96 protein-coding genes, 1 pseudogene and 2 riboswitches (2 of these 99 cut by a window edge) are annotated in these 115,343 nt (G+C 61.7%); of the genes and pseudogenes, 48 read left to right on the top strand and 49 right to left on the bottom strand.

The genetic code is table 11. The features are described from left to right. The 6 genes from ABD687_RS11730 to ABD687_RS11705 form a co-directional block, all read right to left on the bottom strand. Positions 1 to 1,091, bottom strand: partial view of a multicopper oxidase family protein gene (locus ABD687_RS11730; RefSeq protein WP_310291010.1) — the 5' portion only. Its footprint begins 436 nt before the window's first position; the window shows 1,091 of its 1,527 coding nt (coding positions 1-1,091); its start codon is at positions 1,089 to 1,091; the stop codon falls past the left edge of the window. Between the two features lie 206 nt (positions 1,092 to 1,297). Beyond that, on the bottom strand, positions 1,298 to 1,915 hold the full coding sequence (locus ABD687_RS11725) for a DUF305 domain-containing protein (protein ID WP_310291012.1): 618 nt from the start codon (positions 1,913 to 1,915) through the stop codon (positions 1,298 to 1,300). Positions 1,916 to 2,006: 91 nt separating this feature from the next. Continuing rightward, positions 2,007 to 2,498, bottom strand: coding sequence for a DUF6153 family protein (locus ABD687_RS11720; RefSeq protein ID WP_310291013.1), 492 nt, complete (start codon positions 2,496 to 2,498; stop codon positions 2,007 to 2,009). An 87-nt stretch (positions 2,499 to 2,585) separates the two neighbouring features. Next, the gene (locus ABD687_RS11715) at positions 2,586 to 4,682 is read right to left on the bottom strand and encodes a copper-translocating P-type ATPase (RefSeq protein WP_377700396.1); all 2,097 of its coding nucleotides are present in this window, start codon (positions 4,680 to 4,682) and stop codon (positions 2,586 to 2,588) included. Positions 4,683 to 4,886: 204 nt separating this feature from the next. Further along, positions 4,887 to 5,570 carry a GNAT family N-acetyltransferase gene (locus tag ABD687_RS11710; RefSeq protein ID WP_310291014.1) on the bottom strand — a complete coding sequence of 228 codons (684 nt, stop codon included), beginning with the start codon at positions 5,568 to 5,570 and terminating at the stop codon, positions 4,887 to 4,889. Then, on the bottom strand, positions 5,567 to 6,481 hold the full coding sequence (locus ABD687_RS11705) for a F510_1955 family glycosylhydrolase (RefSeq protein WP_310291016.1): 915 nt from the start codon (positions 6,479 to 6,481) through the stop codon (positions 5,567 to 5,569). The genes ABD687_RS11710 and ABD687_RS11705 overlap by 4 nt, the downstream gene beginning before the upstream one ends. A 1,800-nt stretch (positions 6,482 to 8,281) precedes the next feature. Between ABD687_RS11705 and ABD687_RS11700 the strand changes: the two genes are divergently transcribed. Genes ABD687_RS11700 through ccsB form a run of 4 tightly spaced genes read left to right on the top strand, consistent with a single transcriptional unit; the run spans position 8,282 to position 12,355 of the window. Next, positions 8,282 to 8,908: a TlpA family protein disulfide reductase gene (locus ABD687_RS11700; RefSeq protein WP_310291018.1), complete on the top strand. Its 627-nt coding sequence runs from the start codon at positions 8,282 to 8,284 to the stop codon at positions 8,906 to 8,908. 26 nt (positions 8,909 to 8,934) lie between these two features. Continuing rightward, positions 8,935 to 9,699 carry a cytochrome c biogenesis CcdA family protein gene (locus tag ABD687_RS11695; RefSeq protein WP_310293441.1) on the top strand — a complete coding sequence of 255 codons (765 nt, stop codon included), beginning with the start codon at positions 8,935 to 8,937 and terminating at the stop codon, positions 9,697 to 9,699. A 14-nt stretch (positions 9,700 to 9,713) separates the two neighbouring features. Next, positions 9,714 to 11,318: a cytochrome c biogenesis protein ResB gene (resB, locus tag ABD687_RS11690; protein WP_310291021.1), complete on the top strand. Its 1,605-nt coding sequence runs from the start codon at positions 9,714 to 9,716 to the stop codon at positions 11,316 to 11,318. An 8-nt stretch (positions 11,319 to 11,326) separates the two neighbouring features. Next, positions 11,327 to 12,355 carry a c-type cytochrome biogenesis protein CcsB gene (gene ccsB / locus ABD687_RS11685; protein WP_377700398.1) on the top strand — a complete coding sequence of 343 codons (1,029 nt, stop codon included), beginning with the start codon at positions 11,327 to 11,329 and terminating at the stop codon, positions 12,353 to 12,355. Between the two features lie 420 nt (positions 12,356 to 12,775). Here the strand turns inward: ccsB and ABD687_RS11680 are convergent, their stop codons facing one another. From ABD687_RS11680 to ABD687_RS11660, 5 genes are all read right to left on the bottom strand, one after another. Continuing rightward, positions 12,776 to 13,621, bottom strand: a complete 846-nt coding sequence (locus tag ABD687_RS11680; RefSeq protein WP_310291023.1) for a C40 family peptidase — start codon at positions 13,619 to 13,621, stop codon at positions 12,776 to 12,778. A 5-nt stretch (positions 13,622 to 13,626) separates the two neighbouring features. Beyond that, positions 13,627 to 13,792, bottom strand: a riboswitch (cyclic di-AMP (ydaO/yuaA leader). Positions 13,793 to 13,908: 116 nt separating this feature from the next. Continuing rightward, positions 13,909 to 14,739: a M23 family metallopeptidase gene (locus ABD687_RS11675; protein WP_310291025.1), complete on the bottom strand. Its 831-nt coding sequence runs from the start codon at positions 14,737 to 14,739 to the stop codon at positions 13,909 to 13,911. Between the two features lie 180 nt (positions 14,740 to 14,919). Further along, positions 14,920 to 15,093, bottom strand: a riboswitch (cyclic di-AMP (ydaO/yuaA leader). A 534-nt stretch (positions 15,094 to 15,627) separates the two neighbouring features. Further along, on the bottom strand, positions 15,628 to 16,443 hold the full coding sequence (locus ABD687_RS11670) for an ExeA family protein (protein WP_310288096.1): 816 nt from the start codon (positions 16,441 to 16,443) through the stop codon (positions 15,628 to 15,630). Next, positions 16,440 to 17,906 carry a DDE-type integrase/transposase/recombinase gene (locus ABD687_RS11665; RefSeq protein WP_310288092.1) on the bottom strand — a complete coding sequence of 489 codons (1,467 nt, stop codon included), beginning with the start codon at positions 17,904 to 17,906 and terminating at the stop codon, positions 16,440 to 16,442. Before ABD687_RS11665 ends, ABD687_RS11670 begins: the two co-directional genes overlap by 4 nt. A gap of 169 nt (positions 17,907 to 18,075) precedes the next feature. Then, positions 18,076 to 18,726, bottom strand: a complete 651-nt coding sequence (locus ABD687_RS11660; protein WP_310288090.1) for a DUF6431 domain-containing protein — start codon at positions 18,724 to 18,726, stop codon at positions 18,076 to 18,078. Between the two features lie 1,393 nt (positions 18,727 to 20,119). On the opposite strand from ABD687_RS11660, the gene ABD687_RS11655 reads away from it, so the two are divergent. From ABD687_RS11655 to ABD687_RS11610, 10 genes are all read left to right on the top strand, one after another. After that, positions 20,120 to 20,449, top strand: a complete 330-nt coding sequence (locus ABD687_RS11655; protein WP_310291027.1) for a metal-sensitive transcriptional regulator — start codon at positions 20,120 to 20,122, stop codon at positions 20,447 to 20,449. A 40-nt stretch (positions 20,450 to 20,489) separates the two neighbouring features. After that, a complete protein-coding gene (locus ABD687_RS11650; protein WP_310291029.1) occupies positions 20,490 to 20,816 on the top strand; it encodes a heavy-metal-associated domain-containing protein in 327 nt (108 codons plus the stop codon). Between the two features lie 1,169 nt (positions 20,817 to 21,985). Beyond that, complete coding sequence (gene dprA / locus ABD687_RS11645; RefSeq protein ID WP_310291031.1) at positions 21,986 to 22,927, top strand: DNA-processing protein DprA; 942 nt, start codon at positions 21,986 to 21,988, stop codon at positions 22,925 to 22,927. A gap of 659 nt (positions 22,928 to 23,586) precedes the next feature. Further along, positions 23,587 to 23,907: a hypothetical protein gene (locus ABD687_RS11640; protein WP_310291033.1), complete on the top strand. Its 321-nt coding sequence runs from the start codon at positions 23,587 to 23,589 to the stop codon at positions 23,905 to 23,907. Between the two features lie 1,211 nt (positions 23,908 to 25,118). Then, the gene (locus ABD687_RS11635; RefSeq protein ID WP_310291035.1) at positions 25,119 to 26,108 is read left to right on the top strand and encodes a DUF4192 family protein; all 990 of its coding nucleotides are present in this window, start codon (positions 25,119 to 25,121) and stop codon (positions 26,106 to 26,108) included. Between the two features lie 81 nt (positions 26,109 to 26,189). Then, a complete protein-coding gene (locus tag ABD687_RS11630; protein ID WP_310291036.1) occupies positions 26,190 to 26,612 on the top strand; it encodes a hypothetical protein in 423 nt (140 codons plus the stop codon). Positions 26,613 to 26,618: 6 nt separating this feature from the next. After that, complete coding sequence (locus tag ABD687_RS11625) at positions 26,619 to 27,023, top strand: hypothetical protein (protein WP_310291038.1); 405 nt, start codon at positions 26,619 to 26,621, stop codon at positions 27,021 to 27,023. Positions 27,024 to 27,025: 2 nt separating this feature from the next. Beyond that, positions 27,026 to 27,328 (top strand): hypothetical protein, encoded by a 303-nt coding sequence (locus tag ABD687_RS11620; protein WP_310291040.1) that lies wholly within the window; start codon positions 27,026 to 27,028, stop codon positions 27,326 to 27,328. A gap of 82 nt (positions 27,329 to 27,410) precedes the next feature. After that, positions 27,411 to 28,910 carry a hypothetical protein gene (locus ABD687_RS11615; RefSeq protein ID WP_310291042.1) on the top strand — a complete coding sequence of 500 codons (1,500 nt, stop codon included), beginning with the start codon at positions 27,411 to 27,413 and terminating at the stop codon, positions 28,908 to 28,910. A 177-nt stretch (positions 28,911 to 29,087) separates the two neighbouring features. Further along, positions 29,088 to 29,675 carry a DUF7255 family protein gene (locus ABD687_RS11610; protein ID WP_310291044.1) on the top strand — a complete coding sequence of 196 codons (588 nt, stop codon included), beginning with the start codon at positions 29,088 to 29,090 and terminating at the stop codon, positions 29,673 to 29,675. 181 nt (positions 29,676 to 29,856) lie between these two features. On the opposite strand, the gene ABD687_RS11605 is transcribed toward ABD687_RS11610, so the two are convergent. Together ABD687_RS11605 and ABD687_RS11600 are read right to left on the bottom strand one after the other, a co-directional pair. After that, positions 29,857 to 30,891 (bottom strand): hypothetical protein, encoded by a 1,035-nt coding sequence (locus tag ABD687_RS11605; protein ID WP_310291046.1) that lies wholly within the window; start codon positions 30,889 to 30,891, stop codon positions 29,857 to 29,859. Between the two features lie 7 nt (positions 30,892 to 30,898). Further along, positions 30,899 to 32,566 carry an N-6 DNA methylase gene (locus tag ABD687_RS11600; protein ID WP_310291047.1) on the bottom strand — a complete coding sequence of 556 codons (1,668 nt, stop codon included), beginning with the start codon at positions 32,564 to 32,566 and terminating at the stop codon, positions 30,899 to 30,901. A gap of 388 nt (positions 32,567 to 32,954) precedes the next feature. Here ABD687_RS11600 and ABD687_RS11595 point away from each other — a divergent pair, with 388 nt between their 5' ends. Beyond that, positions 32,955 to 33,809: a hypothetical protein gene (locus ABD687_RS11595; protein ID WP_310291050.1), complete on the top strand. Its 855-nt coding sequence runs from the start codon at positions 32,955 to 32,957 to the stop codon at positions 33,807 to 33,809. 44 nt (positions 33,810 to 33,853) lie between these two features. Beyond that, positions 33,854 to 36,052, top strand: a complete 2,199-nt coding sequence (locus ABD687_RS11590) for a DUF262 domain-containing protein (protein WP_310291051.1) — start codon at positions 33,854 to 33,856, stop codon at positions 36,050 to 36,052. Positions 36,053 to 36,090: 38 nt separating this feature from the next. Here ABD687_RS11590 and ABD687_RS11585 read toward each other — a convergent pair. Beyond that, positions 36,091 to 36,294 (bottom strand): annotated as a pseudogene (locus tag ABD687_RS11585) (helix-turn-helix domain-containing protein); the annotation flags it as partial. Positions 36,295 to 36,564: 270 nt separating this feature from the next. Next, positions 36,565 to 36,954 carry a heavy metal-responsive transcriptional regulator gene (locus tag ABD687_RS11580; RefSeq protein WP_096224027.1) on the bottom strand — a complete coding sequence of 130 codons (390 nt, stop codon included), beginning with the start codon at positions 36,952 to 36,954 and terminating at the stop codon, positions 36,565 to 36,567. A 107-nt stretch (positions 36,955 to 37,061) separates the two neighbouring features. Here ABD687_RS11580 and merA point away from each other — a divergent pair, with 107 nt between their 5' ends. Both merA and merB read left to right on the top strand, forming a co-directional pair. Then, a complete protein-coding gene (gene merA / locus ABD687_RS11575; RefSeq protein WP_086996208.1) occupies positions 37,062 to 38,486 on the top strand; it encodes a mercury(II) reductase in 1,425 nt (474 codons plus the stop codon). Between the two features lie 29 nt (positions 38,487 to 38,515). Next, the gene (gene merB / locus ABD687_RS11570) at positions 38,516 to 39,184 is read left to right on the top strand and encodes an organomercurial lyase MerB (protein ID WP_086996206.1); all 669 of its coding nucleotides are present in this window, start codon (positions 38,516 to 38,518) and stop codon (positions 39,182 to 39,184) included. A 345-nt stretch (positions 39,185 to 39,529) separates the two neighbouring features. Here merB and ABD687_RS11565 read toward each other — a convergent pair whose 3' ends face one another. The 5 genes from ABD687_RS11565 to ABD687_RS11545 all read right to left on the bottom strand — a co-directional run bounded on the left by ABD687_RS11565 (position 39,530) and on the right by ABD687_RS11545 (position 43,954). Next, positions 39,530 to 40,171, bottom strand: coding sequence for a vitamin K epoxide reductase family protein (locus ABD687_RS11565; protein WP_086996203.1), 642 nt, complete (start codon positions 40,169 to 40,171; stop codon positions 39,530 to 39,532). A 29-nt stretch (positions 40,172 to 40,200) separates the two neighbouring features. Further along, positions 40,201 to 40,887, bottom strand: a complete 687-nt coding sequence (locus ABD687_RS11560) for a DsbA family protein (protein WP_086996200.1) — start codon at positions 40,885 to 40,887, stop codon at positions 40,201 to 40,203. 231 nt (positions 40,888 to 41,118) lie between these two features. Next, entirely contained in the window at positions 41,119 to 41,577 is a 459-nt protein-coding gene (gene lspA / locus ABD687_RS11555; RefSeq protein ID WP_241895392.1) for a signal peptidase II, read from the bottom strand. A gap of 47 nt (positions 41,578 to 41,624) precedes the next feature. Next, positions 41,625 to 43,571, bottom strand: a complete 1,947-nt coding sequence (locus ABD687_RS11550) for a heavy metal translocating P-type ATPase (protein WP_086996194.1) — start codon at positions 43,569 to 43,571, stop codon at positions 41,625 to 41,627. After that, entirely contained in the window at positions 43,568 to 43,954 is a 387-nt protein-coding gene (locus tag ABD687_RS11545) for an ArsR/SmtB family transcription factor (RefSeq protein ID WP_086996191.1), read from the bottom strand. The genes ABD687_RS11550 and ABD687_RS11545 overlap by 4 nt, the downstream gene beginning before the upstream one ends. 300 nt (positions 43,955 to 44,254) lie before the next feature. Between ABD687_RS11545 and ABD687_RS11540 the strand changes: the two genes are divergently transcribed. Further along, a complete protein-coding gene (locus ABD687_RS11540; protein ID WP_086996189.1) occupies positions 44,255 to 44,848 on the top strand; it encodes a recombinase family protein in 594 nt (197 codons plus the stop codon). Positions 44,849 to 44,981: 133 nt separating this feature from the next. Here the strand turns inward: ABD687_RS11540 and ABD687_RS11535 are convergent, their stop codons facing one another. Beyond that, positions 44,982 to 48,050 carry a Tn3 family transposase gene (locus tag ABD687_RS11535; protein ID WP_310291064.1) on the bottom strand — a complete coding sequence of 1,023 codons (3,069 nt, stop codon included), beginning with the start codon at positions 48,048 to 48,050 and terminating at the stop codon, positions 44,982 to 44,984. A gap of 1,565 nt (positions 48,051 to 49,615) precedes the next feature. Here ABD687_RS11535 and ABD687_RS11530 point away from each other — a divergent pair. Then, the gene (locus tag ABD687_RS11530; RefSeq protein ID WP_176704941.1) at positions 49,616 to 50,386 is read left to right on the top strand and encodes a ParA family protein; all 771 of its coding nucleotides are present in this window, start codon (positions 49,616 to 49,618) and stop codon (positions 50,384 to 50,386) included. Between the two features lie 560 nt (positions 50,387 to 50,946). Here the strand turns inward: ABD687_RS11530 and ABD687_RS11525 are convergent. Beyond that, complete coding sequence (locus tag ABD687_RS11525; protein ID WP_310291067.1) at positions 50,947 to 51,558, bottom strand: DNA-binding protein; 612 nt, start codon at positions 51,556 to 51,558, stop codon at positions 50,947 to 50,949. Between the two features lie 246 nt (positions 51,559 to 51,804). On the opposite strand from ABD687_RS11525, the gene ABD687_RS11520 reads away from it, so the two are divergent. Both ABD687_RS11520 and ABD687_RS11515 read left to right on the top strand, forming a co-directional pair. Then, the gene (locus ABD687_RS11520; protein WP_310291069.1) at positions 51,805 to 52,014 is read left to right on the top strand and encodes a hypothetical protein; all 210 of its coding nucleotides are present in this window, start codon (positions 51,805 to 51,807) and stop codon (positions 52,012 to 52,014) included. Between the two features lie 165 nt (positions 52,015 to 52,179). Continuing rightward, complete coding sequence (locus tag ABD687_RS11515; RefSeq protein ID WP_310291072.1) at positions 52,180 to 52,809, top strand: DUF1016 N-terminal domain-containing protein; 630 nt, start codon at positions 52,180 to 52,182, stop codon at positions 52,807 to 52,809. Positions 52,810 to 53,017: 208 nt separating this feature from the next. Here ABD687_RS11515 and ABD687_RS11510 read toward each other — a convergent pair whose 3' ends face one another. From ABD687_RS11510 to ABD687_RS11475, 8 genes are all read right to left on the bottom strand, one after another. Continuing rightward, entirely contained in the window at positions 53,018 to 54,022 is a 1,005-nt protein-coding gene (locus tag ABD687_RS11510) for an NAD/NADP octopine/nopaline dehydrogenase family protein (protein ID WP_310291074.1), read from the bottom strand. A gap of 134 nt (positions 54,023 to 54,156) precedes the next feature. After that, the gene (locus ABD687_RS11505) at positions 54,157 to 55,299 is read right to left on the bottom strand and encodes an NAD(P)/FAD-dependent oxidoreductase (RefSeq protein ID WP_310291076.1); all 1,143 of its coding nucleotides are present in this window, start codon (positions 55,297 to 55,299) and stop codon (positions 54,157 to 54,159) included. Positions 55,300 to 55,322: 23 nt separating this feature from the next. Beyond that, complete coding sequence (locus ABD687_RS11500; RefSeq protein ID WP_344760990.1) at positions 55,323 to 56,111, bottom strand: amino acid ABC transporter ATP-binding protein; 789 nt, start codon at positions 56,109 to 56,111, stop codon at positions 55,323 to 55,325. Then, the gene (locus ABD687_RS11495; RefSeq protein WP_310291080.1) at positions 56,108 to 56,989 is read right to left on the bottom strand and encodes an amino acid ABC transporter permease; all 882 of its coding nucleotides are present in this window, start codon (positions 56,987 to 56,989) and stop codon (positions 56,108 to 56,110) included. Before ABD687_RS11495 ends, ABD687_RS11500 begins: the two co-directional genes overlap by 4 nt. A gap of 63 nt (positions 56,990 to 57,052) precedes the next feature. After that, complete coding sequence (locus tag ABD687_RS11490) at positions 57,053 to 57,964, bottom strand: ABC transporter substrate-binding protein (protein WP_310291082.1); 912 nt, start codon at positions 57,962 to 57,964, stop codon at positions 57,053 to 57,055. 61 nt (positions 57,965 to 58,025) lie between these two features. Then, positions 58,026 to 58,727, bottom strand: coding sequence for a GntR family transcriptional regulator (locus tag ABD687_RS11485; protein ID WP_310291084.1), 702 nt, complete (start codon positions 58,725 to 58,727; stop codon positions 58,026 to 58,028). Between the two features lie 435 nt (positions 58,728 to 59,162). Further along, on the bottom strand, positions 59,163 to 60,350 hold the full coding sequence (locus ABD687_RS11480) for a competence protein CoiA (RefSeq protein WP_310291086.1): 1,188 nt from the start codon (positions 60,348 to 60,350) through the stop codon (positions 59,163 to 59,165). A 490-nt stretch (positions 60,351 to 60,840) separates the two neighbouring features. Then, complete coding sequence (locus ABD687_RS11475; protein ID WP_310291088.1) at positions 60,841 to 61,509, bottom strand: DUF6338 family protein; 669 nt, start codon at positions 61,507 to 61,509, stop codon at positions 60,841 to 60,843. A gap of 337 nt (positions 61,510 to 61,846) precedes the next feature. Here ABD687_RS11475 and ABD687_RS11470 point away from each other — a divergent pair, with 337 nt between their 5' ends. Further along, positions 61,847 to 62,299 (top strand): hypothetical protein, encoded by a 453-nt coding sequence (locus tag ABD687_RS11470; RefSeq protein WP_310291091.1) that lies wholly within the window; start codon positions 61,847 to 61,849, stop codon positions 62,297 to 62,299. Here the strand turns inward: ABD687_RS11470 and ABD687_RS11465 are convergent. The 3 genes from ABD687_RS11465 to ABD687_RS11455 form a co-directional block, all read right to left on the bottom strand. Further along, positions 62,247 to 62,741 carry an HIT family protein gene (locus ABD687_RS11465; protein WP_310291093.1) on the bottom strand — a complete coding sequence of 165 codons (495 nt, stop codon included), beginning with the start codon at positions 62,739 to 62,741 and terminating at the stop codon, positions 62,247 to 62,249. The genes ABD687_RS11470 and ABD687_RS11465 overlap by 53 nt on opposite strands. Next, positions 62,738 to 63,223, bottom strand: a complete 486-nt coding sequence (locus ABD687_RS11460) for a TIR domain-containing protein (RefSeq protein WP_310291095.1) — start codon at positions 63,221 to 63,223, stop codon at positions 62,738 to 62,740. Before ABD687_RS11460 ends, ABD687_RS11465 begins: the two co-directional genes overlap by 4 nt. A 321-nt stretch (positions 63,224 to 63,544) precedes the next feature. Next, a complete protein-coding gene (locus ABD687_RS11455; protein WP_310291097.1) occupies positions 63,545 to 64,123 on the bottom strand; it encodes a recombinase family protein in 579 nt (192 codons plus the stop codon). Between the two features lie 414 nt (positions 64,124 to 64,537). Between ABD687_RS11455 and ABD687_RS11450 the strand changes: the two genes are divergently transcribed. Next, complete coding sequence (locus ABD687_RS11450; protein WP_310291099.1) at positions 64,538 to 67,657, top strand: DEAD/DEAH box helicase; 3,120 nt, start codon at positions 64,538 to 64,540, stop codon at positions 67,655 to 67,657. A 240-nt stretch (positions 67,658 to 67,897) separates the two neighbouring features. Here ABD687_RS11450 and ABD687_RS11445 read toward each other — a convergent pair whose 3' ends face one another. After that, a complete protein-coding gene (locus tag ABD687_RS11445) occupies positions 67,898 to 69,214 on the bottom strand; it encodes an MFS transporter (protein ID WP_310291101.1) in 1,317 nt (438 codons plus the stop codon). Positions 69,215 to 69,219: 5 nt separating this feature from the next. Next, positions 69,220 to 70,281, bottom strand: coding sequence for an MBL fold metallo-hydrolase (locus ABD687_RS11440; RefSeq protein ID WP_310291103.1), 1,062 nt, complete (start codon positions 70,279 to 70,281; stop codon positions 69,220 to 69,222). Between the two features lie 109 nt (positions 70,282 to 70,390). On the opposite strand from ABD687_RS11440, the gene ABD687_RS11435 reads away from it, so the two are divergent. Further along, the gene (locus tag ABD687_RS11435; protein WP_310293446.1) at positions 70,391 to 71,317 is read left to right on the top strand and encodes a LysR family transcriptional regulator; all 927 of its coding nucleotides are present in this window, start codon (positions 70,391 to 70,393) and stop codon (positions 71,315 to 71,317) included. Positions 71,318 to 72,212: 895 nt separating this feature from the next. On the opposite strand, the gene ABD687_RS11430 is transcribed toward ABD687_RS11435, so the two are convergent. From ABD687_RS11430 to ABD687_RS11385, 10 genes are all read right to left on the bottom strand, one after another. After that, the gene (locus ABD687_RS11430; protein WP_344761020.1) at positions 72,213 to 74,537 is read right to left on the bottom strand and encodes an arylsulfatase; all 2,325 of its coding nucleotides are present in this window, start codon (positions 74,535 to 74,537) and stop codon (positions 72,213 to 72,215) included. A 165-nt stretch (positions 74,538 to 74,702) separates the two neighbouring features. Next, positions 74,703 to 75,473 carry an amino acid ABC transporter ATP-binding protein gene (locus tag ABD687_RS11425; protein ID WP_310293448.1) on the bottom strand — a complete coding sequence of 257 codons (771 nt, stop codon included), beginning with the start codon at positions 75,471 to 75,473 and terminating at the stop codon, positions 74,703 to 74,705. A 14-nt stretch (positions 75,474 to 75,487) separates the two neighbouring features. Then, complete coding sequence (locus tag ABD687_RS11420; RefSeq protein ID WP_310291107.1) at positions 75,488 to 76,336, bottom strand: amino acid ABC transporter permease; 849 nt, start codon at positions 76,334 to 76,336, stop codon at positions 75,488 to 75,490. Between the two features lie 23 nt (positions 76,337 to 76,359). After that, positions 76,360 to 77,277: a transporter substrate-binding domain-containing protein gene (locus tag ABD687_RS11415; RefSeq protein WP_344761019.1), complete on the bottom strand. Its 918-nt coding sequence runs from the start codon at positions 77,275 to 77,277 to the stop codon at positions 76,360 to 76,362. A gap of 597 nt (positions 77,278 to 77,874) precedes the next feature. Continuing rightward, positions 77,875 to 79,362: an aldehyde dehydrogenase family protein gene (locus ABD687_RS11410; RefSeq protein ID WP_310291111.1), complete on the bottom strand. Its 1,488-nt coding sequence runs from the start codon at positions 79,360 to 79,362 to the stop codon at positions 77,875 to 77,877. A gap of 30 nt (positions 79,363 to 79,392) precedes the next feature. After that, positions 79,393 to 80,493, bottom strand: a complete 1,101-nt coding sequence (locus ABD687_RS11405) for an NAD(P)-dependent alcohol dehydrogenase (RefSeq protein ID WP_310291113.1) — start codon at positions 80,491 to 80,493, stop codon at positions 79,393 to 79,395. 46 nt (positions 80,494 to 80,539) lie between these two features. Continuing rightward, complete coding sequence (locus ABD687_RS11400) at positions 80,540 to 82,045, bottom strand: flavin-containing monooxygenase (protein WP_310291116.1); 1,506 nt, start codon at positions 82,043 to 82,045, stop codon at positions 80,540 to 80,542. A gap of 61 nt (positions 82,046 to 82,106) precedes the next feature. Then, positions 82,107 to 82,955: an alpha/beta fold hydrolase gene (locus tag ABD687_RS11395; RefSeq protein WP_310291118.1), complete on the bottom strand. Its 849-nt coding sequence runs from the start codon at positions 82,953 to 82,955 to the stop codon at positions 82,107 to 82,109. A 109-nt stretch (positions 82,956 to 83,064) separates the two neighbouring features. Beyond that, the gene (locus ABD687_RS11390; RefSeq protein ID WP_310291121.1) at positions 83,065 to 84,405 is read right to left on the bottom strand and encodes an MFS transporter; all 1,341 of its coding nucleotides are present in this window, start codon (positions 84,403 to 84,405) and stop codon (positions 83,065 to 83,067) included. Positions 84,406 to 84,454: 49 nt separating this feature from the next. Beyond that, on the bottom strand, positions 84,455 to 85,219 hold the full coding sequence (locus ABD687_RS11385) for an SDR family NAD(P)-dependent oxidoreductase (protein ID WP_310291123.1): 765 nt from the start codon (positions 85,217 to 85,219) through the stop codon (positions 84,455 to 84,457). Between the two features lie 256 nt (positions 85,220 to 85,475). Here ABD687_RS11385 and ABD687_RS11380 point away from each other — a divergent pair, with 256 nt between their 5' ends. The 4 genes from ABD687_RS11380 (at position 85,476) to ABD687_RS11365 (ending at position 89,103) form a co-directional block, all read left to right on the top strand. Continuing rightward, positions 85,476 to 86,222 (top strand): IclR family transcriptional regulator, encoded by a 747-nt coding sequence (locus ABD687_RS11380; RefSeq protein ID WP_344760989.1) that lies wholly within the window; start codon positions 85,476 to 85,478, stop codon positions 86,220 to 86,222. 59 nt (positions 86,223 to 86,281) lie between these two features. Then, positions 86,282 to 87,097, top strand: coding sequence for a 3-ketoacyl-ACP reductase (locus tag ABD687_RS11375; RefSeq protein ID WP_310291126.1), 816 nt, complete (start codon positions 86,282 to 86,284; stop codon positions 87,095 to 87,097). Positions 87,098 to 87,421: 324 nt separating this feature from the next. Continuing rightward, positions 87,422 to 88,072 (top strand): alpha/beta hydrolase, encoded by a 651-nt coding sequence (locus ABD687_RS11370; RefSeq protein ID WP_310291129.1) that lies wholly within the window; start codon positions 87,422 to 87,424, stop codon positions 88,070 to 88,072. After that, entirely contained in the window at positions 88,069 to 89,103 is a 1,035-nt protein-coding gene (locus ABD687_RS11365; RefSeq protein ID WP_310291131.1) for an LLM class flavin-dependent oxidoreductase, read from the top strand. The genes ABD687_RS11370 and ABD687_RS11365 overlap by 4 nt, the downstream gene beginning before the upstream one ends. A 49-nt stretch (positions 89,104 to 89,152) precedes the next feature. On the opposite strand, the gene ABD687_RS11360 is transcribed toward ABD687_RS11365, so the two are convergent. Then, positions 89,153 to 90,514 (bottom strand): MFS transporter, encoded by a 1,362-nt coding sequence (locus ABD687_RS11360; protein WP_310291132.1) that lies wholly within the window; start codon positions 90,512 to 90,514, stop codon positions 89,153 to 89,155. 536 nt (positions 90,515 to 91,050) lie between these two features. On the opposite strand from ABD687_RS11360, the gene ABD687_RS11355 reads away from it, so the two are divergent. After that, positions 91,051 to 92,598 carry a M20/M25/M40 family metallo-hydrolase gene (locus ABD687_RS11355; protein ID WP_310291134.1) on the top strand — a complete coding sequence of 516 codons (1,548 nt, stop codon included), beginning with the start codon at positions 91,051 to 91,053 and terminating at the stop codon, positions 92,596 to 92,598. A 69-nt stretch (positions 92,599 to 92,667) separates the two neighbouring features. Here the strand turns inward: ABD687_RS11355 and ABD687_RS11350 are convergent, their stop codons facing one another. Together ABD687_RS11350 and ABD687_RS11345 are read right to left on the bottom strand one after the other, a co-directional pair. Next, the gene (locus ABD687_RS11350; RefSeq protein ID WP_310291136.1) at positions 92,668 to 93,270 is read right to left on the bottom strand and encodes an NADPH-dependent FMN reductase; all 603 of its coding nucleotides are present in this window, start codon (positions 93,268 to 93,270) and stop codon (positions 92,668 to 92,670) included. Positions 93,271 to 93,478: 208 nt separating this feature from the next. After that, positions 93,479 to 93,931, bottom strand: a complete 453-nt coding sequence (locus tag ABD687_RS11345; RefSeq protein ID WP_310291138.1) for a hypothetical protein — start codon at positions 93,929 to 93,931, stop codon at positions 93,479 to 93,481. A 232-nt stretch (positions 93,932 to 94,163) separates the two neighbouring features. On the opposite strand from ABD687_RS11345, the gene ABD687_RS11340 reads away from it, so the two are divergent. From ABD687_RS11340 to ABD687_RS11275, 14 genes are all read left to right on the top strand, one after another. Next, positions 94,164 to 94,325, top strand: a complete 162-nt coding sequence (locus ABD687_RS11340; protein ID WP_310291141.1) for a hypothetical protein — start codon at positions 94,164 to 94,166, stop codon at positions 94,323 to 94,325. 842 nt (positions 94,326 to 95,167) lie between these two features. After that, a complete protein-coding gene (locus ABD687_RS11335; protein ID WP_310291143.1) occupies positions 95,168 to 95,815 on the top strand; it encodes an ABC transporter substrate-binding protein in 648 nt (215 codons plus the stop codon). After that, positions 95,748 to 96,734, top strand: coding sequence for an ABC transporter substrate-binding protein (locus tag ABD687_RS11330; protein ID WP_344761018.1), 987 nt, complete (start codon positions 95,748 to 95,750; stop codon positions 96,732 to 96,734). The genes ABD687_RS11335 and ABD687_RS11330 overlap by 68 nt, the downstream gene beginning before the upstream one ends. A 116-nt stretch (positions 96,735 to 96,850) precedes the next feature. After that, positions 96,851 to 97,735, top strand: coding sequence for an ABC transporter permease (locus ABD687_RS11325; protein ID WP_302264164.1), 885 nt, complete (start codon positions 96,851 to 96,853; stop codon positions 97,733 to 97,735). Further along, positions 97,735 to 98,688 carry an ABC transporter permease gene (locus ABD687_RS11320; RefSeq protein WP_302264167.1) on the top strand — a complete coding sequence of 318 codons (954 nt, stop codon included), beginning with the start codon at positions 97,735 to 97,737 and terminating at the stop codon, positions 98,686 to 98,688. The genes ABD687_RS11325 and ABD687_RS11320 overlap by 1 nt, the downstream gene beginning before the upstream one ends. A 4-nt stretch (positions 98,689 to 98,692) precedes the next feature. After that, complete coding sequence (locus ABD687_RS11315) at positions 98,693 to 99,547, top strand: ABC transporter ATP-binding protein (RefSeq protein WP_302264169.1); 855 nt, start codon at positions 98,693 to 98,695, stop codon at positions 99,545 to 99,547. Next, complete coding sequence (locus ABD687_RS11310; protein ID WP_302264172.1) at positions 99,544 to 100,347, top strand: ATP-binding cassette domain-containing protein; 804 nt, start codon at positions 99,544 to 99,546, stop codon at positions 100,345 to 100,347. Before ABD687_RS11315 ends, ABD687_RS11310 begins: the two co-directional genes overlap by 4 nt. Positions 100,348 to 100,393: 46 nt before the next feature. After that, complete coding sequence (locus tag ABD687_RS11305; protein ID WP_302264174.1) at positions 100,394 to 101,758, top strand: alpha/beta hydrolase domain-containing protein; 1,365 nt, start codon at positions 100,394 to 100,396, stop codon at positions 101,756 to 101,758. 65 nt (positions 101,759 to 101,823) lie between these two features. Further along, a complete protein-coding gene (locus ABD687_RS11300; RefSeq protein ID WP_310291145.1) occupies positions 101,824 to 102,474 on the top strand; it encodes a DUF5937 family protein in 651 nt (216 codons plus the stop codon). A 93-nt stretch (positions 102,475 to 102,567) separates the two neighbouring features. Next, positions 102,568 to 102,921 carry an ArsR/SmtB family transcription factor gene (locus ABD687_RS11295; RefSeq protein ID WP_310291147.1) on the top strand — a complete coding sequence of 118 codons (354 nt, stop codon included), beginning with the start codon at positions 102,568 to 102,570 and terminating at the stop codon, positions 102,919 to 102,921. A 178-nt stretch (positions 102,922 to 103,099) separates the two neighbouring features. After that, positions 103,100 to 104,032 carry a LysR family transcriptional regulator gene (locus tag ABD687_RS11290; protein WP_310291149.1) on the top strand — a complete coding sequence of 311 codons (933 nt, stop codon included), beginning with the start codon at positions 103,100 to 103,102 and terminating at the stop codon, positions 104,030 to 104,032. A 149-nt stretch (positions 104,033 to 104,181) separates the two neighbouring features. Next, complete coding sequence (locus tag ABD687_RS11285) at positions 104,182 to 105,513, top strand: MFS transporter (RefSeq protein WP_302264181.1); 1,332 nt, start codon at positions 104,182 to 104,184, stop codon at positions 105,511 to 105,513. A 56-nt stretch (positions 105,514 to 105,569) separates the two neighbouring features. Continuing rightward, entirely contained in the window at positions 105,570 to 106,847 is a 1,278-nt protein-coding gene (locus ABD687_RS11280; RefSeq protein ID WP_310291151.1) for a M20 family metallo-hydrolase, read from the top strand. Continuing rightward, complete coding sequence (locus tag ABD687_RS11275; RefSeq protein ID WP_310291153.1) at positions 106,844 to 108,304, top strand: amidase; 1,461 nt, start codon at positions 106,844 to 106,846, stop codon at positions 108,302 to 108,304. Before ABD687_RS11280 ends, ABD687_RS11275 begins: the two co-directional genes overlap by 4 nt. Before the next feature lie 15 nt (positions 108,305 to 108,319). Here ABD687_RS11275 and ABD687_RS11270 read toward each other — a convergent pair whose 3' ends face one another. Next, on the bottom strand, positions 108,320 to 109,264 hold the full coding sequence (locus tag ABD687_RS11270) for a LysR family transcriptional regulator (protein WP_264268845.1): 945 nt from the start codon (positions 109,262 to 109,264) through the stop codon (positions 108,320 to 108,322). Positions 109,265 to 109,535: 271 nt separating this feature from the next. Between ABD687_RS11270 and ABD687_RS11265 the strand changes: the two genes are divergently transcribed. The 4 genes from ABD687_RS11265 to ABD687_RS11250 form a co-directional block, all read left to right on the top strand. Continuing rightward, positions 109,536 to 111,869, top strand: coding sequence for a PrpF domain-containing protein (locus ABD687_RS11265; protein WP_310291155.1), 2,334 nt, complete (start codon positions 109,536 to 109,538; stop codon positions 111,867 to 111,869). 10 nt (positions 111,870 to 111,879) lie between these two features. Next, positions 111,880 to 113,994 (top strand): tripartite tricarboxylate transporter permease, encoded by a 2,115-nt coding sequence (locus ABD687_RS11260; RefSeq protein WP_310291157.1) that lies wholly within the window; start codon positions 111,880 to 111,882, stop codon positions 113,992 to 113,994. Between the two features lie 23 nt (positions 113,995 to 114,017). Then, the gene (locus ABD687_RS11255) at positions 114,018 to 114,398 is read left to right on the top strand and encodes a universal stress protein (protein WP_310291161.1); all 381 of its coding nucleotides are present in this window, start codon (positions 114,018 to 114,020) and stop codon (positions 114,396 to 114,398) included. 434 nt (positions 114,399 to 114,832) lie between these two features. Further along, positions 114,833 to 115,343: the start of a PrpF domain-containing protein gene (locus ABD687_RS11250; RefSeq protein ID WP_310291163.1), read on the top strand. Its footprint extends 605 nt past the window's final position; 511 of the gene's 1,116 nt are visible here — the first part of the coding sequence; it begins with the start codon at positions 114,833 to 114,835; the stop codon falls past the right edge of the window.

Genomic DNA, 115,343 nt, shown 5'->3' with positions numbered 1-115,343 from the left:
AGGTCCGCTCTGGCCGGGGCGCCCCCGGTGCCGGTGGAGAGAAGTCCGTAGGCCATTTGGGCTTTGCCCTCGGCCAACGCCAACACGGGGGTGTAACCGCCGCTGACGGTCAAAAGCGCGTCGATGCGTTCGCCCATGCCCAGGACGATGGCATCGACCTCGGTGTGCTCGACGGGGAAACCGTCGGTGTGGGTCACGGTGAGTTGCTGGTTCGGGACCCCGATCCGGTAGGCGGTGTCGCCGGCGGCATTGATGATGCGCAGCCGGATGCGGTCACCTGGTTTCGCCGTGAAGGTCTCCGGCTTTTCGGCGCTGGTGCCGTTGAAGAGATGCAGCGGGTAGGCAACGTCGCCGGCGTCCCCGCCCAGGAAATCGCTGGTGGCACCCATGAGCATGTGGCCCATAACCATGGGGCCATTGTCGCCGCCGTGGTCCATGCCGCCCATTCCTCCCATGCCCTTGGACAGTTCCTTGATGACGTCGTCAGGGGTCCCGGTGACGCCGTCGAGCCAGTCATCCAGGACGATCACCCACTCCTTGTCGTACGTCAACGGTTCCTGCGGGTCGTCGATGATCAAGGCACCATAGAGTGCCCGTTCGCGCTGCATCTCCACGTGCGAGTGATACCAGTAGGTGCCCGGGTGCGGCAACTTGAAATCGTAGAGGTATTCGGTGCCGGCATCTACAGGTTCCTGGGTAAGGCCCGGCACGCCGTCGGCATCGTTGCGCATGGCGAGCCCATGCCAGTGGATGCTGGTGGATTCGGTGAGTTTGTTGGCGACGGTGACGGTGAGCTGGTCACCAACCGAGCCCCGCAGGGTCGGGGCGACCAGGGAACCGTTGTATCCCCACGTGGTGATGTCCGTTCCTGCCCGGGTGGTGGACAAAGGCCCCGCGGTGAGGGTTTGGCTGACGGTCTTTCCGGTGCTGGCCCGCTGGGCTTCGGCTGCGGTGATGAGCGGGTCCGTGGGCAGGATGCGAGAGACCCCTGCGGGGGCGGACGGGGCGGGTGCACATGCGGCCAAGGCCGCCACGGCGGTCGTCGCGACGGAGAGGCCCAGGAAGGAGCGCCGGTTCAAGTGATAGGTCATGAGTGAATCCTTCAAGAATGTATGTTCAGACGAGGAGCGAACGGGGAGATATGGCAGCGATCGAGCCCTGAGGCAAGGGTGTCGTCCGGGCACAGAAAGGAGGCATGCGGGAACAGCCCGGTGGTACCCGGCGGGGAAGAAGGGGTGTAGGTGGTGGTTCCGAAACGTTTCGGAACCACCACAGCAAAAGGCAGGAGCGAGGGTCGCTACAGGGTGGCGAGCAGGTCCTGCATGTCCTTGATCTCGGCTTCCTGGGAGGAAACGATGTCCTTGGCCAGGGTCACGGCGTCGGCGTTCTGGCCGCCGGTGACCTCTGTCTCGGCCATCTTCACGGCCCCTTCGTGATGGGCGATCATTTGGGTCAGGAACAGCTTGCTGGCCTCGGTGCCCTGTGCGGACTTGAGCTTGTCCAGGTCGGCGTCGGTCATCATGCCGTCCATGCCGTGGTCCCCGGCCATGGCGGTCGGTTCGGACCACCCGGTGAGCCAATCGGTCATTTTTTGGATTTCGGGGGCCTGCGCGGCCTTGATGTCCTGGGCCAGTTTCTCGATCTGGGGGTCCAGGTCGGACTTCTCCAGCATAATGTCGCTCATCTCCACCGCTTGGACGTGGTGGGGAATCATCATTTGGGCGAACATCGTGTCAGCGGCATTGTGCTGGGCGTTGGTGGCGGGTGTTTGGCTGCCGGAGGTGGCGGAGGTGGCGGTGGGGCTTTGGTCCATGCCTTCCATCTCATTGCCGGACCCGGCACCGCATCCGGTCAAGGCGATCGCGGCGGCCAGGGCGGTGGTTGTGAGGGCTGCAAATTTCTTCAAGGGGATCATCCTTCGCTAAAAAGTTTCTCGCGGTAAACGGCACCCCGTGGGGCACCCGGTTGATGAACCTGTCACCGAGGCGGCAGGAAACATCATCGGTTTACGTTCGAAGGATCGAGAGTTCGGCCAACGAGGGCGGGTCGGGAATCCGGCCCTCCGATTTGGGTCCCGGGGCGCTGGTGAATGCCGTTACCGTGGGTGTCCAAGCGAGTATCCGCGGCGGTGGAAGATTCGGCAGGTCTGGTCCGAAGGCGGGAACGCACATTTCGTGGCTGCCCATGCTGTGGCCGTCGGAGGGGAACCCGTCGCAGCCCATCGGCATCCCCTGGGGTGCAGGCAAGAGCGCGTCGGCAACCAGATGGGCCGCCGGGAGAATGTCAGTGGATGCCGCGTGATTCGGCACCGTGGCTTGCACGGTGGGAGATGTTGTCGCGGCCGGGCTGGGCATCGATGCCGACTCCATGGCCGTTACTGGGATCCCTCCGAGGACATGCATGCCCAGGAGGCCGGCGACAATGGCGAGCACCATGGCCATCAAGCCGAGCGTGGACAGGAAGGGACCCCTGGCAGACGGGGCTGGGGTCGTGCGCACGGCGGGTCCTTCCTGTGGGTGTCCGGAGGTGGTTGGTTAGTTGTGTATTTTACGGGTGCAGGCTGGGTGGATCCTCGGATCCCGGTATCAGCGGGCGTCGGCCGGGTTGAGCCGAAGCCGGCGCAGCAATTGGGCGTTGAGGGCGACCACGATGGTGGACAGGGACATCAGCACCGCGCCGGCTGCAGGCGAAAGCACGATCCCGGCGAAAGCGAACACCCCGGCAGCCAAGGGTACGGAAATGATGTTGTAGCCGGTGGCCCACACCAGGTTCTGCCACATTTTCCGGTAGCTGGCATGGGAGAGATCCACCATGGACAGCACGGCCCTCGGGTCGTTGCCGGCCAGCACCACCCCGGCCGATTCCATGGCAACGTCCGTGCCGGCCCCGATCGCGATCCCGACCTCGGCACGGGCCAGGGCCGGGGCGTCGTTGACGCCGTCACCGACCATGGCCACCTTGAGCCCGCGGCCCTGCAGTTCGGCAACCTTCTGGTCCTTGTCCTGGGGCAGGACCTCGGCGAAAACCTCATCAATGTGCAGTTCGGTGGCCACGGCCTGGGCCACCTGGCGTGCATCCCCGGTGATCATGGCGACCTTGATGCCGCGGTCCTGCAGGGCCTGGACGGCCTGGCGGGATTCGTCCCGGACCTCGTCCTCCAGGGCGACGGCCCCGATCACGGCTCCGTCGCGAATCACGTGCAACACCGAGGCGCCCCGCTCCTTCCAACCTCTTGTTGCCATCGCGATGCGCTCGGGCTCGGTCAGGTTCAGTTCCGCCAACAGGGCGGGCCCGCCGACGGCGAGGGCCGAGCCGCCAACGGTCGCCTGGACCCCGCGGCCGGTCATGGAACGAAAATCCGTGGCCGTCAGCACGGGTGCACCCGTGAGCTGGGCGGCGTTGACGATGGCGCGGGCCACGGGGTGTTCGCTGTCGGATTCGACGGCGGCGGCAAGGGCCAAGAGGTCATCGGTCAACAGGCCATCGATCGCCTCGACATCGGTGAGTGCCGGTTCGCCCTTGGTCAGGGTGCCGGTCTTGTCGAACAAGACCACATCGATGGTGCGCATCCGTTCCAGGGCCATGCGGTTCTTGATCAGCACGCCCGCCCGGGCGGCCCGCTCCGTGGAGATGGCAATCACCAGCGGGATGGCCAGCCCCAGGGCATGCGGGCAGGCAATGACCAGGACCGTGACGGTGCGGGTCACCGCATCCGGGATGCTGCCCAGCAGCGACCAGACGATGAAGGTGATGACGCCGGCGCCGGCGGCAAAGTAAAACAGGAACGCGGCGGCCCGGTCTGCCAGCGCCTGGGCCCGGGAGGTGGATGACTGGGCCTCGGCCACCAGTCGCTGGATCCCTGCCAGTGCGGTGTCGTCCCCGACGGCGGAGACCTTCAGGCGCAGGGAGCTGTCGGTGGCAACGGTCCCTGCCACCACGGGGTCCCCAACGGTGCGGGGGACGGTTTTTGACTCCCCGGTGATCATCGACTCATCCACCTCGGCAAAACCCTCGGTGATCACGCCGTCGGCAGGCATCCGCGCGCCCGAGCGCACTAGGACCACATCCCCTGCAACCAATTCGGTGATGCTGATGGTTTCGGTGCCGCCGTCGATGACCCGCTCGGCCTCATCGGGGAGCAGCGCCGCCAGCGCGTCCAGGGCGCCGCGGGCCGAACCCAATGCCCGCATTTCGATCCAGTGCCCCAGCAGCATGATGGCCACCAGCAGGGCCAGTTCCCACCAGAAATCCAGGTCAAAACCGCCCAGGCCCAGGCTTGTCACCCAGGAGGCGATGAACGCCACGGTGATGGCCATGGAAATCAGCAGCATCATGCCCGGCTGCCGGGCCTTGATCTCCTGCCAACCGCCCCTGAGGAACGGCTGGCCGCCATAGAAGAAGATGACAGTGCCCAAGATCGGGGCAATCCATGGTGCGCCGGGAAATTGCGGCGGAACGTATCCCAGCAGGTGCCCGACCATGGGGCTGAAGTACACCACCGGAACCGACAGCGCCAAGGTCAACCAGAACCGGTTCTTGAACATGGCGGTGCTGTGTCCGGCATGCTGGCCCTGGGTGTGGACCGCGTGGTCATCATGATCCATCTCGCCGTGACCCATGGCCGCGTGGTCCATGCCCGGCACCGAATCCTGACGCACGTGCCCGTGGTTGTGCTCTTCCATGATTCTCCTTCGTTGGGTACCGAACGGCCTCGGCGGCTGGACTGCCGATGACTGACATGTGAGGCTTCACTGACAACACCCCAAACATACCCCTATGGGGTATGTTTGTTCAAGTGATGGTCGTCCCGGAGGTCTTGGCTCGGGCAGGAGTCCTGTGCCGTAGAACATCGCTTGGCCGGGGCCCTGCGTTGCCACCCACATCTTCTACGGCAGGGAACGTTGGTAGGTGTGGATGGGTGCCCCGTCCTTGGAATGGCGTTCCCCAACGCATGTCCAGCCCAGCTTCTTATAGAACGCCCCTGCCCCTGCTGCCCCTGCCGCGGTGACAAGCTCGGCCAGGGATGCCCGGTCCGCCACGGCACGGTTGAGGAATTCCTCCACGAGAAGCCTTCCGATGCCCCCGCCCCGCAGGGTGGGCAGGACCACGAGCGAGGTGATCACGGCCGTTGCCGGACGGGGGTTGGCCCCGGCAACCGGGCCGTTCGTGCGCCCCAGGAGGCGGCGCAGGTACGGTCGGGCCCGGGTGCGCAGAAAGTGGAGAAGTACCCGCGGCCGGATGGAAAGAGCCGCCAGTCCCGAGAACAGGAGACCCCACTTGTGCTGGTGCAGGACGTCGGCGACGTGGTGGATTTGGTTGGTTGAACCGACCAGGAAACCCACTTGCTGCCGCGGGGCATCCTTGGTTACCGCGACCAGGGCCACCCCGTATTGTTCGGTCAGAAAGGTTTTCATCCAACGCCGGACGAAGCGTTTTCCCAGTCGTGGGAACAGCCCCTCGGGCAGATACCGGATCACGTCGGAAGCCATCAAACGCAAGTCTTCTTCCGTGGCTTCCCTGACGACCACCAGAGACCGGGTGCTGGGAAATTTCGGAGGTTTCTGGCTCATGGGGTTTCCTCGGTGAAGGTGGTGCCGTCATAGGTGTACTTGACCAAGCCACCTTCCATGGCCATCCAGACGGAAATGTTTCCATCCGCGGTTCGGGTGGCGCCCATGGTAGATGGCTGGCCCACTTCGGCTTTGATTGAGGCCCAGGAAAGGCCGGCATCGTCGCTGAGATACACGCTTCCCTCGGGTGTTACGCCCACGACGGTCATCGGATCAGCAAATGCGGCCGTGAGAAGCCTCGGCCCCCCATCTGGAGTCTCCCAGGTATCTCCACTGTCAACGGATCTCCATACTCCGTCCTCGGTGGTGGCCAACACGACGGTATTATCGGGGCTTCCCACCAACGCATACGGGGAAGGTGACATCGGCCCGGCGTCCGACCATTCCTTGCCGTCCACCGTCGACCGAAGAATCCCGTCGAATCCAACAATTTGGTCACTGGTCACGGTCATGGCATGAAAATCGGATGACCCCTGCAAGGAGACCGGGATCCACGATTCCCCGCCATCGGTCGATTTCATCAGGCCCAGGGGATTGGGCAGATCAATACCTGGACCGGGATGCCCGGAAGCATAGAAGGTCCCGTTCGATGAGGCAGCGAATCCCATCAGGTCGATGGTGGGGCCGATTTTCCTTGGAACGGTCTCGGTGGCGTCGAAGAGGCCGTTGTGGGTTGCGAGCAGGACCCGTTGTGTTGTTTCCTCGATGCTGATGGCATGGATATGGCCAAACGGATTGGCCGGTGGCTGTTCGCCGGCATTCGAATCTGGGGTTGCACCGCACGCGGCAAGTCCCAGGGTGGCGAGTAAGGCAATTGCCGTGGCGGGCCAGATGCGGGACTGGCGAAAAATACGAGTGGGGAAAGGCATGGATCTCCATAAATAACATCGATAAAAGGAGCAAGCCTGCATGTGTGAAGGCCGGGGTCCCAAGGGGCACCCGGTTTATGCATGATTGCAGCGTGCCGTCGACGAACACCGTCTTTCGGCAGGCCGAGGCTGCTGGGTGAGCGCTTCGTAGATTCGGGAAGCGCCTGAAATCTAATGCCATGACGCCACGCTTGGCGCAGCGAAGGCCAGGGATCGTGGACTCCGGCATGGCACCCTCGGCGGTCCCCCGGGTGGCATCAAACCCGTTCTTCGTGCCCACTGACACCGGTCCCTGAACGAACCTGTGGTGTTTTGCGAGATCGGCACGGTCCATGCCGGCCCACCCTCGAGGGGACAGTCTCTCCCCCTTGAAGGTGGCGTCTTGCCGGCAATAGAGGCATGCTCCCTCGCTGGAGGATTGTATCCTCAGCGTGGGCTGGGCCTATCCCCTTTTTACGTGCGGCTGATCGAAAGCTGAACCAGCGAAGGGGTTACACGCGAACGGATTCGGCGGAGCCAAAGAGCGGGCGGGGCGGCCAGCCCCCTCCCGGGGACAGGTTGAAACGCCCGGGTGAGAAGGTGTGAGAACATTCCGCCCAAGGATAGAGCAAGGACACACATGCCGATCAGGGTCGATTCCATACCGCTCAAGGAGCTCCCGGCAAGGGAAGCCTGGGAATCTTCGACCGGAATGTGATGCGCTACCACTGGCCATGCGGTCGTGGGTTGGGAATAACCTGTTCCGTTGTCCTGCTCGTTGACCGCGACACTGGAACCATACGCGGCATTGGGTACCTGATGGTCCACGCCGAGAACGTGCATGCCGAGCAGGCCCAAAGCCAGCGCAACCAGAATGAAAGCAGGTTGAAACGCCAGAGCCAAGAATGCTCGGCATTTCGTCACGGAGTACTCACTTCCCTGAAATTCTTATCGAACCGGCCCTAATGCCACAACGTGCTTCCGGTTCCACGATAGTTGTCGACTGCGGGAGAGGGGCTGCAGCGACTACCAACGGCCCCACCACAGCCAGCAAAAGATTGCTTATACTAAACTCTGAAACATTTTACAATAGTTCGTGCGCAAAACGGCAAACGTGCGGGGCGCTGGACGAATACTGCTGCTCGGAACAGACATATTTCTGGGGACATGCCGCCACGGGGACAACGGGCTGGCGGTGCCATCGTTGCGGTTCCTGGGCGCCGGGTCATGGCCATTATCTTGGTTTAGGTTGTTGAACAAGGATTTGAGATACTTGGGCCATGTCGATTGCCACCGTTCACCTGCTGCGTCATGGCGGAGTTCATAATCCGGACTGGGTCCTCTGTGGTCGATCGGCGAAGTTCCACCTTTCCGCTCTAGGCCATCAAAGGGCCGTTCGGACGGCAGATTTCTGCACCGGAGAGCATGAGCCGGACGCCACATCACCCACGTGGTCTCGTCCCAGCTTGTACGGGTTCGGAAAACGGCGAAGCCCGCCTTTAGCGCCCCGCTCCTGGACCTTGCCACGGATGAGCGAATCACCGAGGCGGCGAACCGTTTCGAGGGCTTGTCCCTGTTCCAGGACCGACTGAGGGTCCTACGTCGCAAACCCATTTCGTCCATCCTGGGGGGAGCCCTTGCCGGGACCAGATTGAACGAATGATGGCCACCGGCTGCCCCTCTGGGTGACACGCCGCTCGGCCGAGGGCAAGACCCTGTGGCACAACCCGCGGAAACGCGAATGCACTCTCACCTCCGTGACTAGCCCGGACTTTGAAGATGAAAGTCCGGGCGCCGTCCGCTATACATAACCCGGCGTGGACCTCTTGTCCAACGCTGCGAACATCCCTGGAGCTTGAGATCATGACCGATCCCATCTCGTCCCAAGCACAGCGCTTGGGCCGACGTACATTCTTGCGCGCCGCCATGCTTGGAGCGGCCGTGCTGCCGCTGGCCGCATGCGTCGGCGACGAAGACCCCCTGGCCAAGCAGGCCCGCGAAGGAAACAACAAGAACTACATTGCCGGCGACGGGTCAGTCCAGGAATACGGTCCCGCCTCGCGCACGGCACCGGTCGAGATCAATGCGGTGGCCTATGACGGAACCAAGATCGACTCGAGTACCTGGGCCGGGCAGGCAACGGTCCTGAACTTTTGGTACGCCGCATGCGCACCGTGCCGCATCGAGGCGCCGCACATGGTTGAACTCAGCAAGGAGTTCGAAGGACAGGTCGGATTCGTCGGCGTCAACGTGCGTGACGAAAAGGAAGCGGCCGAGGCCTTCGAGCGCACCTTCGGCATCCCCTACCCCTCCATCCAGGACACCCAGGGCGCCATCCAGCTGGCCATGACCAAGTACGTCCCGCTCAAGGCCGTGCCCACCACCTTGGTGCTGGACAAGCAGGGACGGGTCTCCGCGCGGATCCTGGGCGTCGCCGAAAAGCCGACGCTCAAGGCACTAATCAACACGGCACTCACCGAGTCGTTGTGATCAGCCCCGTACTGGCCGGAGCCCTCATGCTGCCGGCCCAAGGAAACCCGTTTGCCGAAATCGTCCAGGACGGATCGCTGCTACTTGCAGTGCCCGTGGCCATCCTGGCAGGCCTCGTGTCCTTCCTGTCCCCCTGCGTGCTGCCCCTGGTGCCCGGCTACCTCGGATACGTCACCGGTCTCTCCGGCGCCGACCTCGCCGAGCAAAAACGCGGCCGCATGGCCGCCGGCATCGGGCTGTTCATCCTCGGCTTCACCGCGGTCTTCATGCTGGCCGGAGTCGTCTTCTCACAAATCGCCGGCTGGATGATCTACAAGGGATCGTGGGTCACCCAAGTGCTGGGCCTGGTCGTGATTTTTATGGGCATCGTGTTCATGGGCGGATTCTCCTTCATGCAACGCGAAGCCAAGATCCACCGCAAACCCCCCGCCGGGCTGTGGGGTGCACCGGTATTGGGTGTCACTTTCGGACTCGGATGGGCACCCTGCATCGGGCCGACGCTTGCCGCCGTGCTGATCATGAGCAGTGGCCCCGACGCCAACGTTGCCAAGGGAGCCCTGCTGACCTTCTTCTACTGCATGGGATTGGGACTGCCGTTCCTCTTCATCGCCCTGGCGATCCGCCGCGGCATGGGTGCCATGCAATTCTTCCGCCGGCACCAGCTGGCGATCATGCGCTTCGGCGGCGGCATGTTGATCCTTCTGGGAATCCTGATGGCCACCGGCCTGTGGGGCTTTTGGGTCACGCAATTGCAGGATTGGTTCACCAATGAGGTCAGGTTGCCCATCTAATGGCGAAAAAAGACATGAAAAAAGATGTAGTTGTCCCGGCCCTTGGATTCGTTGGCATGCTGCGCTGGACCTGGACCCAGCTCACCAGCATGCGCACCGCGCTCTTCCTGCTGCTGCTCCTGGCCGTGGCCGCGGTGCCCGGTTCACTCTTTCCCCAGCGCTCGGTCAACCCGGAGCAGGTGACCACCTACCTGACCAACAAGCCGACCACCGGCGAATGGCTCGACCGCTTCCAGCTCTTCGACGTCTACTCCTCCGTCTGGTTCTCGGCCATCTACCTGTTGCTGTTCATCTCCCTGATCGGCTGCATCCTGCCCCGCGTGAAGAAGCACGCGCAGGCGCTTCGCACCCCGCCACCACGCACCCCCTCACGGCTGAACCGCCTGCCGCAAAACGGCACGATCCAGATCCAGCCGGCCTCCGAGTCTGGTCTCAGCGACGGGGAAATTGTCGAGCGGGCCGCGAAGCTCCTGAAAAAGCGCGGCTACCGCTCCGAAGCCCGTACCGAGGGCCCGACCCCGTCGGTGGGTGCGGAACGCGGGTACACCCGAGAAATAGGCAACCTGCTGTTCCACATTTCCTTGGTGGGGCTCCTGGCCTCGGTGGGAATCGGAGGGGCCTTCGGCTACAACGGGCAGCGGCTCCTGGTGGAGGGGGACACCTTCGTGAACTCCCTGGTGTCCTACGACGCGTTCACTCCCGGGACCTGGTTCCAGGAAGACTCCTTGGACCCGTATTCGGTCAAGCTCGAGAAATTCAACGTCACCTTCGACCGCGAATCCACCACGCATTTCGGCCAGCCGATCGACTTCACCGCCGAGGTGGAGACCCGCCGTAACCCGAATGCCGAACCCGAAAAGGAAACGATTCGGGTCAACCACCCCCTGCGCATCGATGGCGCGGACATGTACCTGGTCGGCAACGGGTACACCCCGGTGGTCACCGTGCGAGACGGTGACGGAAACATTGCCTTCAGCGGCTCGGTGGTTTCGGTGCCCCAGGACGGCATGTACACCTCCCTCATGGTCATCAAGGCTCCCGACGCCAAGCCCGACCAGCTGGGCTTCCAGGGTTTTCTGCTGCCCACCGCCATGACCGACGAGACAGGGTTCTCCATTTCCGGGGACCCCAACGCCATCAACCCGCAGCTCCAGCTGAATTCCTACTATGGGGACCTGGGGCTGGACGACGGCAATCCGCAAAACGTCTACGTGCTGGAAACCGACCAGCTTACGGAGCTGAACAACAGAGACCTTGAGGCCGGAGGCATCGTGCTGGGCGCCGGGCAGACCTACGAATTGCCCGACGGCAAGGGAAGCATTTCCTTTGACGGGCTCAAGCGCTTCATCGGCGTGGACATCGCCTACGACCCGAGCAAGCGCCCCGTGGCGGTCTTTGCGGCCCTTTCACTGCTGGGCCTGGGCATCTCGCTCTTTACCCCGCGCCGCCGGGCCTGGGTGAGAATCAAGACCTCCGTTGACGGCTCGGGCCGTGAAGAGCGGGTCATCGAATACGGATTGCTGGCCCGTGGCGAAGACCACGGGCTTGAGTCCGAAGCCAAGGAGCTGCGCAAGCTTCTTGAACAGCAGTGGCCCGCCGTTCAGCGGGCCGGAGTCTAGGAGAACCTATGGAAAACGACATGCCCACGATCAACGTGGCCCTGGGGCAGTACAGCGACCTGTTCATGTTGCTCGCCGCGATGGTCTACGCATCCGCCTTCGTGGCATTTGCGTGGGACCTTGCGAAGTCGAGCAAGCTCATCCAGGAAATCGACACACAGGCGGTTGTTTCTGAAAAGAAGGTCCTGGTTGCTGCCGGAGCCATCGCGCCGCCCCCTTCGGGGACCCCGGACAACGCCTTGGTCAACGATTCCATGACCTACACCGCTGCCTCGGCCAAGCGGATGGCGGCCAAGGTCGCGGTCTCGCTGAGCTGGCTGGGCGTGCTGCTGCAGGGCTTTGCCGTGGTCTCCCGCGCTATCGCGACCGGGCGCGTGCCGTGGGGCAACATGTATGAGTTCCTGTCCACCGGTTCCTTCCTGGTGGCCCTGGTGTTCATGCTGGTGCTGGTGAAGAAGGACCTGCGCTTCATGGGCACCTTCGTCATCGGCCTGGTCACCGTCATGCTGTGCGGCGCCACCATGGGCTTCCCGACCCCCGTTGCCCACCTTGTCCCTGCCCTGCAGAGCTACTGGCTGATCATCCACGTCTCGATCGCGGTCTTGGCTTCCGCACTGTTCACCATCACCTTTGCGATGAACGTGCTCCAGCTGCTCCAGCACACGCGCATGGATGCCCTGGCCGCCGGAAGGAAGGACAAGATGCCGTTCATGCGCCTGGTCCCCGGCGCGGCTCCCTTGGAAAACTTCGCCTACCGCATCAACGCGGTCGCCTTCGTGATGTGGACCTTCACCTTGATAGCCGGTGCCATTTGGGCCGAGGCCGCCTGGGGCCGCTACTGGGGCTGGGACACCAAGGAAGTCTGGACCTTCGTGATCTGGGTCGTCTACGCCGGCTACCTGCACGCCCGGGCAACCGGCGGCTGGACCGGCGCACGCTCGGCCTGGCTGAGCATCATCGGTTACCTCTGCCTGGTCTTCAATTTCACCGTCGTGAACCTCTACTTCAACGGACTGCACTCCTACGCCGGAGTCTAAACCGCCTTCCGCGGGAACCAACGCGGGTATGACAGTCCGCCGAAGCGTGCATACACTCAGGATCCAGATGACGTTCTTGGATTTCGTCTAGTGGTGGGTGTCGCGGCGGGATGCATTCGGCTAAGAGTCCCACCGCGACCCCCCGCACCCAAGAGGTTAACCCGGTCCTTGTGAAACAGGGCGCCCGCTTGGGGCCGCAGCGAATTACGCATTATTAGAAGTGCTTTTTGACCGCTGTCGCAGGAGATTATCCAGAATATTTCTGATGTGAACTTGGCTACCATCGTTCCAGTTCAGCGTAACTGGGCCCTGTCAAGCATAGCGCAGGTCAAGGACCCGCTATGAGGGAGAACCCATGTCAAAAGAACCAAGGCCTCCGTCGATCCTTGCGGATCGACGGAGGCCTTGGAACGCTTGCGCTTAGCCCTTGAGGGTGTAGTACCCGTAGAGGGGGTTGCGAGTCACATTGTGGAGAAGCGTGTCCGTAGTCGGGTTCTGTGCGCCGATCATCTTGCCGCCGCCGAGGTAGATGCCGACGTGGCCGCCGCCGTTCTGGAAGACCAGGTCGCCGGGCTTCGGAGAGCTGGTGCGGACGAACTGGCCGGAGGCGCGGATGGCGGAGGTGCCGCGGGCGATGTTGATGCCGTGTTTTGCGTAGACGTACTTGACGAAGCCGGAGCAGTCCCAGCCCGACGGGGTATTGCCGCCCCATACGTAGGGAACGCCCTCATACTTGGCGGCGGTTGCAGCAATGCCGGAGAGGTTCGCGGTGTTCATCGAATCGCTCTTGGGCTTCGGGGTCGAGGCTTCCGGCGCACTGTCGCGGTTCGAGCGGGTGACCGGCGCGTAGGCATCAGAGTCGTTGTTGGAGCGAGCCATCGGAGCGGTGTCGTTGGACCGCGTCTTCGTCGCGGTGCTGCTGGGGGCAACTTCCTTGGCCACGGCAACCACGACGGGAGCAGGGGCAGGCTTCGAGGTGAACGCCGCGCGCTCGATGGTCAGGTCCTTGGACGCCGAGACCGAAACGGCCTTGACGGCTACACGCTCCGGGCTAAGCCCTTCAACGGGAACGGCGCTTGCTTCGCGGGAAACATCGCCCTGGGCCGGAACACCCAAAGTGAGGACCAGGCCGGAGGCGGCGGCAACGACTGCTGCCTGGCGGCCAACGGATCCGGCGTTCGAGGCGACTGCCTTCGAGATGGATTCGAGCGGGTTGATCCGAACCGGGGTCGCGCGGTGGCGGCCCAATGCTTGACGTGTAGTCACGTGGTAATGCCTCTCCTGATGCCTGCGAGGTGAGCTGTCGGGTTCGAGTGGGAGTCACTCGGCAATCCGGCCGCCAGGCCGAACCACTTAACCCCAAGGCTTCCTGGTGTGGAAACCGAAAGTGGGTCCCCCGCCACTGCCAAACGAGTAAGTGAACGGACACCGTGGGCTGGCAGTGCTCGGCACTTCCCGCGGCGGTGAACAGGGTTGATCCCCGATCACTTACTTAGAATATATGAAGCTAATCCACAAGTCACGTTTTGGTCACGGAACAGTGACAATTGCCGTTATAACCAAGCCTCGGGGTTTACCCACTTGCCGTTGACGATGACCTCGAGGTGGACGTGGCAGCCGGTCGAGTTGCCCGTGGTGCCGACAAGCGCGACAACTTCTCCGCGCTTGACCTTCTGGCCCACCGACACCTTGAGTGCCGAATTGTGGTTGTAGCTTGTCTCCAGCCCGTTGCCATGGTCGATCTGCACGCGATTGCCGGAGTGGCCGGCAAACTCGGACTGCACGACAGTGCCGGCGGCACTGGCCTTCACAGGGGTCCCGCACGCGGCGCCGTAGTCCAGCCCGTTGTGGTTCATGAAACCCGGGCCGGTCGGATTCTTCCGGAACCCGAAACGCGAAGTCAATCGCACGGTGTCCAACGGTTGGGCCAGGACCCCGCCGCTTTCGACTTTGGTGACATCGCCGCCGGAAGCGGTCACGACCGTTGCCAGCTTGTCTTCCTCGGTGAACTCGCTGGTCAGCGAGGCCCGCTCGATCTTGACCTCGTCATTGGCCGGGGCCTTGACATCTGCGACAGCAGTCTGGGCGACGCGCTGGGTCTCCGAGGCAATTTCCTCGACATCCTGCCCCGGGGTGACGGCGGCGAATGCCAGACCGGAAACGGCTGCGACTGCTGCGATCATGTGCGCATACCCAAGTCGGGGGCGTTGCGTCCGGGGCTCGAACTTCAGGACGTTGTCCAGTTCGTCGACTTCGGCCGGAGCTGCAACCGAAGTCGTGGGAGCAACCAGGGGAGTAGGGATTTCGGTGGCGGCAATGCTTGCCGCGTCCGGGGATGCGCCGTAGCGCAGGCCCGCCGCAAAGCGGCGGCCAAGGTACTGCATGCTATCGGGGGCCTCGACGGAATCCGGGACCGCGCTCAGGGCGCGTCGACCGGAACGTCGGGCAGTGCTTTCACCGCTCAGTGCGGTGTCCGCGATCTGCTCTAGTGAACCTTCAGCAGGCGAAGCATCAACGGGGCCGGAAGCACGGCGGCGCCCGGGAGTGTGCTGCTGAGTCAAATGTCTACCTCTCATGTATCGCCTGCGAAGTTAGCTGTCGGATTCGAGTCATGAGATCAACTCGGCTGAGCCTACATAGTGGACTCAGCTTCACCCCAAGATCCGTGGTCCAAGACCAGGAACGGTTGAATGGGTCCTCCGCCCCTACCGGGAATTCTTGCTCCGCGATCCGCCGGTAGGGTTATGCGAACCGGATCGGGACGGATTTGCGTAAGTGAAACCCAACGTGTAACTCTACCGGGGTATATAAAAAAGTTACAATTCCGTTATCAATCCATGCGGCGGACAAACGCGTGGTCCCGGGCTTCGGGCGAAAGTGAGGTCATGGGTTTCATTCGCGAATACGGCCGTCGAACTCGCCTACGTCTGGTTCCGTTCTTCCCCCTTTCCGGGTGTTCATGTGTCAGAACACGTCCAATCCCGCCTTGGTACTACATGTGTGGCAGCAACGGATCGCCGAAGTGATAGGTGAAGAGTAGGGAAAGGGCGACATAGCGGTTGTGAGGTTCATCCGTTTCATGGGCAGCCCCTGGAAGAAGTCCTCATCTACGCAGACGACCACGCATGCTGCTGTTGACCGTCGCGTAATTTGACGATGAAGCCGCCACCGAGTTTGACGACGAACCTGCCATAGAAACGCCTCGCCAGGATGATCTTGGCGAGGCGTTCGTGGTCATGCCGGCGGGCTGGTCGGCAGGGGTGCCGGTTGGGTTATTCGCTGAATTCGCTCACCGCCGACTGCGCCGCGGATTGGTCCACGATCGCGCCTTTGGCCGAGCGGGTGGCCATGAGTGCGGCCAGGGCCAGGTTGTTCACGGTGCGCGGGTAGCCACGGGACGCCTGATGGATGACGGTGATCGCATCTTCGGAGAACAAGGGATCAGTTCGGCCTGCGAATCCAAGATGTCCCTTGATGTAGTCGCTGGTGTCCTCCAGATTCATCCCGTTGATGGTGAACCGGGTCCCGATCCGTTGGTCCAGGGCGGCCAGCACCGCCAGTTTCAACCGGCGCCGCAGGGTGGGTTGACCGATGAGCAACAACGCGAAATGCGACTCCGTATCCATGCTGACGTTTGAGAGCATCCTCAATGATTCGAGGTCTTCGTTGGTCAGCAGGTGTGCTTCATCGATGACAATCACCGGCAGGCGAGAGCGTTCGTCGAGTTCGCCGGCGAGCAGGGCCGCGGCCTGCGCGGCCAGGGCTCCGGAGAAGAAGGAGGGCGTGGCCCCCAGCGCGGTCACAATCGCTGCACGGATCCCGCGGATCCCGATGGTCGGATCCGGGACATAGATGATTTGGTGGCGGGATGGTTCCAGGTGCGCCAGTGCGGCGCGGGCCGCCACGGTCTTCCCGGCCCCGACTTCCCCGGCGATCACTCCCATGCGGCGCTGGTCGATGCACCAGGAGATGCGGGCGACCGCCTCGCGGTGCCCGGGGTGCTGGTTCAGCGCCGCCGGCGGGATATCACGGCCAAAAGGAAGCCGGGAAAAACCAAAATAGCTTTGCAGGCTATCGATCTGGCTCAACGGGCACGCTCCTGGATCTCGGCGAAGCTGATCGGTGCGGCCGTGAGGGATTCGCGGTGCCGGGTGGCGACCAGGTCCAGGTAGTTGATCCCGGTGCTGATGTTGGTTGCGGAGTCGTTGTCCTTCACGGCGTTGGTGACCTTGGAATGCACGTGCCGTCCGATATCCAGTGGCCGGGCCGTCCCCGCCGGGTTTCCCTCGTGGTTGTTCACGGTGATTTCCCCGTCCAGGTCGAAGGGGTCATAGATCAGTTCCACCTTGGTGCCGGCCAGCAGCGGGTCGACCTCGTAGGTGTTTGAGTGCAGGGATACGGTCCCGGTCTTGGTCACCGTGCGGACATCTGACCAGAGGAACGCCTCACGGATCTCGGCCAGGGATTTGCGCACCGGGGTGCGGTGTTCCCAGGATGCTTCCCATCGGGCCAGGGGCGTTTGCCCGATGCTGGTGTGTTGTTGGTGGTGATAGACCATGTTCACCCATGCGGTGAACAGCGTGTTCAACTCGTGAAGGGAGCTGATCTGCGAGCCGGCCTCCGGGTCGGTGCCCGGGAGCATGGGTGTGTCGGTGACCGTGATTTCACCGAGGAACTGGCTGGTGACCGTGTTGAAGAAGCGTTCGATCTTGCCCCGTCCCTGGGGCCGGTAGGGGGCCGAATGCACCAGCCTGATCCCGAGTTTGGCGCACGTGCGCGCCAGCGACTTGTCACTCATGGCGGCCCCGTTGTCCAGGTAGGCGACCTCGGGGATGCCGTGGGTTTGCAGGGCCGGACGCAGGACCGCCGAAAGCCGGATGGCATCCTCGGCATAGGCCCAGCGGGCGGCGGTGACCATGCGGGAGTGATCATCAAGGAACGCGAACAGAAACGTCTTTCGCCCACCGATCCGTGGCCCGTGCAGGGCATCACCGACCCAGATCTCGTTGGATTTCTCGGTCTCGAAGCGACCGGTGGCGACCGGGCGGGTGCCGGTGGAAATGTTCCGGGCACGGAAGTAGCGCAGCAGCGTGGTCTCCGAGGGTGCCTGGCCCATGGCTTCGGTGATGATCCGCTTCACCTGCGCGGCGGTGCGGTTGGGTTTCTCCCGTTTGAGGGTTTCGGCCAGGCTCAGCACGGTCGAATCGATGTAGGGGGCGCAGGCTCGTTCGTCCGGTTTCAGCCCGTCAAACCCGTGGTCCCACCACGCTTTGATCCAGCGGTCCAGGGTTTCGCGGGAGAAGCGGCGGGTGCCACCGAAGGGCCAGGGATGATCAACCTCGGCCAGGGCCCGGACCAGGGGTCCGCGCTGGCGGGAGCTCAACGACCGATCCGCCGCGGCCCGCACGATTTGGTAGCGGAACAGGGCGATCTTCTCACGGTGCTCCTTGCGCATCAAGGGGGTGTTGGCCCGCGGGGCAGGGTTGGCCGGCACCGGGGAAACGACCACCGCCGGCTGCGGCAAGGCATCCTCGCCACCGGTGCTCTCCATGGGGGCCTGCGGCGGCACGGCGGGTGGTCTCGGCGGGGCAGGGACAAGCTGATCGGGTAGGTGAAGCGAGGCACTGATCATCGAAAAGGTTCCTTCCGGCGGGGTGAAACATGGACCCATGTCCTCGCCGGAGATCCGGAAACGACACGTGAACCCCACCTTGGCCCAGTTAGGCTTCCTGCGGCAGGGCGGGCTGGTGTTGCACCGCCTCGAGACGCTGGCGACCGCTGAAGAACCATGGGCCATGCCCGGCCAGGGCGGCAACAGGCCACGTCACGTTGGCGACCGGGGCTTGGCCGGGGATTGCCCCGTGGTGGTGGGCCAGCACCCGGGCATGGGCCATGAGCATGCCCAGCGCGTTGGCCGCGGCCGTGGGCGCCGGAGTCGGCCAGAATCCCAGGGACTCGGCGGTGGCGCGGTGCACCCGTGCGGTGAATTCCGTCAGGATCGCCGGGGCGTTGGCCCTGAAATCCCGGATCCATCCGCGGACGGTGGTCTGCGGGCGGCCCAGCTGCGCGGCGATTTTCCGGTGCCCCGCTCCGGAGACAATGCTCGATTCCACGGCGTGCGCGATCACCGCAGCCGCATCGGCTCGACGGGCGGTCAACGCCACCGGCAGCAGGATATGGGTGCTCTGGCACTGATGGCAGCGGGCCCTGCGTGGCAGAACCCGGCGGTTCACGACCGGCACCTGGTATCTGATGATCCGCTCCCGCCCAAACCCCCACGGCTTCAAGGATCCACTGCACCGGGGGCAGCTCAGCGTGCGGGAGAAGAGCTGGAATTCGACAGCGGCGGGATCGTGGCTTACGGTGAGCACAGCGCGACTCGTTTCGCGTCAGAACGACCTGGTGCGGCTTCGAAACTGGCACCGGGTCGTTCGTCTTTAAGATCTGGATCCAAAAATCCAAGAACTAGGGTCTGTCGTCAGCCTGACGCCGCCGACGAAGAAGGTCAAGGGACAGATCCGGGAACGTTGAAGAAACCGTCTCATGGTCAGGCAACGCGACTACCCACGGTCATCCACTGCGACGCGCAACAGCTGCTTGAATTGTCGATGCGTGTCTATGTTTCCCTTTCGTGCGGACCCTGGTATCCGCCCGCACAAGAACCAACATGGAGGTGAAAAGATCGGCCAGGACGGGTGCTTCGACTGGAAACGACGCTCTGATAAGCTCTTTCTAGGCGACTGCAGGTTTTTTGAACGGAGCTTGCAGTCGCTGTAACGGTGAGACCTAAATCCTCTGGCCGGTGCACGCTGTGGGACTCGATATTAATCGGGTCCCACATGCGTTTATCCCCCACCACATCCTGCCGGCCTGGGCGGTCTCGGGAACCGGACGATGGAGGTGCTCTCCAGCACCGTCGGGGACGCGCCGCACTGCGGTGAATCTGAACGCTGACAAGAGCCTGACAACATCGTTGTCCCGGCACTGCCGCCCACAGGGGCCATCCACTGAGACCGAAAAACGCCCAAATTCCCGTTATCCCACTTAGATGCGATGACGTCATCTGTTGAGCCCGACGCGGCGATGCAACCTCGAAGCAGCGAACCTAGCCGCGGCATTTGCCTGTTCTTAGGTACCTGACTAGGAACTGAAAAGCTCACTCATATCCAGTCCCTTCTCCCGGAGAAGCCGCCGTGTTCTTCGATGAAACATTCAACTTCCCACCTGCTGCACGATCCCGCAGAGACCTGGGTTTGACTGCCGGCCCCCAAGGTGAAATCCATTACGACCAGCCCCCATCCTGACCGAAGGGGGCGGGGAACGCCCCGGGCGGAGAACCCCGCCCTGCTCATCGGATGGATACTTACGGGGACGGGAATCCTGTGCACCGTCGCGGGATTCATTCTGATGATGCTCTGACCCAGCTCCGCGCGATTCCGCAGTCGTCCGGGATTGGGTCTGGAACTGGTCCTGGCACCATGGAATCCGCCAGATCGGGGGTGTCGGCATAATCATAGGAAAACATCCACCTCGGTGTTCACAAATCCAACTGCGTCGCAAACTCAACGGTGCGTCGGCAAAGAGCACGGTAGCGATGTCTCATAACCCATCGCTACCGGACGTCGCGCAGGTCCAGCCTCGATATTGGCCGATTTCACAAAGCCGCCCCTCTAATGCCGCAGGAAACCGCATCAGCCCAAGCCGTGACGCACATACCCCAGGGGGGTATTTGACAATATACCCATTGGGGGTATCGTTTGAGGTATGGAAAACATCGCGCTTCCCCTCGACGAGCACGTCGGGCACGGATATACGGCCACCAAGGACGCCCTGACGAAGCGACTCAGCCGCATCGAAGGCCAGGTTCGCGGCGTCGGCCGCATGGTGAATGAGGACAAATACTGCATCGACATCCTCGCGCAGATCTCAGCCATCAACGCGGCTCTGCACAAGGTCAGCCTCGGCCTGCTGGAAGAACACGTTTCCCATTGCGTCGTGAATGCCGCGGAACAGAGCATCCAAACCGGGGACCGGTCCTACGTGGACGAGAAGGTTTCCGAGGTCACCACGGCCATTGATCGCCTGCTGCGCTAATTCGCAACACGCGTTTCCATCTCCCCCACAAGGAGAACCCATGAGCAACGAATCAGGCTCCGGTTGCGGCGGCTGCGGCTGCGGAAGCAACTCAAACGAAGGCCTCACCATCACCGCCAAACCTTCAGAGGAAACCATGAACCAGAACAATATCACCCTGAAAATCGACGGCATGACCTGCAGCCACTGCGTCTCCTCCGTCACCGAGGAACTCAACGAGGTCCCGGGGGTCAGCAACGTCGAGATCATTCTGGCTGCCGGAGGCACCTCCACCGCCGTCATCACCACCACCTCCGCCATCGAGAACTCGGTTCTCGAAGCCGCAGTGACGGAGGCCGGCTACACGCTCATCTCCGCTAGCGTCTAAGCATCTTCCCCACTCACCCCAGGGGCAGAGGTGCGGACCAGATATCCGGATTTCCCCCTGGACTTTCAGCGTGAACGACACGCGGAGGTGCGCCGGGCCTAATCTACGGCCTTAAAAGACGCCGCGCAGGGCCGTTGCGATGGGGTGGTACCGGTGAGGGTAGAACAAGATGGAACGTCCGCCGGCTGCAGCCGTTGATAGCTGAGATTTCTTCAATTGTTGAGTCCATGCCCTTGGGCCGTCAATTGTCCAGATAGCGTCTGGACAATTGAATTGGAGTCACAATGCACTCAGAAATTCTAGCTACGCAGAAAAATTGGGGGATGTCCTGGGGTGGGTATCGTATCGGAGCCCCAATTGAGAACGTTCCAGTGGTTGTCCGAGAGCCGCATCACAAGGGGGTAAACAGCTTTAGCCTCATCTGGTTCCGCGTATGCCACCTGTAGGCATATCTGGATGAACATACAGAAGTTCTGTATCCAGTGCTATGAGCCGAGGGGAAGCTCCAATAGCGGCAGATGCGACATCGAGCGAGATGTGCCACTGCTGGGCACTTCGCAAGCGGCGGCCATACGAGTTTCCGGCCACCTCGTTTGGCTGTGGATGGCCTGACATTTCATCGCAGGCGTGTCCACCCACCCACAGCACTGCACTTCTCCCACCGCCCCGACGCACAGACTCGCCACACCCGCTACCGCGCATGGACGACTTGCGTGGACGGCGCCGTGGATGAGCCGGCCGGAAAGCCCTGGGGGAGCGTTGATCAGCTATCCGGCGGTTCCAGGGCCCCTGGGTACTCGCTCGCTCGCACCCAGGGAACCGGGCGCCCCGCTGCGCGGTGCGGCTGTTGACCTGATCCGCCTTCGGCGGATCAGGTGCCGGCCTAAAGGCCGTCCCCTTTTTTTGGTTGCTGTCCTTCGGAGTTTATGGCCCGACAGCAAGGGCACAAGCCCCTTGCTGCGCTGCGGGGCCAGCCCGGCAAATTCTGTGTCCGGCGCTGCGCTTATTTCCTCACAAAGAATTGGCCGGCCTGCCCTGCGGGTTGATGCTCCTTGGTGCTCGGTCCGCTTCATTTCATTTCGCCAGCAACCAAAAAAACGCGGGGGAGAGACAAAGAGCGCGGGGCTGGTTCCGCGATCCCCCTCACCCACCGATGGAGGAAAACAACCATGAACACCCAACGCATCGCTTACGCCGCATGGACCGATTTCTCCGAACCCTGCGACGGAGCAGCGCGCGCCCTGCTGGCCGCAGTCGGTCCCGAGAAAGGACTGGCGATAGTCGAACAGGACGCGACCATGACCGACTCGGAACGCGAGATATTCAACAGCCACAAGAGCACCAACGAACGAAACCTCGAGGACGCCCTGTACGTCTGGAAAGGCAAATACCGGGGCCGCGAACACGCCCAGGCAAGCCTCGCCTTGATCGAGCGTCTAGGCGGGGGATTCCTGACCCCCGAGGACGAAAACTGGCCGACCGCTGGCAACGACCCCCGGTCCAACCCGATCGGCCTCTGGTGGCGCGGAAACATGGAAAACGGGATCCCCGAAACGCACCGAGCGCTGGCCATCGTCGGCTCACGAGACGCCACCGAATACGGACGCCAAGCAACCGCTGAAATTTCCATCCACGCGGCAAACAGCGGAGTAACCGTTGTCTCCGGTGGAGCCTACGGAATCGACGCCGCCGCACACGAAGCCGCGCTCAGCGCCGAAAACAACGAGTGCCCAACCATTGCTGTGATGGCAGGAGGCCTTGACCGGTACTACCCAGTCGGCAACGCCGATTTGCTCGCGCGCATCGCCGAAAGGGGAACCGTGCTCAGCGAATTAGCGCCGGGCAAAGCACCGACGCGCTGGCGCTTCCTCGCCCGAAACCGACTCATCGCCGGGCTGACCGGCGCAACCGTCGTAACAGAGGCGCGCTGGCGCTCCGGGGCAATGACCACCGCCAACCATGCCAAGACCATGGGGCGAAACGTCGGAGCCGTGCCGGGCTCGGTATTCTCTGCCAATTCCGCAGGAACGCACCGCCTCATACGAGACGGAGTCGCCGACCTCGTCACCACCGGGGCCGAGGCATTGAACTTGTTGGATACCAACCACTAACCACGCAGTGGGGGAGGGGCACGCCGTATCGGGTGCCCCTCCTTTTTCGTGGTGGTGCGGGCGGCCTCCGCCGCCAGCTCCCCCGGCCGCCGACGCTGCGCGATGGCCAGGTCCGGCATCATCGCGTCTTGTACTCACGCACTCGTTTGAGTGAATGAGTAATGCATCATCTACTCCCGGCGGAATGCCGGGGGTTTGAGGGAGTCCTGGGCACTCGCTCGCTCGCACCCAGGAACCGGACGCCCCGCTGGCGCGGTGCGGCTGTTGACCTGATCCGCCTTTCGGCGAATCAGGTGCCGGCCTGCGGCCGTCCCCTTTTTTCGGTTGCTGTCCTTCGGAGTTTATGGCCCGACACCAAGGGCACAAGCCCCTTGCTGCGCTGCGGGGCCAGTCCAACAAATTCTTTGATCGGCGCTGCGCTTATTTCCTCACAAAGAATTGGCCGGCCTGCCCTACGGGTTGCTGCTCCTTGGTGCTCGGTCCGCTTCATTTCATTTCGCCAGCAACCAAAAAAACGCGGGGGAGAGACAAAGCGCGGGGCTGGTTCCGCGATCCCCCTCACCCACAGATTGCTTCAAGCGAACCGGCAATCATGGTAGGCCATGAATAGCATGGTCCTACGGCTAGTTTCCACTACCTAGAGAACGAGGACGAAGACGATGATTTCCAACGAACAGCTCCAGGCCGTTCTTGACGAGCACGTTCCGGCAGAACTCCAAGGAGACTTCGAACTGCGCGCCATTTGCCATTCCATTGCAGCAATCCGATATCCGGTGAGCCCTTCTGAGGCAAGACTCTTTTCCTCACCAATTCTGATGCCAGCCGACAGCCCAGAAGAAGAGGACTACTTCAAGGACACCGGCATGATCCTCTTGGAAGCCTGCGACCAGCGCCTCACGTGGCGAATCGGCGAGATCCAGGACGCCGTTTTGGGCATGTTCTCAATAGAAGAAGAAGCTAACCCTGTAGCAGAGCAGTAACCACGCTGTGGGGGAGGGGGCGCCGTTTCGGTGTCCCCTCCTTTTTCGTGGTGGAGCGGGCGGCCTCCGCCGCCAGCTCCCCCGGCCGTCGACGCTGCGCGATGGCCAGGCCCGGCAACATCGCGTCTTGTACCCACACACTCGTTTGAGTGAATGAGTAATGCATCATCCACTCCCCGCGGAATGCCGAGGGGCCGGGCGGGGGAGGGGCGCACCGAACAGGCGTGTGCCTCCCCTTTTCCTGGTTGCGCGGGCGGCCTCCGCCGCCAGCTCCCCCGGCCGCCAGACGCTGCGCGCAGTACAGTGACCACTGCACGCACGGGTCTCTCGGTATCTAGCCTGGGTGTGCTGGCCACTTCGCAAGCGGCGGCCATGTGCTGACCTTCGGTCATGATGGCGCGGTGCGCCACTGCTGGCCACTTCGCAAGCGGCGGCCATGTGCTGACCTTCGGTCATGATGGCGCGGTGCGCCACTGCTGGCCACTTCGCAAGCGGCGGCCATATGCTGGCCACTTCGCAAGCGGCGGCCATATGCTGGCCACTTCGCAAGCGGCGGCCATGTGCTGGCCACTTCGCAAGCGGCGGCCATATGCTGGCCACTTCGCAAGCGGCGGCCATACGAGTTTCCGGCCACCTCGTTTGGCTGTGGATGGCCTGACATTTCATCGCAGGCGTGTCCACCCACCCACAGCACTGCACTTCACCCACCGCCCCGACGCACAGACTCGCCACACCCGCTACCGCGCATGGACGACTTGCGTGGACGGCGCCGTGGATGAGCTGACCGGAAAGCCGCGGGGGAGCGTTGATCAGTTAGCCGGGGGTTTGAGGGAGTCCTGGGTACTCGCTCGCTCGCACCCAGGAACCGGACGCCCCGCTGGCGCGGTGCGGCTGTTGACCTGATCCGCCTCCGGCGAATCAGGTGCCGGCCTTCGGCCGTCCCCTTTTTCGGTTGCTGTCCTTCGGAGTTTATGGCCCGACACCAAGGGCACAAGCCCCTTGCTGCGCTGCGGGGCCAGCCCGGCAAATTCTTTGATCGGCGCTGCGCTTATTTCCTCACAAACAATTGGCCGCACCTGCCCTGCGGGTTGCTGCTCCTTGGTGCTCGGTCCGCTCATTTCATTTCGCCAGCAACCAAAAAACGCGGGGGAGAGACAAAGCGCGGGGCTGGTTCCGCGATCCCCCTCACCCACAGATTGAGGAAAACAACCATGAAAAGCATCAAAGCAACCACCATGGCCGAGGTCACGGCAGTCGCCATTCACGGAATTGGCTTCATCCCCACCTCGTCGGTGGTCCTCATGCTGACGAACGACAACGGCCTGCTGGCCACCCTGCGCGTGGATGCCAGCCCCGAAGCACCCGCCGAGGAATGGGCACAGCAAATCACCACGTACGTTCACCGCGTGAGTGATGCCAACAGCGTCATCCTGTTGAGCTTCGAGAACGAAAAGGCCATGACCACCCAGCAGTTCCGCGCGTTGGGCGACACCTTGGCCCGCGCGGGATGCCCCGTCAGGAACTCGGTGCTCATCACCGATGGATGGGTCATGGACTACGACGGCGATTCCACCGACGCGGTGGAATTCTCCACCGTGGCCGAATCCAACGCGGCACTGGCCTTGATGTTCAGCACCAACAAGGCCGCCAAGATGGCCGCAGACATTCCGGCCTGCACCACCCCGGCAAGCATCAGCGACCTCGAGAAATTCATCAACGACGCCCGTCACATGGGCTTCGAGGACGCCGAAACCCGCGCCGTGGTGCGCGGCACGCTGGCCGACATGGTCGGCGGATACCGCCACAACGGGAAGGTCAGCCCCGAGCACGCCGCATGGCTGGCCGGAATCTGCACCAACAAGAACGTGCGTGACCTGCTGTTCGCCTCGCTGGCCACCACCAGTGACGACGCCGGAACGATTAGCGCCGTCCTGATGGGGGAGAAAGCACCGGAAGATTGGGAATTCTTCCTCACGGGTGCCGACGCAGTCTATACCGCGCTGGAATTCATCCCCGAAGCCAGCCGCACCGACCTGCTGGCCGGAGTCGGATGGGCACGCTGGATCGACGGCAAGGGAAGCGAAGCCATGAAATTCCTGGCCCTCGCGCTCGTTGCCGACCCCGAGCACCGCCTCACCACCCTGTTGATCAAAATGATCAACACCGGCGAACTCCCGAGGTCAGCCAGCACCAAGCGCTAACCCAACCACCAGCTAAGTGGGGCGACGTTCCAAAACGTCGCCCCACTTAGCTACACTCACACCCAAAAGGGAGACCCACACATGAGCATCGACATGACCTTTACCCACCACCCCACGCAGCTCCGCAACGAATCCCCCTGGGAACCGCGGCTACAGATTTCGGCGGCGGCCTCCTCCGCAAGCTCCCCCGGCCGCCGCACCAGGGCGCTGCGCGCCCCGGACACCCCGGCACGGGGAAACCACGACTCCTTCACCCACCAAGGCACCGCGTACGAACTCATGCGCCTTTACCCCGGCGACGAACCGGCCCAAGCCGTGCCGCACCACCGGGCCACCGCAGAGATCCCCACCAACAGCGGCAGCCTGATCCTTCCGGTCGAAGTCACCGCCCGGACCACGCACCTGGTGCACATCGCGTGGATCGATGACACCGGGGAACTCATGGGCACCTGGTGCCCCACCGATATGGTGAGAACAGAACAAGGACCAAGGAACCAGGAGTAAACGATCATGGACGACGACAAGACCCCCGAAGCAGTGCAGGAAGCCGACACCGCCTACGACGCACTGCGCGCCCTGGCCCACCTCACCCGGGCAACCCACCCTGCACCGGACGTGTACCGGATCCTGGGGAACCTCAAAAACTTCGGCAACTTCCTGCCCCAGATTTCCAACCAACTCGCCCAAGGGCTCGTGAAATCCCTCGAGGAATACGACGTCACCGAATACGAGGGCAAAGACCCCGCCGCCAGCGTCGCCCTGGCCGGAGAACACCTCGCCCGGGCCGCAAAACTGGCCCAGCAAATGGGCGAGGAACTGGCACTGGCACAGAACGCCATCGCCGGGCAGGGATACCGAACCGCCGAGGAACGCCGCCAGCTGGAAGAACTCCGCCGAGCAAGCAACGATGCCTAACCATGGGAATCCTTGACCCGGACAAGTACCAAGGACTACTCAATGCTCCCGACGAGCTGGACAACATCCCGGTCCACCTGACCCGCCACCAAGCGCAGAAATGCGCCGCCATCGTCACCGCCGGCCACGACGGCCACGCCGCCTATGCCGAAGCAACAGTGACCGTCGCCAAGTACCTGCAGGCACTCGCCCTGGACGAACTGCCGGGCCTTTCCCGCACCGCCGCCGACAGTGCCACGCTGTGGCAGATCCTCGATGACTTGCCGTGGCCGGTACCTGGACCACCTGCAGACCAAGCCTCCTGAATCGGGCAAACCGAGACAACAGCGAGAACGCAAGAGCGGGCTATGACGGCCAAAAAAGACATAAGCAAAGTGAGAAGCGACAATGAACCAATTGGGCAGGGACAACACACCGCGCTGGAGTGAAGTAACCCAAGCAGTCAAAAGACATAAGCCATCAGAGCTCTTGCCTAAGCTAGCGTCGATGGCCGCGACGTTGGACAACTACTCACACGATATATCTAGGGGATCAATCTCGCCGTGGGCGATTGCGGCACTGGCGCGGGAATCGATCCTGTACGGCAGCGAGATGCGCTCGAAGCCAGTGACAGAAAAGACGCTTCCGAGACTCTTTAACCTGTTCAATACAGCAGGAAGGACCGATGGGCGATCCCGAAGGGACCTGCAGCTGATCATGGGCGCCTACATGTACGAACAAATCAAGTTCCAAGTATCGCCATTATATGAAATTGCCCGAACCTACTTGTTGTTCGTCGACCAGCAACTCGATGACTCTCGTCTTCCACAGCGCGACTGGCATGATGTATTTGGAATGTCCCTCCAAGAGCGTATGCAGGCTGTTTTCGCGATCGCAGTAGCTATGGAAGAAAACGGGGGGCAGATCTCTTCGACAGATGGGATTCTCCCCGACGACCTTGCCGGAAAAATTGGTCTAACGAATGAGCAGTTTGAACGAACGATTAATGATCTGACAACCACGATTCAACATGCGCGAGATGCTTTTGCTCAGAAGAACGAATTGGGTGAGCTCCAAAAAAGATTCGCAGTCTCACCCCTTGCAAGGTATCCGCTGATTGATCTCCAAAACGGATCTTTGGTTGCTCCCCAGCACTTCTACATTCTTCAAACCATGACCATCGGCAATCTCTTCTACAGGGGCACAGAAACATGGGAGGGCTTCTCCGAGGAACTTGGAAAGCGGGTCGAAGCGTACACCGGTCTACAGCTAGGGTATGCGGGGTTCGATCAAGTCATACCCGAGATTGACTACGGAACTAAGAGCCCCATGCTCTCAATCGATTGGTTTGCTCAGATTGAGGATACGGTGCTCTTGATTGAGTGTAAGAGTGCGAAAATATCAGCGGATGCCATAGCCGGGAGCACCCGCATAGATACAGTTTTGGAAAATTGTATCGGCAGAGCACGTAAGCAGATTAAGACCAGCAGTGAACTCATCCTTAGCGAACACCCGAAGTTCCACGAGATTCCGAAAGACTTAAAACAAATAGGACTCATCGTCACCGCCGAACCTATCCACTGCGCAAATGCCAAGGATTTCCACGGGCACCTTACCGACCCAGGCATTCCATGTCTTGCAGTCTCTTTGAGAGAGTTGGAGAGTCTCACCGCTTTGGGTGCCACCCGTATGGTTCAGGTTATTTGCGACATAGTGAACGACTCGGGCGAGCAAGAGCCTTGGAGCGTCCAGAACGCCATCAATAAATCTCTAAAACCTGAGGAGATTCCGGAAAATCGCCTCATCCTTAAAGCTTACGAAAGATTTGTTCTGCCCAATCTCCCTCACAGCGAGCAAATTGGCACGGGGTGGTCGGAGCATGGAAGAAGTGCTCATATCGGCGGGTGATCGGAAAGCTGCCGTGAACGGGCATCCCGCAATGTGGCGACATGGTTTTCGGGAGGGTTCACGAAGACGTGGATCCTGGCGCCGCGGGTTAGTCCCAGAAACCAGCCTAGGATCTGGCGTGGGATTTTGTTGCCACTAACCACACGGCGAAGTGGATGGGTCGGGTACGCTGTTTCCATGGCACGGGGCGACACGGAGAACGCATTCAAAGCGGCAGCGTTGGCCGACGGTATAGCGCTGACCAGCAACTACCGCTTTCCGTGGATTAATCAAAAGGGGCACTTCGGGCTGCCCGATCACGCTCACTCCGCGGCCGGGCCGCTCCATGGGATTCTATTGGCCCTGGGAGGTGACGCGGCCGCCTATGCCGCGTCAAGCGCCAAGGCTCTGTTTGGTGACCTGCTGCATGAACCTACCGGCACAATCATTGAAGTCGATGAGCATCAACACTTCACGAGCCACCGGCTGACGGCCTTGAATCATTACCCCTCCGGTGCTCCGGTGGGATTTGACCTTACTGAGTACCGGGAGCTGTGCCGGTTGACCTCGGGGTGGGCGGACAAATTTCATGCGACCAAAGTAGCGAAGGGCTTTCCCGGGTTGGCTGGCCGCGCCCGGCAACGGGCCTACTACGACTCGCTGAGGGACCTGTCGGCACCGGCCATGGGCAGGCCGCCGGTGATCCGGGTGCAGGCGATTGATGACGACGGCACACAAGCGTACTCTGCTGCCCGGGTGCGCATTAGGGAAGCCCTGCGTCTCTAACCCATGGTTTCAGCCGAACCAAAGCGTTAATGCCCATTCCCAGGGCGGACCGCTCCGGCAAGTTGTAGCGTTCGCCCGGAGGCGTGCACTAATGTGAGCCGGATGAGTGGGGTCCAGCCCGGACAGCTATGTTGGCTTCGGATTCCCCGGTGTTCCTGGGCGAAATGTCTTGCCAGAACGCTTAGCTAGGGATGTCGGCCTTCGCTGTTTCAAGAGGTGCATCTTTCATGCGTCGCCGGGCTTCCTTGTGCCGGTTGACCGGGGTGGTGGCAAGCACGCGCTGGACCATCGTGGCCATGAAGCGGGCCGGATGGATGTCTTCCGCACGTTCATCAAAGAGCAGGTTTACCGGGGGGATCTTGGCAAGGATTTCTTCGGCATTGAAAGCATCCGTGGACTCGGGCGCCTCGGGTTCGTCTTCTTCCTGCACGCCGGCTGCGACCAGTGGATCGTCGCCTTCATCTGCATTGTCGTGTCCCTCGGGTACGGCTACGTCATTGCTGTAGTCGATCATGAGGAGACCAACGGCGTGGTAGGCGTCGTCCTCGTTGCCCAGTTTGTGGAGCAGGTCGATGATCCATTCCGCCGTGTCGGGGGCTTCATCCAGGATGGTGGAGCGGAGTCCATACACAAAACCGAGTGCTGCCAGCGGATGCCTTAGCCGAAGGTTCTTGGCATCCCCGTAGCTTTCCTCGACGCGGTTGGCGGCGTTCTTTCCAAAGCTGGAGTCCATCCGCTTGGTGCTGATGAGTACTTCGGGGCCGGTGTCCCAATCCGACATGAGCACATCGACTTGCTTGAAGTAGTTCTTGCCCAGGATGTTGGCGCTGGCCGAAACAACGCCCTTCGTGGCGGTCTTTCGGCTCAGGCGCTGCTGTATTTTTTGCCGTTCGGCGACAGGCAATGCCGCGAGCAGGTTTGCGATCGCTTTGGGCATGATGCGGGGGTGCTCGGCCCGCGGCCAAGTGGCGTCCTTGTCAAAGCCTGCCCGGCGCAGTTCATAGGAGACCCACACATCCAGGGACAGTGCGGGGATGCCGCTTTGGGTCACCGCCTTTAGATAGAGGGGTACGGCGAGCAGGAGCTTCAGGGTGGCGAAGTCGGGTTGGTAGACCAGTTCCTTGGGGCCCGTGCGGAGCCAGGGGTTCGAATGGATACCCTCGGGCGCCGCATCTGCGACGATCCGGTCGAACAGTGCCCAGGCGGTGGTTTTCATGCTCGGGCTAGCTGCCACTTTTGGACCTCGTTACGCGTCGTTCGGAAAGGGTGTGGTGGGCGGATCGAATTCCGTCAAGCTCGTCCTGGGACAACAAGCCATTGTTGAGCAGCAGCGCTTGGTCCACCAGGGCGACGGCATCGAGCAGTTTCCCGTTTTGCAGTAGCCGGGCCACCTGTTCGCGGACTGAACGCAAGGCGTCGGCACGTTCAGCCACCAGGGTGGCGGAGGGCATGAACCACACGTCCGCTTCGCGTGGCTCGAGTTTGAGGATGCCCCCGCCGTAGGAGCGACCGACCATTTCGGCGCTCAGCAGGGTGGCGGAGTTCAGGCTGGCCACGGGAAGCAGTTCCCGGCCCAGGTCCTGGAGCTCGGGCTTCAGGTATACCCCGTGAACGGAGTTCAAATGATGAGCGTGGGCTTCGTTCGTGGTCAAGCGGGCAGTGTCAGCGTTCATGCAAGTCAGCATGAGGTCGGCGGGTTTGACCAGGGGCACTTTGTACCAGGGGGTCCTGACCCGGCATTTGTAGGCCCGGTCGACGCCGGCGGTGTGCCCGGCCTCAATGTAAGCGGCCGAGGCCGGCGAGGGATTTCCCTCCGGGCGGAAAAGGTACGTGGACTTTCCTGCCGCCCCGAGGCGTGTGAGCATGTCGGCGCTCAACGACAGGCCCCGCAGGTGGGTGCTGCCGGGGGGCGAGAGGCGCAGGAGGTCTCGGCGGGGGATGCCCAGTTCTTTGACCCTGGCAGGGGAAAGGGTGAAATAGCCGTTGTTTCCGGTGACCATTCCCAGTGTCGTATCCCCCCACTGTTCCAACATGGTGAAGTTTCCAGCGGACCGCAGAGCGGCGAGGGGCTCCAGTGCGGCGCTGCCGACCATGCTGGCCGTCCATTTACCCGCAGGATCCACCGGTGCCCAGCGTTTTCCGACGGTGTCCGAAAGCAGGTCCTCGGCATTTTGGACCTGGCGGATAATGGCTGCGTCAGTGGGCCCTTCATTGAAACCCTCCGCCAGGAGCAGGACAACGTCGGCCTCGGCTTCCGGGAACACCTGTTCCTCAAACAAGACAAGTTCCACGCGACGGAACCGGTCAAAGAGGAAACGCCGCACCACGGAGGCGTAGTTCACGCTCAGGAGCTCTGCCGGCAGGACCAGACCGAGCCTTCCCCCGTCCTTCAGGAAAAGAGCGGAATGCACTGTAAACGCCGCCCAGCTTGAGGCAAGGCCGGTCAGTGCGACCCCGGCCTTCAGTGCCGCGGCGCGTGAGCGGGCGCGGGACTCACCCCGGAAGTCTTGGTAGCGGATATATGGTGGATTGCCGATGACCGCGGAAAAGTCCTGGCGTGGTTCCACCAGGAAGAAGTCGCTCACGGTGATGCGGGGGGTCCCGCCTGCTTCGAGGACCCGGGCGTTGGCCACTTGTGCGCTGTGGGCATGGATCTCAACACCCTCCACGACCGGATTGGTTTCCGGGGAAGGATCGAGCTCACCCAGGCGGCGTACGGCTTCAACCATGAAAGCGGCGTCCCCGGCCGATGGTTCCAAGAGCCGGTCCTGTGGGTCACGGATCGCCCAGTTGGCGATGAAACGTGTGATGGCCGGGGGAGTGAAAAATGCCCCGCGGGCCTTACGGAGGTCCGCTGTATCGGTGGGATGGGACAGGACGGACTCAAGCATGGATCCATTCTGTCGTGGACCCCCGACACTTATCTAATCCAGGACCAGGGAACCGAGCAGGCTTGTCTCTGAAACGGTCAAGAATGCGAAGAAATTCATTGGAATCGAAGGAGAATCAACCAGTTCGACCTGGGGGGAGTCGAAACGAGCAACAGGAAAGTTCGGCCGATAACTCATCCTCACCTGGCTCCCCGGACTTCCGGTGTAGCGGCCCCGCTTCCACCCACTATTGGAACGCTGCAACGGCATATCAGGCAATCAGTCAGCGAGACGGTACCATTGTGGAACCATACGCACGAGCCGGCTCCGACATTACGAGTGCCAAAAAGGAGCTGATTTGGGAGCAACGGCGTCCCCCTCGCATCAGGACTGGGAAGACTCTCGTTTCGTGGTACGTTCGATCGTCGTGGGTCTATGCACCGTCATCCCTGGGATGATCATGTTGTGGATTGCCTCGTCTCTCGATAGCGGCGTGTGGGCAACATTCTGGTCCGGCATCAGCACGACCGTCATCAGCGCTGGCATCCTAGGCGTGCTGTACGAGGCGTTCCTCAAGCGAGCCCTCGTTCGCGATATTCAGCAGGGGTCTCAGATTGATTACCGGCTATTAAATGCTGGCATTACGGATGCGACCTTAGATCCTGACTCCGTGAGTTTGAAAGAGATATTTGGTGCATCTAACAAACTAGACATAGTGCCATCTCATCCATTGACTTGGCATGACAATAACTTCACTTGGCTAATACGACTCGTGCAAGAACGTCAAATAACATGCCGAATCTATCTCCCTGAACCTATCAAGTATGGGCGCTTGCTTGAAGCCGTCGTGGATGGCGATCCGCAGCTGGCAACTGCAGAACACTGTTCGGCGAAGTTCAATCAATACATGCAATATTGGGAATCACAAGACGCGAATAGCAATAACAGCACTCTCGAAGTCTTCTATTACGGAGGATATCCGCAATCGGGCTTCATCGTTTCTGATACCTCTGCCGTTATTTACGCGAGCCCTCCTAAAGGCAATAGCGCCATAAACAACATTGCCTATATCTATCGGAGTAAAGCGGCGAAAGCGACAATCGGCTGGCTCCAGAGCGCCATTCGGCAGCTCAACGCCGCCCCGGTCGCTGGAACTCAACCCGACCAGCGCACGCCCGAACAGATTCTTCCTCTCTCTACTCCTAACCTTCCGACTGAGATCCAGCGGGAGGATGTCACCGCCGTAGAAACTGAGGGCACCTGATGCACGCCTCGCCTATTAGACGAGACCTCGCTCTCGATGATGTATTGCAGCTGATTGAAGCAGGTGCATTTGGATTACCTGACTTCCAGCGTCCATTCAGCTGGGGTACGGATCAAGTGCGGAGCCTCTTAGCCACTGTCTTTATGGGGTGGCCCGCAGGTCTGATTCTGCTGATGGAGGCTCCACCGACAGACTTCTTCGCTGTCCGCTCCTTGGAAGGGCTGTCAGCCAACACTTCCACTGGTTTCAGGCATCTCATCCTTGATGGACAGCAGCGTGCCACCGCGCTCGCACAAGCTTTTGGATTGACTAGCAGCAAGAATGAACCAGCTTGGTATCTGGACGTCGAGAAATTTGAGGAAGGATACGCGCGCGGCGACATTGAAGACGCTTTTGTCCGCCGCGCGGGAAGCGCACACCCTGACCAAACCAAGCTGTTAGTGCCGCTGTCGGCTCTTCGTAGCCCTGCAAACTTCCAGCGTTGGCGGGATCAAGCTCCATCAGTAATTTTCGAACCGTTGAGTGCGAGACAAGATTCATATGACCATGTAAATAGGCTATGGGTAGATTTGCTCGCTGGAGCGCGCAGGTTTCAGTTCCCCTGCAGCATCCTGCCGGCCGACATGCCCCTCTCCTCTGTGGCAATGATCTTCGAAAAACTCAATACAGCCGGACTCTCGCTCGACACATTCGATCTGGTCGTTGCTCACGTCTATAAAGATGGTCACAACTTAAGAGCCGTCTGGGAATCGGAGGTCGCCGACAGACCAATATTGCGTAATTTTTCCCCCAATGACCCCCTTATAGCTGCCGAACTGGTAGCGATGGTTCAGCTAGGCAATACAAGAAGGTCCGGACTTCTGAGCATCGATGCAGAAGTGCTCTGGAATTCATGGACAAAAGCCATCAAAGCGATTGAGTCCGCTGCGAGGTTCTTGACCGACCGAGCGGGCATCTTAAACTCCGCCCAGCTCCCACATCGCGGGATACTTCTCGCCCTCGCCGGAGCAGCTTATGACCTTGGCGGGCTCGACGCGACGCTAGAAGACATGCTCCTACACTGGGTGTTTTCACGAGGGTTGACTGAGCGGTTCAACGCTGCGGTAAACACACGCGTCGTCTCCGAGTATCGCCTTCTGGTACGAGCAGCCCGGGGGGAAAACGCCATCTTAACAAACGCTGACGGATTGAATCTGGTGAGCGCAACCAAACGTGCAAACTCCAGCATCTACCTGACGCTGCAAGCAATGATCAGAAGACGATTCCCTTCCGACTACCCCGATGGGCTTATAGCAATATCTGTGTCCCCTGAATGGTCACGTGCATTCTCAATTCTGGGGGGGTCCGACGAAGCCTCACCCGATCGAGCTTTGGGTGTCATTCTCGGTAGTGCGCGAACTGAGAAACGACTTCGCGAACAAACCCTTCGAGAAACTTACGAACAGCTACAGCTGCTGGACGAAAAACAAGTAGATGAGTTTCTGAAAAGCCAGATTCTTCCACCCCTCAAATCCGATGCATGGGATGATGTTGGGAAGTTCTTGGCTGCGCGTGGAGCAATGTTTGTGAAGGAATTGACAGTGCTTTCGACGCGTTCGCGAAAAGACACCAAACTATCTAACCGTCCCATTGTGGAGACCGAAGCCACCCTAGATCTAATCCGCGACTGGCTCACACGAACTGACCGCGCATCGACAGATTTCGCTCGTTTGGAAGTCGGAAGGCGTGTAGCGGAGACTCTTTATGACCAAGGCAAGCCTGGCGACGCAGTAGCAATGTTTCAGCTACTCCTGGAGTCCGCGGGCCCCTGGTCACTTGCGGAACGAGTAGGGCTCTCCCTGCTACAGGCTCGCGCTCTCGCGTCGTCTGGGATGTCTCATGAAGCGATGGTTGTATTGGAAAGGGCTCAGCGAGATGCCACAAACTCTGACCAAGACCAAGACATCATTGATCTCCTTCCCCATATTTCAGCTGAGCGAGGCGCCCTGTTGATCGACTCCGGGCACCCTGCAGAAGGAGTCGCAGTACTCTGGGATCAGTTGAATTCATCGTCACCTGAGACGATGTCGTATCGTCTCGCCGCATCAATGATGCTCGACTATGCATCAGGTCTTGTCCAAATCGGCGAGACGATTCAAGCGAAAAACGTAGTAAAGGAGCTGCTCGACAAAGCGGAGTTGGGACTGGTAGAGAACTTCCCGGATCTCGCGGAACGCGCCCAGCGTTTGGTTCTCGACAGCTAGTCACGTTGGCTCGCCGTATACAGGCGAACGATTGCTCTCTATGTTGTTCGTTGCACGATCCGGTACACCGTGCTTCGTGCGACTCCGAACAGTTCCGCGATTTCCGCGCTGGTGTGCTTGCCTCCGTGGTGGAGGGCGACGAGGTGTTTTTCCTGGGTGGGGGAGAGCTTGGGTTGCTTGCCGCGGAGCCTGCCCTTGGCCTTGGCGATTTGCATGCCCTCGCGGGTTCGGGGTTTCGGTAGTAACGACGTGAAATTGCGCGCTAGGCCTCAAATGACTTGTTAGGGTAAACCCCAAACAGACGTAAGCCTGATGAAGCGTGTGGTTTTCAACGCTAAATGTCGTAGCCACAAGCCTCGGAAGGTGCTTCGGCCCGCCACGGTGCCAGTCCAACGGGCGACCATGAAGCCGCCCAAGCCCTCGTGGGGATGCGCGGTCCATGGGCGCCCACCCTTACCGCCTGGCAGGTATTCCCGTCCGCGCGGCACGCAATCAGCGGGGTGGGACATCGATCAGATGTAGCGGCAGACCTGGTCGGAGGAGCAGGAATCCGGCTCCGGCTTGCTTGCCTTTTCGTGGAGCTGGAAAATGGTTTCCCGGAGGGCCAGGAGTTCGGCGATCTGGGCATCGAGTTCCCCGAGGCGCTGCCCGAGCAGGCCCTGGACGTGCGAGCACGGTGTCTGGCCGTGCTCGCGGATCTTCAGGATCTGGCGGATCTGGGCGAGGGTGAGCCCGGCGGCCTGGCCGCGGTGGATGAATGCGACCTTCCCCACGGCATCCTCGGCGTAGTCCCGATAGCCGGATGCCAGGCGCTCGGCGGGAGGGAGTAGCCCCGACTCCTCGTAGAACCGCAGGGTCTTGGTCGTCGTGCCAGTTGCTTCCGCGAGCTGTCCGATCCTCATGTTCCCCGATTCCTCCTTCGGTGGCCACCCAACTTGACCTTCCATTGTACTGGAAGGTTCATGATGGTTCATAGGACGTTTTGCACCACAGGGAAGAGGTAGCTGGAATGACAAACGAACAGTTCGACTTGGCGATCATTGGTTCCGGGGGCGGCGCGTTTGCGGCCGCGATCCGAGCCACCGGATTGGGCAAGCGGGTCGTGATGGTGGAGCGCGGCACCGTGGGCGGGACATGCGTGAACACCGGATGCGTGCCCTCAAAGGCGCTTCTGGCCGCCGCGGAGGCCCGCCACGTGGCGTTGGACTCGGCCCGCTTCCCCGGGGTGGCGACCTCGGCGGGCCCGGTGGACATGCCGGCCCTGATCCAGGGCAAAGCCGCGCTGGTTGAAAGCATGCGGTCGGAGAAGTACGTCGATCTGGCCGCGGACTACGGCTGGACGATGATCTCGGGGGACGCATCGTTCACCGGGACCCAGAACGCACCACTGCTCCGGGTCGCCTCCCCGGACGGTACGGTGAGAACGATCGAGGCCGGGCACTACCTCGTGGCCACCGGCGCCGCACCCTGGGTGCCGTCCGTCCCCGGACTGGCCGAGGCCGGGTACCTGACCTCGACCACGGCGATGGAACTGGACGAGGTTCCCGAATCATTGCTGGTCCTGGGCGGGGGCTATGTTGCCCTGGAAATGGCGCAGCTTTTCTCCCGGCTGGGCTCCCGGGTGACCATGCTGGTCCGTTCCCGGCTGGCCTCGCAGGAGGAACCGGAGGCATCCAAGGCCCTTGCGGGGGTGTTTGCCGACGAGGGCATCCGGGTGGTCCGGCGGGCCATGGCCGACTCCGTGGCCTCCGGCCCGGACGGGATCTCGGTGACGGCAAGCGTGGCCGGGGGCGAAGAAGTGTTCCGCGCTTCCCACATCCTCGTGGCACTTGGCCGCCGCCCAGTGACCGAGGGGCTGGACCTTGATGCCGTCGGCGTGAAGACCGGCGCCACAGGCGAGATTCTGGTCGATTCCCGTCTGGCCACGTCCAACCCGCGCATCTGGGCCGCCGGGGACGTGACCGGACATCGGGAGTTCGTTTACGTTGCCGCGGCCCACGGCGCGATGGCCGTGGACAATGCGTTCACCGACGCCCTGGCCGAGGTCGACTACCGGCACCTGCCGCGGGTCACCTTCACCAGTCCCGCCATCGGGTCGGTCGGCATGACGGAAAAGGAAGCCGTCGCTGCCGGGATCCGTTGCGAGTGCCGGGTCCTGCCCCTGGAGTACGTGCCGCGAGCCGTGGTCAACCGCGACACCCGCGGCTTCATCAAGGTTGTCGCCGAGCTCGGCACCGGACGGATCCTGGGCATTTCCGCGGTGGCCAAGGACGCCGGGGAAATCGCCGCCGCCGGCGTCTACATCCTCGAAGCGGGAATGACCACCGCGCAGGTCGCCGCCGCCTGGAGCCCCTACCTGACGATGGCCGAGGGCATCAGGATCGCCTGCAAGGCCTTCACCACCGACGTCGCCAAGCTCTCCTGCTGCGCCTGAGTGCAACCCATCTGAAGCAAAGGAATTCCATGACCACCATCGACCACCAGGCCCTCACCTACCTGTTGTCCCCCGCGCGCTCCGGAATCGACCCGAAATTGTTCGTGCCGCTGCTGCGGCTCCTGGCCGAGGGCGAGCCCGTAACGATCGCCGAACTGGCCACCGCCAGCGGCCGGAGCGAAGACACGGTCCGGCAGGGACTGGCCGCCGTCCCGGACACCGAGTACGACGACGAGGGCCGCGTCATCGGCCTCGCCCTGACGATGCGACCCACCCCGCACCGCTTTACCGTCGCCGGGGAACAGCTCTACACCTGGTGCGCCCTGGACACCCTCTTCTTCCCGGCCCTGATCGGGAAGGCCGCAACCATTGAGTCGACCTCCCCGGGCAGCGGGACCCTCATCCGGGTGGCGACCGGCGCGGACGGCACGGTGACCTCCGTGCAGCCGGCCACCGCCGTCGTGTCCCTCATCAGCCCGCGGGGCACGGGGCCGGTGCGGTCCTCGTTCTGCAACCAGATCCATTACTTCGCCTCCCGCGAGGACGCCGGTCCGTGGCTGGACGCCCACCCCGACGGCGAAGTCCTGGACATCGAGGCGGCACACCGGGCCGGCGCCGCCATCGCGGCCTCGATGCTGTCGGATGCAACCTGCGCGGATCCGGGTTCGGACACGCGAAACGACTGCTGCGCACCGTGACGCCCACACGCCGGGAACCGGGGGGTGCACGTGCCTGGCCCATCGTTTCGGCAAACGGGGCGCGCGCCTAGAAGGCAGGTCGGTGCAGGCGGCATCAGGCCGGATGCCGCTTCGTGCAGAGGACTCCGGGTGTCATTTTCGCCTGCACAGTCAGAAGTCCTCTGCACTGCGGTTTCGCGTCCGCAAGCGGAACGGCAACCGGGACCGTGGAGATCAACGCCAAATGGCCTGATTCCAACGGTGCCTGGCGGCTGTTGAACAGGGCTGCCTTCGACCGCGGCAAAATGCACCCGCAGGGAACGAAGCCCGCCGCGCCGGTCCCGGGGAGTACCCCGGGAGCGGCGGTTATCCGCCGGTGAAGGCCGGGAAGAAGCGAAGGAACACGGATCCGGCGACCGCGACATAGGCGATGGCCACGAGCGTGCCGGCCCAGTCGGCAGCGAACCGGACCACGGCCCGCGGCGCGGGGATGACCCCGTGGACGAGGTTGCGGACCGTGAGCAGGATGAACAGGGGGATCATGGCCGCCCACACCACCATGCAGTACAGGCACAGAATGTAGATCTCAAAGAGGGCCTGGCTCCAGAGCCAGATGACGAACACCGTCCCCAGGGTCACCCCGGCCTGCAAGCCGGCCCAGTACCAGCGCCCCGGGGCGGCCCCGGAGAGGACCGCCATGGCGGTGGCCAGGACGACGGCGAACGCGACGATGCCGATCAGCGGGTTGGGGAAGCCGAACAATTCCGACTGCCAGGTGCCCATGACCCGCCCGCAGGAGACCCACGGGTTCACGTCGCAGCTGGTGACGTGGCCAGGGTCCTTGTACAGGGCCAGTCGTTCCAGGACGAGGACGGCCGAGGCGACCCAGCCCACGACCCCCGTCGCCAATAGCAGGAACCCGAACGCCCGTGGGCGGGCAAAGCGGGGAACCCGGGGCTCGAGTCCTTGGGGGCCGGCTACGACAGGGCCGGTGTCTGGTGTGCTCATGGCGTCTTCTCCAGGCTCGGGACGGCGGACTAGTTGGCGGCGGCTTCTTCGATGGCGGCCACGAACTGTTCCAGGCTCTGGACCGTGAGCATCTTTCCCTCGAGGAAGAACGTCGGGGTTCCGCTGACGCCCAGGGCCTTGCCGTCGGCGATGTCCAGCTTGATGCGGTCCTGGGTGGCAGGGTCGGCGACGGAGGCATCGTACGCGGCCAAGTCCAGGCCGAGGTCCTCGGCGTAGGTGCGGAACAGGGCGCTCTTGTTGTCCGCCGACTCGCCCCACTGGGCTTGGGTCTCGAACATCTTCTTGTACATCGGTTCGTAGGCACCCTGCAGGGCCGCGGACTCCACGGCCAAGGCGGCGTTCATGGAGTTCAGGTGCCCGGGCAGCGGGAAGTACCGCTGGACGAAGGTGATGTTCTCCGCGTATTCGCCGCGCAGCTCCTCGATGACCGGGTAGAACGCGCCGCAGGACTCGCACTCGAAGTCCAGGAACTCCACCAGGACCGCCTTTTCGTTCGGCGCCTGGGAGAGCACCCGGCTGTTCTCCCGAACGACCTGCCCTTCCGTTGCGGTGGCGCCGGTGGCTGCGGTTTTGGCGTTTCCCTGGGCGAGAACGTAACCGACGATGGCAGCGACAACGATGGCGGCCAGCAGGGTCCAGACGATGATCTTGGATTTCTTCGGGGAGCGGGTGGATTGCGGGGTGGTGCTGTTCATGCGGTGTTCCGTTCCTTGGCTGGCGGGTGCAAAGGAATGCCAGCCGGTGTCGTTATTGTTTTGCTGCTCCGGGAGCGAACGCTCATGAATCGTGCGGCAAGCCGTCCCGGCAAAGCGCTGGGACGATCTTTTTACAGTTTCTTGGACTTTGCCGGGACCAACGGGTGATCCCACTCGGGTTTCCGGGTGCCCTCGTTCAGCAAATGGAAAGCCCTCGCGCGACCCGAGTGGTCAGTCGTGGTCCCGGGAAGGGGCGGCACGAAGCGTGCCGAGGGCATACAGAACAACTCCCGCGGTGACAAACACATCTGCCAGGTTGAAGGTGGGGAACCACCCGGTGTGCAGGTAGTCCACCACGCCGCGCCCGTCGAGCCGGTCAATGAAGTTGCCGACGGCACCACCGAGCAGCAGGGTCGCGCCCGTTCGGGACATCCGGCCCATGGCTGGTGCGGAGGAAACCGCATACCAGGTCAGTGCGGCGATGATCAGCCCTGTTACCACCACGATGACCCAGGAGGGGAGGTCCGCGCCAAAGCTGAACGCTACGCCCGGGTTATAGAGCAAGCGGATATTCACCAGCCCCAGGTCGGTGGTAGCACCGTTGGAAAGCAAGGTTTCGGCCAATGCCTTGAGGGCCAGATCGACGGCTGCCAGCGCGGCCGCGCCAAGAAGCATCGCGGTCCTGACCATACGCGTTCCCCGCTTCCGAGGGGCGGCTGTCTCCGGGGCCTGGGGGATCATGCCGCAGGCTCCAGGGACGGGACCGGCTGCGTGCTTTTCAGTGCGGCCTTGCCGCTGATCCGGCCGGCCCGGACTCCGTTGGCGATCACGACGATTTCTGCCAGCTCGTGGATGAGGACCACCGCGGCCAACCCGAGGACCCCGAAGAGGGCCAGGGGGATCAGTGCGGCAATCAGCAGCAGGGACAGGCCCACGTTCTGGAGCATGATGCGCCGGGTGTTGCGCGCGTGGTCCAGTACCTGGGGCAGGTGGTTTAGGTCCTCGCCCATCAGGGCGATGTCCGCGGTTTCGATGGCCACGTCGGTGCCCATGGCACCCATCGCGATTCCGCTATCGGCCGTGGCCAGGGCGGGCGCGTCGTTGACTCCGTCCCCGACCATCGCGGTGGGCTGCCGGGATTGGAGGGTGCGGATGATCTCCGCCTTGTCCTCCGGGCGCAGATCGGCATGGACTTCGGTAATGCCCGCGGCCTTGCCCAGGGCCGTTGCGGTGATGACGTTGTCCCCGGTGAGCATGGCCGTGGTGTATCCGGCCGCGGTGAGCCTTGCGATGACCTCGCGGGCCTCGGGGCGCAGCTCGTCGCGGACGCCGATGGCACCGATGACCTGCCCGTCCTCCTCGATGAGCACCGAGGTGGCACCCGCGTGCTGCATACGCTCGATGTCCGGGGCCAAGGCACCGGCATCGATCCAGCCCGGGCGACCAAGCCGGACACGCCTGCCCTCGATCCGCCCCTCCAGGCCCGCCCCGGGAATCGTGTCAACGTCGGTGACCGAAGCCCGGCCGGTGGTCGAGGCGAGGATAGCGCGGGCCAGCGGGTGTTCGCTGCGGGATTCCAGTCCCGCCGCGAGGGCAAGGACTCGTTCCCGGGTCGCGGATCCGGTACCCACGACCTCGATCACCGAAGGCTTGTTCCGGGTCAATGTTCCGGTCTTGTCCAGGGCGATGGTGCGGATCTTGCCCAGGGTTTCCAACGCGCCGCCACCCTTGATGAGCACCCCGATGCGGCTGGCGGCACCGACGGAGGCCACGACGGTCACGGGCACGGAGATGGCCAGCGCGCAGGGCGAGGCCGCCACCAGGACGACCAGGGCGCGTTCGAACCACAAGGCCGGTTCCCCGACGATGAAGCCGAAGATGATGATCAGGGCGGCGGCGATCAGGATGCCGGGGACCAGTTTCTTGGCAATGGAGTCGGCCAGCCGTTGGCCCGGGCCCTTGCGGGATTGCTCGGCTTCCACGATGTGCACGATCTTGGCCAGCGAGTTGTTCTCCGCGGTGCTGGTGACTTCGACCTCCAGCGGGCCGGTGCCGTTGATGGAACCGGCGTAGACCTCGGAGCCGGGGCCGACCTCGACGGGGACGGATTCGCCGGTGAGCGCCGAGGTGTCCAGGGAGGTGCGGCCGGTGAGGATCCGTCCGTCGGTGGCCAGGCGTTCCCCGGGCCGGACGACCATGCGGTCCCCGGGGACCAAGACGGAGGGGGATACCGTGGTTTCGATGCCGTTGCGCAGGATCCGGGCCTCGGCCGGAACCAGGTCCAGCAGTGCCCGCAGGCCGCGCCGGGTTTTTGCCAGGGAGTATTCTTCCAATCCCTCGGAAATCGCATAGAGGAAGGCCAGCATGGCCGCTTCCTCGAACTGGCCCAGTGCCACGGCACCGACGGCGGCGATCGTCATCAGCGTACCGACGCCGATCTTTCCCTTGAGAAGACGCCGGAGCGTGGAGGGAACGAACGTCCAGGCAGCAACCAACAGCGCACCGAGTTCCAGCGGAAGCGTCACGAACCGGGGGCCTGCTGCCAGCGAGGTGATCCACGCCGCCAGCAGCAGCACACCGGCCACGGCGGCCGCACGGACCTCGGTTACTTGCCAGAACCCCGTGGCCTCTTCGGCTTCACCGGGTTCGGTTGTCTCGTCGCTGCATCCGCAGGCGTCGCTCATCGGGCGTTCTCCTTTTCAATCATCGGGGCGGTGGTGCTGTCCGGGCCGTAGTTCGGGCACAGGCTGACCGCGTTGCCGGTGGCGGCCAGCAGGACCTCGGCCTGGGCGAGCATGTCCATCAGCTCCGGGCGGGACAGCGAGTAGTACACGCTGCGGCCCTGGGAGCGTCCCTCGACCAGGCCGCAGTCGCGCAGGCAGGCCACGTGCATCGAGGCCGTGGATTGGGCCAGGCCCAGCTCGCGGGTGAGGTCGCCGACCCGTACCTCGCCGCTGGCCATCCGCTTGACGATTTTCAGCCGGACCGGGTCGCCGAGGGAACGGAACAAGGCGGCCGCGGGGTCCAGCCCGCACGCGTCCACCGGAGCATCTTGATTGATCAGCATTTACTGATGATATCCCAAATTGCTGATCAATGGCATGAAGGCTGGTCGCTGGAGTCCACCCCGGCGGCTGCTCGGGTTGGCCCCGAACTTGCCGGGAGTTGCGTTCCGGGGCGTTCGCATCTCGGTCACGCCCCGCACGTCTGTCTCATAAATCTAAAGCTTTTCGAGACACCGGACCCGCGCCAATTTTGACCACCGGTCGCGGCGCAGTCCCGGGAGGCATTTTGTTCCAGAAAGTCGTCTTACCGTAAAGCGTCTCGTCCGCTTGGGTTCAAGGGGTTTTTGAGCCACAATGGCGGAGTGAGACTTTTGGGATACACGCGGGTGAGCACCTCGAGCCAGGATGCGCAGTTGCAGCTTGGCGCGCTGGTCAAGGACGGGGTGCAGAAACGGGACGTGTTCGCCGATGTCACCTCCGGCAGCAGGACCGCGATCGAGCGGCCCGGGATGAAGAAGCTGCTTGAGTACGCCGAGGCCGGAGACACCGTGGTGGTCTGGCGGGTCGACCGGCTCGGCCGATCCCTGGTCGATGTCCTGAACACCGTGAACCTGCTGCGCGAACATGGCGTGCAGGTCCGCTCCGTTTCGGACGGGATCGACCCCGCGACATCCACCGGGCGGATGATGCTGAACCTGCTGGCCTCCCTGGCCGAATACGAGCGCGAGCTAATCGTGGAGCGGGTCAATGCCGGAATCGCCGCGGCGCGTCAATCGGGCACCCGGTTCGGCCGGCCGCTCTCGGACCCGACGGTGATCGCGGACAAGCTCGCGATTGCGAAGGACGCCCGCGCGAAGGGACGCACCGCCGAAGAAGCGGCACGTTTGGTCGGGTGGAGTCGCGCGACGCTCTACCGTCACCTCGGTGCAGAGGCCAGATCCAGCAAGAGCCGCTGATCCCTGATGTCCCGACGCAGTGCTGCCGGCTTATGAACGACACCTGCCCGACGACATCGACGCAGGAAATCAAGACCTGTCTGTCCTGAGCGTGAATTTCCGTAAGGATCAGTCCCCGACACGCTCAGAAGAGTCAGCCCTCCGGCTGGAGCTGTTTTCTCAGTGGGCGCAGCCCGTCGGGCGTTGGTGCGGTGAAAGCGTAACGGCCGAGCGTGTTGATGTGCTGATTTCCCAGCGGTGACAAGCGGGCGATGTCGTTTTCGGAGATCTCTGCTCCGGCTTCGCGCAGGGCGGCAATGGCGGCGTCCGTATAACGGGTGTTCCACAGCACGACGGCGTTGAGCACCAGGCCGAGCGCTCCGAGCTGGTCTTCTTGCCCCTCGCGGTAGCGCTGGTAGACCTGGCCGCGCCGCCCGTGGAAGATCGCCCGGGCCAGGCGGTGGCGTGATTCCTGGACGGTGAGCTGGGTGTTGATGGCCCGCCGGTAGGTCTCATCCGACGGATCGACCAGAGCCAGCAGATGAAGGGTCTTGGCCATGCGCCCGTACTCGAGGATCGCGGAACCCAGCGGGGAGGGGGACCCATTGTCGCGGGTGAGCGTACGCAGCACGTCATAGGCGCGAACCGTCCCGGTCGCCAGCGATGCCGCCACCCGGGTCATGTCATCCCAATGGGCGCTGATCTTGTCCAGGCGAATCTTGTGCCTGGCAATGTCATTCAATACCCCATAGTCGCCCGGGTCCTGTCCGGGGGCTGTGGCGCGCCACAGTCGCTGGTCGGAGAGATCGGCGATCCGGGGTGAGAACTTGTAGCCGAGCAGGGTGAAAATCCCGAAGACCATGTCGGAGTAGGAAGCGGTGTCGGAGGCAACCATCTCGGGTTTGGGTCCGCCATCGAGATTGAGCATGGTGTCCAGCACGTACAGCGAGTCCCGCGCCGTGCCCGGCACGACCACGGCACCAATGCCTGAGACTTGGTCGTTGACGGCGTTGAACCACGTCAGCCCCCGCCCACGTCCAAAGTACTTCGGGTTCGGGGCGGCGTTGATCGTCCGGACCGGGACCACGAACCGCAACCCGTCGACCGAGGCCAGCAATCCGCCACCCCACGACGCGATGATTGGCACGCCGGACTGCGCCTCGATCAGCCGCCCGTTGGCGAGCGTGTGGGTCTCGGCGCGCACGTAGTTCGCCTCCACATGCCCCAACCTGTCCCGAGTCAGAGCCGGGTGCCCCTCGGCGACGACGGGTGTGAGCCCGACATTGCAGGCCTGAGCGGTCAGTACCGCGGCGACCGACAGCGGCAGATCACCCATTCTGGCACCGGCGCCGGACGCGTGGGTGTAGGAGTGAAGGAATCCTGTCCAGGAGTGAACCTCCAGGAGGATCTCGGGAAGGTCCACCCGTGGCAGCATGCCGGCAACCTGCGCCCGCAGGTTTGTCAGCGACTCGGGGATGACCAATGCGTCCAGGGGAGTCACCGAGAGTTTCACCCGCCCGTTGCCGTCCTCGACCAGGCGAAGGCTCGCCTCGGGGCCGGCCTGACCAATTGAGTCGGACAGGCCCCGCCACGCGGCATCCAGCACCTCGACCTTCCCGGCAAGGTGCTCACTCACCGGGCCTTCCAGGCTCAAGGACCGCAAGGCCTGCTCCCGCGCCGTGTCCCAGGCGGATCCGGTGAGCAGCTGGGCGCGCGGATCGCTCCACCGGGTCGAGGTCAGGGCGAACACGTCCCGGCGGCGCAGGCTCGCACGGAGCTGTTCCAGAACGCACACCACCCATGCATCCCGATTCACTTCGGACTCGCCCGCGGCTTCGAACACCACGCCATGCCAGGCCGGTGGCACCAGCGCTTCATCGACTTCCTCGCGTCGCACCCTGCGCCGACCCCGCAATCCGTCCAGTCCGGACAATGCGTCCAGGACTTGCTGCCCGACCGGGATGGCACCCCACGGAATTGTCGTGGACAACAGGCGCAGGAACGGAGCCACCGTGCGGAACCGACGCGCCATCTGCTCACGCATCGCCCCGGCAGCACCCCTCTGGTCCGGGACGAGTTCCCCCACCTTCGCCACCGCATCGGCAATCCGGTCACGGGCGGCGACTTGTTCCAGCGCCGCCCACGCTGCCACGACATCGACCTGTTCGCCGGATTCCCCAAGAACACGCAACAGCGTCTGCCCGACCCGGGCCAGGATGCTCGAGGCCTGCTCCAGCTCGGGCATCTTCGCCAATCGTTCCGCGGCCGCCGCTCGGCGCGAGGGGCCGAGCACCTTCGTGGTCATCAGCAGATCGAACAGGTCCAGCGCATCATCGACCGCTGCGGCTTCCAATGCCGCTACCGTTGCCACCAGCGTCGCCGAACGACGAGGCTCGGCCAGCCTCCGCAACGACTGTGCCTTTGCACCCAGCCCGTACCGTGCCAGCTCCCGCACCCGTGCTGCAGGTACCTCCGACATATCAACTGCCCCGGCCCCGAGCGTTCGGACCGCCTCGACCCGGTGCAACGCCTTCTCCAGCTCGGGACCCGAGACCCGCGTCGGGCCCGCCCGCAACGCCTCCAGCCTTGAAACCTGTTGGCCATGGTCCTTCTTGAGCAGACCGAGCAACGTGGCCGGGAGCCCGGCGTCGACTTGCTGCGCCGCCGCCGCGAGCATCGAGTGCATCCGCCCCTGTGCTGCCTCGCGTGAAGACTGCACCACCCGTACGAGCGTCGTCACCCCGGGCAGCAGTACCCGCTCACGGCGAAGCCACGCCGTCGCGTGCTCGAACAACACGGTCGGCCCCTCGCCATGGGTCCAAGCACGTGAGTACACAAACTCCGCCAACTCCCCGGGCACCGCCCCGATGCACTCGCGATACCCGTATGCGGTGCGGATCTCACGGGCATGGGTGTTGGCTGTCTCTACGCGTACGGTGTATCGCTTCACCGCAGAGGGGTCCGAAATCCCGAGCTGGGCAGCCAGATAGTCGACCACGGTCCACGGAACATCAAGCGGGTCCGCGAGGAACGACCCCAAGAAGCGGACGGTACCAACCTGCACGGCGAACCCCAGCCGATTGTGGTCTCCGCGCCGTTTGGCGATCAGCTCCCGGTCGGCATCATCAAGGTAAAAGAACCGCTCCAAGTCGGTTTGCAAGGGGTCCCCGCTAAACCGCCCGAACCTGGCGGCCTGCTCATCACTCAAGAAATCCACCGGCATGCGTTACACCCTACCCAGCAGCGGCGAAACCATGCACCGCGTGTCTTGGCGCGCAATTTCACGCCGTTACTACCGAAACCCCGGAATAGCCGAAAGGAAGCCACTGGCTTCCTTGGCAGAGATTGAGTGGTAAATGGTCTCCAGCGGAGCTGCATTGCAGCTGTACGTGCGTTCGATGGGATCCGACAGCGAGGAGAATTTCACATGCATAGCGCCAACCACTGTACCGATGGTCCCCAATGCCGGACTTGTGGCCGAAGCGGGCCCTCCCCCACCTCGCATCTATTGCAGTGAGGGCGGTTCATACGTCATTCCAGGAGGAAGTCCCGCAGAACGATGAGAACATCCACGCCGTTCTGGGCGGATGCAGGCAGGGTTCCCACGAATCCGGTTGCCAAGAAGATCACGGGGATCAGACATACGGCGAAAACCTTGGGACCCAGATCGAACTCCAGTTGAAACCGAAGATTTTTGGTCCTACTCTTGAATTTGAACACCATACTTCTATCAACTTCCTTGGCTTGAGCGTCTTGCGAATTGTTAGAGGATCCAAGAACACCCGGTTGCCGCCGGGTGTTCTTTTCTTTAATACGTCTTAAGGCCAGCTCGCGTCGAATATCACCATCAGAACATCACCTGAATCAATTCTATCTTTGGTGGGGCCCCGTGCTGTGGAACCACCATAATGTACGCGGTCGAGGTTCCGGGTCACTCCTCGCGCCAGCTTTTCCGCCTATATGGAATACGGCAGATATCGTCGTTTTACCAGTTCGCCCGCCACCCATGCATCTCGTTGTATTGGAGCGGAACGTTGCATAAGGATCCTCGGATTGCCCTAGTGGTCGCTGGCCAGCTCGAGGATTATCCGGCGCTGCAGGTCTTCCCCGTTGGCTCGACCCAAGAACCCCGGCATTGTTGGCATGCGGGGCCGCCCCTGCCCCTGCAAAACCTAAGACGACTGGGGAGGACCAACCGGGCCCTGGGGTTACTCCCCTGTCCATCGTCGCGGTGTTGTGGTGCACGGCGGCGGGGCCGCCGGTCGAAAGCCCAACGGAGCAATGGCCACACGGCATGCACCATGCTGGCAAAGTCTTGGACGTCGGCGAGCAAGTTGAACCAATCAAAGATAGTCATGACTACCTGAGTGCCGGTAGCGTCTGCTAGCTCTTCACGTCGCGCAACGAAGGTGCCCCTACCTATTGGCTCGATGTCGTGGTGCGCGGCGGCGACGGCGGCGGTCCGCCGGTGGAAGAGCCACTTGATTGACGGCCACATGGCCTGGGCAAGCTTGGGGTCTGAGTAGGAACGGAACAGAATTGTGCGTTAAGCATTCGACTCATGCTTATCTGAAAGACAGCTCTGAGTGGCAACCTCTTCCTTGACTTGGTCTATCGCTATTTTGCAACAGTCTGATGGATGCCAAGGGTGTGCGCTTCTCTGGGCCCGTCGATCAACCTTCGCGACGCTGCCCTTGACGTCGTCCTCCTAGCTAGACCACTTACTTTCTAGATAGATAGCGAACTGACACTCTTGCTATCTATCTAGAAAGTAAGTAAGTTAGAAATATGCAAACAATCATGGTGTACAGCGAATCTGGTGGCGTCAGTAAGACGACTACAGCGGTATCCATCGCGGCTGTAGCCGCATCACAAGGCCGTAAAGTGGTCCTGATAGATCTCGACCCTCGCGCGGCTGCTACAAAGTGGCTGAATGTGGCACCAAAAAGCGAAGGTTTGCACGTGGGCGCGATCTTGGCTGATACGGATCCGGAAGGCTGGGCATCAGAACTGGCAGTTCCGAGTGGCTGGTTCGAAACTTTGCGAATCATTCCTTCCTCACGGAATGTATCCAACCGTGAAGCTGACAATTCCGACCATTTGGAAACAAGACTCAAAGCATCGCTGATTGGGCTGGACACAGATTTGGTTGTGATTGACTGCCCCAACCGTCAAGGTGGCCCGCTCACGCAATCTGCCCTGAACGCATCCGACACCGTGGTCTACGCCGCAACGGCAAGCGGTGACGGGATTGACGGTTTTGAGGGGGCCCGAATGACCGTTGATAAATTCCGGCTAAACCGCAAGAGGCTTGGCGCGCCGGCCGTCCTGATTGAGGCCGGAATAGTGGTTGGCGGTGTTAAGGAGACAATCATGAGTCGACCGGCCAAGGCAGCGATAGATGAACTTCGAGAGACTGGGATGATGCTTACCCCGCTGGTTCCTGACCGTGCAATCGTTCCCGAAGTTCGGCTTACAGGGGAGTGGTATGGAAACTATCGAAAAGGGGCTCCCGTCTTAGCTGCATACGAAGAGATCGTAAAGAAAGTTGTCCGATGAAAAATCAGCCTGAACGTCCCGCAATGATTAAACGTGCACCTCGAGCAGCAGCTGATGAGGGTCGGGATCCCGTTGATACTAATCCTCCGGCCCAAACGCTAGCTCCACAAGTTTCTGACCGCCCTCGCCGTAGGCGTGAGGTGACTGTGCAATTTGCCACCAGGGTTTCGCCGGAAATTTTGGATCTCATTTTGGACCTTGCTGACCTTTCGGGTGCGACGCAACGATCCGTCGTTGAGGCCGCAATTCAGGAGTACGCAAAAAGAAAGCTTTCTAGATAGCTATCTAGAAAGCCAACCTTGGACGTACTTTGGATGACGATCACATGCTTGGGATGACTTGGGGTCTGAGGAAGAGCAGTACGGAACTTCACGCCAAGAGTTCCAACCCTGGCCAGCGGGCCAGGCCACCGTTGCTGCTGTTGAACATCGACTCCCTGCCCAGGGATGTGATCCCCGTTGCCGAAGACACGTAGCCGGTCTTGGTACTGGGCCAGGGATTGGCGCTAAAGGATGGGACGGCAGTGCCACGCAACGATCGCTCACTGCGGAGGGCATGGCCTACTGCTTGGGTTTGGGCTTGTCCTGCTGTTCCGGGTGGTTCGCGGGGAGCGCTGCGTCCCAGTAACGGGTTGCCTGCTCGGTGAGAACCGCCAAGCGTCCGCGCAGTTCCGCGACCTCCTCACGTGCCCGGCCCGTTTCGGCCTGAGCGGCCTTCACCGCATCCTGCGCCGAGGCACGTTCGGACGTCTCCGCCTCGCGCAGGGAGCGGATCTCCGCCTCCAGCGCCGCAATCCGGGCTTCAGCCGCATCGGCCCGCCCGGCTTCTTCTTGGACGCGGTGGGCCTCGGCGTCGACCAGGGCACCGGCTTCCACTGCCTCCGCCCGCGCCGCCTCCAGGGCCGCCTGGGCGGCCTCGAGCTGTGCGGTGTGCCGGGCGTCGGCCTCGGCCACCGCCACGGCCCACAGCCGGATGAACGCCTGCTGTGCCGCCTCGGTGACCGCGACCACCGGGTGTGAACGTTGCGTGCGCCATGCCTCCACGGCGGAGCGGGCGGTTTCCATGGAGACCCCGGCGCGTGAACGCACCGCGGTGACCGTCACCTTGAGATTTTCGGACTCCATCGCGTTGATTGCTGTCGCCGCACGGTCCATGGGGGATTCGACCACCATCACCACATCCTATGTAGTAAGAATATTACTACTATTATTACTACTAATTGGTTATCTGTCTATCCCGGCGCCGGCCTTGGCCCGCCGTTGCGGTGCCTGGTATCGCGCCGAGCTTGCCCACGCGCCGGACCGCCTCGGCATTGGCATCGTGGTCGCCGGCACTTCGGCAGGGGGCGGGAAGGCCGCGCTGTCAGCGGGAGCCCCGAAGCCGTTGTGGAAGACGGCCGTGGCGTGGAGGATGGCCCCATGGGCATGGAAGAACTCTCGCGGGCCCGGGAGCAAGAGCTTCACGGGCTGCGCCTTGAACTCAAACGGCAGATCGCCTCCACACCTCCGGGCACACCCCATCATGCTGCCCTGATGCAGCAACTCGAGGCCCTGGACCTGGACAACGACGCAGCCCAGATGCGCTGGTTCAGGGACCTCACACGAGAGCACCCACTGCACGAATCCTGAGGAATCCTGTACAGCAACCAACGAGCGTGGCCATGCTCGGCGCGGGACCTGACTTTCATGGAGGTAGCGGCAACCGATGGCGCCAAACCCTCCTGCCGCCAATTGTCCAGACACTGTCTGGACAATTGACGACAGAGCATCGGCGACTGGAACTAGGGTTGAATCATGACCCAGCTCGAACCCGACCTTCCCAGCGACTACGCCGCAACACTCACCACCCTGAAAGGTCTCGTACGGGAAGCCCAACACCGCGCCCAGCGCGTCGTGAACACCGCCATGATCGAGCTGTACTGGAACATCGGCCACACCATCCTCCAGCGGCAGCGTCACCAGCCGTGGGGGAGCAACGTCTTGGAGAGGATTGCCCGGGACCTGCGCGCGGAATTCCCGCACATGAAGGGATTCTCCCGGACCAATATGTACAACATGCGCGCCTTCGCCGCGGCCTGGAGCGGCGAGGAACAAATTGTCCAGACACCGTCTGGACAATTGAGTTGGAGCCACAATGTCGCGCTGCTGAACAAGGTGGATGACCACGAACTGCGTCGCTGGTATGCTTCCCGGGCCGTTCAGCATGGGTGGTCGGTGGCCGTCTTGGAACACCAAATCCGCTCGTCCCTCCACACCCGCACCGGTGCGGCCCCGAATAACCTCGAGGCACGGTTGCCGGGTGAAGGCACTGACCTGGCGCGGGAGGTTGCCAAGGACCCCCTGGTGCTGGACTTCCTGGGCCTCACCGAAGATGCCCAAGAACACGCCCTGGAAGAGGCCATGACGCTGTGTGTAACCTCGTAACATCGTGGACACCAGATCTCGTCACTTCGTGGGCAGGTAGTCTCAAGGCTTCGAAAGCTTCCTCTATACACGGATTTTCATTTTCAAAATTTGTTTGCATACGTGCCTGCACAAACCCGCATTCCATTCCACAGTCTTATGCACCAGCGATGCGTATCTCCTGCTGTTCTGATGAGTGGGTCGTTGGTTTTGTACTGCCTTTGTGGGCCTAGACCTTAGTGAGGGCCAGGAATTTAGTCGCAACAATTTTCGCGGACGATGAGAGATCCGCGCTTAGAAGGATCTCCCCAATTCGTACGACCGAATTGATCGTTGGTACGCCTACCCCCGCCATGCGAGCGAGCTCGGCCATTGGCGCGAAAGTGGACCGTAGCTCGTGTGCCAAGAAGCGGTGGCCGAAGCTTGAGGGTAGTTTGATGCTCTGGTAGGAGGGAAAGGCATTGATTTTTTCTCGCATTGTCTTGCCCGGCATGCCTTCGGGGCCGCTGCTTCTGTCCATAAGTTCGCCGAGAGGAAGAAGCATGAAACCTAGGGCCGTGCCCAGGCGGAGCCGTTCTGCATCCAGGTCATCGATGAGCCTGCAGACGCTGTCGCCGAATCCCTCGACATAGAATCTGACATCTGCGCCTCGTTCGACGCTCATTGCGTTGAAGATCATTGGAGGAAGGTGGACCAAGGCGTTCACGCTGGATAGGGCGACGCTGAAGCCATTGCCAATCAACACCTGGGGAAGGGTTGTTTGGGCCAGGCCCAGCACATGCGAAGGGGTTCCTTTAGCTAGGAAACCGGCTATGACGCTTTGCTTCTCAGATTTTACTGCCGATGCGTTTCCTCCTACGAGGAAGCCTCCTACGTGGAGAATTCTGGAAGAATCGAAGTGCAGGCCTTTGGCCGCCTCTGTGGCATGAACGGCTGCCGAAATGCCACCGCCGATGATGACGAGCAGATCCGGTGTTTTCGATTCAAGGATGCTGCTGATTCCGGCCTGTACATCCTCGCCTTCGGCGAAGACCACGCCGACATTGGGCCCGGAGGCTTCCAATTCTTCCAACCTGCGGAGTGTGACCGTGCGCTGGTGCCCGAAATAGCTGAAATTGTTGGTCCCGGGGGAGAGCGTGGGTGCCAAGAGGCAGACGTTATGGCCTCGTGCTGCCCACAGTAGCGCTGTCGCTGCTGCATTGGCCTCATCTGATCTGATCAGGATATTCGCCATGCTTACTCTTTTCTTTTCTATGCGAACAGACCCAAGTCCCTGGCAGGCTGTTGCGGAGCGTGGTGGTCGGCACCGGGAAGGGCCCGGTGGGGTGGATGCGCTTCCAGTTCCCACCGGGCAAAAGCTATGCCTCGTTAGGTTGTTGCGAACCTCGACAGGCTGAAGGTGTTGAGCGACTGATGACGATTCCCGGTGAGTACTTCCTCTGCGACGGCACCGGCGAGATGAGCCGACAGTGTTACCCCGCTGTGGGTGGCCACGGCGTAAATCGACTTGTTTTCGGTGACCCAGTCGGCAATGGTTAGTCCGTCTTCAGGGAGCACGCGGATACCCAGACTCACATTTTCGGTGGCCGTGTCCTTCAGGACGGGATAGAGCTCGCGGGCGCGCTCGAGGAGGAGGGCTGGCACCGTCCAGATCCTGGGGTCTCCAAGGTCCCATTTGCCACCGGTGGGGTGGTCGGCAAAGGTGATTCCGCCGTTGCGCGCGGGCCTCATGGCTATGCCTGATGCGCGTACCAGGTGGCGGATGCCGGAGTTGATGGGACCGGTGGTGCTGATGATCCCTATTCCCGTGTTCTCTGTTCCGGCTTGGACACCGTGGACTGCGGGATCGAGCGTTGGAAAATCCATGCCTCCCGCGGCAAGAATGCGCTTGCTGCCGTTGCCGGCGGCAAGGATCACTACATCCCCATCGTGGTGTCGAGTCGATCCGTCTTTGGTGATCGTGGTTACGCGGGTTGCCTGGATATCGGTCACGGTCTCGTAGGGAGCAAAAGTAGTCCCGGCTTCGATGGCCCGGCCGATGAGGGTCATGCACATGGTTTGCACATCTATCCATCCTTCCTTTGGATAGAGTGCGCCACCGGCCAGGCGGTCCAGGGAGAGTGCAGGCTCGCTTTCCCGAACTTTGTCCGGAGTCAGCAGTTGCGCCTCATAGCCATTTGCAATCAGCTTCTCGACCTTGCGCTCAATGGCGAGCATCTCGTCATCGGTTTGGGCAATCTGCACCGTGCCGATCTGGTGGAACCATCTGTCTCCGCCGTGGTCGGCTGCCCGGGCAGCGCGCTCGTGGGCTTGGAGTCCGAGCAGATTGAGGTCTGCATACTCCACCGGTGTCTTGTTGTTCGAATTAACCCAGGCGAAGGTGGCAGCGCTGGTGCCGGCGCCCGCCTCGGCTGCGTCTATCACGGTCACGGCCGCCCCGCGGCGGCTAAGCTCGTCCGCGAGACTGCAGCCGATGATTCCGGCACCGATGACAATTACTTTTTGCTTCACTGCTGATCAAGCCCTTTCAGGGTTTAGAGGGTTCCAACCGAGGCAAAGAACTTCTTCGCCCTTTCCGTTGTGGGGTTGTGCAAAATCTCCGACGGAGCGCCACGTTCGATGATTCGGCCAGCGTCCATCATGACGACTTCATCGGCCACATCTTCGGCAAACCGCATTTCGTGGGTGACGATGATCATCGTTGCCCCGCGTTCCGCGAGGGCCCGCATGACTCCCAGCACCTCGCTCACCAATTCGGGATCCAATGCACTCGTTGGTTCGTCAAAGAGCAGAACCTTCGGTTCCATGGCCAGCGCCCGAGCGATGGCCACGCGCTGTTGCTGCCCACCCGAGAGCTGGTTCGGATAATGATCTTTTCTTCCGATCAGGCCTACCTGTTCAAGGACGCGCAGTCCGGTGGCGCGAGCAGCCGCTTTGTCCGCCCGGCCCGTGAGAACGGGGGGAACAGTAACGTTTTCCAGCGCGGTGTAGTTGGGAAAGAGGTTGAAGTGCTGGAACACCATCCCGAAGTTAAGGGTTTGTCGACGCGCCACGGCTTTCGATACAGGTACTCTGTGCCCGTTGCGGACTTCGTGGCCAATCATCTCGCCTTCGAAGAAGATGGCGCCGCCATCGATCTCCTCCATCATGTTGACGGTGCGGAGCAGCGTGCTTTTTCCTGAGCCCGAGGGCCCGACGATGCAGGTGACAGAGCCGGCGGTGATGTCCAGGCTCACATCGTCCACCGCCCGTAGCTCGCCGAAGTGCTTGCTGACGCCAACGAGTTGGAGCATCGGGGCCTCAGCTGTCGTTTGGTCTGTCATTTCTCTCCCTTGCCGAGTCCGGCTTTCAATGCTTTGGGGCGACCGAGGTTCTTTCGGGCAAAGCCTCGGCCGAACCGCTTTTCCAGTTTCGATTGCCCGACCATGGCGATGCTTGTGAGGACCAGGTACCAGATGACCGCGACCATCAAGAGTGGGATGGTCTCGAAATTCCTGGCATAGATGGTCTGCACGGTGGTCAGCAGCTCGGCGTAGCCGATGACTGAAACGAGCGAGGTGCTCTTGAAGATGGTGATGACCTCGTTCGCCATCGAGGGCGTGATGACTCGAATGAGTTGGGGTCCGAGAATTTTTTGGTACGCCCTGAACGGTGGTATTCCCAACGACTTGCACGCCTCAAACTGGCCGGAGTGCAGGGCCATGACACCGCCGCGGAAGATCTCCGCCGAGTACGCACCGAGGTAGATGGCCAGGCCGATGACCGCGGCGCTGAAACGTGAAATGACATCGTTGGTGGGTACTTCCGCAATGCTGGGACCGAACGGAATGCCGATGCTTAGCGTCGGAACAAGCGCTCCGAAGAAGAACACCACCAGCAGCATGACCAGTGGAGGCATGGCCCGCATAATCCAGATGTAGCCCAGCGCAAACGTCCGAAGAACCACCAGGTTCGACATGCGGCACCAAGCCGTGATCACCCCCAGAATGAGCCCCAAAACGGTAGTGAGGACGGTCAGGTAGATGGTGTTCAGCAGCCCATTCATGACCACCTGGCTGAATAGGTAGGAGAAGACCACATCCCATCGCCAGTTCTCGTTGAATCCGAAGAACTGGATCAGCACCAGGATCATATATGCGGCGAAGGCATAACTGACCCACTGCGCAATCCCGACCCTGGGCCTGATCTGCAGGGAAGCCAATTCTTGGGCTTTCCCTCTTGTGAAGGGGGGATTCTTCCATTGTGTTTGTGGAGTGGACATGGCCTATTTCCCGAGTTTGATATCACTGTTGATGTTCATGCTTGGGATTCCGAAGCCTTCCAGGGCCCACTTCTCAAGCAAGGCGTCGTAGGTCCCGTCTTCCACCAGCTTGAGTAGTGCGGCCTGAAGGGCGTCACGGAGTTCTGGGTCCTCCTTGTTGATGCCGATCCCAAGCACGCTTTTTTGCTCGGTGTAAATGATCTTGAAGAGGCCAGGATCCTTCTTGACGTTGTAAAGCATCTGCGGGAGGTCTCCCCAGAACGCGTCCGCTTTGCCGCTCTTCACTGACAAGATCCCGGGCCCAGCACCCTGGTAGCCATTGATTTGGAGTGCTGGCTGGCCCTTTGCGGCGCAGTCCTCGACTGCTTTCTCCAGGTTTCCCTGCTGCGAGGTTCCACGGGAGTACCCGACGTTCAACCCGCATAGCTGGTCGAGCGTCAATTCGTCCTGTTCCAGGTCCGAGGATGCGAGAACCGCTGTTCCATTCTTGAGGTAGTCGATGAAGTCGATATTCTTCTGCCGTTCGACGAAGTCCGCTACCGACGCGATGGCGTCATAGCGTTTGGCTTCCAGGCCCGGAACCATGGCATCAAATGTTCCTTCCTGAAACTTGACCTCTGTGCCAAGGACCCTGGCAGCTGCCCGAAGCAGTTCCGGGTTCAGGCCCGTGATCTCACCGTCGCTGTCAATGAACTTGATGGGGGCCACGTCGGCGTTTATGGATGCAGTGAAGCCACCCTGATCACTGATCTCTTTCGGCAACATGGCGGCGATGGTGTCGTCCTTCTGCACGGACGCGACGATGTCACCGCTTCCGGCTTGCTGGCCTCCATCGTCGTCTGTGGGGTTTGCGCATCCACTGAGTCCAATCAGGCCCACCATCGCGGTTAGGGCAAAGATTGCTACTTTCTTCACTGGGTTGTCTCCTGAACATATGAGTTTCCATGGGCTCTGGGGTCGAATGACCTAAGAGTGTCTAGCCGTTTTGGTCGGTGTACTCGACGTAGAACTCGAGTGCGTCGGGACGAAGGTAGTAGGCCGCGGATTCCGCGATCTGGCCGTTGGGTTGCCACATGAAGCGGCGCCGCCTGAGCACTGCCACTCCGGGTTCGATACCAAGCAGGTCGGCCTTGCCTTGGTCCAGCAGGATTGGATCGAAGTACATCCTCGACGATGCGATCGGCACACCGGTCTGGGTGAAGTGTGCACGAATGGACACGGTTTCAAGCTGCTCATCGAGCAGTCTTGGCGCCAGCCCGAAGGGAATCGCGGCGACTTCGACAACGATTGGGGTGTCGTCCAGATCGTGCCGAACGCGAATCAGCTGGATGACCGGGGCATCGTTGTCAATGCCGGGAACTTCGACTTCGGCCTTCCCCGCGGTCAACACCTCAGCCGATACCGTGACCAAGCGACCCGGAAGGTTGGCGCTTCCCAGCCTTGGGTCTACCGAGCGAAGCAGGTTCACTTGGCGAGCCCCCTCTGCAACATGCGTGCCTAATCGCTTTTGCCTGATAACCAAGCCTGCGCTGGCAAGGTCATTCAAGACCCGCTGGGCAACGGAGCGGCTAATGCCGTGCTCTGCCTGCAATTCGGCCTCGGTGGGCATTTTGGCGCCGGGGGGCAACTCACCTGACTGGATCTGCGCTTCTAACCCGGACCTAATGGTCAGGTACATCGGAGTGTTCATGAATTGACCGTACATTGAAGGTAATGACCGGTCAATAGTTTTCGGGAACTATTTGTAACCTGTATCACTCATGGTTTTTGTGGTTGTCGATGCAAGTCCTACTGGGGCATTCGATGCTAAGACCCGCTTTCCTGCCCGAGCGGGGAGTGAACGCGGACCTCATGTCTCGGGCAGGGGAGAGCAGGCGGCGCAATGGTGACGAGGACCAAAGGGGTTTTGCGGTGTGCAAATAGCTTGAACCTAAATCGTCTCAACAAAGGATCCTTTATTGCGATCACATACGGTGCCGAGCATCATCAGTTGGATGGACGTCCATTGCCGTGCCGTCGGGGATGCGGTTGATCTCAACAACGTGTCTGGCTCGTCTTCGTCTCAGGAACCCCAGTCCGGAACCATGTATGGGAACACTACGGACCGCGGACCTCAAGTCCTCCGGAGCAGGGGAGCGCTGATGACTGACCAGTGCTCCGTGTTGATCTGCGCTATGTAGATCTGTCCCATGAGGGCCCTGCAGCTTGGACACACGAAGGCGCTGTATTCTCCTCCCGCGCCTTGGCTATGCCTGGTTTCGATCTGCGCCTTGGTGGCAGCAGCCCCGGACCGGGTAATCCAGGTGTTCACCGCCTGGTGGACATCTGGGTGGTTTTCGTACCGCTTCTGGCCTACTTCGGCTTTCACGGAGACCCGTGGCGCCGATGAGTATTGCTCGCCGGGACGGAGACTGCGCGCTTCCCACACCATCATCTGCTGCCGGCATTTCCAGCAATCCGTCAATGTCGCCCAGACAAAGGGGCCCGATTCGGTATGGACGGTGTATGGCCCAAAGGCCTTCTCCGGAGCCACACTGCCCCGGTTCGTTCTCTCGACAGCTTCCTTGGCCTTTACAAGGCGCTCGGCGTCGGCGCGCTGCTCTGCGATCCACCGCTTGCGTTCTTTGTCCATCCTGTCTTGCTGTTCCTGCGGTGATCCAGGGTTTCCCTGCGGGCCATTGACCAACAGGCCCGCAACGAAGTCACCCAGGGTGCCCTGCGACAGGGCGAGATTGTGCGTGATCTCCAAGTTGAGGAGATCCGCATGGTTTTCTGGGATTTCCGATTCCTTGCCGAATCCCGTGACCACGGTCGGTATCCGCACGGGGCTGTATTCAAGGTTGCGAGGCACCAGCCACACCGGGAAGGCCCCGCTGTCGAAGTATCTCTGGGTCCGGCGGACATAGTTCGCCGGTGTCTGGGATGAGAGCTGCACTTCGAAGGCGACACGGTGGTGTCTGTCGTCGGATATCGCCAGCACGTCGATGATCCACTCGCGGGTGGGGTGTGGATATTCGATGACGGCATGCCAGCCGGGCACCGCGTCTATCCCTTGGGCCAGGGCTTCCTTCATGGCCAGGTGTTGCGCCGATTCCCCGCCGTGGTCAACAGCGCAGTCCATTCCCTGGTGATGGGCAAAGAATCTGGTGTCCGGTCCCCGGGTTTTTGCGACAGCCCGGATATTGCACCCGGGAAGCACAAGCCGCTTCCGGTCTTCCGATGCCTGCAGCGCTGCCCACGATTCGGGCGTGCGCGCAGTGGCATCTATTCGTTCCCCGTCAAGCATCGCAACCAGCAGCATCTGCGCCCCCATGGCAGTGTTCGGGATGCCCCATGAACCCCGATGGACAGATTCAACCACAGAACCCACTGCTTTGGCCGCTGTTGCTAACAAGTTCCATGCATCCCGGGTCTCTAGTGTCCGCTTGGGGTATGCCTCAGCCGACGTCACGCGCCGAGTGAAAAACGTCTGGTTGGGATCACGACTTCGTTTTTATTGACGCTTTTCTTGCATGCTCTTGGAAGCTAATCGGACATGTTCACGTTGACGAAATCTGAGGTGGCCCGGTTTTCATGCCTCTCGTAATACGACGGCATGATTCGCAGGACGGTTCACTTTGACGCGAACGGGGCGTCATTCCAATGTGGGGGGCTACCGACGGAGTAAATGTCTCAGCAGGACGTGGCTCTTCTCAGGCGCATGGTTGACCATGAGGGGCCTTTGTCGGTTCTTTTGTTCCTTCAACATAGTGCCTCTAACTTAAAGGACGGCTTGCGCCACGGGTACCCCCCTACCGGGTAGCGGGAGGTCTCAGATAACTGACTGTCATGTGTTCGATCTCTGAGGATTGAATTACCATTTGTTGCCCTTCTGCCACTCGTTCAGCCTTTTTTGCTGCCGCGCTGCGGACGAGGATGCTGCCTGAGAGGACAAGAGAGCGCTCATCGGTGTCCTCGGGTGTGGTGTTGTAGCTAGCTACTTCGCCTTGGATCCATGTGCCTGTCTTCAATTGCAAGCTAGCCACAACTATGGCTGGCCCCATGGCTTCAAACGTCTTCGTCCAGCCTGAACGGTCGCGGTCAATCAAAGGCTTTCCCCCGATGTTGCGAAGCCACGTTTGTACCCGTGATGTCCCTAAGATGAAGCCAAGCAGAGTCGCCAAGCAAAGGAAGAAGATAAGGGCGAGGAAATATCCCACTGGATCTGCATAGAAGATGACATCGGATCTCGACAGGAACCCAGCAAAGTAGGGACGCAGAGCAGGAAAAGGAAACGTTGCAACAGCCAAAAATACAAGTGGCACTAGCAGGCAGATCGCACTTGAAACGACCACCGCCGAGGTTTCCCTGAATGCCGAGCGGCGACGAGTGGCTCGATGCTTTTCGCTTTGAAATAGATAAGCGATGCCTGGCATTAGGAAGAAAATGTATATGGCTGCGGCGAGTGGTTCTGTAGGCATGGGTTCGCGCTCTGGCTTTCAATAGTAGAGACTTGGAGCGTTGGTTGAAGCACCGAAGAGAGGACATAATGTGAGTGAAAATAAGGATAGATCGAACGGTCCAGGGCAGATCAAAGAAGGCCAGAAACCTACCAAATATCCCGTGTCGCCACAGTTTGTGGAAAGACCGCCTCAGCCGCCTAAGAAGTAGAGCCCGAGGTGGGCAGGATCGTAGATATGAGTAGGGATGGGTTAGCGCATACGAGGTTAATGCTCAGGTACATGACATGCCAACATACCGCGTTGGTTCCGGACTGAATCTACGGGATGCCCACGTGAGATACGTTATTGTCAGATAATGACTGCAGACATCAAGCCGGAATATCCATCAGAAGAGCGGCGTCAGTATCTGGATTTTATTCAGTCTGCGATTGCTCGTATGTCGTCGGCGTCAGCAGTGGCAAAGGGTTGGGCATTAACCGTCGCAGTTGCTACCTACGGGTATGCCGGGACGAAACATTCGGTGACGGTTGCTTTGCTGGGAGTTTTCGCTTTACTAATGTTCGCCACAGTTGACGCGCGGTACTTGCGCGAGGAGCGCAAGTACCGCCTCTTGTTTGACGCCGCGCGTAAGGGGGAAGTTGACGTCTACGAGATGAACGCTACTGAGTACTGCCATACTCTCACTTCTGCTCAATGCGATCCGATATCTTGGTCTCGGGTGGTCTGGTCGTGGTCGGTCCGGGATTACTACGGCCTTATTCTGCTCGCAGGCGTGGCAATTCTGCTGTGGTTGCGTTGCGCTTTTTAAGTTGCTTGCAAGCGGTACGCAGATTTTCCCAAGCTTTATCTTTTTGCTGTTCGGAGTAATTGCTTTCGGGCGGCCAGATACGACCTATCCGGTCGTTCTCCCACCTCGGCACAATATGCACATGCAAGTGCATCACGGACTGGCTCGCTGCGACGCCGTTGGACTGGATGATGTTCAGTCCGTCAGGGTTTAGACTCCGTCGGATCGCGTTGGCAATTCCTAGAGTCCCTACGCTCAAGCGTTGTGCTAGGTGTTCGTTGAGGTCCCAGATATCAGCGACGTGTGGTCGAGGGATAATCATGGTGTGTCCGAGTACAGCGGGCTCGGTAGGAAAAAACGCCACTATGTCGTCATCCCGATACACTTCACGCGCATCAGGATCTTCCCGCGCAACGATCTCGCAGAAGGGACACTCTTCCCCTTCGCTGCTGGGGTCAATCATGACCTTTTGTAGGCCCCATCAACCCATGTTGCAATGTTCGCAGTGATGCTTGCATGGACTTCCTTGCTCGTAGCTCCTGCGGGATTGTATAGGGGAATGTAGTCGGCGAGGCTGCCACCATTTGCGAAGGTGATTTTAGAAAATGGATTTGATCCGGCGCAGGCGGTCTTGCCATTGGCATCTGCCAACCCGTGAACTTGAACTCCGACGATCGGCTTCTTATCGTTCCAAGCTTTCCGAATCTCGAAATCTACCCACGGTCGCGAGGCTGTTTCTGATCCGACGAGCACTACAACCGCCTTCTTGTAGGACATCTGCTCAGAGATCCAATTTTCGATGGCTTTGTCACCTTGGCGCTTGACCGTTTCCCATGCTTGGGCGTTCAGAATGGGCTGACCTTCGAGCGCGCCCATATTGATGATCTGTTGGACCCGCCAAGAGTCTAGGTCGTAATGAAAGCTGTAGAACACGGACTTAGCCATCGATGCACCTTTCGAATATGTGCCCTGGTCAGCACAAATCGATCATACTAGTCGCTTCCGACACCTTTCGAGGGGTCTCCATTGAAGATACCCATCGGTCGGCCTCTCGGGGACGGAAAATAGGCACTGTTGTGCCGGAGTAGGCACGTATATGGGGGCCGCGATCACACTGCCCGTTCATGATATATACGGCGCTATGCGCGACGACTTTACCGCGATCCATCCATGAGAATCCGCGGTCTGGAAAGGCTGAGGATTGGACTGCTTGTTGTTGATCAGAAGTGACCTCGCCTGCTTCCTAACGGTCGCGGCAAAAATTCATTACGAATGTGGTGCCCGCTGGACAATTCTGTACACCGTGCTGCGGGCGATTCCGAAGAGTTCGGCTATTTCTGCGCTGGTGTGCTTGCCGCCGTGGTGCAGGGCCACGAGGTGCTTTTCCTGGGCGGGGGAGAGCTTGGGTTGTTTGCCGCGGAGCCTTCCCTTGGCCTTGGCGATTTGCATGCCTTCGCGGGTGCGGGCGCGGATGAGGTCGGATTCGAATTCGGCGACCATGGCCAGGACGTTGAACAGCAGCCGGCCTACGGGGTCGGTGGGGTCGTGGACGTTTCCGCCGAGGCTGAGCTTGATGTTTCGCTTGGTGAGGTCCTCGACGATGTCGCGGGCGTCGGGCAGGGATCGGGCGAGGCGGTCGAGCTTGGTGACCACGAGGGTATCGCCGGCCCGGCACGCGGCCATGGCCTGGTCCAGCCCGGGGCGTTCGCGGTTTCGTCCGGTTAGCCCGTGGTCGACATAGACCAACTCGTCGGACACGCCGAGCGACTTGAGGCCGGCCTGCTGCGAGGCGAGGTCTTGCTGGTTGGTGGAGACGCGGGCGTACCCGACCAAGTGCGGTGACATGGCTTCAGTGTAGCGTTTGTGCCACCTTCACCGGGCATTAATGCGGGCGGGGTATGCGCGAATCCGACTTCCTTGAAATTTCAACGTTTTTGGATGCCGGATTTTTGGGGGTGGGGTGTCGCGGTGGGGGATCGGTATAAGGTTCCTAATCAGCAGGCCACTGCTTTCAAGTACCCGTCTAGGGAAGAATGGGCAGGTTGATTGTGACGCAAGATCTAGTAGCTCAAAACTGATTCCAGGAAAATTCTCAGTGGCGAATTTTTGTAGGTCAATTCAAGGAAACGAATCACTTGAATGAGAGCCGGACGCTGCGAGAGTAGGATCCTTGGCCACCAAGTGTTGATCCCTGATACGGATACCGAGTTCGAGTAGCCTGGCAAGATGGACAAAGCTGGGCAGAATAGCGCGTTCGACTTGGGTGAAGGAATTTTCGAGAGCCTGATTACCGATCACTTGGCTGGTCGGTTGGCATCGTTGCACGGTTTCACGCGGTCGGTGGAGTCTGTGCAAGCCGAGGACGCACCAGGTGAACTGGCACGTTTTCTTGGTCGCGCAATTGAGGCTCGTCTTGGGTCGCTCGAACCGGTTCAGATGGTCACGCTGACCAACCAAATTCTTGAACTTGTCGGACACGCCGAAGACGTCCTTCATGGCCCCCAAAAACTGATGAAATTGCAACGCGATGATGAGATCAGAATGCGGTCATTAAAACGGCCCCAGACCTCACTAAGCTCTGCCGCCCTGCTCACGAACAGCCGCGAAGATCCACAGCTTGCCGCCGAGCTGAGGGCCGAATTATCCTCGGCCGATAGAGTCGATCTGTTGTGCGCATTCATCAAGTGGGAAGGCCTGCGGCTCCTTTCAGATTCCCTCGAGGCACTGAAGGATTACGGCATCCCGATACGGGTCATCACCACGATCTATATGGGCGCAACCCAACGCCACGCAATTGACGAGCTGGTTCGCCGTTTCGGCGCAGAAGTCCGCATCAACTACGAGACGAATGCGACGAGACTTCATGCGAAGGCGTGGATGTTCCACCGAAATTCGGGGTTTGACACTGCATACGTTGGAAGCTCCAATCTGAGCCGACCGGCACTGCTCGACGGGCTTGAATGGAATGTCCGGCTCTCGGGTGTGGCAACTCCGGGTCTCCTGCAAAAGTTCTCGATGACATTCGACAGCTATTGGGAGGACGACGCCTTCGTTCCATACGATCCCGATACTGACGCTGAGCGGCTGGACGCGGCACTGAAACGTGCCGGCGGAACAACGGCGGAACGAATGCTCAGATCCACCGGGCTGGAAGTGCTTCCGCTGATGCATCAAAAGGAAATGCTCGAAGAACTCGAAGCCGCCCGCACAAACCGCAACGAGCATCGAAACCTGGTGGTTGCGGCAACAGGGACCGGCAAGACCGTGCTCGCGGCGCTGGATTACAAGCGACTGTGCGAAGCTGCTGGCCAGGACCTCACCCTCTTGTTCGTGGCTCACCGCAAAGAGATACTCGAGCAATCCCTCAAAACATATCGAAAAGTCCTGGGGAAGGGCTCCTTCGGAGAGATGTTCGTGGATGGACAAAAACCGGAGGCATGGAAGTACGTCTTCGCCAGTATCCAGTCCCTGGCCGCTTTCGGACTTTCCAAGGTCGACCCGCAGGCATTCGACGTCGTGGTGATCGATGAATTCCACCATGCCGAAGCATCCTCATACCGCAAGCTCATTGAGCACCTGAAGCCCATCGAATTGCTGGGACTCACTGCAACACCCGAACGTGGCGACGGCGTCAATGTGGCGGACACCTACTTTGGCGGCAGGATTGCCTCGGAGCTGCGTCTATGGGATGCCCTGGATGCCGACCTGCTGGTTCCTTTCCACTACTTCGGTGTGGCAGACGACGTCGACCTCACTGCCATCGAATGGAAGCGCGGCTCCTACGACCTGGAACAGCTAAGCAATGTGTACACAGGCAATGACATGCGTGCCTTGAAGATCATCAACGAACTGCGCGACAAGGTGCTGAGCACGTCCTTGATGCGCGCGCTGGGTTTCTGCGTCTCGGTGAAGCACGCCCACTACATGGCCAAGGTCTTCAACGAGGCGGGAATCCCCTCGGTGGCGGTATCGGGAAATTCAAGCACCGAGGAACGCGAGGAAGCGCTTGCAAAGCTGCGGGCGCGCGAACTGAACTGTATTTTCGCCGTCGATCTCTTCAACGAGGGACTCGACGTACCGGAGATTGACACCATCCTCCTGTTGCGTCCCACGCAGAGCTCGACGATCTTCCTCCAGCAACTGGGCCGCGGACTGCGTCGTGCTGACGACAAGGCCGTGCTCACCGTGCTGGACTTTATTGGACAACAACGCCGGGAGTTCCGCTTCGACGTCAAGTACCGCGCTCTACTGGATGTGCCACGCAAGAAGCTGGAACGCATCATCGACGAGGACGCGCCGGGACTACCCTCGGGATGCCAGCTCATGCTTGATCGAGTGACACGCGCCATCGTCCTGGAGAACATCCGATCCCAACTCAAGCTCAACAAGCCTGCCCTTGTTCGTGAAATCAAGTCCCATGGGTTTCTCGGACTGGATGACTATCTCGAGGAATCCGGCCGAGACGTCAAGGACATCTACCGCAGAACAGGGGATTCCTGGACGGATCTGATCCGCCGGGCAGGATTGATCTCTTCGCGTTCTCCCCAGGAGGAAGGTCTTGTCGCATTCGGTGCTGTCCAACGAGATGAGGAACGCGATCTGCTCAAGCGGGTCACACGATTCCTCCATGTTGACGACGCCGAGCGCGCCGAGGCTTATTCCGAGCTCCTTTCCAGGGAAGCCCGGCGCTATGCGGAGTTGGGACAACGGGACCAGACGTTCGCACGCATGCTGTTCTACACGTTCTGGGACAACGGCGGAGGCAACGCGTCCTACGACGACGGGCTGGACCGGATTCGTGCGAACGGGTACCTGGTTGAGGAACTGCGCGCTGCGTTTGCGCGGGGCGTGGCTCGCAGCGCCCGAGCACCGAAGGGACTTCCGCTCGGTCTGCAACAGATTCCGCTGTACTCACATGCCACCTACTGGCGGTCCGAAGTCCTTGCGGCACTTGACTACGGTTCCTTGGAACAAGGCAAGGGCGTAAACCATCGTGAGGGAGTGGCGTGGTGTCCGCAGGCGAGCACCGATGCGCTCTTCGTGACGCTGGACAAAGATGAGACAGTCCACCACCCGAACACGCTGTACAAGGATTATGCGATCAGTCCACGGCTTTTCCACTGGGAATCGCAGAACGCGACCAGCCCAACCAGCCCGACCGGGCAGCGCTACTTGAATCGGAAGGACCACGGATCCCACATCCTGCTCTTTACTCGTGATGCGGCCAAGGATATCGACGGGCTGGTCATGCCATTCACGTGTCTGGGCACGGTCGACTACGTGAAACATGACGGATCAAAGCCGATCGCCATCACCTGGAAGCTGCAGCGTGAAATGCCGGTTAGCGTTTTCACGTCGGCAAATGCTGTTGCCAGATGAAGCACACCCCGAACGCTGAAGGTCTTCCACTGGTGAAACTTGCTCGGCCAGCAACTGACAATAAGAGAAAAGATTCCAGGTATTTCGATTACCGGCGTCGGCATTGAGTCAGTGGACTGCGCGTTCGAGCAGAAATTGCAGGCATGTCCAGGGCGAAAGCGGGAGGCGATCGCGTGGCGGACATGGCTCCGGCCCGCCGTCGCAAACGCGAGGACGGGCCTGGACCAAGTGTCGAAATCGTTAGATGTCTGTCAGCTCGCGCTTCCGACCCTCTGGTGCGATGACCACCGCAATGGCACAGATGGCCAGGACTGTGATCCAGCCAGCTCCAAGGATCACGCCGCCGGCGGTGGCCGCCATGATGCCCGCGGCGATCATCGGTGTGAAGCCGGCACCGATTGTCGATGACGCCTGGTAGGCAATCGATGAACCGGTGTAGCGGACCCGGGTGGGGAACATTTCCGCAATGAATGCGGCCAACGGGCCAAACATGAATCCCTGGATTCCCTGGCCCAGGATCACCGCGGTCGCGTATCCGGCCACGGTTCCGGTCTCGACCAGGTTCAGGATCGGGAAGGCCGCCGCCATGCCCGCAACGATGCCGATGAGCAGGATCTTCTTGCGGCCGAAGCGGTCGCAGAGCCGTGCGCTGATGATGGTTGCCAGCAACATGGCCACGGCGGCCAGTGCCTTGGCATTGAGCACGCCTGTCTTGTCGGCGCCGTTGGCCACGGCCTCACTGACGGCCCAGACGGTGACCATGCCGGCCATGGTGAACTGTGCGACGCCGGCGAGGATGCCCAGGGACAACTGCTTCGGGTGGCGGGTGAAGACCTCGAGGATCGGCATGCGCCGACGGTCTGCTTCTTGCTCCAGCTTTTGGAAGAGCGGGCTTTCGGAGACCTTAAGGCGGATGACCAATGCCAGGGCCACAAGTGCCGCGCTGAGCAGGAATGGGATGCGCCAGCCCCACGCAAGGAACTGCTCGTCTGGCAGCAGCGTCGCCGCCGACATGGCCAGGGTGGCCAGCGCTGCGCCGGCCGGGGCGCCCATGTTGGCGAAGCTTGCCGCGAAGCCACGCTTTTTCTTGGGTGCCTGCTCCAGGGCGATCAGCATGGCTCCGCCCCATTCACCGCCCACGGCGATGCCCTGGACGACGCGCAAGGTGATCAGCAGGACCGGTGCCAGCACTCCGATGGTGGCTGTGGTGGGCAGCAAACCCATAGCGGTGGTGGCGACGCCCATCATCACCATGGACAGGATCAGCATCTTCTTGCGTCCCAGGCGGTCGCCGTAGTGCCCGAAGATGGCTCCGCCGATCGGGCGTGCGGCGTAGCCGGCGGCCAGGGTGCCGAAGGAGGCGAAGGTGGCCCAGCCCGCATCAAGGTTGACGAAGAAGACCTTGTTGAACACCACGGCGGCGGCCGTGGCGTAGAGCAGGAAGTCGTAGTATTCGACCGCGCTGCCCACGAAGCTGGAGGCGAGGATCCGCCGCATGTGCGGAGTGTTCAGCGAGGTCTCGGCTACCGCCGGGGCCGTGGTGGTTTCGTGTGCCATGGTTCCTAATCCTTCTGGGTGCTGGTGGCGGCCGCAAGTGCTTCGTTGCGCGGGCGGGCAAAACTGATCGTCTCGAGGTCGTCCGGAACGAAAACCGGTCCGTCGAATGCCTCCTCGGCGGACCGCCAGACGGCGGGTTCGGCGTTTCCCGGCACCAGATGGTGCAGGGCGAGCGCCCGTGCCCCCGCGGCGGCGGCGAGCTTGCCGGCCTGCCGTGGGGTGGTGTGCGACTTGCGGTGGTGTTCGATGGTCGCGGTGCGGGTCGCTTCGTCTACGTCCGCATAGGAGTTGGCGGCCCAGTCCATGTCGATGGCCTCGTGCAGGAGCAGGTCGGTGTCCCGGGCCAGGCGCACGAGGTTGGCGCAGGGGGCGGTGTCCCCGGAGATGGTGACCGATCCCTCGGCGGTGTCGAAGCGGAAGGCGAAGGCCGGGGCCACCGGGGGATGGGCAACCAATGTTGCCGTGACCGTGACCAGTTCGTCCGTGTAGATCGTGAACGGTTCCATGCCCTCGGGGGTAGCATTCTCGTTCGGGTGGTAGCCGGCCTCCGCGGGGATCGCGATGTCGCAGGCCTCGAACACCGTGTACGGCGAGGGGCGCAGCGAGTCGAGCATCCGGTCGGTCAAATCCGCCGAATAGGCGCGGAAGAGATGCTCGACCATGTCCTTGGTGCCGGCGGTCGGGGTGTCGGCGAAGAGCGGCTGGATGTCGCCTTCGGCATTCTTGTTCACCGGGGGCAGCATGCCGCGGTCGCCCGGGCCGATGATGCGCACCGGGGCGCCTGGGCGCTGGCCGGTCATCATCCAGCCGAAGAGCAGCATGCCCGCCATGTCCACGGTGTGGTCCGAGTGCAGGTGGGTTAGGAAGATCCCGCGCAGCTGGTTCGGGTCCAGCCCGGCCTCGGCGAATTGGCCGCTGGCGCCGCGGCCGCAGTCGACCAGGTAGACGGCTTCGCCGACCACGACGGCGGTGGCGATGCCGTTGCGCCGCCTGCCGGCGGAGGGGGCGCCCCACCAGCGGGGGCCGCCGGCGGTGCCAAGGGTGATGACGCGGGGAGTGAGGTCCATGAATGCTCCTGAAAGGGGAAGGTCTTGGAACCAACTATGACTTGGAACATATACTGTGAAAATCGAAACTAATTATAGATCTTGTTTGAAGGAGTCAACTTTGCTCGCCGTGACCCTGCGCCAGCTCGAGATCTTCCTGTTCGTGGCGGAGGAAGGAACGCTGGCCGCCGCCGCGCAACGCCTGCACATGACGGCAGGCTCGCTGTCGGTGGCCCTGAGCACGCTCGAGAAAACGCTTGGCGTCCAGTTGCTGGTTCGTCGGCGGGCCAAGGGAGCCGCGCTCACCGTGGCCGGGCGCGAGCTGGTCGAGAACGCAAAGCAGGTCCTTGCATCCGCCCACGCACTTGAAGCCTCTGCCGGAGCCATCCGGGGTGAACTCGTTGGAACCTTGACGATTGGCTGCTTCGATACCCTGTCCCCGTGGTTGGTGCCGCCGGTGCTTGAGTACTTCGCCGAGCATCACCCGCAGGTCGAGGTCCTGGTGTCGGAGGCTTCCTCCGACGAACTCCAGCGCCGGCTGCAGGAGGGGGACCTCGATGCAGCCTTCATGTACCAATTGCATGTGGACACAGACCTGGAACGTGCCTTGGTCGCGGCCGTGAGACTTCAGTTGGTCCTGCCGGCCGGTCACAGGCTGGCCGATCGCGAGGAGGTCCATTTTGCCGAACTCGGCGACGAGCCGGCGGTGCTCCTGGGGCTCAAGCCGGCACCGGACTTGATCATGGCCATGACGGAGGCTGCGGGTTTCACACCCAATGTCCGGTGGCGCCTGCGGAACGTCGAGACGATCCGCTCCGTGGTGGGCCGCGGCCTGGGATATACCGTGATCATGGGCAGGCCCAGCGGCGACAGGACCTACGACGGGCACCAACTGGTCTACAAGCGCATCGCGGACGAACTGCCGGAGAATGCCGTTCAGCTCGTTTTCCAGTCCGGATCACTCGGCAACGCCAAGATCCGCGCGTTGCGCGACTTCGCCACGACGCACCTGGGTGCCATCGCGGATCCGATGCAGCATTGGGCCGCGGATACGTAGTCCTCGCGGTGCCTTCGACGCAGTCCAATAAGTAGGTTGAGCGCCCCACTATCCGAGGGTGTCCGTGGAGGGCAACCCACCTGGCGGGTTTCCCCTCAAGTCCAGGGGTTGTGCTCACGGTCGGCTGTGGAGGAGTATCGGTCCGGTGGCCCGAACGGACGAGGAAACATCTGGCGCAATGCCGAGGGAGATGGAAGATACATGGCACTGATGGAGGAAAACTCCGACCGTGGTTTTCTGGCCAAGTGGGTGTTGAAAGTGGGCGGAGGCAAGGAGCCAGACCCGCGCTTCACGTCGACCAATGAACGAACCTTCTAGGCCTGGATCCGTAGCTTCCTCGGCTTTCTGGCCGGGGGCATTGCGCTGAAAGCCTTTTGCTTCCCAGGCATTTTCCGGGCCGCTTCGCACCGGAATCGCGCTGTTCCTGATTATCATCGGGATGTTCATTCGTGCCGGGGCCGCTGTGCGCTGGCGCAACATTGAATCATCCATGAGTCACGGCAAGGCGTTGCCGTTGCCGCTGACCGTCCCGATCCTGGGCCAGGGTGACGCGGTAGCCGCGGCGGTTGTGGCGATGCCGTCACGGATGGCTCGCGGCGGTCGATATCGTTGGTTTGATGTTCCATGCGTGCCGGGGAACAGCAGCATGGGGGAGACGAGTCAGTGCCGGCTGCCATGTATATGAATGTCCTTGCGTTCAGGTTTTCCGTTGCTGTGTTCGTCTGGCGTGACCGAAGTTCAGATTCTTGTTGGATGGTAGCCCAGCACTGGCACCGCACCAGTGTGAGATGCCAGTGCTGGGCATCGCCAGCGGGAAAATATCATCGTTCTTGTCGAGGGTACATGGCAAGCCCGGGTTGCATCCTGACTCAATATTTCCGGGTCTGCACCGATCCTAATCAAAGACCACGGCGACACGTTCCTCAAGTTCGGCAAAGAGCTCGGGGTTCAGATCGGTTTTCGCTCCCGGTATGTACGTGACAGGACCGAGGGATCCGGTGAAAGGGAAACTCCTATGTCGTTCAGAGAGGTCCCAATCCACCGGGCCGCATCGATCGGCCCCGACACTAATGCCGGTGAACGGCGCCATTCCGACCATCATGGGAACCACATCAATGAGGACCTTGTTCATGCCATCCCGGTCCGTTAGCGAAATCTGCCACTGCGCATCCGGAAGCGAAAGGAAATGCACCGTCAAGTGGTGATGTCCGGTGTCCAGCGCGTGCCGCCCCCGCAGGACGGTGCCGTAGGCATTGTAGGACAGGTGGAGTTCGTGGTCCTTCACGTAGAGCAGATATCCGCCGCCTTGGTCGCCATGGGAGACCAATACACCGGCGTCGCGGTCGGTGAACTCAAAATCCAGCTCTATGTCGAAGGAACGGAGTTTGGTCAGCTTCAAAGACCTGAACCGTTCCAGGACGCCCGAGGAACGGTAAAGGGTCAGCGGGTTTTCGAGTTCCAGTTCGGATGCCGGGCGAACCCGCAGCAGTGTGCCGTCGTCGTTGAGCGGGAATACGGTGTTGCGCCAGGCCTCGGAGTCCCACCGTGCAGCGAGCTCGTGAACGATCCCAGGGTGTTCAGCGGCCAGATCGTGAATCTCCGTGGGATCTGTGAGCACGTTGTATAGCTGCCAGGCGTCGGGATCCCAGCTTGGGCCGAGACGATCGGGGGAGAGCAGCTTCCATTGGTGGGTGCACAGGGCTCGACGGCCCTGAAGCTCAAAATATTGGGTATGGTCCTCGGGTTCGCCGCCAACAAGGGTCTGGACCCGAGAGACTCCATCGAGTTCCAGGGCCATTTCGCCCTGGACGTGTTTCATCGGCGGAACCCCTGCAAGCTCGAGTAACGTTGGCATGACGTCGGCGCTGAACATGAATGCGTTGCGTATGCCGTGAAGTCCTTGACCTTTCCCTGCTGGCCACGACAGCACCAAGGGAACCCGCACGCCTCCGGCCATGGTGTGCGTTTTGTACTTGCGGAAAGGGGTGTTGGATACTGCGGCCCAACCGCGTGGGTAATGCGAATAGACCTGCGGTCCGCCGATAAGTTCGATCGGCCGCGGGACGTCGCGTTCCCAACTTCCAGGCAAGCCCGGCATCGATGCGAATTGGCTAAAGTAGCTCCGGGTTCCTTCGGAACCACCCTCGGCGGTGCCGCCGTTATCGGAAGTGAAAACGAAAATCGTGTTGTCGTACTCGCCGATCAACTTGAGGTGTTGGACCAAACGCCCGACGTTCTGGTCCACGTTGTCGAGCGTTGCGGCATAGACCTCCATATGGCGGGCGAAGCGGATTTTCTGCTCGGCAGTGAGGTCCTTCCACGGCTCGACGCCATCCAATGCGCTTTCATCCCTGGCCGGCAGTGAAGTGTTTCCGGCAAAGAGTCCCTTGTCCAGTTGTCGTTTGAAGCGCTGTTCACGCAGGACATCCCAGCCCTCGTCGTAGATGCCTCGATATTTTTCGATGTCTCGGTCCTTGGCTTGGAGGGGGCCGTGGACGGCTTGCTGGGCGAAATACATGAAGAAGGGGCGCCGTGCGCCGGAACCCGCCTGGTGCGATGAAATCATGCCCATAGCTTCGTCGGTCAACGCATCGGTAAGGTAGAAATCTTCGGGGTATTCCTCGGTGTGAACTGCGGAGTTGTCCCGGACCAAACGGTGCGGATGGAACAGGGATGTGAAGCCATCCATGCAGCCAAAGTACTTGTCAAAGCCCCGTTGCAAGGGCCACGAGGACTTGTCCCCGCCGTCGGACAGATTGGTTTCCAATGTCAGGTGCCATTTGCCCAAGGCAAATGTCGAATATCCCGCGTTGCGCAGGGTTGCGGCGAGTGTGGGGGCCCGGGCGGGAAGTTCCATGGCATAGTTCGGGAACCCGGGGTCGGCATGCGGAACATAGGCAAATCCTGCCCGGTGTGGGTTGACCCCGGTCAGGAGCGACGCCCTGGCCGGAGCACACATCGGGGGAGTGTGATAGTTGGTTTCCAGTACTCCGGCTGATGCGATGGCGTCGAGGTTAGGAGTGTCGATCTCGCTGCCGTAGGCGCCGATGTCGCTGAAACCCATGTCATCCATCACCATCAGGATTACATTAGGGGCGTCCCCTCCTGCGCGGGGTTGAGCGCTCCAGGAAGGCCGGGAGTTCGACGCCTTCCGATCGATGCGGCCGTCGAAATTCTCGTAGCCGCGTGCCTGTGCGGGGATTCCCGGCGCGGGTTCCATCATCTTCCTCGTTCCTGTAAGACGGAGTGTGACGTTCAAGTGCCTTTAGACCGATATGCCCACAAGTGCGCGATCGATGGGAAATGGGGCCAGAGGTTTCGATCCCGATCCGTTTCCGGCGCCTTTTCCATGGGTCACGTTAGCGGCCCCGGTGTTGTGGCCGTTCTAGATCTCTGACGTCGCCCGCAAGAAGCGTTGGGTACGCTCATGACGAGGATTCTCCAGGACTTCGCGGGGGGTTCCTCTTTCGACGATGAGCCCACCATCCATGAAGACAAGCTCATCACCGACGTCCTTTGCGAACTCCATTTCATGTGTCACCACGATCATTGTCATCCCAGTGGAGGCAAGACCCCTCATCACGTCGAGAACCTCACCAACCAGTTCGGGGTCCAGCGCGGAGGTAGGCTCGTCGAAAAGCATGAGCTTCGGTTCCATGGCCAGTGCCCGTGCTATTGCCACACGCTGCTGCTGGCCTCCGGAGAGCTGGGCAGGGTATTTGCGTTCATGCCCGGTCAGTCCGACGCGTTCCAGTGCGGCTTGTGCTCGTTCCCGCACTTCGGCCTTTGGGCGCTTGAGGACCCGCAAAGGCGCTTCCATGACGTTTTCAAGGGCAGACATGTGCGCAAAGAGATTGAACCTTTGGAAGACCATGCCAATGTCCCGCCGCTGGCGCGCCTGTTCTGCCTCAGTGAGGTGGTGCAGCCGGCCGTTCTTTTCCTTGTAGCCGACAAGTTCACCTCCGACACGGATTCGTCCCGCATCGATGGTTTCCAGGCGGTTCATGCAGCGCAGGAAGGTGGATTTGCCCGACCCGGAAGGGCCAAGAAAGCACATGACTTGGCCATTACCTACCTCTAAGTCGATGCCTTTGAGGACTTCATGCGCACCAAAAGACTTGCGGACACCTTGTGCCAGGACCATGGGGGTGTTCATTGTTGTTGCTTCTTTCATCGGGTGTATCCACGCGCGGCACGGCGTTCAAGGAAGCCTTGTCCGATGCTGAGGACGGAAACTATGACCAGGTACCAGAACGAGGCGACGAAGAACATCTCGACAGTTCGGTAGTTGACCGCGGCGATGTCATTGATGGCGGTCATGATCTCGCCGCCTGCGATGACCGAAACCAAGGAACTGGACTTGAGCAAAAGAATGAGCTGATTGCCTGTAGGAGGGATGATCATCCGCAGTGCCTGGGGCAGGACGATGCGCCACATGGCAATGCTCGACCGCATGCCCAAAGCAGCCGCGGCTTCCTTTTGCCCCTCATCGATCCCGAGGATTCCGCCCCGCACGATTTCTGCCATGTAGGCGCCTTCGTGGATGGATAATGCCAAGGCAGCGGCAACGAAAGTGGTCATGACGGCATTGGTTTCCACTTCGAAGAACATGATCCCGGTAAACGGTATCCCGATGCCCAACGTTTCAAATAGCAGTGCAAAGTTTCCGAAGATCAAGATGAGCACCAGCAGAGGAACACCTCGGAAGAACCAGACGTATCCCGAGGCCAGCCCACTGAGGACCTTGTTGTGCGAAAGCTTGGCAATAGCAAGGAGCACGCCGATGATGGTGCCAGCTACGATGCTCACCGCAGTGAGCTGGAACGTGACGAGAAGCCCCTTGAGGATGGATCCGGCGAATAAGTTCGAAGCGACTACGGAGTAGTCAAGGTTTTCGTTGCGCGCCATGGCGAGCAGGAAAGCCGCAAGCAGGACGGTGGCGGCGGCGGCCATGATCCACTGGCCGTAGTGCTTGACCGGAACGGCATCGATGCGCAGATCGTCTGCCTTTCGGTGCACGGTTGGCGAAGTAATTACCACGGCTACTTGCTCTCTGTCCGCACGACGTCGTCGAGAACGCCGCTTGTAGCTGGATTCAGCACGATTTGCTCGGCGGTGAACGTTTCGTTTTCGGCGCCGTACTTTGCGAGGATTTCTTTGTATCGGCCGCTATCGATGACAACCTTGAACGCGGCCTGCAGCGCAGCTGCAAGGTCGGTGTCGCCCTTGGCCAAAGCGATGGCTTGCGCGCCACCGAGGTATTCGATGGGGGCAACGGTGAAGACCGAACCGTTTTCCACGGTATCGGCGACGTAGCGAACCGGCACCGTGATCCCTGCGAACGCATCTACGCGGCCTGAACGCAGCTGGGTCTGTGCCGTGGCTGGGTCGTCGAACAGCGAGATTTCCGGACGGCCGTGAGCCGCCTTTTCGCAATCTTCGGCGATGGAATCAAGAAGTCTTTGCGATGTCCCGCCACGCACGGTTGAAAGATGCAGGGAACACAGTGCTTCGGTATTTTCCACTGGCGCCGCGTCCGCTAGCGTCATGAAACTTTGGGAGTTCTTCATGTAGGAGATCATCTCCAGGGTGGTTTCGCGCTCTTCGGTCGCCTGCATCAGGGTCCAGATCCCGTCGATTCGCTTGGCGGTCAATGCCGGGACCAGCCCGGGGAAGGCCATTGCCTCAAATTGGACGTCGACACCCAACACGGCACCCACCTCCGTACCAAGCTCCGGCAACATGCCACCCATTGTGTCGCCGGTTTTCATGGTGAAGGGGGCGTTGTTGGCCGTGCTGCCAAAGACCAGCTTCCCGTCATTGCGGATGTCCTCGGGCAGTAGATTCCTTGCTGATTCGTTGACCGCGCTCTGGGCGGTGGATCCATTCGTTGCCTGTGGGGCTCCCTCCGCCGTCGTGCTGCATGCGGTGAGCGCAATCAGGGCTGCAGTCAGGACCATTGCTCTGGAAAGTTTGCGAGTGCTCATGGTGGGGGTATCTCTTTCGTTGGCGATCGACGCCGTGTCGGCGGAACGATTAGTTCATCTAATGAACTACTTGTGATCTAAGTCTTACGTGATTATTCGATTGTGCCCTACGTCACGCAACGTATCAAGCGCAATTCACTACATTTCGTTGACTTTTCCCGATGTTTCTATCGTTTCAAAACAGTCCATTAAATGAACTTTTTGGGCTTGGCTCATGGAAAGTGTGTATCAAGGGTTCCTGAGCTTCCGATCGACCCCTGCCTCAAGCAGGCCTCATTTTGGGCGGCGGGATATGCGCAGGGGAGAGTGCTCCCACTGGCGGACCACCATGCAACGTGGCAGGGGTTCTGGGGCAGCATCGTTCGCGGTATCCGTGGCCAGGCTCGAACCTGCCGATTTCCCGGACCATGGCGCGGCTGGCTAAAAGCTGTTTCCTTGGCACATGCGAGTGCCAATCGCCTACCTCCTGTGTCGTACGATTCGACATATGGCGGGCGGCGGGGCCGGCACCGTTTAGGTATCGACCCCGCCGTGGCAGGATTTCAGGGCAAGACCATACTTGGAGAACGACTAGCGTTGGATGCCGATCCAGTGGTCGGTGGTGAATTCGCTGATGGCCCAGTCACCGTTGAAGCGGCCGAGGCCGGAGTTTCGTTCGCCGCCGAAGGGGATATGGGCTTCGTCGTTGATGGGCATGTCGTTGATGTGTGTCATGCCTGCCCTGATCTCCAGCCCGAAGCGGACGCCGCGGTCCACGTCGGTGGTGAACACCGAGCTGCTGAGCCCGAAGCGCGTGTCGTTGGCCAGCTCGAGGGCGTGGGCTTCATCCTGGGCGCGGAGGATTCCGACCAGGGGGCCAAAGATCTCTTCGCGGGCGATCTCCATGTCGGGTGTGACATCGGCGAAGGCGAACGGCGAGACAACCCGCCCGGTGATGGTGCCTTCGAGGGCCACGCGTGCACCCTCGGCCTTGGCCTGGTCGATTTTTCCGGCAATGCTGGTCAGTTGACTGTCGTTGATAATCGGTCCGACCACGGTTTCCGGCAGGGAAGGATCCCCGACGGGCAGTTGGGCCGCTGCGGCGGCGAAGCGTTCCACGAATTCGTCATAAACCGGGGCTTCGACGATGATTCGGTTCACCGCCATGCAGATCTGGCCCTGGTGCAGGTAGGAGCCGAGCACCGCCGACTTCACGGCCAGGTCCAGGTCCGCATCAGCCAGGACGACAAGGGGGCTGTTGCCTCCCAGTTCCAGGGCCACGTGCTTGAGGTGTTGGCCGCCGGTGGCGATGCGTCCGACGTTTTGACCCACCGGGGTGGAGCCGGTGAAGGAGATCAGTGCGGGGACGCGGTGGGCGACGAAGTGGTCCCCGATTTCCGATCCGGCGCCGACAACGACGTTGAGCACGCCGGCCGGCAGCCCAGCTTCCTCGAAGATGCGGGCCAAGAGCAGTGCGCCGGTGACGGGGGTGTCACTGGCCGGCTTGATCACCACCGCATTGCCTAGGGCAAGGGCCGGGGCGACCGAACGCTGGGAGAGGTGCAGCGGGAAGTTCCATGGGCTGATGACCCCGACGACGCCGAGAGGGCGGCGGTAGATGCGGTTTTCCTTGCCGGGGTTGTTGGATTCGGCGATGCGGCCGTGGACACGGCCCGGGAAGGATGCTGCCTCCAAGGTGATGCCCGCGGCCGCGGAGACCTCGATGTTGGCCTTGATCACGGTGGAGCCGGATTCCTTAACCAGCCAAGCGACAAGTTCCTCGCGATGTTCCTCCAGCAGTGCTGCTGCACGGAACATGACCTGGGCCCGGGCCGCAGGGATTTGGGCGGCCCATGACTTCTGGGCTGATTCGGCAGCGGCGTAGGCCTTGTCGAGATCCGTGGTCGATCCCTGGCGCAGGGTGGCCAAGACTGAATCGTCGTAGGGGTTGGTGACAGTGAGGGTCTTTTCGGATTGGCCCTGAAGCCAGTGGCCGCCGATGAACTGGGCGGCGACGTCAATGTCGCCGAAATCCGGTGCCAGGCGGTGCTCGGTGGTGGTGATGGTGGTGGTGGTCATTGCCGTGCTCCTGTGAAAGAAGGAAAGGGATTAGAAGGTGACGATGGGCTTGATGGTTTCGCCGCTTGCAGAGGCGTCGAAGGCTTCGTTGATCTGCGCGAAGGCGAAGAACTTGGTGAGCTTGTCGAACGGGAACCGGCCCTGGCGCCAGAGGGTAATGAGCTTGGGGATGAAGACCTGAGGCACCGAGTCGCCCTCGATGATGGTGCGGAAATGCCAGCCCTTGGTCAGCGAGGCACCTATTTCGAAGGAGACCTCGGTGCCTGGGGCCGGAGCCCCGACCAGTGCAACGGTCCCGCCGATGGCCAAGACGTCTGCGCCCTGGCGCAGGACGGCAGGGATGCCTGTGGTGTCCAAGGCGAAGTCGACGCCGCGGCCGCCTGTGATGCGCGTGATCTCCTGGGCGACGTCCTGTAAACGGCTGTTAATCACGTGGGTGGCACCCAGGGTGGCGGCCAGCTCCAGGCGGGAGTCGACGATGTCAACTGCCACGATGGTGGTGGCTCCCGCAACCACTGCCGCCATGAGGGCCGCACAGCCGACTGCCCCGGTTCCGAAGACGACGAAGCTTGATCCGGCGGGTACCTTCAGGGAATTGAGCACAGCTCCGGCACCGGTCTGGATGCCGCAGCCCAACGGGCCAAGCAACTCCAGCGGCAAATCCGCATCGACCTTGACGACACTGCGTTCAACCGCGTTGACGTGGCTGGCAAAGGAGGACTGCCCGAAGAAGTGCGAGGAGACCCTTTTTCCGCCTTCGGAGAATGCGGTAGTGCCATCGGCGCGGCTACCGCCGAAATTGCGGTTGAAAAGGTCGGTGCAGTAAGACAAACGCCCGGTCAGGCACGATTCGCAGGTGCCACAGCTATTGGCCGAGAGCACCACGGCGTCCCCGGGTGCCACCGTGGTGACGGCCGAGCCGACGGCCTCGACAATGCCCGCTCCCTCGTGTCCGAGGACAGCGGGAAGCGGTGTCGGATATACCTGGTCGCGGACAATCGCGTCGGTGTGGCAGACGCCTGTGGCCACCAGCCGGACCCTGACTTCGTCGGCCCGCAGGTCGTCGAGTTCAAGGGTGGTGATTTCGAAGGGCTTTGACTCGCCTCGGACAATTGCTGCGGTAACTTCCATGATTCTTCCTTTGGCTGGTGGTGGATGGTGGGGCGTGCGGTGAAAGTCAGACTCCGGCGAGTTCGCCGGAGCGCGCGGTGGACAGGTATCCCCCGGGCTTGAAGGTTCCGTTGGCGTCGCGGAACGCGAACCCGAAGTCGGGCCAAATCAGGGTCAGCCTGCCGCTCCGCTCGTCGACGTACCAGCTCTTGCAGCCGCCGTCGATCCAAACGGTTCCCTGGGCTGCCGCCTGGATCTGCTCGACGTAGGCTTCCTCGGCCCGACTGCTGGGCTCCAGGATCTCGATGTCCAAGGCATCGGCGTGGTCGATCGCCCCGAGGACGTAGTTCACCTGGGATTCGATGATGTACACGATCGAATTGTGACCCAGGGAAGTGTTGGGTCCGTTCAGGACAAACATGTTGGGGAATCCGCTGACCGTCACGGAATCGTGTGCCTGCATGCCCGACTTCCAGTGCTCAGACAGGTTCAGTCCGTCGCGTCCGTGCACGAGTGCGGCAAAAGGCGGCTCAGTGGCCTCGAAACCGGTGGCGAAGACCAGTACATCGAGTTCGTAGCCGGCGCCGGAGGACGCCACCACTCGACTGCCCTCGATGCGATCGAGCGCCGATGCCTCGACCGTGGTGGTTTCGGCCTGCAGGGCCGGGTAATAGGTGTTGGAAATCAACAGGCGCTTGCAACCCGGCTCGTAGTCGGGGGTAAGGACTTCCCGCAATTCCGGGTCGGTGATTTGTGCCGCCAGATGGCCAAGCGCCATGCTCCGCGCTGCTTCCAGGTATTGGGGTACGCCGCGCCGCTGCGCATAGTTGTTCTCTCCGGTCCAGAAGAGGTCTGAACGCAGCGCCGATATGGCCGATGGGTCGCGGCGGAACAGCCGCTTTTCCCCCTCGGTGTAGGATCGTTCCACGCGTGGAATCACATAAGCCGGGGTGCGTTGGAAGACGACCAGTTCGGCTGACGTCCTGGCCAGTTCCGGGATGACTTGGATAGCCGATGCACCGGTGCCGACCACCCCGATGCGCTTGCCCTCCAATGACGTGGAATGGTCCCAGCGGGCCGAGTGGAACTTGTCTCCGGTGAAGGTTTCGATTCCCGGGACGGAGGGAAAGCGCTCGTCGGCTAGGTGCCCGGTGCCGGTGATCAGGAACTGTGCGGTGAACAGCCCCAACGGAGTGCTGACCCTCCAGCGGCGGGAGGACTCGTCCCAGCTGGCGTCCTGCATATCGGCACCGAAATGGATATGCTCCAGCAGTCCCTCGTCCTTGGCGCAGGCGCGCAGGTAGGCCTGGATTTCCGGGCCGGGGGAGTAGACCCGCGACCAGTCGGGATTGGGACGGAAGGAGAAGGAATAGAGGTGCGAGGGGACGTCGCAGGCAGCACCGGGGTAGTCGTTGTCGCGCCAGGTACCGCCGACGTCGTTGGCTCGTTCGAGAATTGCGAAGTCGTCGTCGCCGCGTCGCTTGAGTTGGATGGCCATCCCCAGCCCGGCGAAGCCGCTGCCGATGATGAGGGACTTGACGTCCCGGGTCATTGTGGTGGTGTTCGTGGTCATTGCGTGGTGTACCAATCTGGGGATATTCGGGCCCGCCCTATGCGGATGCCCGGGTGCGAGGCTAGGGGCGGGGAGTTGCGATGACGGTGCCGGCCGGGTGTTCGGCCGGGGCGTCCATGAAGCGCTGGATGTGGTGGCACAGTTCGCTGGGGCGTTCGAAAACGACAGCGTGGCCGGTGGGGATTTCGGCGAACCGGGAGTCCTCGATGGCGCCGAAGAGCGCCTTCTGGTGCCGGATGGGAACCATTTGGTCGTGTGTGCACCCGATCACCAGCGTGGGTGCCTTGATGCGGTGTGCGTCGGCCACGATGTCGATGCGCCGGTTCAAGTCCATCTGGCTGTCGCCGAAGCCGTCGAAGGACATCAGGTCCATGCCCGCCTGGATCTCTCCCATGGTCTTTTCCGCAAGGAACGGGCCGCCGAAGGCGCAGAATGTCGAGTAGGCCCGAATGGCCTGGCTGCCGCTGCGGCGCAGGTCGAGCCAGACGTCGTTGCGCAGCTGCTGCTGCAGGTCGGTCTTCATCCATCCGGCGACAAGGACAAGGCGCTTCACTAGCTCGGGATGCCGCGCTGCAAGGGCTGCGGTGACGACGGCACCGAGCGAGTAGCCCAGGAGGACCACCTTCCGGCCCGGAAGGATGCCGGCGATGGCCCCGGCGACCTGCACCACGAGATCCTCCAGCTCAAGCGCTTCACCGTGTGCCGGATTGGCCATGTCGATGGAGACGACTCGCTGCTTTGCGGAGAGGATGGGGAAAAGGAAGCCGAAATGGCTGGTGGTGGAGCCACCGGTGCCATGGAGCAGGACAAGCACATCGTCGTGGCCCCGGGAATCCTGTGAGTCGTGGTAGGTGATTTGGGTGCCGTCGATGGACAGTATCGATGGTTCGAGGGTGGCAGTGTTCGACATGCTCGTTCCTTTATGTATGCGCGTTGGACGCGGTGGATCGGGTTGGCCAGGGAGGAGGCGCGGGATGAGCGGTGGCTTCATCGCGCCGCCTCCCTGGTGCGGGGTTGACCTAGCGCACGTCGCGGAGGTCGATTCCCTTGGTTTCCTTCCAACGCCAAACGACGAAGGCCGAGCCGAGGCAAACCGCAATCATGTAGACGTTGAAGGCCCAGCCGAGATCCACGGAATTGAAGTAGGTGTTCAGGTACGGGGCAGTGCCCCCGAAGAGGGCCACGGCGAGCGGCATTGCCGTTCCCATGATCAAGGTGCGGTAAGCGGTGGGGACCTGTTCCGCCATCATGGCCGGTTGCGTGCCGGCGATGCAGGCGCTGATGCCCATCATCACGGACTGGGCCACGAACAGGGTCCATGCCGAGTCGTTGATCATCGCGAACATCGGGAAGGTAAGCGCGGCGGTGGCCAGGTTGTAGAAAATCACCGGTGGGCGGCGGCCGATCTTGTCGGAGACCCAGCCCATGATCGGGGTCAGCGCGATGTTGATGAGCATTGCCCCGAGTGTGGCCCCGAAAGCCGCGGCGGGATCCATGCCGTGCTGGGAGATGGCGAACACCGCGGCGTACGAGGACCAGATGTAGTACGGCAGGGTGGTGCCAGCCATGTAAAAGAAGATTTGCACCGAGCGCGAGAAGATCTTGCCGCGCGACCAGTTGGGGAGCGCCACCGTCTTTTCCTGCAAAGTGGTTCCGGTAGCCTCGACGTGTTCGGTGTGGACCTCGGATTCCATCATGTTCCGGCGGAGCCACAGCACGGCCAGGGCCAGGAGCGCGCCGAAGAAGAACGGGATACGCCAGCCCCAGGTGGCCATGTCCACGGGTTCGAGCTGTTGGGCCAGAAGACGGCCGAACAGGGTCGCCAGCAAGGTGCCGCCGCTCATCGCCACACCGATGGTCGAGCCGAAGATGGCACGCTTGTTCTTGGGTGCAATTTCGGGCAGATACACGTTGGAGGCAGTTGACTCGCCACCGTGGGCGAAGCCCTGGATGAGGCGGGCCAGAACCAGCAGGACAGAGGCGAACCCGCCGATGGTTTCGTAGCTAGGGATCAGCGCGATCATCAGGGAACCGCCGGCCATCGTGAGCATGGTGACCATCAGGACCCACTTGCGGCCTTTCTTGTCGGCCAGACGTCCAAAGAACCATCCACCCAGCGGCCGCATGACGAATCCGACGGCAAAGACGGCCAGGGTGCCAAGCAACGCGGAAACCGGGTCCGCCTTGTCGAACAGTGCGCCGGAAATATAGGTGGCGAATACCGCATATACCGCCCAGTCGAACCACTCGAGCAGGTTTCCTACACCCGTCGCAATCAGGGAGCGCCGCTGGTCGGGCCGGGTGGTGGTGGCTGCTTGGTTCTCCGGGATTCGGGTCTGCTCGTAATTCAAATTCGTCATTAAGTCCGTCCTTGCGGGTTTCAACTTGAAGGATTTTCGAGGATGGAGATTAATAGGTGGCCCGTCCGCCGGAAAGGTCAAAGACCGCCCCGGTGGAGAAGCTGACGGCGGGGCTAGTGAGAAAGGCAATCATCTCCGCCACTTCTTCCGGTTCGCCAACTCTCCCCATGGGAATGCGTCCGAGCAGCTTTTCCTTGACCTCGTCGTTGAACCACGCTTGTTGGAGCATGCCTGAACCGATCAGCGCCGGGGCGATCGCGTTGACGATGACGCCCTGGGCTGCCAGTTCCTTGCCCAGGACCTTGGTCATCGCGATGACCCCGGCCTTGGCCACCGAGTAGCCGCCGGAGAGCGCATGGCCCTCCATCCCCGCGGCCGAGGCGACATTGAGAATTCGGCCGTAGCCGCTGGCGATCATGGAGGGAACCACCGCCTTGCACATCATGAATTGGCTGGTGAGGTTGATGTCGATATCCCGGCGCCACTCTTCGAGTTCCACTTCCCACAGGGGGCGCATGGCGCTTCCCATGCCGGCGTTGTTGACCAGGATGTCGACACTGCCGAACGTTTCCTGCGCCAGGACAGTAGCGGATAGCCCGAGCGAGGGATCCGTGACGTCGCCGGCGAGGGAAACCGCTTGTCCGCCGGCAGCCACGATCGAAGTGGCCACCTCGGCCGCGGCGTCTGAATCCAGATCGACACAGACGATGCCGGCACCCAGGCCAGCGAGCTTGTGAGCGGTGGCGGCGCCGATTCCACCGGCTGCACCGGTGACAATGGCCGCCTGGCCCCGAAGAACGGAAGTACTAGGCATGGGTCCTCCTGAGGGAAATGTGGTTACTGTTTCAGCTGCAACATGCATAGTCCGATTAGTGAACTTATATAATTGATGCCGTACAGTTTTCCATGAGACATAATTGTGTTGACCATCACTGTGTGGCGGCGAATGCAACAATACATAAGGATTAATCGGTGGTAAAGCCGCCAAGCGTCATGTAACGTCGAAATTCCGGAGAGTGGACTTGATGACAGAGAATGAAGTGCCAGAGAGTGGAACCAGAACGCAGGTAGTGGACCGCGCAGCAAAGATCCTTGCTGCCCTAGCGGCGTATGGGCTGAGCGGTGGTCGGTTGGTTGACATTGCCCGGGACTCTGGCATCGCCCGACCGACGGTGCACCGGCTCCTCCAAGAGTTGGTGGCCGTGGACTATGTGCGTCAATTGTCGGACAAGCGTTACGGCTTGGGCGCCGGATTGTTCGCGCTGAGCCTGAGCGTGCCGAGCCCGGTTCGCGATATGAATGCGATCAAAGTCGCCGCCCAGGATCTCTCCGATCAGTGCGGGGATACCGTGTATGTGGCAATTCGCCAGTTCAACTCCGTGCACTATCTGGTCCGCACCAGCGGCAGCTTTCCGATTCGCACCCACTCGGTTGCGGTGGGTGACACCATGCCGCTGACCTCAAGCTACTCAGGACTCGTCCTGCTTTCCGGCATGGACCGCCTTGCGCAGGAGGAATTCCTGGACCGGCTGCCGGAGGGTCCAACCAGCCACTATTGGCCCCGCTCCGCCGAGGAACACGAGGCGGAGATTCGCAGGGCCCTGACGCAGAACGCCAGGGAGGGTTATATCAGCGGAAAAGACGTCGTCATTCCGGGAGTCGCTGGGCTGGCGCTAGCCGTGCCGTCCCGGACGCAACACCCGTACATGACCGTGAGTATCTCGGCGGTTGAATCGCGATTGGCTACCGAGCGCATCAAGGATTTGCTCCCCTTGCTGCAAAATACGGCCAAACGCATTTCCGCTGCCATTGACTAGCTCCCTCGAAACCCCGCAAAAAACTCCGGCAATAAGCTTTGAAGAAAGGCGCGCTCCCCATGGCACCCACGCATGAAGAAATGACAGCCCCACCCATCCCAGTTCGACCTGTGGCGATTGTGACCGGCGGGGGACAAGGTCTTGGGCTGGGTTCTGCCCTTGCGCTGGCCGAGGAGGGCTTTGATCTGGCGGTGATCGATTTGGCCCCGGAGGCGGACCCGGCCGTGATGGAAGGCGTGGTCGCCAGAGGCGCCGCCGTGCGCTACTACCAGCTCGATATTTCCGATTTGGACCGGCAGCCCGAGGTATTGCGGAGGATCCGGGAGGACTTCGGGCGCCTGGACTGTTTGGTCAACAACGCAGGCATTGCCGCCAGGCCGCTCACTGACATCCTTGAGCTTTCTCCCGAGGCTTTTGACCGTTCGGTGGACGTCAACCTCCGCGGAACCTTCTTCCTGACCCAGTGCTTTGCCAACCTGCTGATCGCCTCCGGCGCCCCCGAGGATAGGGTCTACAAGAGCATTGTCATTGTCAGCTCAATCGCCGCGGAGCTGGTCAGTACCGATCGTTCGCAGTACAACGTGACGAAATCAGCACTCAGTATGGTCGTCAAGCTCTATGCGCAGCGCCTTGCGGAATACGATATCCATGTCCACGAGGTGCGGCCTGGGCTGATTGCCACGGCGATGACCGCTTCGGCTGGCAACACCATCGCCGACGACTGGATCGAGGGTGGTCGTGTCCCTCTTGCACGGTGGGGGCAGAAGGAAGACGTTGGACAGGCCGTGGCAACACTCGCCGCAGGACGCCTTCCGTACATGACTGGGCAGCCGATCTGGGTGGCCGGCGGGCTGAACATTTCGCAGGCTCCGTAATCCAAATATCTCACCGGGAGCGGTGGCCGGAGGAATCCGGCCCAAGCTCCCGGTGGGTCGATCTGTTCGTCTCCGGGATGTTGTGGCGCAGATTAAGGTTTGAAGTGCCCGTGCGTGTGTGCCCGTGCGTGCGCACGGGTGAATATGCTCAGCGATCAATTTAATGATTGAAGATACAAGTAATTCGTGTATCGTTGAAGAAGGAGAAACGCCAACGACCGTGCCTGTGGACGGTGGTAACAGTTCAATACTCCCCACCGATCCGCTGGGCATCGGAGCCGCTTCCAGGCTCTCGATCCCACAACCCAAGGAGCAGATCCCCGAATGACCACCACACTGCGCGACGTACGCTCGACCGGCTGGATGACCAACGACGTTCCCGACGCGGTCGTGCTCTTCCTGCACGGCTTCGGTTCGAACGAGCAGGATCTCAGCTCTCTGGCTCCGGCACTCGGGCTAGATCTTCCCTGGGCCTCCCTGCGTGCTCCGCTTGAGCTCGGCAACGGCGGGGCCGCTTGGTTCGAGATCACCACTCCCGGGGCCCCAGATGCCGCGCCGGTCGAGGAAGCAACCGAGGCCATCTGGGCCTGGATCGATCAAAACGTCGACGCGTCGACCCGCATCATTCCCGTCGGATTCTCCCAGGGCGGCCTCATGGCTAGCCAGCTGCTGCGCACCCGCCCCGAGCGCGTCGTTGCCCCGGTGATCCTCGGCGGATTCGTCCTTGGCGCAAGCCAGCAGGGCGACCAGACGCTGCGCGAAAACCTTCCCCCGGTATTCTGGGGCCGAGGTGCCGTGGACCGGGTCATTGCCCCGGTCGCGATCACCCGCACCACCGAATTCCTGCCGACCCACTCCTCGCTCATCGAGAAGGTGTACCCGGGACTGGCACACGGCATCAACGCCGCCGAGCTCGACGACGTCCGCGACTTCATCACCGCCCAGATCGGCGCCGAGGTGGCGGCCGGCGCATGAGTGCCGCCAACCCGTTCGAGATCGGCATCTTCACCTTCGGAGAACTGACCCGCAACGCCGCCGGCAAGCCGATGGACGCCGCAACGCGCATGCGCGACATCCTGGAATGGGCGCGGGTCGCCGACGATGCCGGACTGGATGTGTTCGGCGTGGGGGAGCATCACCGCGAAGACTTCGCGGTCTCCTCACCGCCGGTCGTGCTTGCCGCCGCCGCGGCGCAGACCAAGAACATCCGCCTGACCAGCACAGTCACCGTGCTCTCCAGTGCCGACCCGGTCCGCGTCTTCGAGGACTTCGCAACGCTGGATCTCATCAGCTCCGGGCGTGCGGAAATCACCGCCGGCCGCGGCGCCTACCTGGAGTCGTTCCCGCTCTTCGGCCAGGACCTGCAGCGCTACGACGAGTACTTCGACGACCGGCTCGAGCTCCTACTGAAGATCCGTGACGAAAACCCCGTCACTTGGAACGGTTCGACGCGTCCGCCGTTGCATGAGGCCGGGGTCTTCCCGCGCCCGGTCCAGGACTCATTGCCGATCTGGGCCGCGGTGGGCGGAACCCCGGCCTCGGCCGTGCGCGCCGGAAAGCTGGGGCTTCCGCTGTACCTGGCCATCCTCGGTGACCCGCCGCGCTTCGCGCCGCTGGCCGAACTGTACCGCCGTTCCGCCGCTGCCGCGGGCCGGGAGCCCGGGCAGATCGGGGTGACCTCGCACTTCTACGTGGAGGAGACCTCGCAGGGAGCCAAGGACACGTTCTTCCCGCACTACAGCTCCTACATCGGGCAGAACATGCCCCGGGCCGGCCGCCTGGACCGGGCGGCCTTCGAGGCCTGGGCCAGCCCGCGCGGTGCCCTGTTCGCCGGCAGCCCGGCGGAGATCGTGGAGAAGATCCTGTGGGAGCACGAGATCCTGGGACACACCCGCTTCCTCGCCCAAGTGGGCTTGGGCGGCCTGTCGCAGGCGCAAACGCTGCGCTCCATCGAACTGCTGGCCACCGAAGTGCTGCCCGTCGTACGGGCGGCGCTGAAAAACTAACTTTCACGAAGAAGGCCGGCCCGCGATCGCGGGCCGGCCTTCTTGGCGTCTAGTCCACGCGCGAGGGATCCAGTTCGTCGGGGACGCTTTCGGGTTCCGCCTCAACGGCCTTCCGCGAGCCGGGCAGCAGGAACAGGCTGGCGGCGGCAAGGAAGCACAGAACAGCGGCGGTGATCCAGGCGATCAGGTAGCTGCCTGAGAGGTCGCGGCCGATACCCGCGGTGAGTGCGCCTACGCCGGCGCCGACCATGTGGAAGGCGAAGACCCAGCCGAAGACCACCGCGGCCCGCACCGGGCCGAAGTATTGCCTGCACAGCACGACGGTGGGCGGGACGGTGGCCACCCAGTCCAGCCCGTAGAAGAGGATGAAGATCCAGAGCACCGGCTCCACCGTGGGACCGAGCAGCGAGTGGACGGTCAGCAGCGATGCCCCGCGCAACCCGTAGTAGAAGACCAGCAGCAGCCACGGGCGCACCCGGTCGGTCAGCCAGCCCGAGGCAATGGTGCCGATGATGTCGAAGACGCCGATCAGCGCCAATAGTCCGGATGCGGTGGTCGCCGGCATGCCGTGGTCGTGGGATGCGGGAATGAAGTGGGTCTGGATCAGGCCGTTCGTCGACCAGCCGCAGATCCAGAATGTGAAGGCCAGGATCCAAAAGGCCCGGAACCTCATCGCGTGGCGAAGCACCCCCAGGGTCTCGGCCATGGCGTTGCCGGCGGGGCGGGTCTTGGTCGTTGCCGTCGTGGCGTTCGCCTCGGCGGCTCCGTAAGCCGTGGTCTTCGCCTCGGCAGGGCTGTTGGCGAACGGCCAGAACAGCAGGGGAACGATCGCCAGCGCAAATCCCGCCACCAGCAGCGAGGCGGTGCGCCAGCCGTGGAGTCCGGTGAGATGCACGATGGTGGGCAGGAAGATCAGCTGGCCGCAGGCGTTGGCAGCGGAGAAGATTCCCATTACCAGGCCTCGCCGCGCCGCGAACCAGCGGTTCGCCACCACCGCTCCGAAGACCAGGGCAATGGCACCGGTGCCGATTCCCACCAGCCCGCCCCACAGGAGCCAGAGCTGCCACACCTCGGACACGAAGACCGCCAGCCCTGCACCGGCCGAGACCAGACCCAAGGCCATGGCGGCAACGAAGCGCATCGAGAACCGCTCCAGCAGCGTCGCCGCGAACGGCGCCACCAATCCGTAGACCACGAGGTTGATGGTCACCGCAGTGGAGAGCTGGGAGCGCGTCCACCCGAACTCGGATTCCAGCGGCTCAAAGAACGCGCCGGTGGTGGAGCGGAAGGCGGCTGCCGCCACGAGGGCGAGCACCGTCACCGCGGCCACTAGCCAGGCGCGGTGGATACGAGGCGTTTTTCGCGGCACCGTGTTGCGGACGGGATCGGCGGGCGATGAGGGCAGTGTCAAGGGCTTGGCTTTCTGGCAAGGGCGGGGCTGATCCAACGGTTGCACATCCAGGTCAGTTGGTCGAAGTATGTCACGCGATTCCCGTGGAAACGGATCGTCGGGTGGGCTCCGGTCTACAGACTCCGGCTGATGGTGCGACGTCGAAGATGGCGGGAAATCTTGGACAGAATCTCCGCCATACAGGTAACTAATGGCAAGCCTAGAAGGAAACCGGAGAAATGTGCTTGCCAAATCTCGCCCGCTACCCGAGCCTCAGGGAAGAAAATACCTGCCTCCATCCGTTCCAGGGCGAGAATATCGCCGACCGGCCTGAGTCTGCACCACATGCCCTCCCGAGCCGTCGCCGAATAGGTCGAAACCCATGTCAGTGCGGTTTTGGCGTCGCATTGTCGTCACGATTGGGTCCCGCGCGCCGTTCGTCTCGCATTCGGGGCCGCTTGGCGCTTGTGACGACGGTCACCCATTGACCAGTGCGGGGACGCTCGGCAAGCGTGGGTCTTGCACTCGCACTGCACAAGACCAAAGAGGGTATAAACATGGACATCACACGTGATTTGGGCGAGGCCGCAAAGACGCAGCTGCGCCGCCGCACATTCCTGGGAGGCGTTGCCGCGCTGGGTGCCGCCGGCGTTGTCGGCGGGGGAGTCTTTGCCTCGACAACCGGGGCCCATCCCGCAGCGGCCGCCTCGGCGGTGCCGGAAGCAGACAAGGACGCACTCGACCTGCTCCAGCGAATGCTCCGCTTCGACACGCAGAACTTCGGTCAGGGCGCCGACACCCGGCCGCATGCCGAGATGCTCAAGGCCGTGTGGGAGAACGCGGGCATTCCCGTGGAAATCATCGACACCCCGCAACCGAACAACGTCCACCTGATTGCGCGCATCCCCGGAACGGGCACCGAGAAGCCGTTGCTCATTCTCGGCCACTCCGACGTTGTGCCGGTGGAACGGGAGAACTGGACAGTGGATCCGTTTTCCGGAGAGGTGCGCGACGGCGAGGTCTACGGGCGTGGGGCCCTGGACATGAAGGGCGCCAACTCGGCCACCATCAGTGCGCTGCTGCGGCACATCTCCGAAGGTGCCACGTTCGACCGGGACATCATCGTGCTTACCGATTGCGACGAGGAGGCCGGATCCTTCGGCTCGCGGTGGCTGGCCGCCAACCACTGGGACAAGCTGGACGCCGGTATGGTGCTGACCGAGGGCGGCTGGTTCCTGGCGCAGAAGGACAAGACTACGCCGATGCTCATCACCGCCACCCGGCAGGACAAGGTCTACTTCAACCTGGATCTGACCGCTGGCGGGACAGCGACCCACTCCTCCAAGCCCAAGCCCGACTCCGCCATCGTCGCGCTCTCCCGCGCGGTGGCCGAACTCGGCGACTGGCAGGCGCCGGTCCACCTCACGGAGGTTACCCGCGAGTACTTCTCCGCCCTTGCCAAGGCCTCGGAGGACGCCGGATTCAAGCGTGCAGTCGAATTGCTGCTCTCTGCCCGCAGCCAGAACGCCCGCGAGCGCGCGGCCCGCGTCATGGTGTCCAAGTCCAACTACCCGTGGCTGCACAGCGCCCTGCTGCGCACCACGCATGCCTTCGTGATCGAGGACGCCGGCTACAAGGAGAACGTGATTCCCTCCTCGGCCCACGTGCGCATCAACTGCCGGGCGATCCCCGGCGGGCAGAAGCCGCGCGAGTTCCTGGCGCAGGTGCGCGAGATGATGGCCGCACGCGACGTGGAGGTGGCGCTGGCCGTGACCGAGGGAGTGAGCGAGGAGGAAACGCTGGCCGAACTCGACAAGACCTGGGCCACGCCGCCGGCGGACATCGACACCCCGCTGTTCAAGGCCTTGGGCGAAGCGGCGGAGGAGACCTACCCGGATGCGGCCTTCGCGCCGGCGCTCTTCGAGGCCGGCACCTCCCTGGCCCCGTGGCGCGCCCGCGGTATTCCCGGCTACGGCGTCTACCCCTACGTGCTGGACAACGACCAGCTCATCGGAATGCACGGCAATGACGAGCGCATCTATGTCGAGGCGCTGCGCCAGGGCAGCGACTACATGTATAAGGTGTTCGCCCGCTTCCGCGACTGACGGAGAGAACGACAAAGTGCTGGGATCGGGCTCCGGCCCGATCCCAGCACTATTGGATGATGGCTACTACTATGGCGCTTCGACCGGGTCCACATCGCCGATGTGGCCTTCGGCGTTGGCGTCAAGGACGCGTGCGACGAATGCGCCGAATTCACTCATGTAGTGGCCGAGGAAATCGGCCGTCCCGCTGTCGGAGACGTTGCCTTCATCATCGAAGATCTCGGGCTTGAAGGCGATGTAAGCCTCGGGGGAGTTCAGCTGCGGGGCATCGAGGAAGCTGAGCACGCTGCGCATGTTCGATTGCATGACCGCGGTGCCGATGGCACCGACGGAGGCACCGATGATCCCGCTGGGTTTGCGGGCGAAGGAGTTGGCGCCCCAGGGACGTGATCCCCAGTCGATGGCGTTCTTCAACGCGCCGGGGATGGAACGGTTGTATTCGGGGGAGACGAACAGCAGGCCGTCCGAAGACTCTACGGCCTGCTTGAATGCCGTGCCCTCCGGAGGGTAGCTGGCGTCGAAATCGTAGTTGTACAACGGGAGATCCTTGATGGAGATCTCGGTGAATTGAAGGTTGTCCGGAGCGAGCTTGATCAACGCCTTGGAAAGAGTGCGGTTGATGGATCCGGTGGACAGGGAACCGACGATATAACCAATGTTGTATTGAGTCATGGGGACAGTCCAACACGGGAGCCACGGCATCGTCCATAGCTGCTGGCCAAATATTAGGTGAACGAGCAAGCCTGCTGAATCCCGCCCTGTCCGGGAACAACGAAGCAGCAGCCGGTGACCGAGGACGAAATGTTGGGGGCGCGGAGTCTCCGGCAATGCGCTGTTCCGCGGCTCCACCGGAGCCGATGCCGAACCGGCCGGCGTCTGCCTACGTGGGCTCCTTCGGTGCGGTTGCCTCATGGTGGCGTCGGCCGTGGGTGCGGCGCTCTTCCTTCATTTGGGCCTCGAAAAGGTGGCGGCGTCCCTGCACGAGCTGTTCGCGGATCCCCTGCTCAAGGGACTTGAAATCGTTGTAGTACCCATCGTCGTATTCCTCCATGATCTGGAAGGTCCAGCGGCCTTCCAAAACATTGCGTCCCACTAGGCTGTCCTGCAACTCCTTTGCAATCTCCTCGTGTCCTGCCTCTCTGAACAGGTCCACCGCCTCTCCCAGTGCCAGGTCTGCCCTGCCGGTGAGGCGATGAAAACGGTAGAGATTCCCGCGCGCCTCTTCAATGACTTCAAAGGCCTCGGAGAGTTTGCCCATTGCCCTGATAGTGCCTTCCGAAGTGCCCGGCGGCGCCACATGATCCGGACTCGGTTTTTCTCGGTCATGTTCCATGAAAGATCCCTCCGTTGCCTGTGCCGATACGTGGCGAGCGTAAACCACCACGGATAGAAAGTCAGCAAAATGCAGCGGGACTAGAAGCGCTTGAAGGTATTGCTCAGTGGCCGGCCCTCCTTGAAGGCATTGATATTCTGCCCATTCTCCGTAGCGCGCCGCACGAAGGTCTGGTGCGCGTGGCCGGAGTCCCCATCCCACGCTGGGCGTTGCCGAACTGGGGAAGCTGGGCGTGCGTCGTGTCAGCTCCGGATCCTTGCCGTACCGCGCCGCGGTGGACGCCGCAGTGGAGAGTGTCAACGCCCTGCGCGACGGCATGCCGATCCCGACCGCCACGCCGTATTGGGAAATGCAGGCACGCCTGGAGGCCTTCCAACTGGACTGCGCCGGCTAAATCCCCGCATGACCCGACAGCATTTTCCGGTTGCCCCACGGTGACGCCGGTGGGTGTGCGGTCGGGCGCGCGTATCAATGCCAAATTCCACCGCTCGGCCGGTTCGCGGAACATTGCGGGACCATATCGCCCGTCGTAGCGCGGCGGGACAAGCGATGAATCTTGGGCCGGCCTTGGATCGGTCCCACGGCCGGACGATCGCCGTCCGCCCGTCAGGGTGGGCTTCCAGATACCAGCACCATGTGGCGGCATGCAACCATGGTGACGGTGCGGCTGCCCGTTCGGGCCCATGCCGCTATCGGGACTGCGGGTCGTGCCCGCCGAGGTCTTACGTGGCATCCCGGAACGGGACCTCGATCCTCCAGCGTGCAGCAGCATGACGAGAGAGGACGTGCACCGCGCTGGCAGTGAGATCGGTGGTGAAAAAGTAGTCATCGGTATCAGCGTCCTGAGGGGTCCTGAACGATTATGTGACCCACCTGCCCGGTTTTGTTCACCCGGTACCACAACTCACTTCGTCGTGGATCTGGCGTACTCCGATGGTGACACGGCTATCGGCCTCAGTGGTGTTCCAGCTCGTGGGCGATATGGCTGCGGAGAAAACCCGAATGAAGGGGCCGACCACAGGACGGTTCACGGTGCAGATCATTGTTGGCTGTCGACATGTACTTCTGATGTCCCGGACGATCAAGAATTTTGGATGGAAACCAACCCCCAGGCCCTGCATACTCTTCATTTACCGCGACTGCGGTAAATGAAACGGGTGTCACATTCGAAACCCCCTACTCTGATTGAACCCCACTCGCGGGCTCCCCACCTGGAATTTATTGAAAGGCTGCGCCATGATTTCGAAACGTAGTGCTGTGAAGATCGGCACTCTGCTCTGTGCCGCAATGGCACTCTCTGCCTGCGGCGGCGGACCAAGCTCGGATGCTGCTGCCGGATCCAGCGAACCGGTTACCGGTGGTGAGCTTGTCGTTGCATCACTCCCAGCGATGATCGACCCATATGTAACGACCTCGCGGTCGAACTGGATGGTTGCAGCCTCAACGTGCGAGGGCCTCTTTGCCAACGCAGCGAACACCACGGTGGACAACGGGCTTGCCGAAAGCTACGAGTATGACGAACAGACCGGTGTTTACACCATCAAGATTCGTGAAGGCGTCAAATTCCATGGCGGCGGCGAACTGACGGCAGCTGATGTGGTCGCCTCGCTGGAGCGTTATGGCAGCGGGGATGCCGGTGAGCTGTTCAGCTCATTGACCAAGGAAATTTCGGCGGCTGGCCCGCTGACCGTTTCCATCTCCACGAACCAACCGTCGGGTGCCATCCCAGCGCTGCTGGCAACACCGGACACTGGTGCCTACATCATGTCAGCCGCTTCATTGGAAGCGGCCGGTTCAAAGGACCTGACCTCACTGGATTGCACCGGTCCCTACAAGCTGGACAACTTCGCCACCGTCCCTGGCAACCTCGATCACGCGTTTTGACGACTACGCCGCACGCAGCGAAAAAGCAGATGGTGCAACCGGGGCCAAGACAGCCTATGCTGACACGATTAAGTTCATCCCCTTTAACGACGCCAATGCCCTGAACCAAGTTCGTACCGGTCAGGCGCACATCGTTCCACAGTTCATGAGCATGGATCAGCTTTCTGTCTATGAGGCGGACCCATCACTGGAACCAGTGGTGAGTGAGGGCGCTGGATTCTCGCTGCTGCAACTGAACAACAAATCCGGACTGATGGCAGATCTGAAAATGCGCCAGGCGGTATTGAACTCCGTAGATCCGGTAGCGATTGCCACCCAGCAACTTGGCGGGACCGAGTACTTTGCTGATGACTCGAGCCTGTTCCCCAAGGGCTCGCCATGGTATTCGGATGCCGGTGCAGACATTTACAAGAACAGAAGTGTTGATGCCGGTAAGGCTTTGCTTCAAGAGGCAGGATACGACGGCACTCCGGTCCGTGTGCTCTACCGTCCCGACTCCGATGGCTACGGCCCCCTGCTCAAGCAGCAGCTGGAAGGCATCGGTTTTGTAGTGGACCTGCAGGCCATGGATGCGGCCACCTTCGGCTCCGCCCGCACTGATCCCTCCAAGTGGGATATTTTCCTTGCCGGCGGTACCGCCTATTCGGATCCGCTGACAGTAGTGTTCCTCAACGACGATTTCCCGGGATGGTGGACCACGGATGAAAAGAAGTCGTTGATGGCTGATGTCACTGCGGGCAAAAACATCGAAGCCCGTCTGCCTGCCTGGAATGAAATGCAACAGCTGATCTGGGACGAGCTGCCATTTGTGAAGCTCGGGCACGAACCGCGGTTGAGCGTCATCGGAGCCAGTATCGGTGGGTTTGAACCGACGCAAGGGACTGTGCGCGGCTTCTATAACGTATGGATCGGCAACTAAGCACACCCGAGGGTGTGGGCGGGTGGTTCCGTCTCCGTGTGATTCAAGATGACGGAACCACCCCCAGCCTGCGCAAGAAATCTCGCTGTTGATCGTTCGCGGATAAGAAGAGAAACATGAAACCAACATTAAAGGCCCTGCTAAGGGACCCCTCAGCGATGACGGGTGCAGTCATCATTTTGCTGGTGGCCTGCCTAGCCCTGTTAGCGCCGGTTCTTGGCGGGGACCCAAATTTTGTCGATCCGGTAAACCGGCTGAAAGCGCCCCAAGCGGCATTCCCGCTGGGTACTGATGACCAAGGGCGCGACATGTGGACCATGCTGCTCTTTGGTGCCCAAACTGCCCTCGGAATCTCCGCGCTTTGTACGGTCCTGGCCATAGTCATCGGTTACCTGATCGGAATCATCTGCGGGTACTTCCCAAAGGTTGATGCAGTGGTCATGCGCATCATCGATGGGATGATGTCGTTCCCAAACATCATTTTGGTTATGAGCCTGGTTGGCGTTCTAGGCCGGGGCGTAGGGCCGGTGGTCTTCGGACTAACAGTGGTCTTGATTCCCCCGATTGCGCGCGTGGTTCGTTCGGCATCACTCAGCGTGAAATCGACTCCCATGGTCGAATCCGCCCGGGCAATGGGTGCCAAGGACTCTTGGATTCTGTCCAAATATGTTGCCCCAGAAGCCGTCTCCGTCCTGATCGTTCAAGCAACAATGGGTTTCGCTGCAACTGTGCTCTCCATCGCCGCCTTGAGCTTCTTGGGCATCGGAATCCCACCCGAAGTACCGAGCTGGGGTGCCAGCCTCTCGGCCGCGCAGAAATACATCGCCGTTGCCTGGTGGATCGGCGTCTTCCCCGGTGCGGCCATTTTGGTTACGGTGCTGGGCCTCATTCTCCTAGGTGACGGGCTGCGAGACTCCATGGATCCTCGAGCACGCCGCATCGCGGGCCTCGCAAAACTCAAGCCACTTGCCAAGGTCACGTCAAAGGAAGGACAGCACTAATGCTCAATTACATTCTCAAGCGCCTATTGGCGTTGCTGCCAACCATCGCCGTGCCCATGGTTCTGCTCTTCGTATTGCTGCGGCTGACTCCCGGAGACCCCGCCGCGGTCATCCTTGGCGAAGAAGCCACTGCTACTGACATTGAAAAGCTTCGAGAAGAGATGGGACTCAACGAGCCCATCATCCTTCAATTCATTGTCTGGCTCGGACGTATGGTGCGATTCGATTTCGGGGACTCGATATTTCTCCGGGCCCCGGTGAGCGAGCTAGTACTTGCTGCAGCCACAGTGACTGCCCAACTTGCCGTTCTGGCATTGATTGTTGCCGTCTTGCTTGGACCACTTCTGGGAGCGATTGCGGCATCAACCACATCAAAGATCACGGATAAGGCCATGGTCGTTGGTTCGGCGGTCGGCATTGCCATGCCGACGTTCTGGCTGGCCATCTTGATGGTCTTGGTGTTCGGTGTGATCTTACGATGGTTCCCTGTCGCCGGCTATGTGGCCCCAACGGAAAACTTCGTTCAGTTTCTCTCCTTCATGGCGATGCCGGCCCTGGCGCTGGGCGTCCTGGAGGCGGCCACGCTCTTCAGGTATTCACGTAATGGCGTCCTGGATGCGAAATTCCAGCCTTTCGTCAATACCGCGCGTGCTCAGGGCCTTGGCGAGAAGACCATTACTGGAAAGTATGTGTTCCGCGCGGCGCTGGTACCGGTCGTTACGGTGGTTGGGCTTTCCATGGCTTCATTGCTCGGAGGCGCAGTAGTTACCGAAAACGTCTTCTCGCTTCCAGGATTGGGCAAGCTCCTGCTCACAGCCGTAGATCGCCGTGACTACCCGCTCATCGAAGGATGCATTTTCCTCATTGCCATCATCTTTGTGTTGGTGAATCTCTTGGTGGATGTGGTCTGTGCACTGATCGATCCGCGTATCCGTATAGACAGCAAGGACTAGCGCCATGCGCGTAGGTGAAAAAGTGTTACTCGAAGTTTGCGACCTGAACGTCGACATCCTCAAGCCAGAAGGTCCAAGCAGAGTCGTTCATTCGCTGAGCTTCTCGCTTGAAGCGGGGAAGACACTGGGCGTTGTCGGCGAATCCGGTTCCGGAAAATCCATGACTGCCACCGCGATCATGGGGATCCTGCCGGATGTAGCGGTTGCTTCGGGCAAAATCTTGTACAAGGGCAAGGATCTGCTCACAGCGACTCATGCAGAACGGCGCAAACTAAGCGGTTCCGAGATCGGCTTCATTTTTCAAGAACCAATGAGTGCGCTGCACCCGACGATGACTATTGGCGAGCAAATGATTCGTCCCATGCGTATGCACTTGGGCCTGGACAAAAAACAGGCACATAATCGCGCCAGTGAGCTGCTGGATCTCGTGGGGATTCCTCCGACGCGAGGTGTACTGGGATCCTGTGTTCACCAGCTCTCCGGGGGCATGCGACAACGCGTCATGATCGCAATGAGTATTTCTTGCAACCCGGCCCTGCTGCTCGCAGATGAACCGACAACCGCCCTGGACGCCACTATTCAAAAACAGATCCTGGATTTGCTGCTGAAATTGCGCGATGACCTCGACCTGGCATTGGTCCTGATCAGTCACGACCTTGGTTTGGTGTCGCAATATACCGACGACGTCGTCGTCATGCTGGATGGATACGAAATGGAGCAGGGCGCTACCCAAGAAGTCATTACCAACCCGAAATCTGGTTACACCCAAGGCCTTTTGGAAGCGGCGCCGCGGCTGGGCCGTCAACCACACCGACTCCCGGTGATCGATAAGTCCATCTATTCAAAGGTGACGCCATGAAAACGGATCAGCTCGAAACCCAAAACGACCTCGTCCTGGAGCTTACCAACGTCAGCAAAGAGTTCAAGGTTGGCGGCATGTTCAAGCGTTCCAAGCACGTCGCCGTAGACAACGCCTCGCTTTCGGTCAAACGAAATCAAGTCGTGGGGCTGGTCGGCGAATCCGGATCCGGAAAGTCCACCCTGGGTCGAATCTCCATTGGGCTCATCAAACCGACCTCTGGATCTGTCCGCGTTCTGGGCCAAGACATTTTCGCCTTGGGCAAAGACGAATTGCGTTTGTACCGTCGCAAGATGCAGATGATCTTTCAGGATTCATCAAATTCGCTGAATCCGCGGATGAGTTTGCAAGAGCTCATTGAAGAGCCGATGCGCGTACAGAATCTATATTCTGCCGAGGAACGTCGCATACGGGCTCGAGCCCTTGCAGATGAAGTGCAGCTGGCCGAGGGCTGGTTGGGACGCTACGCGCATGAGTTCTCAGGTGGCCAGCGGCAACGTATATCTATTGCGCGCGGTTTGGCACTCGAACCGGAACTTATCGTTGCTGACGAACCGGTTTCCGCGCTGGATGTTTCGGTTCAGGCACGCGTCTTGAACCTGCTCAAGGACATCCAAGAATCGCGAAGCCTCTCGATGATCTTCGTGAGCCACGATATGGCCGTCGTGGAATTCATGAGTGATCAGGTAGCGGTGCTTTACAACGGGAAAATTATGGAAAACGGGTCAGCGGAAGACGTTTTCGCTAACCCGAAAAGCGCATACACGCGTACATTGCTGGACTCTTCGCCCAGTCTTTAGCGCGCTCTCTCGCTGGCATTTGGCTTCAAAACAGGAGATTTAGAACATGACCACCTCACAGACCCTAGTTCCGTGCGCCCAAATTTCGGGCCCGATCCCGGAAACCGAAGGAAATCGAGCCGTTGTGCTCGAATCCTACGGAACCGAACGAATGCCCTCATATGGATACATCCAGGAAGAATATTTTGTCTCGGGTAACGCAGCCGAGGCACCATTTCTCACACGCATCTTGGTTCGACGGCCTGAAGACATGGGCAAATTCAATGGTCGAACGCTCACGGAGGTAAGTCATATCTGGGGAGGAACCTCGGTCTGGCGCGCCTACAACCGTGCGCTGATGCGTGATGGGTACATGTGGATAGAAATTGACTCACAGGCTCCGTCGGCGCTGGACCTGATCCAGGGCGGCAATCCCGAACGGTATCGGGACATGGTGTTTACGGCGGGGGAGCTGGCAAGCGACTTCGCAGGATCGATTCCCTTCACAGAGAACCCAAGCCCCGAGATTCTTGCTGAACAATACGATGCGTTCAAGGAACGATGGTGGAAGGCGACACCCCAGTCATTTGAAATCATTGCACAAGTCGCACACGCACTTCGTGGAGGTCTGCCGGGAATCAGGAATTCGGAAGTCAAGACCCTTCTCTTCGCCGGGATATCCCAAACCGGCGGTGTGGTTCGTCGCTTTGTTGAGCAACACCACGATGCCATGCGCCGGGCGGATGGAGGGCCCCTCTTTGACGGATACCTGCCTGGAGCCTCAGGCGGTGAAGCACTACCGGATATAGATGTTCCGGTGATTGAGGTATTGGGTGAAGCGGAATTCCAGTCCGTTCGCTGGGATTGCGGGGTATCTGGGCAGGTTCGCGGACTGAGCCATCGCCGAGCAGATTCCGAAACATTCCGCCTTTACGAGATCGCAGGGATGGCACATCGGGAAACACGCCATATGAGTCAGAAGGATGTACTTAGACTCAAGGACTGCCCGCTGCCTCCCGGAGCACACTGGTCGACCTTCCCGAATTCCCATATTTACGGAGCACTACTGGGACTGCTTGCAGATTGGGCTGAGGGAAAGCTAGTGCCGCCTCCCTCCCAATTACTCGAAACCGAGGGGCACACCGATACCATTTCGCGTGATCAGTGGGGCAACGCTCTTGGAGGTGTGCGAAGCACCTACACCGATGCGCCGACGTCGACCCTGGTAGCTGCGACGCCCATGGGTCGGCCCTCGTGGTACCACGGCAATGAGACACCGTTTGATGGACAGCGCTTGCAAGAGATCTATGGCGATATTGATAGCTACCGTCGTGTCCTTGCTCGAGTTATTGACCGTCTGATGTTGCAAGGGTTTTTGCACCGTGTTGATGCTGAAGAGCTGCGGCTTTCTGCAGAGGAATTGCGCTTCTAAATGCGGTTGTTGCCTTGGGGTTGTGATGCACCTTGTCGCTAGCCGAGGTCAGCTAAGCTCGTCTCATGCCGATCATCTTTGACCTGACCGACGTCGAACCAGCGAACGTTACTGTCAGGGTTTCAGAGATGGCCGAGATGATGGCCATGCTCCACTGCATTGCGGAGCCTGGCCATCATCTTGAACTCTCGCGAGAACTCAAAGCGATTGATGCCGAAATATCCGCTCAGTTGAGACGGACCATGCGTTCGTTCTCACCGCTGTGGGCGCGATTCAGATTCCGCGCATTAATGCCATTGAACTCTAGGGCCAGCCAAGGCTTTGATTCTGAGCTGGCAAGCGTCGCAGCGCTGCCTCTCGAAGCATTTGTGCAGATGAGCGTTCAAGCGATCATCGGTGGTCGATCCGACCGTACCCTGGACATCATGAACGACAGCAGCGACCGTGCTGATTTTATAGAGATCTGCCGGACACGGAGTGAAGAGCGCGAAGAGCTAGGGGCTCGTTTGGCTCGCGATCCCGAGCTCTTCCGTCAGGTCCTGACTGCGTTTCTGCGAACTTTCCATGACACCTGCTTTCACTCGCGCTGGGAATCTGGTTCCGCACGGCTTAAAGCCAGCGAAGTTGAAGTCCAACGACGGCTGGCCGGGGGATCCGCTTCGATGGTGCTGGCCTCTTTGACTCCAGGCGCACATTTCTTTCCTCAGACCTCTTAGGTCGCTTATGACAAACTTCAGAATGCCTTCGTCAATGGCAGCGGCCGCAAATTCGTCCTTGTCCCAAGTAACCTGACGAAGCCTCACGTGGTCGTGAAGTACGACGACGAGTACGCGGGCTACGAGATCCCCATCATTGTGCAATTCCCGATCTCTGACATGGGAACCGTCAACAGAAGCATCCACGAAATCCAAAATCAAATGGCAGTCCTAGCCGATAGCGCCCGTTTGGAGCTGCGTCGGCACCTCGTAAACGAATATTGCACCACCAGCGATCTATCGAGACGACTTGGCATTGGAGCTCCGCAGGTATCGCGCCATCTCCGGAAACTCAGAGAAGCAGAACTTCTTGAATCGATACGGGATGGAAAAATGGTGAAGCATCGTCTTCGAATGAATGTTGTCTATTCCATAGGCTACGAATTTTTGACTCGAATCGTGAAGTAGGCCCAAACATTGAAAAACATTGAATGTTTCGTGCAAGGGGTGCCAGATTGAGGTCCGGTCATTGTGTGGCTGGGACACCGCCAGGCGGCATCTGGAGTATATCTGCACGGAAATCTGCGAATCTCGATCAAACAGGGGTGGCTTACTCAAAAGTGCGAAACTCCTCCATAATGCACTCATGAGCAAATCCTTCACGCTGGTGCAGTTGCGCTACTTCGGAGCGGTGGCCCGGCTGGAGAACATGACAGCGGCCGCGGCCGAGCTGAACGTCACCCAGTCCACGCTTTCCTCGGCCATCGCCCGGCTCGAGGAGGAGTTCGGCGCGTCCCTGTTCACCCGGCTCTCCAGCAAGGGGCTGCGGCTGACCCCTTCGGGCAAGCGCCTGCTGCTGGGATCCCAGGCTTTTCTGGAGGAGGCCGACCTGCTCTACCAAGCGGTCCTCGACGAGGGCGAAGCGCTCGCCGGGGAGCTGGTGGTCGGCATGTACTCGCCGCTGGCGCCGTTCAAGGCCCCCGTCATCCTGCAGGAATTCGAGGCCGCGCACCCCAACGTGAAGGTCAGTTTCCATGAGGGGGACCAAGAGTCGCTGCGCCAGGCGCTGCTCGACGGGGTCTGCGAGCTGGCGCTGATGTACGACCAGGGGGTGGGTGCCGAGTTCGACCGGCGGGTCCTGGAGCGGATCCCGCCGCACGTCCTGGTCCCGGCCAACCACCCCCGGGCAGCCACCCCGAATATGCCCGTCAGCCTGCGGGACTTCGCCGACGAGCCGTTGATCCTGCTGGATGCCAAACACACCCGCGAGTACTACCTGGACATGTTCAGCCAGCTCGGAATCCGTCCATCCATCCGCCACGTGGTCTCCGGCTACGAGACGGTCCGCTCCTATGTGGCCCGCGGCCACGGGTATTCGCTGCTGAACCAGCGGCTGACCAACGAATTGACCTATGCCGGCGGCTCCGTGGTTCCGCTGGACATCATCGAGAACCTGCCGCCGATCGAGATGTCGCTGGTCCGCCCCGTCGGAGCCAAGCCGACGCGCAAATCGCTCGCGTTCGAGCAGGTCTGCATCGGGCTCTACGGGTCTGTCTCCGGTGAAGCGGCCTCCGCCTGACCGAGCTCCAATCGATTCGCTCGATGGGCCTAACCGAAATTATTCGTTAGACCCATGTGACGGCAATCACCACAATGGTTCCAAGGGTAAACATCAAAAGCCGCCGCTTGAGTCAATGAGTCGAGCGGACCGCACACTCAGGAGCGTCGATGAAGACCGAGATCCATTCACCACAGCCCCAGGCAGTGCTCCAACGAGAGCGCAACGCCGCCAACGGCATGCAAAAGCGGGTGCTCGCCGGCGGCAGCATCGGCCAGTTCATCGAATTCTACGACTTCACCCTCTATGGTCTCTCCGCGGTGGTGCTCTCCCAGCTCTTCTTCCCCGGCACCAGTGCACTGGCCGGGCTCTTGGCCACCTTCGCGACCTTCGGCGTCGCCTTCCTGGTTCGCCCGCTGGGCGGACTGTTCTTCGGGGCACTGGGGGACAAGATCGGGCGCCGCAAGGTCCTGTTTATCACCCTGCTGTCCATCGGCTCGGCCACCGCATTGATCGGCCTGCTGCCCACGCACGCGGCCATCGGCGCGGCTGCGCCCATCTTGCTCGTCCTCTGCCGGATGATCCAGGGGTTCTCCGCCGGCGGCGAATCGGTCGGGGCCCCGGCCTTCGTCTTCGAACACGCACCGATCAACAAGCGCGGCTTCTGGCTGAACATCACCCTGGCCGCCACCGCGTTGCCCTCGGTCTTCGGCGGCACGCTGATCCTGGTGCTCTCCAGCTCCATGTCCTCCGAGGCATTCATGTCCTGGGGCTGGCGCATCCCGTTCCTCTTGGCCCTGCCCATGGCCTTCTTCGGCCTGTGGATCCGCGCCAAGACCGAGGAATCCGAGGCCTTCAAGGCCGTGCTTGCCAAGGAAAAATCCAAGGAATACAGCCCCATCCGCGAGGCCTTCGCCGAGAACAAGGTCCGCATGTTGCAGGTCATCTTCGTGATGGGACTGACCGCCATGGGCTTCTATTTCCTCTCGGGCTACTTCGTGTCCTACGTACAGGTCACCGGAAACCTCAGCCGTGACCAGTCGCTGCTGGCCAACGCCGCGGCCATGCTTTTCTACGCGCTGCTGCTGCCCGTCGGCGGGATCATCGGCGACAAGGTGGGCCGCAAGCCGATGTTGATCGCGGGCTCCGCGGCACTGGCCCTGCTGTCCATTCCGTGCTTCATGCTCGTCACCTCCGGCTCGCTGCCGCTGGCCATTGCCGGCCAGCTGCTCTTCGTGGTCCCGATGTGCATCTACGGCGGCGGCTGCTACACCTTCTTCGTCGAAATCTTCACCACCCGCACCCGCTTCACCTCGGCCGCGATCAGCTACAACGTCGGCTACGCGATCTTCGGTGGATCAGCCCCCTTTGTCGGAACCTTCCTGGTTTCCCAGACCGGGCTGAGCGCCGCACCGGGCTACTACATGGCGGGAGCAGCGGTGATCGTGTTCCTGCTGCTGACCCTCACCAAGGTCCCGGAGACTCACCACCGCGTCGGCTGACCACTTCCCGACACCCCCAGGCGAACCACCGAACCACTGCAAGGAGCAACCACCCCATGAGCGATGCAACATTCCTGACCGATTTCCACCACGTCGCCGCCATCGGTGCCACCGAGAACAGCGGCGTCGAGCGCCAGGCCGCCACCGAGGCCGACAAGGCAACCCGCGACTGGTTTGCCGCCTTCGCCAGGGAACGAAACTGGGAGGTGCGCGTCGACGGGATCGGGAATATGTTCGCCCTGATCGAGCTGGTTCCCGGGGCCCCGTATATCCTGCTCGGATCCCACCTGGATTCCCAGCCGCTGGGCGGGCGCTTCGACGGGGCCTATGGGGTGCTGGCGGGTCTGCACGCCGCCGAACGCGTGGCCGAATCCCTGGCCGCCACGGACACCATCCCGGTCTTCAATTTGGCCGTGGTCAATTGGTTCAACGAGGAGGGCGGACGCTTTGCCCCCTCCATCATGGGTTCCTCGGTCTTCGCCGGGCTGATGGACCAGGAGAAGATGCTCGCCGTCAAGGACCTGGCCGGGACCTCCGTCGCGCAGGCGTTGGAAGCCATCGGCTACCTGGGCACCGACGAACGCCCGGACCTTGCCGGCTATGCGGAGATCCACATCGAGCAGGGCAGGATCCTGGAGCGCGAGGGCATCACCCTCGGAGCCGTCGACTACTCCTGGCACACCCAGAAACTGGACATCGAGGTGCTAGGCGAGCAGTCGCACACCGGGGCCACGGCCATGGCCGACCGCCACGACGCGCTGGTGGCCGCCTCCAAGGTGGTGCTGCTGGTCCATGATGTCACCCAGAAGTTCGCCCCCGAGGCCTTGGTGTCCTCGGTCGGCCAGCTGACCCTGGAACCGAACTCCCCGATCGTGGTGGCCCGCCGGGTGCACCTGGTCGCGGACCTGCGTTCGGCAAGCCCGGAGATCGTCGCCGAGGCCCGGGCCTCGCTGCTGGCGGACATTGCTCAGATCGCCCAGGAGCACGACATCCGCATCAACGTCAACGACTTCGATGTGCGCGGCATCCAGTACTACCCCGAGGACGGGCTGGAGCTGACCGAGAAGGTCGCCGCGAACCTGGGGCTTTCGGTGCGCCGGATCCGCACCATGGCCGGACACGACTCGGTAGCCATGAACCGCATCGTCCCCACCGTGATGATGTTCATTCCGTCGGTCGACGGGGTGAGCCACTGCGAACGCGAATTCACCACCGATGCCGACATGGTGGCCGGGGTGAAGGCGCTGGAATCCGTGGCCCGGGAAATGGTCAATGGCGCGCTGGCCCCCATCGACTCGACCGAACAGGAACTCTCGAAGGCCGGTGCCGCGTGACCCCGGGCGCAGCCATCGCCGTGGACTCGCTGGCGCTATTGCCTGCAACCGAGGCCCTCGCAGGTTTCCGGTCGCTGGAGATCTCGCCCGTGGAGGTCCTCGAGGCGCAGATCCAGCGGATCCAGGAGCACAACGGCGACCGGGAGACGGGTATCAATGCCTTCACCGAGACGCTCTTTGACTCCGCCCGCGCGCAGGCACGTGTCGCGGCGGCTCAGTACGTGCGGCTGGCGCGGGAGGGCGGGGTCGTCCCCGCGCTGCTGGGGCTGACCGTGGCCACCAAGGAAAAGCACGGGATCGCCGGGCTCAAGCTCGAACAGGGCCTGGCCGCCCACCGCGGACGCATTGCGCCTGTCGACCACCCCGTGGTGGAGCGCCTCAAGGCCGCCGGCGGGATCATCCACGCCCGCACCACGAGCCCCGAGTTCAGCTGTGCCACCACGACGCACTCGCCCATGTGGGGGATCACCCGGAATCCGTGGAACACGCGGGCCACCCCCGGGGGATCCTCCGGAGGCTCCGGGGCGGCACTGGCCGCCGGGTTCACCACGCTGGCCACTGCCTCGGACATCGCCGGGTCCACCCGCATTCCGGCCGGGTTCACCGGGACCGTGGGCTACAAAGCACCCTATGGCCGGATCCCGGGGGCCGGCGTGCTGGCGGCCGACTGGTACCGCGGCGACGGGCCAATGGGGCGCACCGTTGCAGACACCGCGCTGCTGGCCGGCGTCATGTCCGGACGCCACCACACCGATCACGGCTCCTGGGGCGAGAACGGCATCAACCCGCTCGCCGCGGGGGATGTTGCGGGGTTGCGCATCGGGCTGTCGCTCACGCTGGGCAACTACCCCGTGGCAGCGGAGATCCGAGAAAACACCCTCACGGTTGCCCGGGCGCTGGAAGCCGCGGGAGCCGTGGTCGTGCCGGTTGACTTGCCGTGGACCACGGCGCGCATCACCGAGACAACATTCGCCCACTTCGGGCACATCTTGGGCCCGGCCATGGCAACGGAAACCGCAGGGACTGAGTCGGAGCTGGCGGCCTACACGGCCCGGTTCATCAAGGACGCTGCCGAGGCTGCCCAGCGGCACTCGCTTCTCGATTCCCTGGCCATGGACCACGCGCTTCAGGCCGAGCTGGCCGCGGCGATGGCGGGGCTCGATGCGCTGTTGTGCCCGACCTCGGCCGTGGCTTCGCTGGCCGCCGACGGGGATTACCTCGACGGCATCGACACCGCCCGCGGGCACCTGGGCCACTATTGGGAGGCCCATCTGACCAGCGCGTTCAATGTCGCCAACCGCTGCCCGGTCTTTGCCGTTCCCAGCGGGATGTCAAACGATTCGGTGCCCACCGGCGTCCAAGTCATCGGCCATCCCTTCGACGAGGCCATGGCCTTCCGCGTGGCCGCAGCCGTGGAATCCCTGGTTCCCGGTCCGGGCTTCCCACTCCTGGGGTAGCCCGGGCACCCCGGGTTAGGCGTGCCCCAGTTCCGCGTCCGCCGACGAAACGAAATCGCGCTCCCATTCCTCCGCCACGCGCAGCAGCAATGACTGGAATGCCACCTCGGCGGGGGCCCGCACCCGGTCGTGCCGTTGCGCCAGCAGCACCCGCCGGGACGGCGCACTGTCGCCCAGTCGCAGGACCTGGACTCCGGGGTGCTTGATGACAACGGCGCTCAGCGGTGCCAGGGCGATGCCGAGCCCCACGCTGACCATTGCCTGGGCTTCCTGGTAGTCGTTCGCCTGGAATGAGATGCGCGGGGAGAACCCCGCCGCGTTGGCCGAGCGCTGCAGCACCTCGCCCACCGGATGGTTGTGTGCCCGAACGATCCACTGCTCCGCGCCGAGATCGGCCATCGACACCTCGCCGCGTTGCGCCAGCGCGTGCTCCGCTCCCACCAGGAGAACGGTCGGCTCTTCGAACACCGGAAGCAAGTCGAACTTCTTGGGATCCAAGGGGTTCCACTCATACTCCCATAGGAGGCTGAGGCCCAATTCCCCGCGCGCGAGCAACTCGAGCAGGCCATCGAGGCGGCTGCTGGTCACGTGCAATTTGATCGCCGGGTATTGGCTGCGGAACCGGCTGATGACCAAGGGCAGGAATGAGCCCCCGAGCGTGGGAAATGTCCCGAGGTTCAGGCTGCCGCCGCCGACGCTGGCCAGCTGGGCCAGGTCTGCCATCGCCGCATCCATCTGATGCAAGATCGTCCGGGCGTGGCCGGCGAGCACGTGGCCCGCATCCGTCGGGACCATTCCGCGCGACCGGCGCCGCAGCAACGGCTGGCCGACCTCCTCCTCGAGCTTCCGCAGCTGCTGGGAAACGGCCGAGGGCGTGTAGAAGAGCTCGTCGGCGGCGGCGCTAACCGATCCCGTTTCAACGACTCTTAGTAAAACCTGAAGTCTCTTTACATCCAGCATCGTTTCTCCTTGTAGCAGTGCTTCAGGTATCTGTAGTTGTGCTGATTTTCGCTTGACACTCGCGATGTCTGGCCGTACCGACGGTGCCACAAGGTGATCAAGGAATGTCTTCGGTGACCACTCCGGGCAAATCTAATCAACGAATGAAGCATTTATACATGATGCTTGACTTTTTGTAAATGGTAATTCAAGCACACACATCTCACCATGGGTAGAGAAACATGTGCCGGCAGTCACACCGGCGCTTCACTCGTATCGACTTGGACGGCAGATGAAAACCATGACCCATGTGGTGCCCGCGGTGTGGATGAGGGGAGGGACCAGCAAATGCTGGGTCTTTGAACGCGATTCCCTCGATGTCCCCGGCTACACCCTCGATGAAACACTGCTGCGGCTCTACGGCAGTCCGGACCCCCGGCAGATCGACGGCGTCGGCGGCGGCACCTCGACGACCAGCAAGGCCATCATCCTTTCGCCCTCCTCCGATCCCGACGTCGACGTCGAGTACACGTTCGCCCAGGTCGGCATCGACGAAGGCAGGGTCGACTGGGGAAGCAACTGCGGCAACTGCTCGGCCGTCGTGGCCCCCTACGCCTTGGACCAGGGCTGGGTCCGGGCCCAGCCCGGCGAAACGCTGGTGCGGACCCGGAACACCAACACCGGCCAGCTGATCCTGCAGCGCGTTTCCACCCCCGACGGCCGCTGGGATCCGCAACTGGACACCCATATCCCGGGTGTACCCTTCCCGGGCACCGCGGTGGGTCTCGGATTCGTCGACCCGGCCGGGCGGACCACCGGTTCGCTCCTGCCGACCGGGAACCCGGTGGATGTCCTGGAGGTCCAGGGCGTGGAAGTCGAAGCCACGCTGCTGGACGCCGGCGCCCCGCTGGTCATTATTTCCCCGGCAACCGCCGGCCTTGCCGGGATCCCGTTTGGGAACTGGCAGCTGGAGGTCCTTCCCGAGCTGGAGCGCCTCGACGCGATCCGCCGGGCCGGCGCCGTGGCCATGGGCCTGGCCCCCAGCCCCGAAAGTGCCGCGCGGGCCGTCCCGAAGTTGGCCATCGCCGGTCCGCTCGATGCATCTGCCGATCCGTCCGAGGAAGCCGCCGTGCAGATCATGATGCTCTCCATGGGCAATCCGCACCCCGCGCTGGCCATCACCGGCAGCGTGGGACTGACCATTGCGGCCGGCACCCCGGACAGCGTCGTGTTTCGCGCCCTCGCCGCCCCGGCGGGGCAGGACCTGAAGATCCGCACCCCGGCGGGCATCGTTTCCACCTGGCGGCGCACCCTCGAGGGCAGCGACGTCGTCGGCTCCACGCGAACCGCCCGCGTACTGGCGCGGGCCACGCTGCCCATCCCTTCCCGCGGATCCGACGCGGCGCACTCCCCGTCCGCACCGAAGGAGAACATCATGCCCACCCCTCCAGAACCCGAGCTCGACGACGTGGCAGCGCTGCCACGGCACGTCCAGCTTCCCGATCCGCCCCGGCATTCCCGGCGCTCGGTGCTCTCGGCCGTCGGCCTCTTCGCCGCGCTCGGCCTAAGCACCACCATCTTCGGCGGAAGCCTGCTGAACCCTCCGGCGACCACGGAGGACGGCGACTTTGCCGGCGAGACGATCGAGCTCACCATCCCGCTGGCCGAGGGTGGCGGCACCGATACCTGGGCACGCTTCATCGGCTCGGAAATGGTCCACTTCATTCCCGGCACCCCGGGCTTCGCTCCGACCAACGAGTCCGGCGGCGAGGGGATCACCGGATCCAACCACTTCGCCACCTCGGCCCGAGACAACGGCACGGAGCTACTGGTCAGCACCGCCAGCACCGTCGTTCCCTGGGTGCTCGGCCGCGATGCGGTGAAATACTCCTTCGACGAGCTCACACCCATCCTGGTCAACGGCACCGGAGGCGTCATCTATGGGCGCACCGGAGCCGGCATGAACGGCCTGTCCGACCTGGTGGACCGCGACAAGCCGTTGGTCTTCGGCGGCATCAGCGCCACCGGGCTGGACCTGACCACCCTGGTGGCGTTCGACCTGCTGGAGGCCGAGACCACCGCAACCTTCGGCTTCGAAGGACGCGGCCCGGTCAACCTTGCCCTCCAGCGTGGCGAGGTGGACATCGACTACACGACCACCAGCTCCTACGCCTCGGCCGTGAAGGGCATCGTCGAGGAGGACAAGGCCACCGTGCTGATGTCCTTCGGACAGCTTGACGCCCAGGGCAACGTGGCCAGGGACCCGAACTTCCCCGACGTGCCCACCGTGGTGGAGGCCTACAAGGAAATCCACGGAACCGAACCGGCGGGGGAGAAGCTCGAAGCCTACAAGACGCTCCTGGGCCTGACCTACACCTACCAAAAGGGACTGTGGGCACCGGCGGGAACCCCGGCCAAGGCCGTGGAGCTGCTGCGCGAATCGGCCCACAAGATGTCCGAGGACACCGCCTTCAACGACAAGGCCGACACGATCCTGGGCGGCTATCCGATCAGTGCTGACGCACAGCTTCCGCAGCGTGTTGCCGAGGCCTACACGGTGACCGACAGCACCCGCCAATACGTGCAGCGCCTGCTGCACGACACCTACGACATCACTGTCGAGTAAAGGACCCATCATGCTCGATTCAGCCATGGCCGCACTGGCCTCCCTGGCGGACCCCTCGTTGCTGTTAATGCTCCTCATCGGAGTCGTGGCGGGACTTGTCATGGGTCTCATCCCGGGACTCGGCGGCACCGGTGCCGTCGCCATCCTCCTGCCCGTCACCTTCGGCATGGAACCGGCTTCCGCGCTCGCCCTGCTCATCGGGGCGCTGGCCGTCGTCCACACCTCGGACACCGTCTCGGCCGTGTTGCTCGGTGCCCCGGGGTCGGCCTCGGCCTCCGTCACCATGCTCGACGGCTACTCCATGGCGCGGAAGGGCCAGGCAAAACGCGCGTTGAGCCTGGCGTTCCTTTCCTCCATGGCCGGCGGCGTCATCGGCGCGGTGGGCCTCACGCTCGCCATCCCGCTGGCACGTCCGCTCGTTCTCTCCTTCGCCAGTCCAGAGCTGTTCATGCTCACGGTTCTCGGCGTGGCCCTCGCAGCCGTGCTCTCCCGCGGCAACGTCGTCAAGGGACTGGTTGCCGGCATGCTCGGCCTGCTGCTGGGCATGATGGGCACCTCGCCCACCACGGCCGAGGAACGCTTCACCTTCGGCAGCCTCTTCCTCGGGGACGGCCTTTCCCTGGTCGCCGTGGCCCTGGGCATCTTCGGCCTGGCCGAGATCGCATCGCGGGCCAGCCAGCGCCGCGGCGAAGACGCGCCCATCGAGGTCACCGGCGGGTGGGGATCGGGCATCCGTGAATGGTTCACCCACTGGTCCCAGGTCATTCGCGGATCACTGATCGGCATCTGGGCCGGCATCCTCCCCGGCGTCGGTGCCACCGCGGGAACCTGGCTGGCCTACGGCCAGGCCGTGGCAACCGCCAAGGACAAGCGCAAGTTCGGCAAGGGAGACCCCCGCGGAATCGTCGGACCGGAAAGCGCCAACAACTCCGTCGAGGCCGGCGACCTCATCCCGACCCTGCTCTTCGGCATCCCCGGCGGCGTGCCCTCGGCCATGCTCCTGGGAATGCTGCTGACCTACGGCATCCAGCCGGGCCCGGCCATCATCAACGAGCACCTGGACCTGATGTACCTGATCGTCTGGTCGTTCGCGATCGCCTCCGTGCTCGGTGCGTTGTTCTGCTTCCTCGCCGTTCGTCCGCTGTCCTCCCTCACCAAGGTTCCCTTCGCGGTGCTCTCGGCCGGACTCATCGCCATCATGCTCCTGGGCGCCTTCCAGGAAGGCGGCCAGCTCGGCGACCTGTGGGTCATGGTCCTGCTTGGCGTGGCCGGCTGGGTCCTGAAGTCCACGGGCTTCCCGCGTGCACCGTTCCTCATCGGCTTCGTCCTGGCCATTCCGCTGGAGCGCTACTACTTCCTGACCGACAGCCTTTATGAGGGCTTCGAATGGATGCTTCGCCCGGGAACCATGGTCTTCATCGCCATCCTCGTGCTGCCGATCCTCTGGAACATCTTCAAGTGGTTCCGCGCCCGCCGCAACCTGGACAGCGACGACGATGCAAGCTTCGAGTCCGCGGCCGATGCCGACGCCCCGCTGAAAAACAGCACCTGGTCGCTCGGTGCGGGCGCCGGTGCCCTCATCGTGTTCATCGGTTCCATCGCCCTGTCTTCGCAGTTCTCCTCCGAGGCGCGGTTGGTTCCGCAATTGGTCGGATGGGCAGGCCTGCTGCTCACCGTGGCACTCCTGGTCCAGGAAACCCGGGTGTGGCGCAAGAAGCGTTCGCATCTTCCGTTCAACGCGGATATGGGTGGGACACCGCCGCGAGGCGAGGCCACCCCCGGGGGAAGCCTGGTCCCCGCAGGGGGAAGCTCCGCGCTCGAAGGCTCTGCCCAGCACCTCGCCACCGTGGCCGGCACTGCTGTCGAGGCGGAAAAGCCGCGGGCGGACACGCACTTCGCGTTCAAGACCTTCGGATGGATGGTTGGCTTCCTGGTCCTGACCGCACTGTTGGGATACCTCGCCGCGGTGATGATTTTCGTCCCGGCCTTCCTACTCATCGTGGCCAGGGCGCGGGTCAAGACCACGGTGATCTACACCGGCATCCTCTTCATTGTGTTGATGCTGCTGCCAAGCCTGCTGCCCATCGATCTGCCCCAGGGCTGGCTCGGCCAGCTCGTTTCCTGACCTTTTTCACGAAGGAGAAGAACATGGCCATTGTGGCTTGCTACACCGACACCCCCGAGGGGCGCGCCGCCGTTGCCAGGGCCCACCAGGAATCGACCCGTCTGGGCGAAGAACTGGTGGTTGTCAACGTCGACGGCAACGGATCCGGCGACGGGGATGAAACCAGCGGGCTCGACCTCGCCGGATCCGGCGAGGGGACGAGCCGGGTCAGGGTGGTGCCGCGCTCGCCGTCCATCCATGATGCCGCCGACCTGGTCCTGCAAACCCAGCAGGATACCAATGCCACCCTGATCGTCCTCGGACTGCGGCGTCGTTCCAGGGTGGGGAAGCTGATCATGGGCAGCCACGCCCAGCGCATCCTCATCGAGGCAGACTGCCCAGTCCTCACCTTGAAGGCGGTCTAACCAAAAAGCCCCCCACGACAAATCGGCAGAGCTAGCCGTCGTTGGGGAAAAGAGAGGTCCGTCCGGCGTCAGCCGGGCGGACCTTTCCCATAATTGCACGCAGCGTCCGGCCCCCTGTGGCAATACATCACGGAACGTGACGAGCCGGTCGACCCCCGGAAGCGGCATCTCTGATAAGCAATGCTTCAACCAGGTGTATCTTTGGTTCATTCTCTGGAATCTCGGAGCGCATTAGCGACAATGCATTGATTATGGCCTCTGGCCGGGGCGTCAATTGAGCCCATTAGGGGCGCAATCACAGTAAATTAAGCACTTCTACATACCTCTTCATCATATTCACATGGTCTTCATTTGTGATCCAGCCTATTGTTTTGTGACGCCCGGCTCATATGACCCGATCCACATGAGCGGCACGACGAGACGTAGGAATTGCGATGAAGATACAAGCCGAATGGATGCGCGGAGGTACCAGCAAGTGCTGGGTCTTCGAAACCGATCACCTGGAGACGACCGCAACCAATCTCGATGAACTGCTTCCCCGGATGTTCGGCAGTCCCGATTCACGGCAGATTGACGGCGTCGGAGGGGCAACCTCGACGACCAGCAAGGCAGTGATCCTCCACAGGTCCTCCGACCCCGAGGTCGATGTGGAATTCACCTTCGCCCAGGTCGGCATCGAAGAGGCCACCGTGGACTGGGGAAGCAACTGCGGAAACTGCTCCGCGGTCGTGGGACTGTATGCCATCGAGAAGGGCTGGGTGCTTCCGTCCGGGGACGCAACCCTGATCACCACCCGGAATACGAACACCGGGCAGATCATCGTCCAGCGCGTGCCCACCCCCGGCGGGGCCCTGCCCATCGTTCCCGATGCCCACATGCCCGGCGTCGTCTTTCCCGGGTACAAGGTCGGACTCGGCTTCCGGGATCCGGCGGGAATGACCACCG

Source organism: Paeniglutamicibacter sulfureus, from assembly GCF_039535115.1.
Taxonomy (GTDB): Bacteria; Actinomycetota; Actinomycetes; order Actinomycetales; family Micrococcaceae; genus Paeniglutamicibacter; species Paeniglutamicibacter sulfureus.
This window is presented reverse-complemented; position numbering and strand designations above follow the sequence as displayed.

Coding starts and splice junctions, on each gene's coding strand:
- ABD687_RS11725 (WP_310291012.1), bottom strand. CDS start 1,915: ATGATCCCCTTGAAGAAATTTGCAGCCCTCACAACCACCGCCCTGGCC.
- ABD687_RS11715 (WP_377700396.1), bottom strand. CDS start 4,682: ATGGAAGAGCACAACCACGGGCACGTGCGTCAGGATTCGGTGCCGGGC.
- ABD687_RS11710 (WP_310291014.1), bottom strand. CDS start 5,570: ATGAGCCAGAAACCTCCGAAATTTCCCAGCACCCGGTCTCTGGTGGTC.
- ABD687_RS11705 (WP_310291016.1), bottom strand. CDS start 6,481: ATGCAGGCTTGCTCCTTTTATCGATGTTATTTATGGAGATCCATGCCT.
- ABD687_RS11700 (WP_310291018.1), top strand. CDS start 8,282: ATGACCGATCCCATCTCGTCCCAAGCACAGCGCTTGGGCCGACGTACA.
- ABD687_RS11695 (WP_310293441.1), top strand. CDS start 8,935: ATGCTGCCGGCCCAAGGAAACCCGTTTGCCGAAATCGTCCAGGACGGA.
- resB (WP_310291021.1), top strand. CDS start 9,714: ATGAAAAAAGATGTAGTTGTCCCGGCCCTTGGATTCGTTGGCATGCTG.
- ccsB (WP_377700398.1), top strand. CDS start 11,327: ATGGAAAACGACATGCCCACGATCAACGTGGCCCTGGGGCAGTACAGC.
- ABD687_RS11675 (WP_310291025.1), bottom strand. CDS start 14,739: ATGCAGTACCTTGGCCGCCGCTTTGCGGCGGGCCTGCGCTACGGCGCA.
- ABD687_RS11665 (WP_310288092.1), bottom strand. CDS start 17,906: ATGGAGAGCACCGGTGGCGAGGATGCCTTGCCGCAGCCGGCGGTGGTC.
- ABD687_RS11655 (WP_310291027.1), top strand. CDS start 20,120: ATGGAAAACATCGCGCTTCCCCTCGACGAGCACGTCGGGCACGGATAT.
- ABD687_RS11650 (WP_310291029.1), top strand. CDS start 20,490: ATGAGCAACGAATCAGGCTCCGGTTGCGGCGGCTGCGGCTGCGGAAGC.
- dprA (WP_310291031.1), top strand. CDS start 21,986: ATGAACACCCAACGCATCGCTTACGCCGCATGGACCGATTTCTCCGAA.
- ABD687_RS11640 (WP_310291033.1), top strand. CDS start 23,587: ATGATTTCCAACGAACAGCTCCAGGCCGTTCTTGACGAGCACGTTCCG.
- ABD687_RS11635 (WP_310291035.1), top strand. CDS start 25,119: ATGAAAAGCATCAAAGCAACCACCATGGCCGAGGTCACGGCAGTCGCC.
- ABD687_RS11630 (WP_310291036.1), top strand. CDS start 26,190: ATGAGCATCGACATGACCTTTACCCACCACCCCACGCAGCTCCGCAAC.
- ABD687_RS11625 (WP_310291038.1), top strand. CDS start 26,619: ATGGACGACGACAAGACCCCCGAAGCAGTGCAGGAAGCCGACACCGCC.
- ABD687_RS11620 (WP_310291040.1), top strand. CDS start 27,026: ATGGGAATCCTTGACCCGGACAAGTACCAAGGACTACTCAATGCTCCC.
- ABD687_RS11615 (WP_310291042.1), top strand. CDS start 27,411: ATGAACCAATTGGGCAGGGACAACACACCGCGCTGGAGTGAAGTAACC.
- ABD687_RS11610 (WP_310291044.1), top strand. CDS start 29,088: ATGGCACGGGGCGACACGGAGAACGCATTCAAAGCGGCAGCGTTGGCC.
- ABD687_RS11605 (WP_310291046.1), bottom strand. CDS start 30,891: ATGAAAACCACCGCCTGGGCACTGTTCGACCGGATCGTCGCAGATGCG.
- ABD687_RS11600 (WP_310291047.1), bottom strand. CDS start 32,566: ATGCTTGAGTCCGTCCTGTCCCATCCCACCGATACAGCGGACCTCCGT.
- ABD687_RS11580 (WP_096224027.1), bottom strand. CDS start 36,954: ATGAGGATCGGACAGCTCGCGGAAGCAACTGGCACGACGACCAAGACC.
- merA (WP_086996208.1), top strand. CDS start 37,062: ATGACAAACGAACAGTTCGACTTGGCGATCATTGGTTCCGGGGGCGGC.
- merB (WP_086996206.1), top strand. CDS start 38,516: ATGACCACCATCGACCACCAGGCCCTCACCTACCTGTTGTCCCCCGCG.
- ABD687_RS11565 (WP_086996203.1), bottom strand. CDS start 40,171: ATGAGCACACCAGACACCGGCCCTGTCGTAGCCGGCCCCCAAGGACTC.
- ABD687_RS11560 (WP_086996200.1), bottom strand. CDS start 40,887: ATGAACAGCACCACCCCGCAATCCACCCGCTCCCCGAAGAAATCCAAG.
- lspA (WP_241895392.1), bottom strand. CDS start 41,577: ATGGTCAGGACCGCGATGCTTCTTGGCGCGGCCGCGCTGGCAGCCGTC.
- ABD687_RS11550 (WP_086996194.1), bottom strand. CDS start 43,571: ATGAGCGACGCCTGCGGATGCAGCGACGAGACAACCGAACCCGGTGAA.
- ABD687_RS11545 (WP_086996191.1), bottom strand. CDS start 43,954: ATGCTGATCAATCAAGATGCTCCGGTGGACGCGTGCGGGCTGGACCCC.
- ABD687_RS11535 (WP_310291064.1), bottom strand. CDS start 48,050: ATGCCGGTGGATTTCTTGAGTGATGAGCAGGCCGCCAGGTTCGGGCGG.
- ABD687_RS11530 (WP_176704941.1), top strand. CDS start 49,616: ATGCAAACAATCATGGTGTACAGCGAATCTGGTGGCGTCAGTAAGACG.
- ABD687_RS11525 (WP_310291067.1), bottom strand. CDS start 51,558: ATGGTGGTCGAATCCCCCATGGACCGTGCGGCGACAGCAATCAACGCG.
- ABD687_RS11520 (WP_310291069.1), top strand. CDS start 51,805: ATGGGCATGGAAGAACTCTCGCGGGCCCGGGAGCAAGAGCTTCACGGG.
- ABD687_RS11515 (WP_310291072.1), top strand. CDS start 52,180: ATGACCCAGCTCGAACCCGACCTTCCCAGCGACTACGCCGCAACACTC.
- ABD687_RS11510 (WP_310291074.1), bottom strand. CDS start 54,022: ATGGCGAATATCCTGATCAGATCAGATGAGGCCAATGCAGCAGCGACA.
- ABD687_RS11500 (WP_344760990.1), bottom strand. CDS start 56,111: ATGACAGACCAAACGACAGCTGAGGCCCCGATGCTCCAACTCGTTGGC.
- ABD687_RS11485 (WP_310291084.1), bottom strand. CDS start 58,727: ATGTACCTGACCATTAGGTCCGGGTTAGAAGCGCAGATCCAGTCAGGT.
- ABD687_RS11480 (WP_310291086.1), bottom strand. CDS start 60,350: ATGCTGCTGGTTGCGATGCTTGACGGGGAACGAATAGATGCCACTGCG.
- ABD687_RS11475 (WP_310291088.1), bottom strand. CDS start 61,509: ATGCCTACAGAACCACTCGCCGCAGCCATATACATTTTCTTCCTAATG.
- ABD687_RS11470 (WP_310291091.1), top strand. CDS start 61,847: ATGACTGCAGACATCAAGCCGGAATATCCATCAGAAGAGCGGCGTCAG.
- ABD687_RS11465 (WP_310291093.1), bottom strand. CDS start 62,741: ATGATTGACCCCAGCAGCGAAGGGGAAGAGTGTCCCTTCTGCGAGATC.
- ABD687_RS11460 (WP_310291095.1), bottom strand. CDS start 63,223: ATGGCTAAGTCCGTGTTCTACAGCTTTCATTACGACCTAGACTCTTGG.
- ABD687_RS11455 (WP_310291097.1), bottom strand. CDS start 64,123: ATGTCACCGCACTTGGTCGGGTACGCCCGCGTCTCCACCAACCAGCAA.
- ABD687_RS11445 (WP_310291101.1), bottom strand. CDS start 69,214: ATGGCACACGAAACCACCACGGCCCCGGCGGTAGCCGAGACCTCGCTG.
- ABD687_RS11440 (WP_310291103.1), bottom strand. CDS start 70,281: ATGGACCTCACTCCCCGCGTCATCACCCTTGGCACCGCCGGCGGCCCC.
- ABD687_RS11430 (WP_344761020.1), bottom strand. CDS start 74,537: ATGGAACCCGCGCCGGGAATCCCCGCACAGGCACGCGGCTACGAGAAT.
- ABD687_RS11425 (WP_310293448.1), bottom strand. CDS start 75,473: ATGAACACCCCCATGGTCCTGGCACAAGGTGTCCGCAAGTCTTTTGGT.
- ABD687_RS11415 (WP_344761019.1), bottom strand. CDS start 77,277: ATGGTCCTGACTGCAGCCCTGATTGCGCTCACCGCATGCAGCACGACG.
- ABD687_RS11410 (WP_310291111.1), bottom strand. CDS start 79,362: ATGACCACCACCACCATCACCACCACCGAGCACCGCCTGGCACCGGAT.
- ABD687_RS11405 (WP_310291113.1), bottom strand. CDS start 80,493: ATGGAAGTTACCGCAGCAATTGTCCGAGGCGAGTCAAAGCCCTTCGAA.
- ABD687_RS11400 (WP_310291116.1), bottom strand. CDS start 82,045: ATGACCACGAACACCACCACAATGACCCGGGACGTCAAGTCCCTCATC.
- ABD687_RS11395 (WP_310291118.1), bottom strand. CDS start 82,955: ATGTCGAACACTGCCACCCTCGAACCATCGATACTGTCCATCGACGGC.
- ABD687_RS11390 (WP_310291121.1), bottom strand. CDS start 84,405: ATGACGAATTTGAATTACGAGCAGACCCGAATCCCGGAGAACCAAGCA.
- ABD687_RS11385 (WP_310291123.1), bottom strand. CDS start 85,219: ATGCCTAGTACTTCCGTTCTTCGGGGCCAGGCGGCCATTGTCACCGGT.
- ABD687_RS11375 (WP_310291126.1), top strand. CDS start 86,282: ATGGCACCCACGCATGAAGAAATGACAGCCCCACCCATCCCAGTTCGA.
- ABD687_RS11370 (WP_310291129.1), top strand. CDS start 87,422: ATGACCACCACACTGCGCGACGTACGCTCGACCGGCTGGATGACCAAC.
- ABD687_RS11365 (WP_310291131.1), top strand. CDS start 88,069: ATGAGTGCCGCCAACCCGTTCGAGATCGGCATCTTCACCTTCGGAGAA.
- ABD687_RS11355 (WP_310291134.1), top strand. CDS start 91,051: ATGGACATCACACGTGATTTGGGCGAGGCCGCAAAGACGCAGCTGCGC.
- ABD687_RS11350 (WP_310291136.1), bottom strand. CDS start 93,270: ATGACTCAATACAACATTGGTTATATCGTCGGTTCCCTGTCCACCGGA.
- ABD687_RS11345 (WP_310291138.1), bottom strand. CDS start 93,931: ATGGAACATGACCGAGAAAAACCGAGTCCGGATCATGTGGCGCCGCCG.
- ABD687_RS11335 (WP_310291143.1), top strand. CDS start 95,168: ATGATTTCGAAACGTAGTGCTGTGAAGATCGGCACTCTGCTCTGTGCC.
- ABD687_RS11325 (WP_302264164.1), top strand. CDS start 96,851: ATGAAACCAACATTAAAGGCCCTGCTAAGGGACCCCTCAGCGATGACG.
- ABD687_RS11320 (WP_302264167.1), top strand. CDS start 97,735: ATGCTCAATTACATTCTCAAGCGCCTATTGGCGTTGCTGCCAACCATC.
- ABD687_RS11315 (WP_302264169.1), top strand. CDS start 98,693: ATGCGCGTAGGTGAAAAAGTGTTACTCGAAGTTTGCGACCTGAACGTC.
- ABD687_RS11310 (WP_302264172.1), top strand. CDS start 99,544: ATGAAAACGGATCAGCTCGAAACCCAAAACGACCTCGTCCTGGAGCTT.
- ABD687_RS11305 (WP_302264174.1), top strand. CDS start 100,394: ATGACCACCTCACAGACCCTAGTTCCGTGCGCCCAAATTTCGGGCCCG.
- ABD687_RS11300 (WP_310291145.1), top strand. CDS start 101,824: ATGCCGATCATCTTTGACCTGACCGACGTCGAACCAGCGAACGTTACT.
- ABD687_RS11290 (WP_310291149.1), top strand. CDS start 103,100: ATGAGCAAATCCTTCACGCTGGTGCAGTTGCGCTACTTCGGAGCGGTG.
- ABD687_RS11285 (WP_302264181.1), top strand. CDS start 104,182: ATGAAGACCGAGATCCATTCACCACAGCCCCAGGCAGTGCTCCAACGA.
- ABD687_RS11280 (WP_310291151.1), top strand. CDS start 105,570: ATGAGCGATGCAACATTCCTGACCGATTTCCACCACGTCGCCGCCATC.
- ABD687_RS11270 (WP_264268845.1), bottom strand. CDS start 109,264: ATGCTGGATGTAAAGAGACTTCAGGTTTTACTAAGAGTCGTTGAAACG.
- ABD687_RS11265 (WP_310291155.1), top strand. CDS start 109,536: ATGAAAACCATGACCCATGTGGTGCCCGCGGTGTGGATGAGGGGAGGG.
- ABD687_RS11260 (WP_310291157.1), top strand. CDS start 111,880: ATGCTCGATTCAGCCATGGCCGCACTGGCCTCCCTGGCGGACCCCTCG.
- ABD687_RS11255 (WP_310291161.1), top strand. CDS start 114,018: ATGGCCATTGTGGCTTGCTACACCGACACCCCCGAGGGGCGCGCCGCC.